Below are 113,384 nucleotides of genomic sequence, written 5' to 3'. Positions count from 1 at the left end.
TGCTGGACGAGGCGAAGATCGGCAATGCGGTGATCGTGGTGTCGGCCTGTTTCTCGGGCGGGTTTGTGCCGCCGCTCAAGGCGCCCAACCGCATGATCATCACCGCCGCGCGCGAGGACCGGCCCTCGTTCGGTTGCGGCAATACCGACAGCGCCACCTGGTTCGGCCGCGCCTTCCTGGTGGAAGCGCTCAATGCCGGCAACGATTTCAGCGCCGCCTTCGCCCAGGCGCGGATCACGGTGAAACGCCGCGAGCGACAGGAAGGCGAGTTGCCGTCGTACCCGCAGATCGCCACCGGCAGGCCTATCGAGGCGGTACTGGCGCGCTGGCGCCAGCAGCTGCCGCCCCCGGTGGTGGTGCCCTACCCGTTCGCGGCGCCGGCAGCGGCGATGGAACCGGCGGACAACAGCCCGCTGCCGGTGCCTGCCGCCGCGCCAGGCCGTTAGGCGTGAGCCTGCCCGCGGCGCTTCTGCGTTGCTTGAGAAAAGCGGGTTGGGTGGGGGCTTTTGTCGCGACTTACGTCGCTCCTACAGAAATAGCTTCTGCAACGCTGCCAAGGCGTGTGAGGAATCGCGGCGGATGGTTTTTTGTCGCGACTGACGTCGCTCCTACCGGTCGCTTCCAAAGGTTGCTCCTACAGGCGGGCCGTCCGCTTCCTGCGTTTGCTCCGCAGCAGCGCTGCAGGTGTGTGCCGTAGGAGCGTCGTCAGTCGCGACAGGGCGTCCCCGCGCGGGCTGCCTGTCGCCTGATGCCTGGTAGATGACCTGCCGTGGCCGCAACACCGGGCTCTTATTTACGCGCACAGCGGCGCGGATGGGCGGCTTTCCCCCGATCGCCGGTGGACAACGGGTCATCCGCCGTGCACCTGTTCAGCGTGGCCGGGAGGATGCACGCGGCGTGACGGGGCGATTGCCTCTGCTTTCCCCCGCTGTTACCCGCCACGTGCGACCTGCCGGTTCCGGCGTCAGGGCCGGCCTGATTGCCGCTGCAGGCGGATATGCCAGCGCGCGTGCGGTGAGTCCAGCGGCCGGTTGCTGCGGGTCCGCTGTCGCGGTCACCGGTGGTTTCCACCTGAACGACGGTAGCGTCCGGCGCATGCGGAGCGCCGCCATTGCTGCCGGCTGCGTCACGCTTGAGCGGGTTTCAAACGCTTTCTGCAGGTTCTGTTAACCCCCGTTCCCTTAGAAACGGGTCCCCACATGCGTGGGGATTCATGGGAGGCACGCCATTGAAAGGCGTAAAACTTTATCTGGAAGGGCCCGGGCGCGAGTGCCGGCCGGTCAGCTTCGTTTCAACCGAGGAAGTCCGCGCTGCCAGCCTGTCGCGTATCAGCGGCCGCTCCGGTGAGGAGTCGGTTGAAATCACGCTGTTGGCCGATGCCGATGGACACCTCGCCCGGCAGATCGACCGCGAGGGCTTCCGCTACAAATTCGATGGCTCCGAAATCAGCTGGAGCCTCATCGTTGCCTGATCAAAAGCCCCTCCCGGAGGGGCTTTTTTCCGGGGCCAAGTGGACCACCCGGCTAGCCATTGGACTCAACGCCTGCGCGCCGCTTCCTTCCGGCCGGATCCCCCGGCGCCACAACCCGCTGACCGGGGGATGCGGCCAGCGGGCACCACCACGCGGACTATCGCCAGCCCGCGTCATCTTGTCCGGACCGTGACGAGCCTGCCTACCCAGCTCGTTGTCACGCACTGCCCGCCGCTGAACAGCGTGGTGTTCACGCGGTGAACCCCGACAAGAACCTCTCACTCACTTGTGCTGACGGTCCTGTTGCGGCTTCTGGTCGTGCGGCTTCTGGTCATGCTGCTGCGGGCTGCCATGCCGCTGCGAGTTGTCGTCTTTGCCCGGCGAGCGCTGCTCGTGGCCTTTCTGCGGTGTTTGCGGAGTGGTCGGCATCTCATTGTTCCTCTTCAAATTCGCCCGGCGCCTGAGGCTCCAGTTCAGGAGCAGGATCGCCGGGTAGATCCGGATTGCGCGTGTCGGGCAGATCCGGGTTGGGTTGATTCGGATTGCGCGGATCCCGTGTCGGATCCGGACGATCCGGATCGCGGGGCGCCTCCGGATCGGTGGGATTCGGGGTGCTCAAGCACATGCTCCATCCACGCGACAACGTCGTCGCACGTTTACGGTGCGCGTTGTGCCGTTAACCGGCAGTCCCCGAATCCGGAAGAGAACTCACGGGCTGACCACCAAGCCAACTGGGGAGCGCGCCACGTGCCCGGCGCGTGACAATCGCCGTTGCAGGATGCAAGGCGATTGGACCAAGAACAGGGACGGACGAATCGCTCATCACATCGCACGTTGGAAATAGGCCTATGTTGGGCGCGGTGCGGGCACTACCTGTGCTCCGGATGCTGATCATGAACTACGAAGAGGTACGCGCTGACCTGGATGAACTGGCGCTGGAGATGACAACATCAGCACATGCATGGTCCCGCTCACAGCGCCTGGACAAGCTCAGATCCCTTGCGATTCTGACCCGGCGCGCCTTGAAAGCGGCATCCGGATCGGCAGATGAACTGGAGCGCAGCAACAATATCGACTCCCTTCTGGACCGGATAAAAAGCATGGTGTCTGCCGCGGAACAGCTGGATCAGCTCAAGGAAGACTTCCGGAACCGCAGAACATGACATCTCGCAGATATGCGAAAGACAGCGTAAGAACCCCCACCTGCGAAGATGGCGTACCTGGCTGCGCATCATGAACAATCAACGCGATCGCGACTTTGTCGACGTAACCGCCGAGCTTGGCTACTGGCGAAGTCGGTACAGTGATGGCGCGCTTATCGGGGACAGTTTCCTCAACGACTGCAATCCGGTAATCAAACTTGCCTGCGACATCTATATCCGCAATCCGCATGGAACGCGCAGTGCGTGGCACTCCGATCTGCACCGTCATCTATCGGGCAAGATGAGCATGGACCAGAGGAGAATCTCGGATCAGATAGCCGGTATGTGCTGGGATCGGCTTGTTTCCTGATCAGCCCGTTCATCCTCAGAGCGCCAATAGCACACCGGGGTAACACACAAAGGGGAAAGATGCTTCTGCGATGATTTCATCGCAATGGAGTAGAAGATGAGTAGCCTCAATGTAACAACCAGCCCCCAGAACCCGCAGGAACGTGATCCGAAGCGGGCACCCGGCGCGATGCCAGAGCATGACACCAACCGCAAGGATGCGGACACCAAGGAAGGCAAGACCCATGACGGCAGCAAGCCTCAGCAGAAATAACAGCAACTGCTGCTAAACAAATGGAGAGCTGCGCCAGCGTGCGCAGCTCGTCCTGAGGATCATCAACGGTGAAAACGGTGGCCCAGGCCAAGGCACTGATGGAAAAAATTGCCTATCAGCTTCGCCCTCCCGAGACGACCACGATGGCGCCTTGCAAGCTTTGCGGAAAAAGCAGCCCGGGAGGCCAAGCGTGCGCCGAGTGCCTGTGTCTGCAGTTGGAAACACTGATCCAGAACAAAGGCGCCGTGGTGCGATGGTCCAAGTCGGTCAAGGCCGCTGCCGAAGATGAGGCGACCATCCTGACCTACGCAAGACGAGCGAAGTAGCCAGGTCCTGGGACCCGTTCCTGCTGCACGGACAGTTCATTGTCGCGATCGTTGACAGCGTGGAAATACAGGCATTCCCATGAACACCACTATTCACACCGCATCCTATGTCGACCTCCCCCGCTATCTTGGAACCTGGTACGAGATCGCCAGGAAGCCACAACATGGCGACAACCCGGACGCACGAGATCGGGTGTGGAACTTCACCAGGGACTCGGACGAACCCATCCACGTTTCCCACTCCTACATAGGTGAGCGCGACGCGCTGGAGGAATCTTCCGGTGTTGTCCGGGTATCCGACAGCGCCCATGCGAGATTCTCGATCAGCTTCATGCCGGATTGGCTGCAATGGGTTCCCTTTACCCGGGAGAAATTCTGGATTCTGGGAATTGATGACGACTATACGACCGCCCTTATCGGGGAGCCTGGCATGAAACGACTACATCTGCTCCATCGGCACGCCCAGATGGACCGGACTGTCGCAACCGGATGGATTGAGACCGCCCAGCAGCAAGGCTATGACACTTCCGACATTGTTTGGCCCGAACAGTCCGGCACCATCTACCTGAATCAAATGCAGTGAGCGCCAGATGTCACTCTTGAGCATCCCTATGCCGACCCCTGACCCCAGACAACAGTTCATAGGCGAATGGAACGTCTGGGAGGAAGCCAGCTTTGCCGTGTTCCGCTTCTCACTTATTGATGATGGACTGGCAGTGACCTTCATCGACGACGTGGAAGGAGTGGAGAACTCCATCAGCGACGTCCGCTGGAATACGGAAGAGCCAGCGCTGTACTTCACAGTGCAGTGGATGAAGGGCCCGACGCATCGCTACCGGATTTCGCCCGATGCCGATGGCAACACGCTTGAGGTTTCCATCACGGCAAGCTGGGTCGAGACCTGGGCACCGATGCCGGTGTACAAGCCCCACTGAGGATCTGACTCCCACGTTCCGGTTGGAGTTCCAGCCAAGGATTCAGGACCGGCGCGTCGATTTGACGGTGAATCCATCATGCTCAATCCGATCCCGCACCATTTACCTGCCAGCTACCGCATGGCCCCCTGCCCCTTGGCGCAGCTCGATCATACGATCGCCGAGCCGGACTCACCCGCCGACGCATAACCGGAGCGCGTGATCGGATTCGAAGATCGTACCGGATGCGCTGCAGGAGTCTTCCGTCGCGGCACTGCCTCGTACCTCAAAGGCATCACACCAACGCACCGTTCAGTGACGGGCGGCCCCTGCGTTGGCTTCCTGATTACTTTCCAACGGCCCGCGACTTTGCACGAACTCCGGGAAGGTCTCGGCCAGCGACGCGGTGTCCGGCAGGATGTAGAACACCCCGCCCCGTTCGAACGTGGGAACGACCACCTGCTCGTAGAATTCGGGCGAGACATTGATGCAACCATGGGTGATGCGGTTGTCGTCCGGCGACGGCGACGCAAGGCGCTCGACGCGTCTCTCAGCGGGGACGCCGGTCGCCGTGGGGTGCATGGATACCGCCGAATCGTAATCCACCCACAGCACGCGGCCGGCGTCGATGGAGGGGCCGAAACCGCCCACGAAGCGACCGGCAGGCGTGGTGCGGTCCTTGCCCGGAATCTCGCGAAGCGCCAGACCGGCGATGCCTGGGGCCGTGTGGTCACCCACCGCCGAACCAAACAGGCCGGGGGCGGCGCCGCGAAGCCGGCCGTCACCGTCGAATACCAGCACCTGGGCGGCGGCCTTGTCGATGATCGTGAACGGATAGCCCTGGCTGTCCTTGCTGGCAACCACCCAGCCGGCCAGCTCGATTACCGTGTCCGACACGGTCTGATCCGGGGGAAGCTGGTCGACGTCGGCCATCGGATGCGCGGCAGCATCCTGTGCATTGACTGCGCCAACACTTGCCAACGCCAGTACCAGCGCGCCACACGCGGCGCGGATCGCGGAATAGATACAGGTATTGATGGGACACGTTCCTTGGAGCATGGAGCGGCTTAAGAAAAACCCCCGGTGGTCAGCAAGGACCACCGGGTTTGAAGCGCACACCCTTGGTCAGCACGCGCGCAGGCGCGATCAGCCGCGCGGCTCGCGGCGCGGTGCGGTTTCGAGCTGCTGGACGCGGCCTTCGAGCTGATCCAGGCGCTGGTTGGCCCGCTGCGCGGACTGGTTGGCCGATTCGGCGCTCTGGGCTGCGCTCTGCACCTTCGTGTCGAGTGAATCAAGGCGCGTATTGATCTTTGCAAAATCGTCACGGTAGGTGGCGCAGCCGCCAAGACCGAGGGCGGCGACGGCGGTCACTGCCAACACCAGATTTTTCTTGGTCAGAAACATTTCACTTCTCCTTTCTCACGTCTGGACCACGGAAATATTGCGGACTTTTTGCACAGACATGATTGCGCCGCACGGCGTTGATGGACTGTGAAATGTGGCTATCCCTGCGAATTCAGGCGTGATTCCATGCATGTCGCGGGGTCTCTGCGTGACTGCGGCCAACGCGGAAGATCGCACGCGTCTGATGCCCTGAATGCATCGGCCTGTTTGCCGATGCCGGGGGCATACGTCGCCCTTACGGTGAGGGGGACGCCGACAATGGCAACGGCGATGCACCGTTATCGATCCGCGACAGGCGCATGCCTTCAACCCGCTCCTGCTGCGCCTGCGCCGGTGCGATCGCCAACGGAATGAGGGGCACTGCGCGCTCATCCGGGGCCAGCAAGGTGATGCTGCTGGCGGCAAGGCCGGTGACGGTCTCTCCCGGCGTCCCGCGCGCGACGGAATGACCGGCGCTGCGCGGCTGTTCGGCGGTGTCGGCCTGTGGCACCTCGATCACTTCGCCGCGCACGACGATGCGGTCGCCGCTGCGCACGCGATTACCCATGCGCATCGTGAATTCGGCTTCGGCCGGCATGTTGAGCGAGGTGTCATAGCCGCGATCAAGCACGAACAGCGCATCGGAGGTGGCAGGATCGCCGTCGCCTTCGTCCTGCACGAACCAGCCGACCACGCGGCCGCGATTGCCCTCGCCCAGCGTCTCGCCCAATTCCTGCGCGATATCGTCGCCATCGCCGGCCAGGCTGCGCACCACCACGCCTTCGATCAGCACCTGCTCGCCGAGCAGCGGGCTCACCGCGCCACTGCCCTGCACCTGGCCGATCAGGCGACGCCCGGGGTCCATCGGCTCGGCTGCCATATCATCGCCAGCGGACAGCGGGAATCCGCAGCCACTGGACGCCAGCACCGTCGCGACCAGCACGGTGTAGATGATTGCTCTGTGTTGCATCGACTCCCCTGCCCCCAGTTGGCACCACCGCGCAAGCCTAGCGTGGCGGTGGTGCGGTATCCATCGGGCATCGGAGAACAAGCGGGCGACAAGGGAGTGATGCCGCCAATCTCACCGAGGCGACTGCAGGAGGGAGTGCGGCGTGGACATGGCCCGCAGCCGGTGCGCCGGCCGGTGCGGCGCCATCTGACGGACATCGGGAAACAGGCCAACGGCGCTGGGTTGGTAAGGCCAACCCGGCCTGGGCGGTTGTCTTTGGCCGATGCCCGCCTCCGTTCAGGGCGTGGCGTTCTGCAGCCGGTAGGTGGTGCGCTGGCTGTAGGCGGTGCCGTTCAAGGTGGTACGCACCTCCACCGTGTGTTCGCCTTCGGCCAGTGTGGTCGGCAATGCGGCGCGCCACAGGTGGCGGGAGGGAGTAGCCTCGGGCGAGCGGTCGTAGCCGCGCAGCGCACCGGCCAGGTCGTCGGCGATGTTTTCCTGCAGCAGGCGCGGATCGGGCTGCTCGACCCGCTTCATCGGCTGCCAAGGGCCGTCATCGACGCGGAACTCCACCGGCAGGCCGTCATAGCCCATGAACACGTTGGCGTACACGCCCCATGCCGGGTAGGCGCCGCGACGCAGCACGCGCGGAGCATGCAGCGCGATCTGCTCGCTGGCCGGGGCGCGGGCGGCGCGGTATTCCACGCTGTAGCGGCCCTGCGGCTGCACGTTGAGCAGGCCGTACCCGTTGGGCGTGCCATCGGCCATGGTGGTGTCGGGAATGCCCTGGGCATCCTTCACCCCGGACCAGAACGCACCGCAGGCCGCGCCGACGTTGTATTCGTGCAGGGGGGTGGCGCCGTTCCAGCCACGCGCGGCATCCCAGAAGGTCTGGCTCTGCTCGTGGGTGTGCCCGCTGAGGATCAGCCGGTTGGCGCGGTTTTCCAGCAGCGCGAACAGGCGCGTGCGGTCCGCGTCGCGGAAGCGATGGTCGAACAGCGGGATATGCACCCCGATCACCAGCAGTTTGTCCTCCGGCACGGTCGGCAGATAGCGTTCGAGGAAGGCGAACTGGTCCTCGCGCAGGCCACCGATATAGGCCGGTTTCTGCCCCGGCTGGGCGATGATGTCGTCCAGGCCGATGAACACCATCGAGCGCTCTTCCCAGGCATAGGTGTCCGGGCCCAGCGCGCGGTGATAGCTGGCCAGCGAGGTGGCATCGCTGCGCGCGTCCACATCCATATCGTGATTGCCGGGCACATGCAGCCACGGCACCCCCAGCGAGGTCACCGCCGCCACCAGCGCCGGATACAGCGCCGGATCATCGTTGGTGATGTCGCCCAGGGTCAGGCCGAGCCGGGCCTGATGGCTGCCGCGCAATGGCGCGATGATGTCGCGCTCGAAGTAGCCGACATCATGCATGTTGCTGGTCTGGCTGTCGGCCATCAGCAGGGTCTGGAAGCTGGCCGGGGCGTCCGCATCGGGCACCAGCGCGAACGGGGGGCACTGCGCATCGGCATCGGCCGGGCGCTTGCCTTTGACGGCGGCGGGAGCACTGCCGGGGCGCCAGATGTCCGGCAGACCATCGGCGCGGGCGGCGGCGCGGTAACCGGCCGGCTTGATCACAAACACCGTGGGCTGGGTCGAGGCCGGCAGCCGGTAACGGCCTTGCGCGTCGGTGCGCACGAGATGCTCGCCATCGGACACCGCGATACCGGGCAACGGCTGCTCGCCGGCATCGCGCAGGCCATTGCCATTGGTATCGGCAAACACCGTGCCGTCCACACAGCTGGCGGCCGCCAGCAATGGCGCGCAGGCCAGCCACAGGCCGGCAAACAGGGAAAGACGCATGACAACCTCGGCAGACAGACAGGCGGTTGCCATTATCGTCGCCCGTGGCGGCCCCGGCATTACCGGAATTGGCGGGCGGCCCGCGGCGGCGGTCGGGCCGTATGCCGCGGGCGCGCATCGGACAAGCGGCTGGCAGCGGGCAATTCCGCTATGCCGCCCGCCGGCCCGGCGTCACCGCGACGGCGTTCGCTTACGCGGTGGCGCGGGCGGGACGGCGGCCGCTTCGGCGTCGGCAACCAGCGGGCGTGCCGCCTTGCCGCTGGCCGTGGCCGGCTTGGGCGGGTCCACCCGGGTGCGGAACGGCGTATTGCCCAGCACCTCGACGTGGCCACCGGCATTGCTGAAGGCCGCCATGTCCTCGGCAATGCGCTCCCGGCTGAGGTTGCGTTGCTGGGCGTGGGGGCCGGTGATCGAGATTTTCTTCATCGCAGGAACCTCTCCCGGTACGGGCAGTGGCGTAGGCATGTGTTTCTCCTCAGGCAAGTTGCAATGCGATACCGCGCGTATTCGAACGTGCCTGGGCAGCGCGCTCGGCCCGGCAATAGGGTCCACCCATGACAAAGGAGCGGCAGATGGCCGGCCTGCTGTCATAAATGCGGCAGTTCATCTGCTGCCCATCCAGGGCCACGCACCAGCCATCCTCGTCCTTGTCCATGACATGCAGTCCACTGGGCAAGCGGATGGTCAGATGTGCCGGGACCGCATCTTTCTCGGTCAACACCACGGTCAGCTGGCAACAGAGGGCGTCGCAGGTGGCGCAGGTGACCGGGGCGTTCTTGTCCGCCGCGCCGTGCGTCATGCCGCCACCGGCATGGAATGGCGGCGCCACCCTTGCCCCTCGGGAAACGCGCGATGCGCTTGACGGCCGGACAGCGGTGCGCGGTGCGCGGGCGCACCGGTAGTGAACGGGGTGTTGCTCAGGGGGTATACGTGCATGGCGCACTCGCCTCGAGTCCCACCGATACAACGGGCGGGCAACCTGTGGAAGACAGCGGAGTGGGCAACTAGCAAGGCAGCTGCGCAGAGCGCGCGAAACAGGCAGGGCCTGCGGACCGATCCTAACACTCCGCCGCCGGTGGCGTTCACATCGGCATAGGCAGCGCCGCGAACGGCCAGCATGCGCCTGGCCGAACAGCGGGCGACGCGGTTGCCGCCACGCGGCGCATTCGGGCCGGGCGGAGGAATAGATGATGCGCGGCCCTGCCCGGCAGTTCCGGACGGTGGCGGTCGGCGACCGGCGCCAAGGCCCGGCTTGACGGCGTTTGCACCGGTCCAACGCTAGCTTCGAATCCGCCCCCCTGCCTCGGCGGCGGGCAGCCATTCAAGGCGCAGGGCCTCGCCTGCGCCGGACCTGATCACTGCGCGGGAGAGGACGGATGAACACGCTTTGGCTGTGGGTCGGCTTCAATCTGTTCGTGCTTGTGCTGCTGGCCCTGGATCTGGGGGTGCTGCACCGCAAGCAAAAGGAGATCAGCATCAAGGAGGCGCTCTGGCTGAGCCTGGGCTACTTCCTGCTGGCCATGGTCTTCGCCGCCGGCGTTTTCCATTTTCTGGGAGCGCCCAAGGGCTATGAATTCCTGACCGGATACCTGATCGAAAAGAGCCTGAGCATCGACAATATTTTCGTGTTCGTGCTGATCTTCAGCCATTTCGCGGTCCCGGCGCCCTACCAGTACCGCGTGCTGTTCTGGGGCGTGCTCGGTGCGCTGGTGATGCGCGCGGCGCTGATCCTGGCGGGCGCGGCGGTGATCGAACACTTCCACTGGATCATCTACGTGTTCGGGGCGTTCCTGATCTTCACCGGGGCCAAGATGCTGGTGACGGTCGGGCGGGAACCGGACATCGAGAACAACCGCGTCAACCGTTTCATGCGCCGTCACTTCCGCGTGACCGAAACCTTTGAAGGCGACCGCTTCACGGTGCGCCGCAATGGGGTGCGGTTCATCACCCCGCTGTTTATCGTGCTGGTGCTGGTGGAGCTGACCGACCTGGTGTTCGCGCTGGACTCCATTCCGGCGATCTTCGCGATCACCACCGATCCGTTCATCGTCTACACGGCGAACGTATTCGCGATCCTCGGCCTGCGGGCGCTGTACTTCGCCCTGGCGGGGATCATCACCCGCTTCCACTACCTCAAGTACGGCCTGTCGCTGGTACTGGTGGTTGTCGGCATCAAGATGATCCTCAATGCCTGGTTCGGGACCAAGGTGATCCCCACCGAGCTTGCGCTGCTGATCACCGCCGTGCTGATCGGCGGCTCGATGCTGGTCTCGCTGCTGAAGACACGCGGTGCGCCGCCGGCGGATGCGCGGACCCGGACCTGGTGGGTACCGGGCAGCCCGACGCGGCCGAAGAAACCGGAGAAGAAACCGGACCAGCCATGACCCCGGCCTGATCGGCGCTGCCACGCCGGGGCGGCGACAATCCGGCCGCATCGGCGACAGCAGTGCCAGGCACTTGCCCGTGCGGTGGCGACAGATGCCGCGCGGGCGTGCGGCTCAGCGGGCCGCTTTGGACGCCGCCCGCGCGTGGCGCTGCTCCAGCACCGCCACCGCATCATCCAGCGACAGGCCGCGGGCACGCAGCAGCACGATCAGGTGGAACAGCAGGTCGGCCGATTCGCCCAGCAGGTCGTCATCGAGCTGCGCCACCCCGGCCAGCGCGGTTTCCACGCCCTCCTCGCCAACCTTCTGGGCGATCCGGCGCGTGCCTTCCTCGAACAGCTTGGTGGTGTAACTGTTGATCGGGCGGTCGTGTTCGCGCTGCTTGATCAATGCATCCAGCGCGCCGAGGAAGTTGCCCGGTGCACCGGCAAAGCAGCTGACCGCGCCGGTATGGCAGGTGGGGCCGTGCGGGCGGGCGCTGATGAGCAAGGTATCGGCGTCGCAATCGGCGCGGATCTCCACCAGCTCCAGAGTGTGGCCGGAGGTTTCGCCCTTGACCCACAAGCGCTGCTTGCTGCGGCTGAAGAAAGTGACCTTGCCGCTGCTGCGGGTGGCATCCAGTGCTGCCCGGTTCATATAGCCGAGCATCAGCACCCGCTGGGTGGCGACGTCCTGCACGATGGCCGGCATCAACCCGCCGACCTTGTTCCAGTCCAGGGTGGCGGCATCAAGCGGATTGAATTCAGTGGACATCACGCACCTCGATCTGTTGGTCGCGCAGGAACTGTTTCAGCTGCGCAATGGCGATGGCGCCGGAGTGGAACACGCTGGCAGCCAATGCACCGTCAACGTCGGCCTGTTCGAACACATCGGCAAAATGTTGCGGGGTGCCGGCGCCCCCGGAGGCGATCAGCGGCACGTTGCACAGGGCGCGCGCCTGGCGCAGCTGGGCGATGTCGTAACCGTTGCGCACGCCATCGCTGTCCATGCAGTTGAGCACGATCTCGCCGGCCCCGCGCAGCTGCACCTCGCGCACCCAGTCCAGGGTGAGCCGGGCTTCGGCACGGGTCTTGGCCGGGTCGCCGGTATAGGAGCGCACCCGCCATTGGCCGTCGGGTTCGCGGATCGAATCGATACCCACCACCACGCATTGCTGGCCGAAGGCTTCGGCCAGTTCGCCGATCAGCTCCGGGCGTTCCAGCGCCGGGGTGTTGATCGAGACCTTGTCGGCACCGGCGTTGAGCACCGCGCGGGCGGTGTCCACGTCGCGGATGCCGCCGGCCACGCAGAACGGGATGTCGATCAGCCGCGCCACCCGCTCGACCCAGCCGCGGTCGACCGAGCGCCCTTCCGGGCTGGCGGAGATGTCGTAGAACACCAGCTCGTCGGCGCCGGCATCGCGGTAGCGCAGCGCCAGCTCGGTGATGTCGCCCATGTCGATGTGGTCGCGGAAGCGCACGCCCTTGACCACGCGGCCGTTGTGCACGTCCAGGCACGGAATGATGCGGCGGCTCAGCATGACAGCGCCTCCTCCAAGTGCAGGCGGCCTTCCAGCAGCGCCTTGCCCAGTACCGCGCCCCCGCAGCCGGCCGCCTTGGCCGCACGGATATCGGCCGCGTCACGCACGCCGCCGGATGCCTGCACCGCCACGCCCGGCAGCAACGCCGAAAGGTGGGCATAGAGTTCGATGTTGGGGCCGGACAGCATGCCGTCGCGGGCGATGTCGGTGCACAGCAGGTGGCGCATGCCGGCGGCGGCATAGCGGCTGGCCAGCTGGTCGAGCGTGACGTCGGCAGTCTCGGTCCAGCCATGGATCGGCAGACGCCAGACGCCATCGCTGCCCTGACGGGTATCCAGCGCGATGGTCAGCCGCTCCGGACCGAACTCGCCCAGCCAGGCTTCCACGGCCTCGGGCTGGCGCACCGCCAGCGAGCCGATCACCACCCGGCTGGCGCCGGCATCGAGGATGCGGGCGACATCGTCGCGGCCGCGCACGCCGCCACCGGTCTGTACCTTCAAGGGCGTCGTGGCGGCGATCTGTGCCAGCAGCGGCGCCAGTGTGTAGCCGCCGGCCTTGGCCGCGTCCAGATCGACCAGGTGCATCCACTGCGCGCCGGTGGCGGCAAAGGCCTGCGCGCGCGGCAGCGGATCATCGCCATAGGTGGTCTGCTGGGCGTAATCGCCCTGCAGCAGGCGCACGACACTGCCGTTGCGGATATCCAGTGCGGGGTAGACGGTGAAGCTCATTGGAAGTCGGTCTCGATGAAGTTGCGCAGGATGCGGGCGCCGGGCCCGGCCGAACGCTCCGGATGGAACTGCGCGCCACACAGCGCGCCGCGCTGCACGACGGCGGTGAACAGCCCGCCGTGATGGCAGGCGGCGACGGTGTCAGCGGTCACCGGCGCGGCGTAGCTGTGCACGAAATAGGTGCTGGCACCGGGCGGGACCCCGTCGAGCAACGGCGAGGGGCGCAGCGCCAGCAGCTTGTTCCAGCCCATGTGCGGCACGCGGATGCCCACGGCCGGATGCAGCCGGCGCACCACGCCGGGCAGCAGGCCCAGACAATCGACCCCGCCCTCTTCGGAGCGCTCGTACAGCAGCTGCATGCCCAGGCAGATGCCCATCAGCGGCAGCTGCAGTTCCCGCAGTGGCTGCACCAGTCCCTGCGCGTGCAGGCGCGCCATGCCGGCCGCGGCCGCGCCGACGCCGGGCAGGATCACTCGCTGCACGCCGTCCAGATCGCCGGCGGCGCGCACCATGCGCACGTCCACGCCCAGCCGCTCCAGCGCGAACCGTACCGAACCGAGGTTGGCACCGCCCGCATCCACCAGTCCGACAATGCTCACAGGGCCCCCTTGGTCGATGGCAGCTGCGTGCCTTCGCGGCGGATGGCCTGGCGCAGCGCACGGGCCAGCGCCTTGAAGCAGGCCTCGACCTTGTGGTGGTCGTTGTCGCCTTCCACCTTGAGGTTGAGGTTCAACCCCGCCGCATCGCACAGCGATCGGAAGAAATGCGGCACCAGCTCGGTGGGCATGTCGCCGACCTTCTCGCGCCTGAAATCGCCGTCGAACACGAAGTACGGGCGGCCGCTGAAGTCCAGCGCGGCGCTGGCCAGGGTCTCGTCCATCGGCAAGGTGAAGCCGTAGCGGCCGATGCCGCGCTTGTCGCCGAGCGCCTCACGCAGCGCCTGGCCCAGAGCCAGACCGGTGTCCTCGATGGTGTGGTGCTCGTCGATATGCAGATCGCCGCTGGCCTGGATTTCCAGCGCGAAACCGCCATGACGGCCGATCTGGTCGAGCATGTGGTCGAAGAACGGCAAACCGGTGCTGATCTTCGAACTGGCGGCCTTGTCCAGATCGACAAAGACGCGGATCTGCGTTTCCTTGGTGTCGCGCTGGACGCTGGCGCGGCGCGGCGCGTCGGCCAGTTCGTGGGCGATGGCGTCCCAGTCCCAGTCGCCGCCGAACTGGCCGGTACGCAGCTGGAAGCCGCGGATGTTCATGTTGTCGGCGAACTGGATATCGGTGGGACGGTCACCGACCATGGCCGAACGCGCCCAGTCGATGGACCGGTCCTGCAGGTAGGAGACCATCATGCCGATGCCCGGCTTGCGGTTGGGGCTGTTGTCGGCCGGCCAGCTCGGATCGATGAGCACATCGCGGAAAACGATGCCCTGGCTTTCGAAGATCTGCAGCATCAGGTTGTTGGGGCCATCGAAACTGGCCTGCGGATAAGCTTCGCTGCCAAGCCCGTCCTGGTTGGAGACGATCACGAACTGGTAGCCGGCATCGCGCAGCCTAAGCATTGCCGGGATGACATTCTTCACCAGCCGCACTTTCTCGTAGGCGTCGATCTGGAAGTCGGCCGGCTCCTCGATCAAGGTGCCATCGCGATCGACAAACAGAATGGGGGTCATGCGGCAAGCTCCAGCGTGGCAAGTGCGTCCAGGACGCGGTCGTTCTGTTCAGGGGTACCCAGGGTGATGCGCAGGGCGTCGTGCAGTTGCGGGGCGCCGCGCTGGTCGCGCACCACCACTCCGGCGGCCAGCAGGGCCTGGAATGCGGCCTGTGCATCGGCAAAGCGCACCAGCAGGAAGTTGGCATCCGACGCGTAGACCCGGCGCACCGCCGGCAGCGTCGACAAAGCCGCCTGCAGGCGCTGGCGTTCGGCGATGACGGTGGCGATGCGGGCGCGGGTCTGCGCCAGCGCGGCCTCGTCCAGCCCGTCCAGCGCCAGCTGCGCGCACGGCGTGGGAATCGGATACGGCGCCTGGCAACGGCGCAGCACTGCAATCAACCCGGCATCGGCGATCACGCAACCGATGCGCGCGGCGGCCAGAGCGTGCGCCTTGGACAGCGTACGCAGCACGGCGAGATTGTCATGCTGGTCCATCAAGGTCGTGGCCGAGGGTTGCGCGGCGAATTCGCCATAGGCCTCGTCCACCACCACCAGGGCCTGCCCGCGCAAGGCGGTGGCGACAGTCTCGACCTGTGCCAGCGGGATGCTGCGCCCGCCCGGATTGGAGGGCGAGCACAGGAACACCAGCCTGGCGTTGCCCTGCCTGGCCGCGGCGATGATGGCGTCGATATCGGGCACCAGCCCGTCGGCGCTGTCGCGCAACGGCACTTCCAGCACGGGCGCATTCTGCAGGCGCGCGCTGACCGCATACATGCCAAACACCGGCGGAGTGAACAGCACCGCATCACGCTGCGGTTCGCACAGCGCGCGCACCAGCAGATCGATGGCCTCATCGCTGCCGCGGCCGATCAGCAACTGCTCCGGCTGGCATCCATACAGTTGCGCCAGCCGCGTGCGCAACGCCTGCGGCTGCGGATCGGGATAGCGGCGGCAGCGGGCGGCCGCATCGGCCGGATTGGGCCAGGGCGCCTCGTTGGCGTTGAGCCACACCTCGCCCTCGAGCCGGGCGCTGCGGGCGGAAGCATAGCCGCCAAAATCACGCAGGTCGGCGCGAACCAGATCCAGCACCGCGCTCACAGCGTCACCCCCAGCCGCAACGCAACCGCGTTGGCGTGCGCGCCCAGCCCTTCGGCGCGCGCCAGGGTCAGCGCGCACGGGCCGATGCCGGCAATGCCTTCGGCGCTGGCGGCCTGCACGCTGATCTGGTTCTGGAAACTGGCCACGCTCACGCCGCTGTAGGCGCGGGCGGCACCGGCGGTCGGCAGGACATGGTTGGTACCCGAGCAGTAGTCGCCCAGCGCTTCGGGGGTGTAATCGCCGAGGAATACCGAGCCGGCAGCCTCGACCTGCGCCAACCACGGGCGCGGATCGCGCAAGGCCAGGATCAGGTGCTCGGGGGCGTAGCGGTTGGAGATGGCGAACGCCTGCGCCAGCGAGGGAACCTTGACCAGCCGCGAGGCGGACAGTGCCTGTCGGGCGATAGCCTCGCGTTCGAGCACCGCCACCTGCCGCGCGACCTCGCCGGCGACGGCGGCCAGCAGCGCGGCATCATCGCTGAGCAGCAGCACCTGCGAGTCGGGACCATGCTCGGCCTGCGAGAGCAGATCGGCGGCGACGAAGGCCGGATTGGCGCCGGCATCGGCGATCACCAGCACTTCCGACGGCCCGGCCGGCATATCGATGGCGGCGGCACCGGCCTGGGCGACCTGCTGTTTGGCTTCGGTCACATAGCTGTTGCCCGGCCCGAACAGCTTGTCGCACGAGGGCACGGTCTCGGTGCCGTAGGCCATCGCGGCGATGGCCTGCGCGCCACCGATCTTGAATACACGGTGCACGCCGGTCAGCCGCGCGGCGACCAGCACCGCCGGATCGGCACTGCCGTCCTTGCGCGGCGGCGTGCACAACACCACCTCACGACAAGCGGCCAGCCGGGCCGGCACGCCCAGCATCAGTGCCGTGGACGGCAGCGGCGCGCTGCCGGCCGGCACATACAGCCCGACCCGGCCGATGGGGCGGATCATTTTCTCGCACACGACGCCCGGTGCGGTTTCCACCGCGTACGGCTGCGCCATGCCGGCGCGGTGATAGGCATCGATGCGCACGGCCGCCTGCTGCATGGCAATGCGCAGCTCGGCCGACACCGCCCGCTCGGCCGCGGCGAATTCGGCCTCACCGACTTCGAAATCCTCAGGAGCCACACCATCGAAACGGGCGCTGATCGCGCGCAGAGCGGCATCACCGCCGCCGCGCACCTGTTCGATCAAGGCCGCGACCGATTCGCGGGTCTGCGCGGCCACGCTCTGTACCGGGCGGGTCAAAGTGGCGGCCTGCGCATCGGCATCGAGCGCGGCCCAGTCCAGGATCTTCAATTCGCTCGCGTTCATACCAGTGACTTCTCCACCGCCAGCACCATCAGTCCCTGCGCGCCAGCGCGCTCGAGCTCTTCCAGACGCTGCCAGCTCAGCGTGCCGGTGCACATGGTCTGCAGGCGCACCGCCGCGCCTTCGCCCGCCCCGGGCAGGCGCAGCAGCGGCGTCGCATCGGGCAGCAGCCGGGTCAGATCATCAATGCGGTCCTCGTTGGCGCTGAACATCAGCAGCTTCTGGTCCTGCACCTTGCTCAGACCATCAAGACGGCGCAACAGCATCGCCATCAGCCCGGCGCGGGCGTCATCCAGCGTGTGCGCCGGTCCGGCTAGTACCGCCTCGCTTTCCAGCAGCACTTCCACCGGTTTGAGCTGGTTGGCCGCCAGCGTGGCGCCGCTGGAGACCAGATCGCAGATCACTTCGGCTGTGCCCAGTTTCGGGGCGATTTCCACCGAGCCGGACAGCTCCACCACCTGCGCGTCCACCCCCTGCTCCTGCAGCCAGGCGCTGAGAATGGCCGGATAGCTGGTGGCGATGCGCTTGCCTTGCAGCATCTGCACGCCCTGCCAGTCCCAGTCCTCGGGCACGGCGATCATCAACCGGCACGCGCCGAAGCCCAGCCCACGCAAAGGCCGGTAGGCATCGGCCAGACCCAGCTGGCGGCGCGCCTTGGCCTGTTCGTCCAGCTCATTGAGGCCGACCACGCCCAGATCGCAGACGCCATCGGCAATCAGGCCGGGAATATCGTCATCACGCACCAGCAGCAGATCCACTGGCAGCGATTCGCCGAAGCAGAACAGCTTGTCGCGACTCTGCCGCCAGCTCAGGCCGCAGGCGGCCAGCAGGCTGCGCGCGGGATCGGCCAGACGGCCGCTCTTCTGGATGGCGATACGCAGCCGGTCACGCGCCGGCGCGGTGGGGGAAGCACTCATGGTCGGTTCTCAGTTGGATTCGGTTTTGCGCGCGGCAATACGCTCGATCGCGGTGGCATAGCCGCCACTGCCGTGCTCGAGCGAACGCGCCACCCGGCCGATGGTGGTGACGCTCACCCCGGTCAGGTCGTAGATCTCGCGATAGGGAACGCCCTTGCGCAGCAGCGGCACGACCCGCCAGCGGTCGGCCATGGCCTCCAGCTCGGCGGGGGTGCACAGATCGCGCAGGAAAGCCTGCACCTCCTGCGGCTTGTCCAGCGCGGCAAACGCGCGCGCCAACGCTTTCAAGGGAGCGTCGGAGGGCTTGTCTTTTTCGGTATCGATGCGCGGCTTCATTTGTATCAATGTATTAGCGTGCTAATACATTATTACGTGCCGCAGGCCAGGTCAAACCCGTAGAGGTCGATAGGGCAGCGCCGTTCATTTCCAGGCGGGCGGCCGCGCCGTACCGGCGCCGCAAAAGAAAAGGCCCCGCGATGCGGGGCCTTGGATCAAACCGGAATAGCGACAGCTCAGCGCGCCATCGCGCGGGTCTGCTCCAGCTCCACCTGCAGGGCACTGGCCAGCTCCTCGCGCGCCACTTCGAACTGCTGCTCGCGCAGCAGGTCCTTGACCGCAACCACACCCCGCGCCAGTTCATCCTCACCGGCCAGCACCACGAAGCGGATGCCCGCCTTGGCCGCATACTGGAACTGCTTGCCGACCTTCTTCGGCTCCATCTGCACTTCGGTGTTGATGCCACCGGCGCGCAGGCGGCGGGCGATATCCAGCGAATGCGGCATCGCCGCCTCGTCCATCAGCGCCACCATCGCCTGCACACTGGATTCGCCGATACCTTCGATCAGGCCGGCTTCGCGCAGCTGCCAGAACAGGCGGGTCAGACCGATGGAGATGCCCACACCCGGCAGCCGCGACTTGCTGTAGTGGCTGGCCAGGTCCTCATAGCGACCGCCCGAGCAGATCGAGCCGATCTGGGGGTGATCCAGCAGCGTGGTCTCGTAGACGGTGCCGGTGTAGTAATCCAGACCGCGGGCGATGGAGAAGTTCAGGCAATAGGCGCTTTCCGGCACGCCCAGCGCCTTGACCAGCTCCAGCACCTCGCGCAGCTCGGCCGCCCCGGTACGTAGCGACTCGCTGGCCGATTCACCGGCTGCAGCCAACACTGCATCCAGCTGTGCCAGCGCATCGGCATGCGAGCTGGAGCGGACCTCGACGAAGGCCAAGATGCGCTGCACCGCGTCGACCGGCAGACCGAAGTCCGGACCGACCAGCGTTTCGCGCACATAGTCGGCGCCCCGCTTGTCCAGCTTGTCGACCTCGCGCAGGACCAGCGCCTGCTGCTGTGGATCAGCTACACCCTGTGCCTCGAAGAAACCGCGCATCAGCTTGCGGTTGTTCAGCTGCACGGCGAAATTGCCGATGCGCAGTTCGGAGAACACCGCGTGGATCACCGCCAGCACTTCGGCGTCATAGCGGATGCTCAGCGCGTCCTTGCCGATCACATCGATATCGCACTGGTAGAACTCGCGGAAACGGCCCCGCTGGGCGCGTTCGCCGCGATACACGCGCTGCATCTGGTAGCGGCGGAACGGGAACGTCAGTTCGTGTTCGTGCTCGGCCACGTAACGGGCCAGCGGTACGGTCAGGTCGAAACGCAGCGCCATTTCCGGCAGGCCGCTGTCACCGGATTCGGCGGCATTGGCCAGCGCGCCGGTGGACTGCACGAAATACACCTGGCGCTCGGTCTCGCCACCGGATTTGGTCAGCAGCACATCGGACAATTCGAACACCGGCGTCTCCACCGGCAGGAACCCGAAGCGCTCGTAGTTGCGGCGGATGACGTCCAGCATGCGCTGGAACGCGATCTGCTCGCGCGGCAGCAATTCCATGATGCCGGGCGGGGTACGGGGCTTGATCACGGGCGAAACTCCTGCAACTCGGTGGGGATGGACGACCGCCAATTCTAGCGCCAGCCCGCCCCTGCTGGCCGCATGAAGTATCATTCACGCCATCTTTCCCCTCACCGAAGCCATGTCCCGGCCCTTCCCAGGTTCCGAGCAATCCTCCCCGGCGTCCTCCTCTGCGGAACGCGCGGGTGCGCGCGAATGCCTGCAGTGCTCGGTCCGGCATCTGTCGGTGTGCTCGGCCTTGTCCTGCGATGAAGTGCAGGCGCTGGAAGACATTACGGTATCCCAACCGGTTCCACTGGGCACCACGCTGGCACGCGCCGGCGAGCCACGTACTTATGTCTATACCGTGACCGAGGGCGCCTTGCGCCTGGTCCGCACGCTGGCCGATGGCCGCCGCCAGGTCAGCGGTTTCGTGCTGCCGGGCGACTATGTCGGCCTGAGTGGCAGCGACCATCATCGCTACGACATCGAGGCGATCGCCGACAGCCGCGTGTGCCGCGTGCCGGTGACGCAGATGCGCGACGTGCGCCTGCGCCATCCGCACCTGGAGCGCAAGCTGCTGCAGCGCGCCTGCCAGGAGCTGGACGCGGCGCAGGACAACGCGCTGGCGCTGGCCCGGTTGCAGCCACCGGAGCGGCTGGCCGATTTCCTGCTGCGGCTGGCCGCGCGCGAAGCGCAGCTGGGCCAGATCGGCAATCGCGTCTCCCTGCCGATGGGCCGCAGTGATATCGCCGACCATCTCGGCCTGACCATGGAAACGGTCAGCCGCACGTTCACCAAGCTGCGCCAGCAGGGCCTGATCGCGTTGCCGCATCTGAACGTGGTCGAGATCCTGGACTTCGCCGGACTGCAGAAGCTGGCCAGCGACGACCTGGGCTGAATGCCGCACTGGTCATTTATTGGCCAACCTGTCTGCGCACCTTGCCGCACAAGGGATCGCCGCGCTTATCCACAGATTCTTCCGGCGCCGGTCCACATCGATTGTGGAAAACCCGGAGCCCTGCCGGCATCACGACTGGCCAAATTTTCACCATGACAATGGGCAGGCCCGCCAGCCTTAGGCTGACGGACCTCTATCCACAGGCTGTCCCGGCTGCGCTCCACACCGGATGTGGACAACGCGGCCGTTGCGATCACCCGAGCAGCACCGCGCGCAGCGCGGCGTAGTCCGGCTCGATCGGATCGGCGTGGGCCGGTCGCTCAAGCAACGCCGCCAGCGCCGGCGGCACCGGAATCTCACGTCCGATCAAGGGCTCGACCACCGATTCGAACTTGGCCGGATGCGCGGTGGCCGCCACCGCCCAGTGCTCTCCGGCAGCGGCCTCACCACTGGCACGCAACTGCTCCAGCAGCTGCACGGCAGTAGCGGTATGCGGGCAGAACACCTCGCCGAAACGACTGAACCGTGCGGCGATGGTGTCGCGGATGGTGGCGTCATCCACCGGACGCGACACAAAGGCCGCACGCAACGCGACATCGTCACCGCGGTAGAGCCAGTGCAGCCGCTCGAAATTGCTGGGCGCTCCGACATCCATCGCATTGGCCAAGGTCGCGACGCTGGCCTGCGGCATGTACTGCCCGCCCGCGAAATAGTCCGGCAGCACCCGGTTGGCATTGGTGGCCAGGACGATCCGTCCCAGCGGTACGCCCAGCGCGCGGGCCATCACCGCCGCCATCGCGTTGCCGAGGTTGCCGGTGGGAATGACGAAATTCAGCGCGGTGCCGTGTACGGCCTGGTGGGTCAGCGCGGCATGGGCGTAGTAGCTCATCTGCGGCAACAGCCGGCCCAGACTGATGCTGTTGGCCGAACTGAGCGGCACCTGCGCTTGCAGTTCGACATCGCCCAGTGCCTGCTTGGCCATGGCCTGGCAGTCATCGAAGGAACCGGCCACCCGCAGCGCGCGGATGTTGTCGCCCAGGCAGCCGAGTTGGTGCGCCTGCCGCGGTGACACCCGGCCATCCGGATACAGCACCACCACCTTCAGGTTCGGCTGTTTGTGGAAGGCGGCCGCCACCGCGGCCCCGGTATCGCCGGAGGTCGCCACGACTATGGTCAACGGACGCGACTGGCCGGCACGCAGCCGCGACAGGCTGGCGGCAAGAAAGCGGGCGCCGAAATCCTTGAAGGCGGCGGTCGGCCCGTGGAACAGCTCCAGCACATGGTCATTGGGCGTGGCCAACGCCTGCAGCGGTACCGGAAAATCGAACGCCTCGCCGCAGATGCCGGGCAGCTCGGCCTCCAACCGGTCATCGGCGAAGAACGGCTGCAACAGGGCATCGGCGGTGGCGGCCAGCGAACTGCCCGCCCGCAACGCGCGCGGGGCCGGCATCTGCTGTGGCACATACAGACCGCCATCGGGAGCCAGCCCGGCGGCGATGGCCTGGCTCAGGCTGACGGCAGGAGCGCTGCCGCGGGTCGAGATGAAATTCATGTCAGTTCCATTGAAGAAGTGAGAGTGATGCACTCAGAGCAGCGTGGCGGCGGGTGAATCCAGGGGCGACACCCAGCCCTGGCTGTCGAAGCCTGCCGCGGCGAAGGCCGCTTGCACCGGCGCCATTGCCGCCTGCGCCGCTTCGCGGGTCTCAAACCAGGCAAAGATGCTGGGGCCGGCGCCGGAGATGCTGGCGCCCATCGCGCCGGCGGCCAATACCGCCTGCTTGGCCGCCTCGAAGCCGACGATCAGCGGCGCCCGGCGCGGCTCGACCAGTACATCGGCCAACCCCGCCCGCACCAGCGCGGCATCACCGGCATGGCAGCCGGCCAGCACCAGTGCCAGATTGGCGCTCTGTGTGACGAACTCCTTCAATTCATAAGCGCCCTGCAAGGCCGCGCGCGCACGGCGGGTTTCCAGCACCGCATCCGGATGCACCAGCAGGCTGTGCCACTGCGCCGGCACCGGGATGCGTACCAGCCGGTCGGCCGTGGCCAGCACCAGCCCGCCCAGCAGCATCGGGCCCAGGTTGTCGCCATGACGGCCGCCGCTGGCCACCGCCTCGCCGCTCAGCGCGAACGGATACAGCGCCTCGCGCGACAGCGACTGGTCGAGCAGCGCATTGGCGGCCACCAGCGCGGCCACGCAGGACGCGGCCGAACCGCCCATGCCTGAGCCCAGCGGGATGCCCTTTTCGATTTCCACCTCGAAACCAAACGGCAGCTGCAAGGCCTCACGCAAGGCGATCAGCGCCGCGCCGGCGGTATTGCTTGGTGCATCCAGCGGCAGATCCAGCGTGGTGCCGCGGATTGCGCTGATCCGCACTTCCGGCGCAGCGATCCGCCGCACCGCGACCGTGTCCCCGACCCCGGCGATCGCATGCCCGAGGATGTCGAAGCCCACCGCGGCATTGCCGACCGACGCCGGCGAAAACGCGCGTACCCAGTCACTCACAGCCGTGCCCCCTCGCCCGCCGCCACCCGCAGCACATCGGCAAACACTCCGGCCGCGGTGACCTCTGGACCGGCCCCCGGGCCCTGCACCACCAGCGGGTTGTCACAGTAACGACGGGTGGTGAACTGCACCACGTTGTCGGTCAGGCGCAGGTTGGCGAAGGCGTGATCGGTGGCCAGTTCCACCAGCCCCACGCTGGGCGGCTGCCCGGGTTTGAACGTGGCGACATAGCGCAGCACATTGCCACGGCCACGCGCCTGGGCCAGACGCTGCCCGAAGGCGGCATCCACCTCGTGCAGACGCGCCATGAATTCCTCCACGCTGGCCTGGCGCAGCGCTTCCGGCACCAGACTCTCCACCGTCACCTGTTCCAGACTGAGTGGATAGCCGGCCTCGCGGGCGAGAATCACCAGCTTGCGCGCCACGTCCACGCCGGACAGGTCATCGCGCGGATCCGGCTCGGTGTAGCCCATCGCGCGGGCCTGGGTGACCAGTCCGGAGAACGGCACACTGCCGTCGTACTTGTTGAACAGCCAGGCCAGCGTGCCGGAGAAGATGCCGGAGATCGCCGTCACCTCGTCACCGGTATCGACCAGATCGCGCAGCGTGGTGATCACCGGCAGGCCCGCGCCCACCGTGGCTTCATAGCGGAAGCGCGCGCCACTGGCCTCGGCCGCATGACGGATCGCCTGGTAGCGCGGCAGCGGGCCGGCGCCGGCCTGCTTGTTCGGAGTGACCACATGGATGCCGGCCTGCAGCCAGCCGGCGTAGCGGTCGGCCACTTCCGGGGCGCCGCTGCAATCGATGATCAGGGTATGCGGCAGACGCGCGGACAGCAGGTGTTCGGTGAACCGGTCCAGATCCGCCGGCTCGGCCTCCGCCTCGAACGCCGCTTTCCAGTTGCCCCGCAGACCGCGCTGGTCCAGCAGCATGCGGCTGCGCGAGGTGACCGCACGCAGCCGCAGATCCAGCCTGGCCTTGGCCAGCAGCTGCGCCTGCGAATTGTGCAGCTGTTCCAGCAGCGCGGCGCCGACGTTGCCAGGGCCGATCACACCGACCGAGAAGGTCTGCGGCGACAGCCAGAAACCGGCGTGCGCCGCGCGCAGCGCCTTGGTCGCATCGGCGCTGTCGATGGCCACGGAGATGTTGCGCTCGGACGAGCCCTGCGCGATGGCCAGGATATTGACCTGCGCCCGGCCCAGCGCTTCGAACAGCCGCGCGGCCACGCCCGGCTGGCCGGCCATGCCGTCCCCCACCGCCGCCAGCACGCTGACCCCGCCGGTCAACTGCACCCGCTGCACCTGGCCGGCCGCCAGCTCATGCGAAAAGCCTTGCAGCAAGGCATTGCGCGCGCGCTCGGACTCGGCCTGCTTGACCACGCAGCAGATCGAATGCTCCGACGAGCCCTGCGAGATCATCACCACCGACACATGCGCATTGCGCAGCGCAGCGAACACCCGCTCGGCCGTGCCCGGCACGCCGATCAGGCCGGTGCCTTCCAGGTTCAGCACCGCCAGATCCGCACTCAGGGTCAGGCCCTTGATCGGCCCGCAGCTGACGCTTTCGGCACTGATCCGGGTACCGGGATGATCCGGCGCGAAGGTATTGCGGATGATGATCGGCAGACCGCGCTTGATCGCCGGGGACATGGTCTGCGGATGCACCACCTTGGCGCCGAAATAGGCCAGCTCGCAGGCCTCGTCGTAGCTGAGCGACTCCAGCTGCACCGCTTCGGGCACCACCCGTGGATCGGCTGACAGCACGCCATCGACATCGGTCCAGATATGCAGTTCATCGGCGGCGAACAGCGCGGCAAAGATCGCACCGGAGAAATCGCTGCCGTTTCGCCCCAGCGTGGTGATGTGGCCGCTGCGGTCGCGGGCGACGAAGCCGGTGACCACCAGCCGCCGCGCCGGATGCTGCTGCCGCCAGTGGGCCAGTTTGGCGGCACTGGTCTTCCAGTCCACATCCACGCCCAGCTCGCTGTGATCGACCACCAGCACGTCACGGGCGTCGAGCACCTCGCACTCCTCGCCCAGCGCCTGCAAGTGGTGACCGAGCAGATGCGCGGAGAACACCTCGCCCATCCCCTGCACGCGCTCCAGCACCTCGCGCGGCAATTCGCCGATCACCGCCAGCGCCGAGAGCACGTCGGCCAGCCGCTCGAAACGGCCATCGAGCCATTCGATGGTCGGGCCGGCGTGCTCATCCAGCAGTGCCACCGCCGCGGCGCGATGGCGCGCGCGCAGCTCCTCCCAGCGCTGCCGCCACAACGGATCGGCCGCACCGGCCAGCGTCGCCAGCTCGATCAGCGCATCGGTCACCCCCTTCATCGCCGAGACCACAGTGATCTGCTCCTCCTCCCCGCGCGCCAGCAGCAACTGGCCGACGTGGCGGTAGCGGTCGGCATTGGCCACCGAGGTGCCGCCAAATTTGTGCACGACGGTGCGCACGGCGGCGTCCGAGACGGGTTCGGCGGGAAAAACGGCAACTGACGACATCGGATCAACCTCGGCTGGAGGCCCCGACACGCATCTGGATGGAGTTTCCCCGCATCCTGATCCGGGTGCGGGGCCGTGGTTTTCGGAAATTACGCGAAGACGACGGGCCGCACCGGGCAAGTGGTGACGGTAATAATGGTGGTGGTAATCGACAGCCACTGGCCGGATGCGCGGCACGCGCCACCAGAAGGCGGCGGCAGGACGCGGGCGAGGGGCTGCGGGGTGTTCATGCCTCCAAGAGACACCAGCGGCTGGAAGCCTGTCAAGTGCTGCGACGCAAAATAGCGTTTGTCGGCATCGTCGCCGAAGCTGCGGCTAAAAGTTGCAAATGTCATCAAGCGCGAACATCGCGCATCTATCCTGCAAGCGGCGGCAAACAGGTGCGATGAACGCCGGCGATCCGACCACGCGTGAAAACACGATCACTCTCGCTGGCAGCATCCTCCGCCGGCATTCCGGACGAGGGTCGGCAGATAAATGCGCAGAATGCTCAGGCTGACTGGGGGAGCGGGGTTGCCGGACGGTGCGCGGCCGCGCTCCAGATCACCCCGGCCACCAGGCAGAGCGCCGCGAGGATCTCCAGCGGCAGCGGCCAGCGCTGCTGCCACACAAAGCCGTAGACCAGCCCGAACAGGGTCTCGAACACGATCATCTGCCCGCCCAGGGTCAGCGGCAGCGCGCGGCTGGCCCGGTTCCAGCAGGCGTTGCCGAGGATCGAGGCGAAGACCGCCACGGCCGTGGCCATCGCCCAGAAGCCGAGCCATTGCCCGCCCGAATGCCCCTGCCCGCCACCGGCAAACGCCACCGGTGCCAGCAGCAGCGCCAATCCGCCGGTCGCCACCCCGGTCAGCAGCGACCAGTCATGCCCGGAGACCGCCGGCACTTTCGCCAACCAGCGGGTGTTGCCGATGGAGTACGCCGTCCACGACAGCAGCGCGCCGACGCCGCACAGCAGACCGGTCAGGCGCTGCGCCGACGACGTCTGCACATGCGAGGACGCCATCGCTTCCACCCCCATCAACACCACGCCGGCCACGCACAGCGCCAATGCCGGCGCCAGTCGTGACAGCGGCACCGCCCCCGGCTCGCGCGCCCCCACTACCGCCACCAGCACCGGCACCATGCCCACGATCAGCGCGGCCGACGCACCGCCACTCCACTGCACGCAGATGGACAGCAGCACGAAATAGACCAGGTTTCCCAGCAGGCTCAGCCAGGTCAGCGCCTTCCACTCGACCTTGCCGATATGGGCGCGTAGCGCCGGCCAACGCGGCAACAGCAGGATCGCGGCGATCAGCCCGTAAACCAGGTAGCGCGAGGCGGCCAGCTGCAACGGCGAGAAGTCCGTCAGCACCGCCGGTGCGAGAAATACCAGCCCCCACAACGCCCCCGACGCCACGCCATTGGCGATACCCCCCAGCATCCGCTGATTCATCGCCCCACCCGTTGCTCAATCACCCTCGGCGCCATCCCGCCGCATACGCGCCTCCATCGATCCAAGCGCACGCGCGCCAGCCGCATACCCCCACGCCCACGGCCGCCAGGACCATGGGCGATGAAGACGGAAGGGAAGCGAGACGACATCGGCAAGTACACCGGAGAAGACGCGACCTGCGCCCGGCAGGTGCGCCAGGCAACGCGAGAAGATGGTGGCCCCGACACGATTCGAACGTGCGACCTGTCCCTTAGGAGGGGACCGCTCTATCCAGCTGAGCTACGGAGCCTGAGCGCGGCATTGTCGCATGACCCTCGCCTGCCCGGCACCCCTTGGACGCGCCGGCAACAGATGCGCATATGCGCAAGCGCGCCATGGCACACGGGACGGACGACCACCACAGGGGCTGCCCTGCCCCGGCCGTTTGTCAGGCGATATCCAGCACCGGGAACGACTTGACCAGATCGTCCAGCGCCTTGATCTGCGTGAGGAACGGCTCCAGCGCGGCCAGCGGCAACGCGCTGGGACCGTCGCAACGGGCATTGTCCGGGTCCGGATGGGCTTCCAGGAACAGGCCGGCAATGCCGACCGCCATGCCGGCACGGGCCAGCTCCACCACCTGACGGCGACGGCCACCGGAGGCTTCGCTCCCCGCGTCGCGACGCTGCAGGCTGTGGGTGACGTCGAAGATCGCCGGCAGGCCGCCGGTGGCCTCGATCATCTCGCGGAAGCCGAGCATGTCCACCACCAGGTTGTCGTAACCGAACTGGGCGCCGCGCTCGCACAGGATGATCTGCTCATTGCCGGCCTCGCGGATCTTGCTGACGATGTGCTTGATCTGGGAAGGACTCAGGAACTGCGGCTTCTTGATGTTGACCGCACGGCCGGTGCGGGCGATGGCGGTAACCAGGTCGGTCTGCCGGGCCAGGAACGCGGGGATCTGCAGCACGTCCACCACTTCGGCCACCGGCGCGGCCTGGTGCACCTCGTGCACATCGGTGATCACCGGCACACCGAAACGCTGCTTGACCTGTTCGAAGATGCGCAGCCCTTCTTCCAGGCCGACGCCGCGGAAGGAGGTAATCGAGGAGCGGTTGGCCTTGTCGAACGACGCCTTGAACACATACGGAATCCCCAGGCGATGGGTGACCTCCACGTAGCGTTCGGCGGCATACAGGGTGGAGTCCAGATCCTCCAGCACATTGAGCCCGCCAAACAGCACAAAGGGCAGGCTGTTGCCGACCACCACTGCATCCGAAATCGTCACGTTCATCTGTCTTTCCTGTTCAACACCGGGGAAACCCCTGCCAAGGGTGGCGAATATGGCCGAAAACGGTCGCGAGCAACAGCATGGGGCGCGCCTGCGAACCGCAACCGCCGCGACCGGCACACCGCTCTGCCCGGCGGCACGCAACCGCCCCCGCACCGGATCCGGCCCACGCGGGGCCAGCGGTTCACTCTGATACTATGTGCCGCTCATCCCGTCGCCCCCGCAGCACCCTCCGACGGCACCAAAATCACGTTAAGAAACAGGAGTTTGAATGTCTTCCGAGCTTCTCAAGGCTTTGGGTCTGGGTGCTACCAATGCGGGCACCTACCTGGGCAACGGGGAATGGTCTGCCGCCACCGGCGCGGGCGTCCTCAAGCCGCAGAACCCGACCACCGGCGAGGTCATCGCCGAGGTACAGGCCACCACCGAGGCCGATTACGAAACCGTGATCGCCCGCGCCCAGGAAGCCTTCAAGGTCTGGCGCACCACCCCGGCCCCGCGCCGCGGCGAAGCCGTGCGCCTGTGCGGCGAGGCGCTGCGCAAGCACAAGGACGCACTGGGTTCACTGGTCGCGCTGGAAATGGGCAAGTCCAAGCCCGAGGGCGACGGCGAAGTGCAGGAGATGATCGACATCGCCGACTTCGCGCTGGGCCAGAGCCGCATGCTGTACGGCTACACCATGCACTCCGAGCGCCCGGGCCACCGCATGTACGAGCAGTACCAGCCGCTGGGCTTGGTCGGCATCATCTCGGCGTTCAACTTCCCGGTCGCGGTGTGGGCCTGGAATTCGTTCCTGGCGGCGATCTGCGGCGACATCTGCATCTGGAAGCCGTCCAACAAGACCCCGCTGACCGCCATCGCCTCGATGAAGATCTGCAACGAGGCCCTGAAGGACGCCGGCTTCCCGGACCTGTTCTTCCTGATCAACGACGCCGGCACCGCGCTGTCGGAAAAACTGGTCGATGACCGCCGCATTCCGCTGATCAGCTTCACCGGTTCGACCGCCATCGGCCGCATCGTCGGTGAGCGCGTCGCCCGTCGCCTGGGCCGCAGCCTGCTGGAACTGGGCGGCAACAACGCCATCATCCTGGACGAAACCGCCGACCTGAAACTGGCCGTGCCGGGCATCGTGTTCGGTGCGGTCGGCACCGCCGGCCAGCGCTGCACCACCACCCGCCGCCTGATCGTGCACGAATCGATCTACGACAACGTGCTGGCCACCCTGATCAAGGCCTACAAGCAGGTCGAGGGCAAGATCGGCGATCCGCTGGATGCGACCAACCTGATGGGCCCGCTCAACAGCCCCGAAGCGGTGCAGCAGTTCCTGGCCTCGATCGCCAAGGCCAAGGCCGCTGGCGGCACCGTGGAAACCGGTGGCACCGCGATCGACCGCCCGGGCAACTTCGTGCTGCCGGCCATCGTCACCGGCCTGAAGAACAGCGATGAGGTCGTCCAGCACGAAACCTTCGCGCCGATCCTGTACGTCATGAAGTACAGCACCCTGGACGAAGCCATCGACATGCAGAACGGCGTGCCGCAGGGCCTGTCTTCGTCGATCTTCACGACCAATCTGAAGGCGGCCGAGAAGTTCCTGTCCGCGGCCGGCAGCGACTGCGGCATCGCCAACGTCAACATCGGCACCTCCGGCGCCGAGATCGGCGGTGCGTTCGGCGGCGAGAAGGACACCGGCGGTGGTCGCGAGTCCGGCTCGGATGCGTGGAAGGTCTATATGCGTCGCCAGACCAACACCATCAACTACTCCGACTCGCTGCCGCTGGCCCAGGGCATCAAGTTCGACCTGTGATGCACATGGCTCCCGCCCTGGCGGGAGCCATGGTCCTGTCGCGGACGGCTCCACCGTCCGCTTCCCACATCTGAAATGGAGTTTCGCGATGAGCATCCCCGCCCCCCGCCAGACCAGCAGTTACGCGGTGATCAGCCTGGTGGCCGGCATCCTCGGCTGGACCCTGCTGCCCTTCCTGGGCAGCCTGGGCGCGATCATCTTCGGCCATATGGCGCGCGGTGAGATCCGCCGCAGCAACGGCCAGCTCGATGGCGACGGCCTGGCGGTCACCGGTCTGGTACTGGGCTGGCTGTCGGTGGCGCTGTGGGTGCTGGGCATCCTGGCCTTCATCGTGTTCTTCGGCGGGCTGGCGTGGATCGCCGCGCTGAATTCCTGAGACGGGCATGCGCCAGGCCGCTCCAACCGAACGCTTCAGCAACACGGCGGCGGACCCTCTCCGCTACCGGCCGGGATATCCGCCGACGCTGCTGGACGGGTTGTCTTGTGCGCCCGATCTTCCGAGGGAAGCGGCGGTGGTCGCTGCCAGAGCCGCTCCGGGCGCTGCGGCGCCGGCCCCCTTGGAAGCTGCAGGGCCAGCGGATGTCCTCGTGTTGCTCCTCCGTCACATGCCCATGCGGGATGCATCGCGGCAGCTGTGCGGCGATCCCGCCGTGGATGGCAAGGTCGCCATCGGATATCAAACCCGCGCCTTCATCGGCACGTTGAACTGAGCCTATGTATTCACTAGCCCGCCCGTTCCTGTTCTCCCTCGATGCCGAGCGCGCCCATGGCCTTGGCCTGTCCGCGCTGGACCTGGCCTGGCGCACCGGCACCACACCGCTGATCACCGGCCGCGTCAAGCCGCTGCCGACCAAGGTGTTCGGGCTGGAGTTTCCCAACCCGGTGGGGCTGGCCGCCGGCCTGGACAAGAACGGTGAACATATCGACGCGCTGTTCGGGCTGGGCTTCGGTTTTGTCGAGATCGGCACCATCACCCCACGTCCGCAGGCCGGCAACCCGAAGCCGCGCCTGTTCCGGCTGCCGCGTCATGGCGCCATCATCAACCGCATGGGCTTCAACAACCGCGGTGTGGATGCGCTGGTGCGGAATGTCGAGCAGACCCGGCACCGTCCCGGCCCGCTGGGCATCAACATCGGCAAGAACAAGGACACCCCCAACGAGGATGCGCTGTCGGACTACCTGATCTGCATGGAGAAGGTGTATCCGCTGGCCGACTACATCACCGTCAATATTTCCTCGCCCAATACCGCCGGACTGCGCGAGCTGCAGGAGGAGCAGGCGCTGCGGCGACTGGTCGGCGGTTTGCGCGAGGCGCAGGAACAGCTGGCGGGCAAACACGGCAAGCGCGTGCCGATGCTGGTCAAGATCGCCCCGGACCTGAGCGACCGCGACATCGATGGCGCGGCGCGGGTACTGGGCGAGCTGCAGGTCGATGGCGTGATCGCCACCAACACCACCATCGGCCGGGCAGGCGTGGAAGCCGATCCACTGGCAGCCGAGGCCGGCGGTCTGTCCGGTGCGCCGCTGCTGGGCCAGTCCACGCTGGTGCTGCGGCGGATGCGCGCGCGCCTGCCCGAATCGATACCGCTGATCGGCGTGGGCGGCATCCAGTCCGGCGCCGACGCGGTGGCCAAGATGGCCGCCGGCGCATCACTGGTGCAGTGCTACAGCGGACTGATCTTCCGTGGTCCGGCGCTGATCGGTGATTGCGTGGAAGCGATCCGCCGCCGCCGCGAAGCCCCCTCCCGAGGCGCGGTCGCTCCCCTATGACCAATGCTGTTCCCGCCTGGTCGTTGCACCAGAACGCTTCCCTGCGGCCCCTCAATACCTTCCACGTCGACGCCCGCGCGGCCCGCCTGTTGCGGGTGTCCGATCCGCAGGCGCTCCCGGAGGCCCTGGCCAGCGTCGCCGGCGCCCCGCTGCTGGTGCTGGGCAGTGGCAGCAATGTGCTGCTGGCCGCCGATCCGCAGGCCACGGTGCTGGTGTTCGACAACCGCGACCTGCGCATCCTCGAGCACCGCGCCGACCACGCCATCGTGCGCGCCGGTGCCGGCGTGATCTGGCATGAGCTGGTGCTGTGGTCGCTGGCCGAAGGCCTGTCCGGACTGGAGAATCTGGCGCTGATTCCCGGTACCGCCGGTGCGGCGCCGATCCAGAACATCGGCGCCTACGGCGTGCAGGTGGGCGAGTTCATCCAGACCGTCGAAGCCTGGGATACGCAGGAACAGGGGTGGGTACGGCTGGACCAGGACGCCTGCCGGTTCGCCTACCGCGACAGCGTGTTCAAGGCCGAGGCCGACCGCTACCTGATCACCGCCGTGGAGTTCCGCCTGCCCTTGCTGCATGAGCTGCGGCTGGACTATGCCGGCATCCGCGAAGAGCTGCAGGCGCAAGGTATCCAACAGCCGGTATCGGCCGATGTGGCCAATGCGGTGATCGCCATCCGCCGCCGCAAGCTGCCCGATCCGGAGGTGCTGGGCAACGCCGGCAGCTTTTTCAAGAATCCGATCCTGCCGCTGGAACAGGTGGAGGTGCTGCTGCAGCACTATCCCGCCCTGCCCGTGTTTCCGGGCAACGACGCGGCCAGCCGCAAGGTGTCGGCCGCCTGGATGATCGAGGCCAGCGGCTGGAAGGGCCGTCGCGAGGGCGATGCCGGCGTCTCGCCGGACCACGCGCTGGTACTGGTCAACCATGGCCACGCCACCGGTGCCGAACTGCTCGCGTTCGCGCGACGTGTTTCGGCGGCGGTGCTGGAGAAGTTCGGCGTCCCGATCGAACCGGAGCCACGGCTGATCGGCGCACAATGGTGAGCATCACCGCCGCGAACCGCGCGACTCCCGCACCGCTGCGCGCGGCGCTGCTGATGTTTGCCAGCGCGATGGCGTTCGGGCTGATGGCCATCGCCATCCGCTACGCCACCGGCCATGTGCCGACCCAGGAAGTGGCGTTCTTCCGCAACGGCTTCGGCCTGCTGGCGCTGCTGCCGGTCCTGCTGCGCCCAGGCCACGGCTCGCTGCGCACCCAGCAGCTGCCGCGCTACTTCCTGCGCAGCGCCATCGGCCTGGCGTCGATGCTGTGCGGCTTCTGGGCCATCGGTCACCTGCCGCTGTCGCAGGCCATCTCGCTGTCCTACTCCACGCCCTTGTTCGTCACCATCGCCGCGGTACTGTGGCTGGGCGAGAAGGTCCGGGTCCGGCGCTGGGCGGCGGTGATCGCCGGCTTCATCGGCGTGCTGGTGATCGTGCGCCCGGGAGTGTCAGGCTTCCAGGCCGGAAGCCTGATCGCCGTCGCCGCCGCCATGCTCAGCGCCCTGGTCGCGATCCAGATCAAGCAGCTCACCCGCGTCGACGGCCCCGACACGGTGGTGTTCTACACCTATGTATTCTGGGTGCCGCTGTCGTTGGTGCCGGCACTGTTCGTCTGGGTCTGGCCGTCGCTCACCGGCTGGCTGTGGCTCGTCGCCACCGGCGTGCTGGGCACGGTGGGACAGCTGTTCTGGACCCGCGCCCTGAAGCTGGGCGAAGTCTCCGCACTGACCCCGATCAGCTTCACCCAGCTGCCGCTGGTGGTGACGCTGGGCTGGCTGCTGTTTGGCGAAGTGCTGGATGGCTGGACGGTCGCAGGGGCACTGATCATCCTCGGCTCCAACGCCTATATCGCCCACCGCGAGGCGGTACTGGCCCGCAGGGCGGCCCCGCACGCCGCCTGCACCAGCGGCAAGCTCGACGGATAGACCCCTTCTTGGCTGGGCGCTGAAGGCCCTGCAACCACGCCGTATCCGCTGAGGCGGCATGCCCCCTCATGCCACCCGGCCGACGCCCGCGGCCGCAGCGTGCTCCAACACGGAGGCCGGACAGAGTTCAGCGCCTCTCCAACCGCATGCCGAAGGTGATCCATGCCGCCGCTTGGCGCCTGCCGCCTGGCGGGCCGGCGCGCTGCGGAAAACATCCCCAGCTCAACCACACACCCGGTTGCGCCCGCTGCGCTTGGCTTTGTAGAGCAGCAGATCGGCGCGGCTGATGAGTTTTTCGTGATGGGTCAGCCCGACACGGTCGGCGACGCCGATGCTCACCGTCATTGTGAATCCGGGGGCAAAAGCGGAGGTGTCGATGGCGGTCACCGCCTGGCGCAACGCTTCGCACCGTGCCAGCGCCTGCTCGCGCGCAAGACCGGGAAACAGCAGCGCGAACTCCTCGCCGCCCCAGCGCGCCACAAGCACCTCATCGCCGGCATGCGCGCGGATCGTGTCGGCAGCGGCGCGCAGCGCTGCATCGCCGGCGGTGTGCGAGTAGCCATCATTGATGCGTTTGAAGTAATCCAGGTCGGCCAGCGCCAGCGCCAGCGGCGTCCCTTCCGTTGCGGCCCTGTCAAAGTCACGCGCGAGCGCTTCGTCAAAGGCGCGACGGTTCATCAATCCCGTGAGTGCATCCTCGCGCGCCTGTCGTTCGAATGCCTCGGCCTGGACGCGCAGATCGCGGGTACGCTCCTCCACCTGCGTGCCGAGACGGCGCTTGGCCGCCTGCAGGGCGTGCACGCGCCAGCGATACCAACCGTACAGCGCAAGCAGGGCCACCCCCGCCAGGCCGAGCCGGAAATCGCGGCGCTGCAGCAGCCGGGGCTGGATATGCAATGCGATGCGCGCCTCCTCGCGGCTCCAGCCCCCATTGGGATGGGCGGCCGATACGCGGAATACGTAATGGCCGGGGTCGAGGTTGGTGTACTGCGCAAAACGCAATGCGCCGCGCTCGACCCACTCCGGATCGAAGCCGTCGAGCCGGTAGCGATAGCGGATTTTTTCTGGAATCAAATAGCTCAGGCCGGCGAAATGCAGCTCGAGCTTGCGCGTGCCCGGTGGCAGGCGAAGCTCGGCCTGCAGCGGCACGGGACGATCATCCACGCGCACTTCCTCAATGACCACTGGCGGCGGCATGCGGGTAAGTTCGTGGATGCGGCCCGGCCCGGTCATCGCCAGTCCCCCGGCGGTGGCGAACCAGAGCTTTCCATCCGCGGTGCGCCACGCAGCCGGCCCGGAATTGCCGTTGTTCTGGGCACTCACCAGACCATCGCTTTCGTCGAACCATTCCACCTCCAGGCCCGATTGCCGGCCATCGGCCACGGCGTCCAGAGCCTGTCGCGCCACGCGCAACATGCCGCGGTTGGAGGTTAGCCAGAAATGATCCTCGCCGTCGGCCAGTACCTGGAAGATCTTGGCCACCGGCAATCCCTGCCCGGTACCAATCAGGCGCATCTGTCCGTCGCGGAGGCGGATCAATCCCTGGTTGGTCGCCAGCCACAGCGTGCCGTCATCGGTTTCGTGCAGGCCGAACACGTTGCTGGCGCCGAAATCGCGCAGCGGGTAAGCGCGGACATGCTCGCCGTCGATCTGCGCCAACCCGTTGGAAGTGCCGACCCACAGCACGCCATGGCGATCCTGGTGCAAAGCGATGATGAAGTCACTGGGCATGCCCTGGGCCAGGGTGTAGTGCCGCACACCCCGCGCGTCGACCCGGTTCAAGCCGCGCGAGGTGCCCACCCAGAGGGTGCCGTCCGCGGTTTCCAGCAGGGCGCGCACCTGGTTGCCGGTCAACCCACTGCGGCTGTCGAGATGGCGGCGCACGCGACCATCCCACAGCACCGCGCCGTGACTGTAGCTCCCCACCCAGACACCGCCTGCGCGCGACCTGCCGAGACTGAGCAGGGAATCACCGGGCAGGCCGTTGCGGCTGCCGGCTGCACTGAAACGACCATCACGCAGCCAGCCCAGGCCATCACTGGTGGCAACCCACAAGGTGCCCTGCGCATCGGCCAGCACACTGCGCACATAGGCGTTGGGCAAGCCGTCCTGCAGGCCGAACGTGCTGAAAGGCGCGTTGCGAAGGCGCACAAGGCCGCCGTTCGTACCGACCCACAGACTGTGTTCGCGGTCCTCCCAGATTGCGGAAATCTGTTCATTGGGCAGGCCGTTGGCATTGCCGATGCGCTCCAGCCCATAGCTCCGGCTGTGGCGATACAGACCGGTGACGGTGCCCAGCCAGGCGGTTCCATCGGCCTCCACCATGATGCGGGTCACATTGGAGGGCGGCAGGTCCGGCGCCAGTGGTACAAACCGTTCGCCGTCCTGCCGCCACGCCCCCTGCTCCATGCCGACATGGATGCGGCCATCCGGCCCGCAGACCACGGTGAACGCCTGTCCGGGCGGCAGACCCTCCGCCGCACCCAGGGCCACAAAACGCTTGCCTGAAGAGCGCGCCACACCACCGGCAGTGGCGACCCAGATCGTACCGTCGTCCGCCTGCAGGAGCTTCAGCACGGAATTGCCTGGCAAGCCGGCATCGACATCGAAGCGCGTGATCGCACCATTGCTGCCGATATGCAACACGCCGCTGCCATGGGTTCCCACCCACAGCCCACCATCTCGGTCCTCCACCAGATCGATGACCTGGTCCTGCGGCAGGGCTTCGCTGCCCGGCCAGGCACTCCAGCGCCCGGCGTGATAACGCACCACGCTGCCGCCCGCTGTCCCCAGCAGCAAGCCACCATCGCGTGCAACCCGTACGACCAGCACACTGCTGTCGCGCAATTCCGGCACCGCCCGCTGGTCGAAGATGCGGAAGTCGATTCCGTTGTAGCGCACCACACCTTCCCAGGTGGCGAACCACAGGTAGCCGTCCGGTGTCTGCGCGATGCCGTGGATCAGGTTGTGCGGAAGCCCTTCGCGCGTGGTCCATACTTCCCTGAAGTAGCCGTCAAGCGGCCTGGGCGCCAGGCTCAGCGCCGGCCACGGAACCAGACAGAGCATGCACAGCAGGAGCACACCGCACAGCCGCTTCCAATGCGCGAATCGCCAGCTGTGCTCCCGAGCGTGCCCGGACGGGAAACGCACACAGGACTTGCCACCCTGATCGAACCCGTTGCGCGAGGCAAAGGCGTCATGCGGCATCGGGTTCCACCTGTTCGGCCATAAGGAAATGATCACCATAGTAAAGCCGTGCGGCCAATAGATCCGGCATCGACAAACACCACGGACGCGACCGACGCTCTGGGTGCGGCGTCGCTCTGCTGACGATATTCAACCCGCCGCCCGCATGTCCGTCGCATAAAGCAACGCCCCTGACGGGGCGTTGTGTGCGGCTGATTCAAACGCGGCAGGCCACCGGGGCTGGCACCGGAAGGATCACTCCCACTCGATCGTCGCCGGCGGCTTGCCGGAGATGTCGTAGACCACGCGCGAGACGCCGCGCAGTTCATTGATGATGCGGTTGGACACGCGGCCGAGGAAATCGTACGGCAGGTGCGCCCAATGCGCGGTCATGAAGTCGATGGTTTCGACTGCACGCAATGCGATCACCCATTCGTAAGCACGCGCATCGCCCACCACGCCCACCGACTTGACCGGCAGGAAGACCGCGAAGGCCTGGCTTGTCTTGTCATACAGGTCCGCGGCACGCAGTTCTTCGATGAAGATCGCGTCGGCCTTGCCCAGCAGCTCGGCGTACTCACGCTTCACTTCACCGAGGATACGCACGCCCAGGCCCGGGCCCGGGAACGGATGGCGGTAGACCATCGCACGCGGCAGACCAAGCTCGACGCCAAGGCGACGCACTTCGTCCTTGAACAGTTCGCGCAGCGGCTCGACCAGCTTGAGCTTCATGTCTTCCGGCAGGCCGCCGACGTTGTGGTGGCTCTTGATGACGTGTGCCTTGCCGGTCTTGCTGCCGGCCGACTCGATCACGTCCGGATAGATCGTGCCCTGCGCGAGCCACTTGGCATTGCTGAGCTTGTTCGACTCTTCGTCGAAAATCTCCACGAACAGGTTGCCGATGATCTTGCGCTTGGCTTCCGGATCGCTGACACCTTCCAGTGCCTTGAAATATCGGTTGGCCGCATTCACGCGCACGACCTTGACGCCCATGTTCTCGGCCATCATCTGCATGACCTGGTCGCCTTCCTGGAAGCGCAGCAGGCCGGTATCAACGAACACGCAGGTCAGCTGGGTACCGATGGCCTTGTGCAGCAGTGCGGCAACCACCGAGGAATCGACGCCGCCGGACAGGCCCAGGATCACCTCATCGCTGCCAACCTGCTCGCGCACGCGGGCGATCTGGTCGTCGATGATGTTGGCCGCGGTCCACAGCGTGGCGCAGCCGCAGATCTCGGTGACGAAGCGCTTGAGCAGCGCCGAGCCCTGCTTGGTGTGGGTCACTTCCGGGTGGAACTGCACGCCATACCAGCGCTTTTCCTCATTGGCCATCGCGGCCACCGGGATTCGGTCGGTCACGGCGGTGACGGCGAAGCCTGGCGGCACGTGGGTGACGTGGTCGCCATGGCTCATCCACACATCCAGGCGCGGCTCGCCGCCGTGGTCGGACAGGCCGCCCAGCAGTGCGTCGTTGCCCAGCAGCTTGACCTCGGCATGACCGAACTCGCGCTGGTCGGCGGCTTCGGTGCCACCGCCCAACTGCTTGGCCATGGTCTGCAGGCCGTAGCAGATGCCCAGCAGCGGCAGGCCACTGTCGAACACTGCCTGCGGCGCGGCCGGAGCACCCGGCAACGTGGTGGTTTCCGGGCCGCCGGACAGGATGATGCCCTTGGCACCAAAGGCGGCGATCTCGGCCGGATCGTGGTCCCATGCCCAGATTTCGCAATACACGCCGAACTCGCGGATACGGCGGGCGATCAGCTGTGTGTACTGGGCGCCGAAATCGAGGATGAGGATCTTGTCGTTATGGATGTTGGTCATGTCGCCAATGCAGATGCAATTCGGAAAACGGATGGCGGATACGAAAAGAGGGACACGCGAACGTCTCCCTCTTTGCGTCGGACTGGATCAGCCCATGCGGTAATTCGGTGGCTCCTTGGTGATCTGCACGTCGTGGACGTGGCTCTCACGCTGACCGGCACCGCTGATCTTCACAAACTTCGGCTTAGTGCGCATTTCTTCGATGGTGCCGCAACCCACGTAGCCCATCGTAGCGCGCAGACCGCCCATCAGCTGATGGACGATGCCACCGACCGGACCGCGGTAGGGCACGCGACCTTCGATGCCTTCGGGCACCAGCTTGTCGGCATCGGCCGAATCCTGGAAATAACGGTCCTTGCTGCCTTTTTCCATCGCCGCCAGTGAGCCCATGCCGCGGTAGCTCTTGTAGCTGCGGCCCTGGAACAGCTCGGTCTCGCCCGGCGATTCCTCGGTACCGGCGAACAGGCCGCCGATCATCACCGTCGAGGCACCGGCGGCCAGCGCCTTGCCGATGTCGCCCGAATAGCGGATGCCGCCGTCGGCGATCAGCGGAATGCGGTCCTGCAGCGCTTCGGCCACCAGGTCGATCGCGGTGATCTGCGGCACACCCACGCCCGCCACCACACGCGTGGTGCAGATCGAGCCCGGACCGATACCGACCTTGACGCCATCGGCGCCGCAGTCCAGCAGCGCCAGCGCCGCATCACCGGTGCAGATGTTGCCGCCGATAACCTGCACGCCCGGGAAGTTCTTCTTCACCCAGCGCACGCGGTCCAGCACGCCCTGCGAGTGGCCGTGCGCGGTATCCACCACCAGCACGTCGACACCGGCGGCGACCAGCGCCTCGACACGGCGATCGGTGTCGCCGCCCACACCGACCGCGGCACCGACCAGCAGACGGGTCGAGGTGTCCTTGGCGGCGTTGGGGTTGTCGGTCTTCTTCTGGATGTCCTTGACCGTGATCAGGCCGCGCAGTTCAAACGCGTCATTGACCACGAGCACCTTTTCGATGCGGTTCTTGTGCAGCAGCTGCAGCACTTCATCCGACGCGGCGCCTTCCTTGACCGTGATCAGGCGATCCTTCTTGGTCATGATGTGGCGGACCGGATCGTCCAGCTCGGTCTCGAAGCGCATGTCACGGTGGGTGACGATGCCGGCCAGCTGGCCGCCGCCATCCACCACCGGCACGCCGGAGATGTTGTGGGCCTGGGTCAAGGCCAGCACGTCGCGGATCGAAGTTTCCGGGCCGACGGTGATCGGGTCGCGGATCACGCCGGACTCGAACTTCTTGACCTTGGCCACTTCGGCCGCCTGCTGCTCGAGGCTCAGGTTCTTGTGGATGATGCCAATGCCGCCGATCTGGGCCATCGCAATGGCAAGACGGGCTTCAGTGACGGTATCCATGGCCGCCGAGACAACCGGAAGCTTCAACCGCAGATCGCGCGTCAGGCGCGTGCCGAGATCGACGTCCTTGGGCAGGACGATGGAATGGGCGGGGACGAGCGAAACGTCGTCGTATGTGAGTGCTTCAGCCTGGATGCGCAGCATCGGCGTACCCGATATGTGGGGAAGCGCGACATTTTACCCTTGTTTGCGCGCCGATGTCAGGGGGACGCAGGGGGCAACGCTGCAAATCAGCGTTGCACGGCCCCGCCTCCTCGGCCTCGGTTCAGCCGTTGGCCTCGGCCGCCTCGATCGTGTTCTGCATCAGCGTGGCCACGGTCATCGGACCGACGCCGCCGGGCACCGGGGTGATCCAGCTGGCCCGCTGCGCGGCCGCCTCGAAACCGACATCCCCCACCAGGCGGCCATCGTCCAGGCGATTGATGCCCACATCGATCACCACCGCCGCCGGCTTGACCCACTCGCCGGGAATCAGCTGCGGGATCCCCACCGCGACCACCAGGATGTCGGCATTGCGCACCGCCTGCTCCAACACCTCGCGCGGCGTGAACTTGTGGCAGCTGGTCACGGTGCAGCCGGCGATCAGCAGCTCCAGCCCCATCGGCCGGCCGACATGGTTGCTGACCCCGACAATGGTGGCGTTGCGGCCACGCACCGGCTGGTCGGTATGACCCAGCAGGGTGGTGATGCCCCGCGGCGTGCACGGCCGCAGGCCGAACTGGCGCAGGGCCAGATGCCCGACGTTCTCGGGATGGAAACCGTCCACATCCTTGCGCGGATCGATGCGCTGGATCAGCCGGCTTGCATCGGGGATGCCAGGCAGCGGCAGCTGGATCAGGATGCCGTGGATCTTCGGGTCGGCATTGAGCTGGTCGATCAGCGCCAGCAGCTGCGCCTCGGTGGTGCCCTCGGGCATGTCGTAATCGAAGGCCTCGATGCCGACCTTCTCCGCCGCACGGCGCTTGTTGCGCACGTACACGGTCGAGGCCGGATCGCCCCCCACCAGTACCACCGCAAGCCCGGGGCGCGAACGCCCGGCTGCCAGGCGCGCATCCACCCGCAGTTTCAGATCATCAAGCAGCTCCTCGGCGATACGGCGGCCGTCGAGGATGCGGGAAGTCGCCACGGAGGCGTCAGCGGAAGCGGTCATGGGCGTGGGGGCAGCAGCAGGGACCGGGTATTGTCCCTGATTCCGCCATGCCCGACACCTGCCACCTGCACTGAACGCAGGATCAGCCGCGCCGGGAACAGAACGCCGCGTAGTCGATATAACCGGGAAACTCCATGCCCGGTGCACATACCGGGCACGCCGGATCGGCATGCACGCGGGTTTCGCGGAAGCGCATCTGCAACGCATCAAAGCGCAGCAGCCGTCCGGTCAGCGGCTCACCGATACCCAACAGCAGCTTTAACACTTCCGCAGCCTGCATCACCCCGGCCAGACCGGGGAGTACGCCGAGCACCCCCCCCTCGGCGCAATTGGGCGCAAACTCCGCCGGCGGCGGCGCCGGGAACAGGCAGCGATAGCACGGCGCACGCCCGCGCTGCCGGCCGGCATCGAACACACTCACCTGCCCGTCGAAGCGCTCGATCGCGGCATAGACCAGCGGCGTGGCGTGCTTGATGCACGCGTCATTGAGCAGGTAGCGCAGCGGGAAATTGTCCGAGCCATCCAGCACCACGTCCACATCCCGCATCAGCGTATCGATGTTGTGGGAGGTGACCCGCTGCGGGATCGCCTCCACCTCGATATGCGGATTCAGCGCCAGCAAACGCTCGCGCGCCGAGACGACCTTGGGCTGGCCAACGCCGGCATCGGTATGGATGATCTGCCGGTGCAGATTGCTGCGCTCGACAACGTCGTGATCGGCGATCCGCAGATGACCCACGCCAGCAGCCGCCAGATAGAACGCTGCCGGCGCACCGAGCCCGCCCGCCCCTACCACCAGCACGTGCGCATCGCGCAGACGGCGCTGCCCCGCCTCACCCACCTGCGGCAAGAGCAGGTGGCGCGAATAGCGGTCATAGAAATCGCGTTCACCAGCATCCAGCAGCGGCTGCACCAGCGGCAGGCCGGCCTCCCGCCACGCCACCGTGCCACCGGCAACCGATGCCAGCCGGGTGTATCCGGCCGCCTGCAACGCGGCCGCCGCATCGGCCGAGCGTCGGCCGCTCTGGCAGATCAGCAGGATCTCCCTGTCCTGTGAAGGCAGATGCCGGGACGGCGCGGCCAGCAGTTCGTCTTTGGCAATCCCCAGCGCGCCTTCGGCCATACCGCCGGCGCGCTCGTGCGCCTGACGCAGGTCGATCAGCAAGGCACCGGCAGTCTGGCGCGTACGCGCCTGTTCAGGGGAAAGTTCGCAAATGCTCATGGCGTGATTATCCGCCAAGCCCGCCATTGACGCAGGAACCGGCAATGCACCCTCAGACTCCACCATGGCCAATCCAGGCAGCGCCAGCAACGACCAGTAAAAAAGGGCGCCCCATGGACGCCCTTTTTCCTACTTTCCCCTCACATGCTTCATCAGGCGCCGCTTGGCCTTGACCTGGCGTTCGGTGAGGACGTTCTTCTTGCCTTCGTAAGGGTTGGTGCCCTCGCGGAAGATGAACTGCACCGGCGTGCCCACCAGCTTGAAGCGCTTGCGGAAAAAGTTCTCCAGATACCGCTTGTACGACTCTGGAAGATCCTTCAGGCGCGTGCCATGGACGATGAAGGTAGGCGGATTGCTGCCGCCCGGGTGCACATAGCGCAGCTTGGACACGTGGCCACGAATGGCCGGCGGCGGGTTGGTTTCGTACGCGATCTCCAGCGCCCGATTCACCTCGCTGGTGCTGAATTCCATCGTCGCAGACGCATGCGCCTGATGGATCGCACGAAACAGCTCCCGCAACCCCGAACCATGCTGGGCGGAGATACGCACCACTTCAGCCCACGGCACGAAGCTCAATTTGCGCGACAGCAAGGCTTCCGCCTGCTCGCGCTGGTATTCGGTCAAACCATCCCACTTGTTGATCGCAACAACCAGCGCACGACCGGCATCCAGCACCGCACCCAGCACACTGGCATCCTGATCGGTAACGCCCTCGGTGGCGTCCAGCATCAGAACGGCAACCTGGCACTGTTCGATCGCCTGCAGTGTTTTGACGACGCTGAATTTCTCCACGACTTCATCCACCCGGCCTTTGCGGCGCAGGCCTGCGGTATCGATCAGGCGGTACTCGCGGCCGTCACGCTCCATGTCCACCGCGATCGAATCGCGGGTGGTGCCGGGAACTTCGGAGGCGATCATGCGCTCCTCGCCCAACAAGCGGTTGACCAGCGTGGACTTGCCCACGTTCGGGCGCCCGACAAAAGCGATACGCATGCGACCCGGATCATCGTCCAAGGTCTCGGTCGTCCCCTCTTCCGGCAAGCGCTCGACCACCTCGTCCAGCAGGTCATCCAGGCCCTGACGATGGGCCGCCGAAACGGTCAGCATTTCGCTGAAACCGTAACGGGAGAATTCCGAGCGGACGGTATCTTCGTTGGTACCGTCGATCTTGTTGATCAACAGCAAGGTCGGCCGCGACAGCTTGCGCAGCCACGAGAGAATTTCATCGTCCAGCGCCGAGGTACCCTCGCGGGCATCGACGACAAACAGGATCAGATCGGCTTCGCCTGCGGCAGCACGTGCCTGCCGGGCGGTCGCGCCGGCAAGACCTTCCTCATCACCTGCGATACCGCCGGTATCGACGATCAGGAACGGTTTGTCCTCGTTGAGACGACAGACACCGTAATTACGGTCACGCGTAACACCGGGCTGGTCATGGACCAGCGCGTCCCGGGTGCGGGTGAAAGCATTGAAAAGGGTGGACTTGCCGACATTCGGCCGTCCGACCAGGGCGACCAAGGGCAGCATCGCTTTTACTCCTTATTGGGCCAACCGGAACGCGGTCAGCTTTCCATCCACGTTCTGCACCAGCAGAATTCCGTCAGCCACCAAAGGCTGTGCCCGGAGCGCATCGCCCCCGGCCTTCTCGCGGGCAGCCAGTTCGCCGTTGTCCAGGCGCAACCAATGCAGATAACCCTTGTAATCCCCCACCACCGCGTAGTCGCCGTGGATGGCCGGACCGGTCACCGAGCGGCGCCCCAGCGCCTGCTGCGACCACATCGCTGAACCGGACATCTTGTCCAGCCCGTAAACCACGCCCTTGCCATCGGTGACCACGACATTGCCCGAGGACACCGCAACACCGCCAGCGCCACCGTGATCGCGGGACCACAGCGGACGCCCGGTCGGGCCCTCGATGGCCAGCGTCTGGTTCTTGAAGCTGCTCACATACAGCGTATTGCCTTCCAGCACCGGGGCCCCATCGACATCCGACATGCGCTCCAGCTCGGTACGCCCTTCCGGCGCGCCTACCATCTGCTCCCACAGTGGACGGCCGTCCTGCATCGCCAACGCCGCCACGGTGCCGTCATCGTTGCCGATGAACAGCACGCCCGGACCGGCAACCACCGGCGCATTGCCGCGCACGGTCAAGGCAGGCAACTCCTGCGAGTTGAACCAGCGCTGCTCGCCAGTGCCGGCGTCGAACGCGGTGGTACGCCCATCATTGCTGCGCACGAATACCAGACCCTGCGCAACCGCAGGTGCCGTGATCACCTCACCCGGGACTTTGGCCGTCCACTTCTCGGCACCAGTGCTGGCGTCGAGTGCGATCACCTTGCCGTCCAGCGTGCCGATGACCACCACACCTTCGCCAGCGCCCGGACCGCCGGAAAGACGGAGCTTGGGCTTCTTCTTTTCCTTGGCCGGGACGTATTCCCAGATTTCCTTGCCGCTCTGCAAATCCAGCGCATGCACACCGCCCTCTACGGCCGCCGCGTAGACACGGCCATCGGCGACGACGGGCGCCTGGCGCAGGCCAATCCGGCCCTCGCCCTTGCCAACATTCACCGACCAGATCTTGCTGACACTGGCCGTCGGCTCGAACTTGGCCAGCTCCATCGGCTCAAGCGCTTTCTTGGCCTCGGCATCCTTCCCGGCAAACCAGCCCTTGACCGTGGAGCAACCGGCCAGCGCCATCGCCATCAGCGCCACACCTGCAACTTGCTTGAGCTTCATCAGTTCTTCTCCGCCGCAGGGTCGGTCACAGTGCCACCAGCATCAGTCAGCTTGGTTTCCAGCAGACGGCGCTGCGGAGCAGCGACATCCAGCTTGGCCAGCGCCTGGCTGTACAGATCCCGCGCGTCATCACGCTTGCCCTGCGCCATCAGCGCGTCAGCGCGAATCTCCAGAGCCGCGCTGTCATCTGCCGGGCCCAGCAGCACCAGCGCATCTTCCGGCTTACCGGTTTCGATCAGCAGCCGGGCAATACGCTGGTCAATCAATGCCTTGAACTCGCCTTCGGCGTTCAGCCCACGCAGCGTCTTGATCGCATCCTCAGGCTTGCCGGCCTCGACCTGCGCCTTGGACAGCTCCAGTGCGGCCAGATCGGCATAGATCCCGGCCTTGCCACCTTCCAGTGCCGCGACTTCCTTCACAGCCTCGTCGAGATTCTTGGACTGCAGACTGCGCAGAACAGACTCATAGCGGGTATTGGCCTCGGCCAGCTTGCCCACCTGGTCCTTCTGCCACCACTGCCAACCGTAGATGGCGGCAATACCCAGCACTACTCCGGCAAAAATTCCAAACCCATTTTTGCGAAGCCAGGTGCGGACACGTTCACTTTGTTCGTGCTCGTCGAGCAGGTCGTCAATCGCCATGCGTACTCTCGCCCCACTTTTCCGGGGAGCATTGTTGTTTTAATTGGATGCCACGTTTCAGTACGAAACCGGCGCCACGGAGCCGTCAGAGGATACCGTAAAGCGGGCCACATTGCCGCGTTTGTAGGGCGTCAGATCGACGCTGCCCGAGGCCTGTCGAACCGCGACCTCGGCCGCATTGCCAAGCTTCATGCGCCCGACCTGCCCGATATCGAAGCTGCGTATCTGCCCGGCGGGAATCAACCCCTTTTCCACGACGGAACCGTCGGGCGCAAGAATCTCCACCCAGCTGTCTCCCTTGAAATCCAGCGTCAGCGTCGCGGCAGGGGCCGGGGCCGCATTTCGCGCAACCGGGGCCATCGAGGCGATATAGGGAGCGCGCTTGGGCGCACTGCCAGCCACCGGAGCAGGCACCGCCTGCCCGCCGGCAACCGCCTGCGGCGACGCCGCGGACGCCGCCTCGGGCATCACATCCAACGAAGCGGTACTGGGCGGGGTGTCGACCAGCTTGCCCTGGAAGGCAAACCACACCGGAACCGCGAGCACTGCGGTGATCACTCCGTAGACCGCCCGACGCCCCAGACTCTCCGCCATACGCTTGAGCCGCGGCGTGTGCATGTGGCTGACCAGTGCCGGCGGCTCGATCGGTGCCATCATCGCCCGCTGCAGGGCCTCGCCGATATCCACCTTCAACAGCCTGGCGTAGCTGCGCAGCTGACCACGCACGAACACGGGCGCACCGAGGCGCTCCCACTGTTCACATTCGAGCGCTGCGACCACCTGAGCCGGCATACGCAGCTGACCAGCAACCTGTTGTATCGACAGCCCTGCCGCCTCGCGGGCCCGGCGAAGCTGCTCACCACACCCCACCACACCTTCAAAAGCGTTCACACCTGGATCATTGATCACAATGCACTAGCCTTGGGGATTCGAGGCCGCTGTCGAGGGAAACTCCTCGCGCAGCCGCTGTTGGTATCGACCGGCGGCACTCCTGTCGCCCAGCCGCTCTTCAATCTGAATGGCAATTTGTAACACGGAAACCGTGGCCGGCGCAGCCGCAAGACGCCGCTGATAGAAGGCGCGCGCCTCGAAATAGCGCCCCCGGGCGTACTCGCTGCGTGCCATCGACTCCAGCGCATACGCGTTGTCAGGCGCCAAGGCCAGCGCCTGACGGAGATCGCGCTCGGCACGTTCGCGCTGCCCTGCATCCAGCGCACAGCCCCCGGCATTGGCCAGTGCATCAGCCCGTGCGGCGTACGCCGGATCCGCCAGCGCCCTGTCGAACCAGACCAGCGCTTCTGCCGGATGACCATTGCCGCACAGCCAGGCGCCGTAGTTGTTGGCCACATCGCCCTGCTTCGGCGCCAGCTCGGCGGCCTTGCGATACAGCTCTCCGGCGGCCGCCGGATTGGCCCTGTAGCCTTCGATCACCGCCTGTACGGTGTAGGCATCCGGAACCGAGGGCTCCAGCTTTTGCGCGGAGCGGGCGTATTTGAGTGCGTCGTCGAGCTGGTTGCGCCCCAGCCGGTCACCAGACAGACGCAGCAACTCCTGATATTGAATGCGCCGACGCGCCTGCTTGTCATCGCGCAGATCGTACTGCGGCGCGACCTGCTCGATGCGCCGAACCGTTCCCGCCCTGGAATCGCGACCATGCCCGCAGCCGGTAACCAGCACTGTGGCGACCAGCAGCATCAGCAGGCGATCAAGCAACGACATCTCCGTTTTCCTGCGCCGCAAGCAGACGGTTGAACTCGGCCTGGCGACGGGTGCGATCCATCACCTGCCCCTTGAGCTGGCCACAGGCCGCGTCGATATCATCGCCACGCGTGCGGCGCACCATCGTCAACACCTGCGAATCAAGCAGGATCTTCTGGAAAGCGCGGATCTGCTCTTCGTCAGAGCGCTCGTAGCGCGTTCCCGGGAACGGATTGAAAGGAATCAGATTGACCTTGCCCGAATCCTTGGCCTGCACCGCGTTGTCGAACTGGCGCATCAGCCGCGCCAGCTGGCGGGCGTGCTCGGGCTGGTCGTTGATGCCCTTCATCAGGGTGTATTCAAAGGTCACCGAATCGCGCTTCTTGTTGCCGCGCAGGTAACGCGCGCAGGAAGCCATCAGCTCGGCAATCGGGTACTTCTTGTTGAGCGGCACCAGTGTCTCGCGCAGCTCATCGTTGGGTGCGTGCAGGGAAACGGCCAGCGACACATCGCTCTCGACCGAGAGACGGTCGATCTGCGGTACCAGACCGGACGTGGAGAGGGTCACGCGCTTGTTGGCCAGACCATAGCCCAGGTCATCGCGCATGATGCTCATCGCACGCACGACATTGTCGAAATTCATCAACGGCTCGCCCATGCCCATCATCACCACATTGGTGAGACGACGCATCTGGTGCGGCACATTGCCCAGGTGACGGGCGGCAACCCACACCTGGCCGATGATCTCGGCGGTGCTCAGGTTGCGGTTGAAACCCTGGGTGGCGGTGGAGCAGAACGTGCAGTTCAAACCGCAACCGACCTGCGATGACACGCACAGCGTGCCGCGGGTCTTGTCGGGGATGTACACGGTTTCGATGGCGTTCTTGCCATCCACGCCCATCGCCAGCAGCCACTTGTGGGTGCCGTCGACCGAGGGCTTGTCGAACACGATATTCGGGACGACGACCTCGGCATGCTGCTGCAGCTTGGCGCGCAGCGCTTTGCCGAGGTCGGTCATCTGGTCGAAATCGGTGACGTAGCGGTGGTGGATCCACTTCATCACCTGATGGGCACGGAACTTCTGCTCGCCGAGGGTTTCGACGAAGAACGTTTCCAGGCCCGCGCGATCAAGGTCGAGCAGGTTCTGCTTGCCAGCGCTGGCTGCCGTTTTCGGCAACGGCTGGATGGCGGGTGTCTGTACGACCTCGTTCACGACTTCAACCTCTGCTTAGCGCGAAACCACTTCGGTGGCAGCGAAGAAATAGGCCACTTCGATGGCTGCGTTCTCGACCGAATCCGAACCGTGGGCGGCATTGGCGTCGATCGAATCGGCGAAATCGGCGCGGATGGTGCCCGGCGCAGCGTCCTTCGGGTTGGTGGCGCCCAGCAGGTCACGGTGGGCCAGCACGGCGTTCTCGCCTTCCAGGGCCTGGATCATCACCGGGCCGGAGATCATGAACTCGACCAGGGCGTTGAAGAACGGACGCTCGCGGTGCACGGCGTAGAAGCCTTCGGCTTCACGGCGCGAGAGCTGCTTGTACTTGGCAGCCACGATCTTCAGGCCGGCCTTTTCGAAGCGGGCGTAGATTTCACCGATCACGTTCTTGGCGACGGCGTCGGGCTTGATGATGGAAAGAGTGCGCTCGAGCGCCATGGGAATTCTCCGGTATATGGGCCGGTCGGCCCGAGGGTACATGAAAAAAACCCGCGTGCGGACGCGGGCTTAGCCTTAATTGCGGTGGGTAATTCTACCGGTTGACCCTGGCGTTTGCACAGCGGCGGATGAACGATGCTGCACGGCAACATGACCGGAGCCCGGGCACAGGCGTAGGATTTAAACAATCGTTTGATTGATTGAGCCGCCATGGGCAAACCCGCCAGCTTTTCCACCAAGGACCGGATTCTCGGCGCAGCCGAGGAACTGTTCGCCCAGTACGGCTTCGCCGGCACGTCGTTGCGCCAGGTGACCAGTCATGCCGACGTCAACATCGCCGCGGTCAACTACCACTTCGGGTCCAAGGACAACCTGGTCAATGAAGTGTTCCGCCGCCGCATGGACGAGATGTCCGCTGCCCGCCTGAGCCAGCTGGAACAGGCGCGCACCGCCCATCCCGGCGAGTTGCGCCCGGTGCTGGCCGCTTTCGTCGAGCCTGCGCTGGCGATGGCCCAGGACCGCCAGAGCGGCGGCGCCTTCGTCCGCGTCATCGCCCGCGCCTATGCCGAGAAGAACGACAACCTGCGCAAGTTCCTGTCCGACCACTACGGCCACGTGCTGCGCGAGTTCGGCAAGGCCATCGGCGCCTGCGTGCCGGGCCTGAGCAAAGAGGAACTTTATTGGCGCCTGGATTTCCTGGCCGGTTCGCTGACCTACGCCATGGCCGATTTCGGCCTGATCAAGCGCCCACACAACATCAGCGAGGCCGCCCATCGCAGCAAGGCCGCGCAGGAACTGATCCATTTCGCCGAAGCCGGCTTCCGCGCCAGTGCGCGCGCGCCGGATTCAACCTCCCTCACCTGATCCACCCGTCCTCGCAGACCAAAGGTTTATCGATATGTCCAATTCCCTGATTGTCCGCCGCGCCGCCGTCCTTGGCGCAGGCGTCATGGGTGCGCAGATCGCCGCCCACCTGACCAATGCCGGCGTCGACACCGTGCTGTTCGACCTGGCCGCCAAGGAAGGTCCTGCCGACGGCATCGTGCTCAAGGCCATTGCCAACCTTGGCAAACTGAGCCCAGCGCCGCTGGCCAGCAAGGCGCTGGCTGAAGCCATCAACCCGGCCAACTACGACTCAGGCCTGGAGCAGCTGCGCGACTGCGACCTGATCATCGAAGCCATCGCTGAACGCATGGATTGGAAGCAGGAACTGTACAAAAAAATCGCGCCGTTCGTGAACGAACACGCGGTACTGGCGTCCAACACCTCAGGCCTGGGCATCAACAAGCTGGCCGACGTGCTGCCGGAAGAACTCCGCCACCGCTTCAGCGGCGTGCATTTCTTCAACCCGCCGCGCTACATGCATCTGGCCGAGCTGATCCCGGCCAAGACCACCGACAAGGCGGTGCTGGAAGGCCTGGAAACGTTCCTGACCACCAACCTGGGCAAGGGCGTGGTCTACGCCAAGGACACCCCGAACTTCATCGGCAACCGCATCGGCGTGTTCTCGATCCTGTCCACCATCCACCACACCCAGCAGTTCGGCCTGGGCTTTGACGAAGTGGACGGCCTGACCGGCCCGCTGGTCGGCCGCCCGAAGTCGGCGACCTACCGCACCTCCGACGTGGTCGGCCTGGACACCATGGCCCACGTCATCAAGACCATGGGCGACACCCTGCCCGACGACCCGTGGCACAAGTACTTCCACGCGCCGGCATGGCTGGACGCGCTGATCAGCAAGGGTGCACTGGGCCAGAAGACCGGCGCCGGCATCTTCCGCAAGGTCGGCAAGGACATCATGGTCATCGACCTTGAAAAGCAGGACTACCGTCCCGCCGACCGCGCGGCTGCACCGGAAGTGGTCGAGATCCTGAAGATCAAGAACCCGGCCGAGAAGTTCGCCAAGCTGCGCGAAAGCCAGCACCCGCACGCACAGTTCCTGTGGGCGACGTTCCGCGACCTGTTCCACTACAGCGCTTATCACCTGGCCGATATCGCCGAAACCGCGCGCGACGTCGACCTGGCCATCCGCTGGGGCTACGGCTGGTCGCTGGGCCCGTTCGAGACCTGGCAGGCAGCTGGCTGGAAGCAGGTGGCACAGTGGATCGCCGACGACATCGCCGCCGGCAAGAGCATGAGCAATGCGCCGCTGCCGGCCTGGGTGCTGGACGGCCGTGACGGCGTGCACGCTGCCGAAGGCAGCTACAGCCCGTCGCAGAATGCCCTGGTGCCGCGTTCCTCGCTGCCGGTCTACCAGCGCCAACGCTTTCCGGACGCACTGCTGGGCGAGAACTTCGCGCCGGGCGAAACCGTGTTCGAGAACGACGGCATCCGCCTGTGGACCGACGGTGACGGCATCGGCGTCATCAGCTTCAAGACCAAAATGAACACCGTCTCCGACCAGGTGCTGGACGGCATCCAGCACGCCATCGGTCTGGCTGAAAAGCAGTTCAAGGGCGTGGTGATCTGGCAGAACAAGGAGCCTTTCTCGGCGGGCGCCGACCTGGCTGGCGCACTGGGTGCACTGCAGGCCGGCAAGATCGCCGAATTCGAGGCGATCGTGGCCAACTTCCAGCGCACCAGCCAGCGCATCAAGTACGCCACCGTGCCGGTGGTGACCGCGGTGCGTGGCCTGGCCTTGGGCGGCGGTTGCGAATTCCAGATGCATGCGGCCAAGTCGGTGGCGGCGCTGGAAAGCTATATCGGCCTGGTCGAAGCCGGCGTCGGCCTGCTGCCGGCCGGTGGCGGCCTGAAGGAAATCGCCGTGCGCGCCTCGCAGGCGGCCGGCCCGGACGGCGACGTGTTCGCCGAGCTGAAGAAGACCTTTGAAACCGTGGCCATGGCCAAGGTCTCCAATTCAGCGGTCAACGCCAAGGAACTGGGCCTGATGCGCGGCACCGACAAGGTGGCGTTCAACAGCTTCGAGCTGCTGCACATCGCCAAGGCTGAAGTCAGCGCACTGGCCGAAGGCGGCTACCGACCGCCGCTGCCGGCACGCCGCATCCGCGTGGCCGGTGACGTGGGCATCGCCACCTTCAAGATGATGCTGGTCAACATGCTCGAAGGCCGCTTCATCAGTCCCTACGACTACGAGATCGCCGAGCGCATCGCCACCGTGCTGTGCGGCGGCAAGGTCGATCGCAACAGCGTGGTCGACGAAGAGTGGCTGCTCACCCTGGAGCGCAAGCACTTCGTCGAACTGGCCCAGCAGGAAAAGACCCAGGCCCGCATCGCGCACATGCTCAAGACCGGCAAGCCACTGCGGAACTGAGTGAGCGTGCCCCGGAGTGGCGCTGCCAGCGCTGCCCTTGCCCGCCCTCACGCTCACACCTATTGAAGAGATCACTGCAATGACCAAGCAAATCCAGGACGCCTACATCGTCGCCGCCACCCGCACCCCGGTTGGCAAGGCGCCCAAGGGCATGTTCCGCAACACCCGTCCGGACGACATGCTCGCCCACGTTCTAAAGAGCGTGGTCGCCCAGGCTCCGGGCGTGGACGTCAATCGCATCGACGACGCCATCATCGGCTGCGCCATGCCCGAAGCCGAGCAAGGCATGAACGTGGCACGCATCGGCGTGCTGCTGGCCGGCTTGCCCAACACCATCGCCGCGCAGACGGTGAACCGCTTCTGCTCATCCGGCCTGCAGGCCGTGGCGATGGCTGCCGACCAGATCCGCTTGGGCAACAGCGATCTGATGCTGGCCGGCGGCACCGAATCGATGTCGATGGTGCCGATGATGGGCAATAAGATCGCGATGGCGCCAAGCGTGTTCGACAACGACCACGTTGCCATCGCCTACGGCATGGGCATCACCGCCGAGAAAGTCGCCGAGGAATGGAAGGTCTCGCGCGAAGAACAGGACGCGTTCGCCCTGGCCTCGCACCAGAAGGCCATCGCCGCAATCCAGAACGGCGAATTCAAGGACGAAATCAGCCCCTACGACATCGTCTCGCACCTGCCGGATCTGGCCGATGGCAAGCGCATCATCACCCGCAACAAGATCGCCGACACGGACGAAGGACCGCGCTTGGACTCGTCCGCAGAAGGACTGGCCAAGCTGCGCCCGGTGTTCCGCAATGGCCAGTTCGGCGGTTCGGTCACCGCGGGCAATTCCTCGCAGATGAGCGATGGCGCCGGTGCCGTGCTGCTGGCATCGGAGCAGGCAATCAAGGATTACGGTCTGACACCGCTGGCCCGCTTCGTCAGCTTCTCGGTCGCCGGCGTGCGCCCGGAAGTGATGGGCATCGGTCCGATCGCGGCGATTCCGAAGGCGTTGAAGCAGGCCGGCTTGAGCCAGGACCAGTTGGACTGGATCGAGCTCAACGAAGCCTTCGCCGCACAGTCGCTGGCGGTGATCCGCGATTGTGGCCTGGACCCGTCCAAGGTCAATCCACTGGGTGGCGCCATCGCCTTGGGTCACCCGTTGGGCGCGACCGGTGCGATCCGTACCGCCACGTTGCTGCACGGCCTGCGCCGTCGCCAGCAGAAGTACGGCATGGTGACCATGTGCATCGGCACCGGCATGGGCGCTGCAGGCATTTTCGAATCGCTGTAAGCGGTTCGCCATGCTGTTGATGGACGAAGGCGGCCGCAGGGCCGCCTTCTCTTTTCAGCGACCGTGGAAAAAGGCCTAGCTCATTCGCAATCAAGCAAGCCAAATATGTTGCCCAGAGCATTGCCCGGCAGACAGCTGCCCGATAGCGTCCCGGCACAGCGCGACCACGCCCTACGGGACACCGGCATCACATCAAAAAGAAAGGCAGCCTTCCGGTTGCCTTTCGAACCTACCCAGCTGACAGACAACATCAGCTTCCAGATCTGTCGCTGACGCTTACTCGGCCAGCATCTTCTGCATCATCGCACGCGCCGGTCCGGCCAGCTTGTCGTTCTCGAGTGCCAAGCGAACCGTCGCCTCGACCAGCCCGAGATGCGTACCGCAGTCAAAACGCTTGCCTTCAAAACGATATGCATCCACCTGCTCGGTCTTGAGCAGTTGTGCGATCGCATCGGTCAGCTGGATCTCGCCGCCAGCACCTGTGCCGGTAGCTTCGAGCAACTCAAAGATCTTCGGGCTGAGCACATAGCGCCCCACCACCGCCAGATCACTGGGCGCATCTTCAGGCTTGGGCTTTTCGACAATCTGGGTGATGTGGCCATGACGACCATCGAACTTGTCGGTCGCCACGATGCCATAACTGCCGGTCCTGTCGTGCGGGACATCTTCGACCGCGATGACACTGGCGCCACTGGCGGCATTGAAGTCGGCCATCTGCTTCAGGGCACCGTCACCACGGTTCCAGATAAGGTCATCGGGCAGCAGCACCGCGAATGGCTCGTTGCCGACGATCGGCTTGGCACACAAAACCGCATGCCCCAACCCCAACGCCTCGGTCTGGGTTACGAACACGGCCCGCACGCCTTTGGGCAGTACATGGCGTATCTGCTCCAGCTGCTCCAGCTTACCGGCGCGCTCCAGCTTCTGTTCTAGCTCGTAGGCTTTGTCGAAATAGTCGGCTACCGCATGTTTGTAGCGGTTGGTGATGAAGATTAGCGTGTCACAACCGGCCTCGATAGCCTCATCGACGGCGTACTGGATCAGCGGCCGATCAATGATCGGCAGCATTTCCTTGGGGACCGTCTTGGTCGCCGGCAGAAACCGGGTACCCAAGCCCGCCACAGGAAACACCGCTTTCTTTATCCGCTCATGCATCAGTGAATCCTTCCTGCTTCTTTTGAGGGGAAAGGTACGATCTTCGCACCCGCATTGGCGGAACACGGTTCCTCGACCGCCCTGAACTCGGGAATCGTCGCGAGAAGAATCTCACGCATCGCATTGATGTCGTAATCGGCTATTGCTCGTCGCAAACCGGCGATGTTGCCAAGCACCAACTCTGGACAGAACTCACGCACGCCCGCTTCCATGACCTTGGGGTGCGCCGTGGGGCGACACTTCTCATCGGCATAAAAAAGGCTTTCATGCAGCTTCTCACCTGGACGCAGGCCGGTGTATACGATTGGAATATCCACTCCCGGCTGTTTGCCTGCCAGTCGGATCATCTGTTCGGCCAGATGCCGGATAAGCACCGGCTCTCCCATATCCAGCATGTAGATGGCACCGCGCGATGACGAAGCTGCCGCCTGCAGGATAAGCAGACAGGCCTCCGGGATTGTCATGAAATAGCGACTGACATCCGGGTGGGTTACGGTGACTGGACCGCCCTTTCTGATCTGCTCACGGAACAGCGGTACCACACTCCCCACGGATCCGAGCACATTGCCAAAGCGGACCGTCAGAAACCTCGTTGCAGCGGAACGTTTGTCCAGACTCTGGCAAATCATCTCCGCATAGCGCTTGGTCGCTCCCAGCGAATTCACCGGATCCACGGCCTTGTCGGTGGAGATGAATACAAAATTCTCCACCTTGGCCTCAACACATGCGGTCGCCACACACTCTGTGGCCAGAGTGTTGTTGCGCACGGCCTCACGCAACTGATCCTCAAGCAGTGGAACTTGCTTGTAAGCAGCCGCATGAAAGACAGTATCAGGATGATAGCTGCTCAAGGCATGGCGAATCACAGCCGGATCTCCGCAGTCACCCAGCAAGCCGAGCACCTGCAAATCGGGAAAATTCCTGCGCAGTTCCGCCTGGATGTTGATCATCAGCAATTCGCTGATTTCAAGAACGACAATCTTGGCGACCCCATGTCGTGCGCATTGACGACACAATTCCGACCCGATGGATCCCCCGCCCCCCGTCACCAGAACTGTCCGGCCGCGGAGCCAGCCACGAATCAGCTCCCAATCCGGCAGGATCGGCTTCCGGCCCAGCAGGTCCTCAATCGCAACTTCCTTGAGTTGCCCTGGCAAAGAGTTCCCATCCAGAATATCGGCCAATCGGGGAACAGTGCGGAACGGCAACCCCGTACTTTCGCAGAGGCCCACCACCCGCTGCATGCCGGCGGCGTCGAGTGTCGGAATCGCGATGACCAGAAGCTTGGCGTCCGTCTCCCTGGCAACCGGAACAACATCATCCAGCCGGCCAAGGATAGGGGTGCCATGCAGCTTGGCGCCCTGCAGATGGGTCGAATCATCCAACAATCCAACCGGTTCATAGTCGCCTGACCGGCGAAGATCCTTGATCAAGGACTCTGCAGCATGACCAGCGCCCAACACGAGAACCCGCCGCGCCCTGGCATCCGAATTGACTGCCTGGTAGTCCTTCCACGCGCGGTACAGCAGGCGTGGCGTACCTAGCAACGCCGACAACGCAAAGGGATAGACCACCAATACCGAGATGGGAATACCTTCCAGTCGGCGATACGAGAACACCACGAGAATGGCGAGCAATCCGATGAAACTCGCTTTGAAGATATTGATCAGGTCAGCAACACTGGCAAAACGCCATAGACCCCGATAGAGGCCAACCTTCCAGAAAGCCAGCGCCTGCAGCGCGATGACTACAAATACGTCAAGCGAGAACCAGGGCTGGGGAGGCGCATCATTCAACAAGGCATAGCGCCCCAGGAACAGCAGCTGCCAACACAGCCAGACCATGACCAGGTCATGTGTCATCACCGCATATCGCAGCCCCCCCCCAACGAAGCGCTCTCGCAAAGACCTCATACCCACCATCATCCTTATGAAATTGATCTTGCGCGAAAGGAAATCCAGATCACCGCCGCTGCGGCAATGCAGATTGAGCCCCCTGCCCAACCCCAAACTAGGGGTAGCCTTGAAAATACAACGGCGATTGTAAGCCCGATCAGACTGAAAGCCACGTAACCGAGCGTGACCGCAAAGTGACTAAAATCACGCTTCACAAATCGCTGGTAGAGGTGCTGCGTATGTGCCTCCATCCAAGGCTCTCCGTTCAAGATCCGCAGCAGAAGCGTGAATCCGGCATCGATGAAGAACGCCACTGGAAGTAGCAGCCATAGCACTGGAGCAACCTCCGTTACGCAGAGCCCCAAGGCCAGCAACCCGGCAACCAGGTACCCAAGCGCGCCACTGCCCACATCACCCATGAACACGCGGGCGCGCGGGAAGTTGAAAGGAAGAAAGCCGGCACAGCCCACTACAAATGCATACGCCACAAATGAATACGGTTGTGGCAACAGCAGTACTGCGCCCAGCCCGACGATGATCGCCTGGGTTGCAGCCAGGCCATTGATGCCATCCATGAAATTCCAGATGTTGATCAATGAAACCGCCAGACCTGCGCAAAACAGCGCCTTGAGCAGGCTGCCGCTTTCCGCCCACACCATTGCACCCAGCAGAAGGGCTGCCAGCAAGTGCACACACAGACGAGGAAGCGCTGGCAAAGCGCGATGGTCATCCCACCAGCCGATACCCGACACCAGCAGCAAACCGAGAGCGAACACTGCTACTGGAATGGCAAAAACAGGAAACAGCGTAACTGCAAGCACGCATGCCAGCAGCTGCGACACCACGATACCGATACCGCCGCCACGAGGCGTGGTCACCCGATGGCTGCGTCGCTCGCCCGGCTGATCCAACAACTGACGCCACAGCGCGTAGCGGATCGCCACCCAAGTCACAATAGTTGCAGCGCTGAAAACCAGCACCAACAGAAGGACATAGTGCAACGACACGACTCAGAGGACCGCGAAATTCAGCAGCGGCTTGACCGAACCCCACTCTTTGCAACTGGGGCACTGCCAATGATGGGTACGTGCGCCGAATCCACAACGCGTACAGCGATAGGAAGGATTACGAACCAGCAATTGGTCGGTGATGTGTTTGAGGTCCTGTAGCGTCGCGATCGGGTCCGCACCTTCGGCAAGGGTCAAATCGATAAGCGCCGACTCGCCGCGCACCGAGGGGCGATCCTTCAACTGACGGCCCAGATAGGCCCGCGCCGGCGCAACCCCTTCCTGCTCTTCCATCAAGTGCGTCAACGCCAGCACGGGTGCGATGCCCCGGTAGTGCTCGGTCATTTCAGCCAGAAATGCCCGGGCACCGGCGATATCGCCGACATTACGGTAATTCTTCAGCAACTGCGGAAGGATCTCGGGCAAGTAATCCGGATCATTGCGCGCCGCCCGCTCGAACGCCCGGACTGCCAACTCATCGTTGCCGAAGTCGCTCTCCAACCGCCCTTCGATGATGCCGGCACGGACACTCATCGCATCGGCCACGTTGGCCCGTTTGATCGCCGCCCGAGCCTCGTCCAGCCGCCCGGCCGCGCGATGCCGCTCGGCCAGCTCGCATTCGAACTGGCCGATCAGCTTGCCCATCGGCTCGTCCGTGACCTCTTCGTAACGGGTGGCATTCTGGATCGCCTTCTCCCAGTCGCGCTCGGCCTGATAGATGCTGATCAGATGTTTCAGAGCCTGTGGCGCCCGCTGATCCAGCTGCGCAAGTTCGGTAAACACGGTTTCGGCGCGATCCAGCAGGCCGGACTTCATGTAGTCCTCGCCCAAGGCGAGCAGTGCCTGCACGCGCTGGGCGTCATTCAGATCACTGCGATTGACCAGCCCCTGATGCAGGCGGATCGCGCGATCCACCTCTCCGCGCCGGCGGAACAGGTGACCCAGCGCCACCTGGGTCTCGAATGTTTCCTTGTCCAGCTCGGCGATATGCAAAAACAGCTCGATCGCCTTGTCCGGCTGCTCGTTGAGCAGATAGTTCAAGCCACGGAAATAGGTGCTGGAAAGACGGCTGACCTGACTCTCACTATGACGCTGCCCCCCCCGCCGACCGATGACCCAACCGCTGACCGCCGCGATCGGCAGAAACAGGAAAAACCAGAACCACTCACTGATAAAAGCCATCGGTGATCAGCGTCCATCAAATGGAGAAGGTGGCTGCGCCGAGCTGGAAAGCTCGACCACAGCAGAAGACAGGGCCTTGTTGGCGCGACGCAATCTGGCGTATAGCGGGACAACGAGCCCCAGCAGCACCATGCCGCCACCAACCAGCGCCCCCAGCAGAAGCGAAGCGATGATCGCAAGGCCAGAGGTCGTCTGTAATACCCAGAAAGCAAGACTGATGTCGATTGGCTGGGAGTTGAGCGAGCCGATCACCAGCCCACCAACCAGCACCGCCAGCAACAACAACAAACGGACGATTTTCACTCGGCTACCGCCCCTAAAATTGGTGCCCGTAGCTTACCGCCCGAAGCATGAATTCGCAGTACCCGGCGAAAGCGTTCAGGCCGGATCGCTCTCCAGGGGCACGACAGGGCTGACGCGTTCGCGCAACTCCTTGCCTGGCTTGAAGTGCGGCACATGCTTACCTGGCAAGGCCACCGACTCACCCGTCTTCGGGTTGCGCCCCAGACGGGGCGAGCGGTAATGCAGGGAAAAACTGCCAAACCCACGGATCTCGATCCGCTCACCGGAGGCCAGCGCCCCACTCATCATTTCCAGCAACGACTTCACCGCCAGATCGACATCGTCTGCCTTCAGATGCGCCTGATGGCGCGCCAGGATTTCGATCAGTTCGGATTTGGTCATTGCGTACTCGTCAATGGCAGGGTCTTACCCTGAAACGGCCCGGACTGATGTCCGGGCCGCCCAGGTAACATCTACAACAGGGTGACCGAATTACTCGGACTTGTTCCCGTTCAGCTGAGCACGCAGCAGTGCGCCCAGGCTGGTGGTGCCTGCCGCCGCTTCGGTCGAGTTCTTGTTGAACTCAGCCAGCGCTTCAGCCGTCTCGGCTTCGTCCTTGGCCTTGATCGACAGCTGCAGGGTGCGGCCCTTGCGGTCCATGCCCACGAACTTGGCTTCGATCTTGTCGCCGACCTTCAGGTGCTGGGTGGCATCGTCAACACGCTCGTTGGCGATATCACGTGCCATCACATAGCCCTCGATACCGTCGGCCAGTTCGATCACAGCACCCTTGGCGTCAACTTCCTTCACCACGCCTTCGACCTTGGAGCCCTTCGGATTGGTCGCCATGTACTGGCCGAACGGATCCTGCTCCAGCTGCTTGACGCCCAGCGAGATGCGCTCGCGCTCCGGATCGACCGCCAGCACAACGGCTTCCAGCGTGTCGCCCTTCTTGAAGTTGCGCACGATGTCTTCGCCAGTGGTCGCCCAGCTGATGTCGGACAGGTGGACCAAGCCGTCGATACCGCCATCCAGACCGATGAAGATGCCGAAGTCGGTGATCGACTTGATCTGACCGGACACCTTGTCGTTCTTCTTGTAGATGGCAGCGAAGGTTTCCCATGGGTTGGCAGCAACCTGCTTCATGCCCAGCGAGATGCGGCGACGCTCTTCATCGACGTCCAGCACCATCACTTCGACTTCGTCACCAACCTGCACAACCTTGGACGGGTTGACGTTCTTGTTGGTCCAGTCCATTTCGGACACGTGCACCAGGCCTTCGACGCCCGGCTCGATCTCGACGAATGCGCCGTAATCGGTCACGTTGGAGACCTTGCCGAACACGCGGCTGTTGGCCGGGTAACGACGCGAGATGTTATCCCACGGATCTTCGCCCAGCTGCTTCAGGCCCAGCGAAACGCGGTTGCGCTCGCGGTCGAACTTCAGCACGCGCACGTCCAGCTCGTCGCCGACGTTCACGACTTCGGACGGATGGCGCACGCGCTTCCATGCCATGTCGGTGATGTGCAGCAGGCCGTCGATACCGCCCAGGTCCACGAACGCGCCGTAGTCGGTCAGGTTCTTGACGACACCCTTCAGGATGGCGCCTTCCTGCAGCTTGTCCATCAGCTGCTCGCGCTCTTCCGAGTGCTCGCTCTCGACAACCGCACGGCGCGAAACGACCACGTTGTTACGCTTGCGGTCGAGCTTGATGAGCTTGAACTCCAGCTCCTTGCCTTCCAGGTAGGCCGGGTCGCGCACCGGGCGCACATCGACCAGCGAACCGGGCAGGAACGCGCGGACATCCTTGATGTCCACAGTGAAACCACCCTTGACCTTGCCGCTGATGCGGCCGGTGATGGTTTCGTTCTTTTCCAACGCTTCTTCCAGCTCGTCCCACACCATCGCGCGCTTGGCTTTCTCGCGCGACAGGACGGTTTCGCCGAAGCCGTTCTCGAGCGAGTCGAGGGCAACCTTCACCTGGTCACCCACGCCCACGTCGATCTCACCAGCGTCGTTACGGAACTGTTCGATCGGCACGATGCCTTCGGACTTCAGGCCGGCGTTGATCACCACCACGTCGCCGCGGACATCAACGACGGTACCGATAACGATGGCACCGGGCTTCAGCTTGGCCAGATTGGCCTGACTGGCTTCAAACAGTTCTGCAAATGATTCGGTCATTTAGATTTACTCAGTTGAACACACGGACAGCGGATCTGTTGCGGAAACCCGTACTGCCCAGCCTGTTGGTCGGCTCCGTGGAAGCAGCCGCATGTGAATGGAAAAACCCACCACGCACTATTGCGCAGCGGGGTTGTTGCAACTTCTCTTCTGCGACTGCGGCCGATGCACTGGCCACACTCGGCGCAGCGTGGATCAAGCCCCCTGCGTGGGGACCAGACCCAGCACCCTGGCAACGACGTCGTCGATGCCAATGCCGCTGGTGTCGATGAGGACAGCATCGTCTGCCGGCCTCAGGGGCGCCACTGCGCGTTGTGCATCACGGGCGTCGCGGGCCATGATCTCGCGCAGGAGGTCTTCAAAGTTAACCGAAACCCCTTTTTCTTTCAACTGCTTATGCCGGCGCAATGCACGCTCTTCAGCGCTCGCAGTCAGGAAAACCTTGAATGGGGCATCCGGAAAGATCACTGTTCCCATGTCGCGACCATCGGCCACCAGTCCCGGCGCAAGCCTGAATGCGCGCTGCCGCTCCTTCAGCGCCGCCCGCACCTCCGGAATAGCCGCAATCGCCGAGGCTAGCGCCCCGGTGGTTTCCAGCCGGAGCTCGTCGGTGGCGTCGGTACCGTTCACCAGCACCCGCAGACTCTCACCCTGCTCAACGAACTGGACCTTGGTATCGAACGTGCACCGCACCAGTGCCGAGGCGTCAGAGGTATCGATGTCCGCCCAACTGGCCGCCACCCCCACCGCCCGGTACAGCGCCCCCGAGTCCAGATAGTGCCACCCCAGGTGACGGGCAACGATACGACTTACGGTACCTTTGCCCGCCCCGGAGGGGCCATCAATGGTCAAAACGGGAGGAAGCTGGCTCATCGGGAGGCCTGTTTTGATGGGAGTCGGCCTATTCTAGCGCCCCACACCACCACCCTGACGTAGCGACAGCGCGCAACCACTTGAACCGCCATGGAAATAGCCGGTAGAATGGCGGGCTTGAACGAGCGTCCACCTGCATATCCGCGGCCGCGCTCCTGAGAACTCCAACAGTTATCCGCCGAGGTATGCCATGAAAATTCTGTCCTCCCTGAAGTCGGCGAAGGCCCGTCATCGCGATTGCAAGGTCGTCCGCCGTCGCGGCAAGATCTTCGTGATCTGCAAGTCGAACCCGCGCTTCAAGGCTCGCCAGCGCTGAGCCGATTGGCGCAAGCCAGTCACGGGATCCGCACGGTTTCCGACTTCACAAAAAGCCGCCTTCGGGCGGTTTTTTGTTGCTGCATCCACCTACCGGCTGCCGCGTATCGACCGGCAACACCAATACGCGCGACAAGACCATCTATTTGTCGCCGTTTTTTGCTGTAATCGACACTTGTCCTCTGGGGAGCAGCGACTATGAAACACACGATCCACGCACTAACCCTGATCACCCTGCTGGGTGCGACGTCAGCCGCCATGGCCGACACCCTGCTCATCGAGCGGGTCCAGGAGCAGTCCGCCAGCGCTTTGCCGGCCCGCGGCCAAACCATGAGCCAGGTCGAAGCGCGCTTCGGTGCTCCGCAGGAGCGCCTTGAGCCGCGGGGCGGCCAGAAACGCCAATGGCCGACCATCCATCGCTGGGTCTATCCGGCATTCACTGTGTATTTCGAAAAGCAGCGCGTGATCGATGTTGTCGCGCGCCAAGCAAGCCCGGATGAAATCGGGCCAAAGCCCCCCATCCGCTGACCCTTTCCGCCCCGCCGTGACGGCGGGCATCCACGCCCACCGTCACTCACACCCACGCTTTGGGCACGGGGCCCTGCATGCACGAGAACATGAACGATACGCTCCGTTTTCCGGCCGAATGGGAATCCCAGTCCGGCGTACTGATCGCCTGGCCTCACGCCGACACCGACTGGGCCGATCGCCTGGCCGAGGTTGAAGAGACCTACATCGCCCTGGTTGCCGCGATCACCCGTTTCCAGCCCGTGCTGATCTGCGTGGCCGATGACGATATCGAGACCTACGCGGAAATGCGGTTGCGCTCGAACCGGATAGACATGGAGCGCGTGCGCTTTGTCACCGCCGCCTACGACGATACCTGGCTGCGCGATTCCGGCCCGATCACCCTCAAGCGCGGCGACGGCAGCTTCCAGCTGCTGGATTTCCGCTTCACCGGCTGGGGTGGCAAGTTCGAAGCCAGCCTGGATGACCAGCTGGTCGGCGCGCTGCATGCCGCTGGCGTGTTCAACCATGCCGACGTGCGCAGCATCCCGTTCGCGCTGGAAGGCGGCGGTATCGAGACCGACGGTCAAGGCACCCTGCTGACCACCTGGCAGTGCCTGCACGAACGCCATCCAGACCGCGACCGCGCTTCGCTCAGCACCGACATGGCCGCCTGGATGCAGCAGGACCGCGTGCTGTGGCTGGACCATGGCTATCTGGAAGGCGACGACACCGACGCGCACATCGACACGCTGGCCCGCTTTGCGTCGGCCGACAGCATCGTCTACCAGAATTGCGATGACCCGCTGGATTCGCACTACGCTGAACTGCAGGCCATGGGCGCGGAACTGGCCGCGCTGCGTACTGCTGATGGCAACCCTTACCACCTGTTCCCGCTGCCGTGGCCGCAGCCGGTGCTCGATGAGGGCCGCCGTCTGGCCGCTTCCTACGCAAACTTCCTGATCATCAACGGTGCGGTACTGATGCCGGCGTATGGCGATGCGGCCGATCAGGCCGCACGCGACGTATTGGCGCAGGCCTTCCCCGGTCGCGAGATCGTGCAGGTCCCCTGCCGCTCGCTGATCTGGCAGAACGGCAGCCTGCACTGCATCACCATGCAGTTACCGGCCGGCCTGCTGGCCAGCTGATCCGCCACCTCCTGCGCCGCCACAGCGCTACCGCCTGAGGCGGCGCGTGTTCAGCCGCCGCGGACAATCCGCCGTGGCTTCCGCGCTACCATGCGCCCTCCCCTTGCAGGACCTGTAATCGGATGAGCTCCCGTCACACCCTTTCCGTCGCCCTGATCCAGGAACGCAACCACGGCGATGCCGCCGCCAATCTGGACGTGATCGAGGCCCGCGTGGCCGAGGCCGCCGCGCAGGGCGCGAAGCTGGTGCTGCTGCAGGAGCTGCACAACGGCCCCTATTTCTGCCAGCACGAGTCGGTGGATGAATTTGATCTGGCTGAGCCGATCCCCGGCCCCAGCACCGAGCGCCTGGGCGCGATCGCGAAAAAGCACGGCGTCGTACTGGTCGGCTCGCTGTTCGAGCGCCGCGCCGCCGGCCTCTACCACAACACCGCGGTGGTCTTCGAAAAAGACGGCACTATGCTGGGCAAGTACCGCAAGATGCACATCCCCGACGATCCGGGCTTTTATGAGAAGTTCTACTTCACTCCGGGCGATCTGGGCTTCACCCCGATCGACACCTCCGTCGGCCGCCTCGGCGTGCTGGTGTGCTGGGACCAGTGGTATCCGGAAGCTGCGCGCCTGATGGCACTGGCGGGCGCCGAGCTGCTGCTCTACCCGACCGCGATCGGCTGGGATCCGGAGGATGTGCAGGATGAGAAGAACCGCCAGCGCGACGCCTGGGTGCTGAGCCATCGCGGCCATGCCGTGGCCAATGGCGTGCCGGTGCTGAGCTGCAATCGCGTCGGTCACGAAACCTCGCCGCTGGGGGCCTCGGGCATCGACTTCTGGGGCAACAGCCACGTCCTCGGCCCACAGGGTGAATTCCTTGCCGAGGCCGGTGGCGATGAGACCATCCTGGTGTGTGATGTCGACCTGCAGCGCAGCGAACACGTGCGCCGCATCTGGCCGTTCCTGCGTGATCGCCGTATCGATGCCTACGGTGATCTGCTCAAGCGCTACATCGACTGACACCCGCAGGCCCTCCGTGACCCTCCAGCTGCGCCCGGCCACACCCGCCGACATTCCCGCCATCACCGCCATCTATGCGGTCGAGGTGCGGGAACTGGTCAACACCTACGAATACGAGGTGCCCAGCGAAGCGGAAATGGCTCAACGCATGGCCGACATCACCGAACGCGGCTTTCCCTACCTCGTCGCGATCATCGACGGCGAGGTGGGGGGCTATGCCTACGCCAACAGCTACCGCGCCCGCATCGCCTACCAGTGGACGGTGGAGAACTCGGTGTACGTGGATGCCCGCTACCAGGGTCGCGGCATCGGCAGCGCGTTGATGCAGTCGCTGATCGACGACTGTACCGCGCGCGGTTTCCGGCAGATGGTCGCGGTGATCGGCGAGCCCACCAACACCGCCTCCATCAAGCTGCACGAGCGTTTCGGCTTCGAGCCGGTCGGCGTGTTCCGCGGGCTCGGCCGCAAGCACGGCCGCTGGCTGGATACCGTGCAGATGCAGCGTGCACTCGGCGATGGCGCCAACACGCCACCCAACAATGAATGAAGCAATGACCGACAACCTTTTTGACGCCGACAGCGACCTGCTCGCCGGCCAGCCGGTGCGCATCGTCGAACGCGACGGCGTGCGCTACACCCTGCTGGGTACCGCACACGTGTCGCTGGCCAGCGTGCAGGCCGTGGAACAGGCCATCGGCAGCGGCCGGTTCGATGCGGTCGCCGTGGAGCTGGACCCGCAGCGCCTGCAGGCACTGACCAATCCCGATGCGCTCGCGCAGCTGGATCTGATCGACGTCATTCGCAAGGGCCGCGTGGCGCTGTTTGCCGCCAACCTGGCCCTGGCCGCCTACCAGCGCCGCCTGGCCGAGCAGCTGGGCATCGAGCCCGGGGCCGAGCTGAAACGTGCGGTACAGCTGGCCAAGGAACGCGACCTGCCAGTGCACCTGATCGACCGTGATGTCGGCCTGACCTTCCGTCGTGCATCGCAACGCCTGGGCTTCTTCGGCAAGATCAAGCTGGTGATGGGGCTGGGCGCCGGGCTGTTCTCGTCGGAGGATGTGGGCGAAGAGGAAATCGAGAAGCTCAAGCAGGGCGACATGCTGGAATCGAGCTTCGGCGAGTTCGCCAGCGAGAGCCCGGCACTGTATGAAGCCATCATCGGCGAGCGCGACCGCTACATGGCCACGCGCCTGCGCGAGGAACACCACAGCGAACAGCGCAATGTGCTGGCGGTGGTTGGCGCCGGCCACCTGGCCGGACTTGCCCGCTACCTGGAGACCGATACCGAAGTCCCGGCGACGCTGCGCGAGCAGCTCGAAGCCGTGCCGAAGAAGCGCAATATCCCGTGGATCACCCTGACCATCCTGGCGGTGGTGCTGGCCGGGATCGCCATCGGCTTCTGGCGCGGCGGCCTGGACATGGGTGCGCACATGCTGGCGATCTGGGCGCTGTACACCGGTGGTCTGGCCGGCCTGGGTGCGTTGCTGGCCCGCAGCCATCCGCTGAGCATCCTCACCGCGATCGCCGTGGCGCCGTTCAAGCCGTTCCGGCTGAGCATTCCCACCGGCGCCTTTGCCGCGATGGTGGAAACCCGACTGCGCAAACCGGCCTATATCGATTTCCTGCAACTGCGTGACGATGCGCAGACCCTCAAGGGCTGGTACCGCAATCGCGTCACCCGCATCGTGCTGACCTTCATGCTGACCAATCTGGGCAGCATGCTGGGACTGTGGCTGACCGGCTTCACCGTCTACGGCAGGCTCGCCAGCTGAGCTGACTGCTTCACCCTCAAAAAAGGCCCGCATCGCTGCGGGCCTTTTTTCTTTCAGCGGGTGCGACCCCGATCAGCTTTCCAGCACCGGGCCGTCCACCGGCAACCCGCGTGCGCGTCGTACCAGCCGCGCCGTGCCCATGCGCAGGTCATCGAGAATGGCGTAGATGGTGGGCAGGAACAACAGGCTGACCACCGTGGAGAAGGCCAGGCCACCGGCAATGGCGCGCGCCATCGGGTGATACGGCGGCATGCCATCGGCGGTTTCGGTATTCAAGGCGATCGGGATCATCGCCAGGATCGCCGTGCCCATGGTCATCATGATCGGCCGCAACCGCTCGCGGCTGCCCTCCACCAGCGCATCGGTACGGGCCATGCCACGCCGCCGCAGATTGTTGATGTGCTCAATCATCACAATGCCGTTGTTCACCACCACGCCCATCAACACCAGGATGCCGATCACGGCCATGATGTTCATCTCGGTACCGGTCAACCAGAACAGCCAGTACACGCCGAAGATCGAGAACAGCACGCAGGACATGATCGCCGCCGGAAACAGCAGCGACTCGAACACCGCGGCCATGATCACCAGCATCAGGATCAGCGCGATGAAGATGCTGTTCACCATCTGCTGCATGCCATCGAAGTTGATGTTGAAGCCGCCGCCAGCGAAGGTGTAGCCGTAGCCCGGCGGGAACTGCACGCCGTCCAGGGTGGCTTCCACCGACTTGCGCGCGGCATCCATCGCCACGTCCTTGGCCAGCCCGGCCTCCACCCGCAGCATGGTCTGCCGGTTCAGGCGCTGGATCGAATTGGCCGCCGGATTGACGTCGACATCGACCATCGCCAGCAGCGGCACTTCCGCGCCGCTGGAGGTGCGCACCATGAACGAGGAAAGATCCTCGATGCCGTAGCTCTCCGAACCGGCGAAGCGCACGTTGACCGGAATCTCCACATCATCGCGATGGAAGTCGCGCAGCGAGGAGCCACGCAACGCCATACCCACGAACTGCGCCACCTGCTGTGCGCTGAAGCCGTAGGCGGCTGCACGCTCCCGGTCCACGCGCACCGCCAGTTCGGCATTGGCATCGCCGGTATCCACGCGTACGTCGCGCAGCTTCGGATCACGCGCCAGCATTGGCACGATATCGTCGGCCAGCTCCCGCAGGGTCTGGGTCGAATCACCGACCAGGCTGAAGCGGATGCCCTGGCCTTCGCTGCCCTGCCCGCCCGGCCAGCCGATGCCGATCTTCGCCCGCGCCGACTGCGGCAGCCCCTTGCGCACCTCCTCCTCGATCTTCTTGCTCAGCTCGGCATCATCGATGTCCAGGAACAGGCGGGTCTGCGCCCAGCCCTGTTCGCTGTAGCGGCTGTAGACGCGCTTGATATGGAAATCCTTGCGATGGGCGTTGACGAAATCCTCCACCCGCGCCACTTCCTTGCCCATCTCCTCCTTGGAGTAGGAGCCCTTCCACTGGTAGAAGATGTTGATCTCGTCCGGATCGCTTTCATCGCCACCGCCCTGGGTGTGGGTCATCGGCCATACGCTGACCAGCGAGATGAACAGGATGCCGGCCACACTCCAGCCACGGTGCAGCAGCGTCCAACGCAGCGCCTTCGCATAGCGGTCCTGCAGACGACTGATGAAGGGCGATTTCACCGCCGGCGGCGTCTTCATCCGTGCCGAGAGCATCGGGATCAGGCTCACCGCCACCAGCCACGAGGCCAGCAGCGACACGGAAATGGTCACCGCCAGCTGCGACAGGTAGATGGTGATGATGTTCTTCTCGCCGAACATCATCGGCAGGAACACCACGCAGTGGCACAACGTGCCGGCGGACAGGGCAATCGCCACGTGCCGGGTACCGACAATGGAGGCCATCGCCGGCTGGTCGGGAAATTTCTCCCGCTCCTGGTAGATGCTTTCCACCACCACCACCGCGTTGTCCACCAGCATGCCGACCGCCAGCAGCAGGCCCATCATCGAGATGATGTTCAAGGTGATGCCGGTGAAGTACATGAAGCCCAACGTCATGATGAAACAGATCGGAATGGCCATCGATACCATCAGCGTCGAGGGCCAGTGGCGCAGGAACGCGTACAGCACGATCACCGACAGCAGCAGACCGATCGCACCGGCCTCTGCCAGCTTCAGCAGCGAGGTGGTCACCGCCTGGCCCTGGTCGTCGGCGATCTCGATATCGATCCCGCGCATCGCCGGATCGTTTTCCAGCACCTTGATCTCGGCCCGCACAGCGCGCGAGAGATCCACCAGATTGGCCGAACGCTCCTTGTAGATGTCCACACCCACACTGGGCCGGCCTTCCATCTGCCGCACATAGTTCATGCGCTGCGGCTGGAAGCTGACTTCGGCGATATCGGACAGACGGGTGCCGCGATTGTTGATGCGCAGGTCACGCAAGGCCTGCAACTCCAGAAGCTCGCCGCGCGGCTGCACGCGCAGGCGGCGGCCGGCCTCGTTGATCTGGCCAGCCGAAACCGAGAAATTGGCCGCCTGCAACTGCTGCACCAGCTCGTTCAGGGCGACGCCGTGCGCGCTGAGGCGATCCTTGTCCAGCGCGACCAGTACTTCCTGCTTGGCGACGCCTTCGACCTCGATGCGGGCCACGCCTGGCAGGCGCTCCAGCCGCTGCTTGATGCTGCGTTCGATCAGATCGACGCGCGCGGTCAGATCCTCCTCGCTGTTCAGGCGCAGGCTCATCGCCTCGCGGTCGCTGGTGCTCCAGCGCTGCACGTAGTAGCGGCGGAAATCGTCCGGAAGCTGGTCGCGGATCGCGTCGATGCGCTCGCGGGCCTCGGAAGCGGCCATGGCGATATCCCGGCCCCAGTCACTGAACTCGACCTGGATCGTGCCGCCTTCGGCATTGGCCCGCGAGTTCATCGACTTGATACCGGGCATCGTGGCAATGGCCTCTTCCACCGGCCGCAGCACGTTGCGCTCCACTTCTTCCGGCGTGGAGCCGGGGTACGGCAATGACACGAAGAAGAAGGGAATCGTCGCTTCCGGTTCGGCCTCCAGCGGCAGTTTGAATGCGGCGATCAGGCCGATCGCCACCATCGAGACAAACAGCATGATGGTGGTGACGGGGCGGCGGATGGACAGCTCGGTGATGTTCATCCGGATCAGTCCTTCGCCGCGCCGTCGAGGGCGTCCTGCTCGCGTGCCAGCACCTGCACCGCCTGTGCGGCCACCTGCCGGGCACGCAGGCCGCGCTCGGCGTAGTACTCGTCCGGCTTGCGGTCCAGCAGGTCATAGACCACCGGGATCACCAGCAAGGTCAGCAGGGTGGAGACCAGCAGACCGCCGATGACGGTGATCGCCATCGGCGAGCGCACCTCGGCACCTTCACCGACAGCCAGGGCCAGCGGAAGGAAGCCGAACACTGCGCACAAGGTGGTCATCATGATCGGACGCAGACGCGAGCGTGCGCCTTCCACCAGCGCCTGTCGTTTGGCTACGCCTTCCTCGCGCAGCTGGTTGACCTTGTCGATCAGGATGATCGCGTTCTTCACCACCAGCCCGACCAGCAGGATCAGGCCGATGAACACCACCACCGAAACGGGCGAGCGCGACAGCAGCAGCGCGCCCACCGCACCGACCAGCGCCAGCGGAATGGTGAACAGGATGACGAACGGATGCAGCAGTGATTCGAACTGCGAGGCCATCACCAGATACACCAGGAACACCGCCAGACCGAAGGCGAACAGCAGCGAACGGATCGACTCGCCCAGCTCCTGGCCCTGGCCACCGATATGCATGCCCACATCGGTACCGAGCGGATTCTGCGCCACCAGGCTCTGCACCTCGGTGATCGCCTTGCCCAGATCGATATCACGCAGGTTGGCCGAGACAATGGCCACGCGGCGCTGATCGGCGCGATGGATTTCGCTGGGGCCAGTGGTGGAAACCACTTCGGCCACCGAGCCCAGCTCGACCGGCTTGGAACCGCTGGGATGCACGATCAGGCGGCGGATATCCTCCACCGAGGAACGCTCCGATTCCTGCACGCGCACCAGCACGTCGATCTTGCGGTCGCGGAAGCTGTAGCGGGTGGCCACATTGCCGCGCACCTTGTTCACCACCGCATCGGCGATCTGCCGTGTGGTCAGGCCCAGCGCCGCGGCGCGCTCCTGGTCGAACACGATCTGGATTTCCGGAAAGCCCTGCTCCACCGTCGATTTGACGTCGGCATAGTGCGCATTGCCGCGCAGCAGGTCGGCCAAGCGGTTGCCCGCCACGCGGATGTCCTCGAGGTTGTTGCCTTCGATCTCGATCTCCAGCGGCGGCGACAACGCGAACAGCTCCGGACGGGCGAAGTCGACCTGCGCGGCCGGCCAGGCCTTCATCGTCTGCCGCAGCTTTTCAGTCAGCTCCGGCTCGCGCGAGGTGTCGCTCATCACCACCGACAGCTTGCCGATGTTCTCGCCGCTTTCGGTCGGGCTGGCATCCAGCCGGGTGCCGGTGCCGGAAACGCCATACAGCAGGCGCACGCCTTCTTCGTTGGCATGCGTGCGCTGCACCTCACGCACCAGCGCATCGGTCTGCGCCAGCGGCGTGCCCGGCGGCAGCTTGGCGGTCATCTCGAAACGGTCCTGGGCCAGCTGCGGCAGCAGGTCCACCCCCAGCAGTGGCAGCGCGGCCAGGGTCAGGCCGAAGGCCAGCGTTGCAAAGCCCAGCACCGGCCACGGCCGCTTCAACGCCGCCGGCAATGCCTTCAGGTAGGCGGCTTCGGCACGGCCGTAGGGCGCCATCGCCAGATCACTGGCCTTGCGCATCACCGGGCCCACCAACGCCGAGATGCCGCGGAAGACCCGCACCACCGACCAGACCAGCGCCAGGAAACCGTAGCGGATCAGCGCGCCGATACCACGGCCGGTGTAGGCCATCGGCTTCTGCCAACGGCTGGCCGGACGCCACGGCTGGCGCGGATCCTCGGCCGGAAACTCCAGCGGCGGACGGCCCTTGAGCGCGCTCAGCATCGGGATCAGCGTCATCGACACCACCAGCGACACCGCGATGGCGATGGACACCGTCAGCGCCTGGTCGCGGAACAGCTGGCCGGCGATACCTTCGACGAACACCAGCGGCAGGAATACCGCGATGGTGGTGAGCGTGGAGGCCACCACCGCCATGAATACCTCGCGGGTGCCCTTGATCGCCGCTTCCAGCACGCCCATGCCGCGCTCGCGCGCCTTGGCGATGGATTCGAGCACCACGATCGAGTCATCCACCACCAGACCGGTGGCCAGCGCCAGACCACCCAGCGACATCACGTTCAAACTCAGGCCCAGCTGGCCCATGAAGAAGAACGTGGCGATGATCGAGATCGGCAACGACAGCGAAATGACGAAAGTGCTCCAGCCATCGCGCAGGAACAGGAAGATGATCAGGATCGACAGCAGGCCACCGATCACCGCATCGATCTTGACGTCCTTGATGGCGTGGCGGATGAAGACCGACTGGTCCTCCACCTGTGTCAGCTCGATGTCCTTGGGCAGCTGCTTGCGGATGGCTTCCAGCCGGGTTTCCAGGGCATCGGCGGTGGACACCGTATTGGCATCGCCTTCCTTGTAGATGGCCAGCTCCACAGCCTCACGGCCGCCGCTGCGGATCACCGCCTCGCGTTCCTTGTAGCCCTGGTAGACGTTGGCCACATCCTTCAGTCGCACCGTGGCCACACCGCCACCGTTGCCGTCATTGCGCATCGCGGCGATCACATTGGGATCGCGACTGCCGAGAATGGCCATCATCAACTGCCGGTTCTCCCCGGCCGCCGCCGCTCCGCCGGAACCCCCGGTGGTGGTCAGCAGCATCTCGCGCATCTGCTCGACCGTGGCGAACTGGTTCACGGTACGCACCAGATAGCGCTGCGAGCCCTCCTCCAGGCGACCGCCGGAGAGATTCACGTTCTCCTGCTGCAGGCGCTGGATCACCGTATCCAGCGACAGGCCGAGCTGGGCCAGCTTGCGCTGGTCGATCTCCACCTGGATTTCGTCTTCCAGACCACCGCCGACTTTGACTGCGGCCACACCGCTGACCGGTTCGAGCTTGCGCTTGAGATCCTCATCGGCATAGCGGCGCAGCTCCATCAGCCTGCGCACCGCATCGGTCTCGCTGCCGGCTTCCTGCTTGGACGACAGCGCCAAGCGCATGATCGGCTGGGTCGACGGATTGAAGCGCAGCAGCACCGGCGGCTTGGCCTCCAGCGGCAGCTGCAGCGTCTCCATCTTGTCGCGCACGTCCAGACCGGCCTGCTGCATGTCCGTGCCCCAGGCGAACTCGAGCACCACGTCGCTCTGTCCGGTACGCGAGATCGATTTGAGCTTGCGCAGGCCCTTGACGATGCCCAGCGCCTCTTCGGCCGGTTGCGAGATCAGCGTTTCGATTTCCGCCGGCGCCGCACCTTCGTAATCGGTACGCACGGTCAGCGTGGGATAGCTCAGGTCCGGCAGCAATTCGACCTTCAGGCTCTGCAGCGAGATCAGGCCGAACAGCACCAGGGTCAGCGTCATCATCGCGATGGTGACGCGCCGGCGCGTGGCGAACTCGATCAGATCGAAGCCGCCGCCGGGGGCCGATGGAGCCGGGCCACTCATTGCTTGGACGCCTGTGCGGCCGGTGCCTTGGCGGCGACTTCGGCCGGCTTGTCCTTGCCGATCACCTGCACCGCACTGCCTTCGCGCAAGGCCGCCTTGCCGGCGATCACCACTTCATCGCCCGGTTTCAGGCCTTCACGCACTTCGATCCAGCCCGCATCGTCGTAGCCCAGCTTGAGCGTGGTGCGCAGGGCCTTGCCGTCGCGCACCACATACACCGCCGGCTGGCCGCCGTCTTCCAGCAGCGCATTGCGTGGTACCACGAGCGCATCGGCGCGCTGGTCATAGTTGATGCTCAGCCGGCCGAACATACCCGGCTGCAGGTCGGGCTCGCCGGAGAACGTGGTGACCACGCGGAACGTGCCGGTACCGGTATCGACCACCGGCGACACCCGGTCCACCGTGCCGGTGAAGCTGCGTCCGGGCAATGCATCGGCCGCCAGTTTCACCACCTGGCCCGGCTTGAGCTTGGCGATTTCGCGCTCGGGCACATTGAGCGTGGCTTCCAGCTGTCCGGTATCGACGATGCGGAAAATCGGCGAGTTGATCTGCACGAAGTTGCCCGGCTTGATATCGCGCGAGGCGATCACACCGGAGATCGGCGCCACTACCGTGGTGTAGGAAAGCTCCAGCGTCGCCATGCGGTACTGGGCACGGGCGTTCTCCAGATCAAAACGCAACTGGTCGACATCGGCGGCACTGACCAGCTGCTGCTCCACCAGCCTCTGCGCGCGGTGATAGCTGTTTTCCAGCTTGCGCATCTGCGCCTCGCTTTGCGCCACCGCCAGGCGCGCGCGATCCGGATCCAGCCGCACCAGCGGCTGCCCGGCGCGGACCGTCTGGCCCTCTTCGACCATCACTGCCAGCGCCACGCCGGAGGTCTTGGCCACCACCTGCGATTCGGCACGCGCATCCAGCGCGGCCGTACCGGTATAGCTGGCGGCGATCGCACGGTTGGCCGCCTTGGCCACTTCCACCGGCACCGCATCGATGGCCTTCTGTTCCTCGGGCGTCTTGGCCTGGGCCTCCTCGCCTCCGGCCTTGCATCCTCCCAGCAGCAGGGCCGAAGAGATCAGAAGTGCGGCGGCGCAGGTTCCGGTGCGGCCGTACAGAGTAGAAAGTCGCGACATCGTCTTGTCCCAGGGATGCGTAGGCAGGTGTTGTAGATAAGTATTGCACCACCCCACAGTCACACCATGCCCCGAAAGTCATGGATCGGTGAGGAGCACGCAGTATGAGCTGACGCGCCGCAGCATCAACCACAGGTTCCGATCGCATAAATACGCGGGCTATACTCGGCCCGTTCCGTGTCCCCACGGCGGAACCCCAGCCCCGCTCACCGGACAAGGAAACCATGCGCCCGCAGCCGCTCGCCGCTTGTTTCGCTCTGGCTTTCGCCCTGACCTTCGGGGCCGCCCAAGCTGATCCGTCGTCTGACTCACCCGCCGTCCCCGCCACGCCGGCACCGGCCGTAACCGGCAACGTGGAGGCCGGCAGAACCCTGGCCTACACCTGCCAGGGCTGCCATGGCCTGACCGGCTACAAGAACGCCTACCCCAGCTATCGCGTGCCCAAGATCGGCGGGCAGTCTTCGGCCTACCTGACCCAGGCGCTGATGGAATACCGGCAAGGCAAGCGCAAGCACCCGACGATGCAGGCGCAGTCGATGAGTTTCAGCGCTCAGGAAATCGCCGACCTGTCCGTCTATCTGTCCACCCTCAAATAAGCGCCGACCATGACGAAAGCCACGCACGCAATGCGCCTGTCCATCGCCCTGTTCGCCGCCGTTGCCATGGCTGCGTGTTCGCAGTCCGAGGTGGAATCGACCGGAAAGTCCGCCACCGACCCCGGCCATGCCAGCGGCGAGCACAACTCCCGCTCCTCGGCCGGACTGCCCCAGGGCCGCATCGCCGCCGGCGAGCAGCTGGCCGCGGCCAAAGGCAAGGCTACCGGGCAGAGCTGCATCGACTGCCATGGGGCCGATGGCAACGCTCCGATCGACCCGACCTATCCCAAACTGGGCGGCCAGTACGGCGACTACCTAGCCCATGCACTGCAGACGTACCGCGGCGGTACCCGTGATCACATGCTGATGACCCCGCAGGCCAAAGACCTGAGCGATCAAGACATCGCCGATCTGGCGGCCTACTTCGGCTCGCGCCCGAGCCAGCTGCGCGACCTGCACGGGGTCGACTGATCCACCCTGCATTTGGGTTTCCAAAGCCGCCGGGAAGGCGGCTTTGTTCTGTCAGCCCACCCGCAAACGCCCTCGGGCGCAGCTGCCGGTGGATATGCCGTTTTTCCGATGCCTGATCTGCGCGGAGAACTTCCCCGCTATCGTCGCCGCAGAGACCGCCGCCATCGGCTTCCATGCAACGCGTTTGATCCCACCGGTGCGGCCATGGCGATCGCATTGGAATGGTTGCGTCAGGAAGAAGCGCTTGAGGTTCCTGCCAGGCTCCGCACCGAAGATGCACGGGGCTTCTTCGAGCAGAGGGTTGAAAGCGCCCCCGCTACCGCGCGCCCGCCAGACAGCGGTTTCACTTCTTTCATCACAGGCAGCTGACCAGCAACACACCGGAAACCACCGCCGCTGACACGCATCAGCGGCTGCCGTTGTCTTCCTGCAATTCCCTCTTGAACGGGATATCCGGCGGCGGCCGTGCCTCGGCCGGCTGCTCCTGCATGTTCGGATCGGTCAGGCCGCAGCCGCCGCCGAACTGCAGCAGCGACACCACGCAGGAAATCCTGCTGCTGGAGCCGGGAATCGGAATCTCGATGCTCTTGATGCCCTTGCGCACCCACTCGGCCAGCAGCGACTCGCTGGGCACCCAGTACTTGTCGAGCGAGGTCGGCGTGTAGTCGTACGGCGGGCGTTTGAGCCAGGTGCCGGACTGGGCGATGCGCTCACGGCTCCAGCTGTCCGACTCGCCTCCCGGCGCACCGCGCGGGGAATCCTGGCCCCGCCCTTCGCTGCCAGCCAGTCGCACCGAGCCATCGGCGTTGAACAGCCCCTCGCCCTGGTCCGCCCGCCCGCCAGCATCGCCCGCCATCGGCCGCTGTGAGGCGCCCCAGTCGTCGCCGCGGGTGGGCGTAGCCCAACCGCCACTGCGATCCTGCGGCCTCGGCCCGGCCCCGGCACTGCTGCCGGAGCGCGGCACGGATGTCGCCGCCATACCCGTCGAGGCAGCTCCTTCACGCTGAGCGGTCACGTCCGCCCGCGCACTGCCCGTGGCTGTGGCCATCGTCCCCTCGGCGGGCGCGGGCGAGGCTACTGGCGCATCCGGCACTCCGGGCAGCTGTCGTTCGCGCACCGCCACCGGCGGCGCACTCACCTGCGCATTGATCTCGGGTGACCTTACCGCCGCCATCGGCACATTGCGCTGCGGCGCGGTCTCGATCTGCCGTTCGGCCACCCCCAATTCGGGCGACCGCACCTGCACTTCGACCGCGCGCGCGCGCGGCTGGGTCAGTACCACCGGCTGGGAGGGTGCCACCTCGATCTGGCGTTCGCGGACCTGGACCTGTGGCAGCCGCAGCTGCGGCTGCAGCTCGACCGGGGTGCGTATCGACTGCATCGGCTGTGGGCGTTCCACCGCGGTTTCGACCGTGCGTTCCCGTACCGCCTGCACCCGCGGGCTCACGATGGGCGCATTCACGGCCGGTGGCGGCACCACGAACCGGCTGGTGGGCCGGGTCGTTTCAGTGACCTGCAAGGGTTGTTCGGCCGTCGGTTCGGGAACCGGTACCGGCTTGGACGCGTCAATCGACATACTCTCGAATGCGTCCATCTCCGCGGTCGAGTCCGGAGCAGCGACCGCCTCCTGCGCCGCGGCCGAAGCTGAAGACGACGCCGCTGCCGCTGGCTGCGCAGACGCCGGGATCACCGTGTCAGCCCCGGCATTGGCCACCTGCCCGGCTGCCACTGCGGCCTGCGGCGTACCGCCCCCCTCATCCTCGGGCGTACCGCGGCCGACGTATTCGATCTGTACACGCGCGCCCTCGTCGGCACTGTCCTCGGGGGCATTGCTACGCACCAGCGCGACCCACAGCAGCAGCATCGCAAACAGCAGATGCAGGCCGGCGCTGAAGAAACCGGCGAACCAGCGCAGCCCGCGTTGATCAGGCGGCGGCGGATCACCGCCATGCCAGAACATCAGCAGCATCGTGCGCCACAGCGGCACCAACGGCGCGGCGCCAGGGGACGGCCGCGCCGGCCTGGCCGCCGCCGTGGCCAGCATCTCGCTGTGGGTGAAGGCGGAGATCGCCCGGGATACGCGGGTCTGCAGCCAGTTGCTCCAGCTGTAGGGCATGCGCGTGCGGCGGTCGTGCAGAATGCTCACCTGCCGGCGCGCGGCCAGCAGATTTACCAGATCACTGACCGGTGTCCCCGGCATGCGGCGGGTGTCGCCTCAGCCCGCGGTTTCGCGTGGGATGTAGGGCGCCTGACCGGTGTCGTGGTCGGTGGCGTCGCGTACTGCGGTGATACCGGGCACCCGGCCCATCAGGGTCTTCTCGATCCCCTGCTTCAAGGTCACATCGGCCATGCCACAGCCATGGCAGCCACCCCCGAAGCGCAGCAGCACCACCCCGTCGGCGGAGACTTCCTGCACCGCGACACGGCCACCATGCGAGGCCAGCTGCGGGTTGATCTCGTTTTCAACCACCCAGCGCACGCGCTCGACCATCGAGGCAGCCTCGCCGGGCGCTTCACCCTTGATCTTGGGCGCTTTGATGGTCAGCTGCTGGGTGCCGGCGGCCTGGGTGACGTAATCGATTTCGGCACCGTCCAGCCAGCCCACGCTGGTGGCATCCACATACAGCGTGAAGCCGTCGCAATCGATCGCCCATTCGTCGCCGAGCAGATCGGCCGGTTCGGCGAACTCCAGGCGCGCATCGGCGCGCGGCGTTCCGGGGTCGACGGCACTCAGGCGCACGCCCATGCCGGGCACGGCCTCGCGTTCGATGAGCTTGCGGAAATGGGTCTGAGCGGTATCTGAGATCTGGATCATGCGGGTATTCTAGCCGCGTCTTGGTTGACGCTGATGGGACACTGCTTCCCCGCGCACCATTGTCCAGTCCCCTGCCCGATGGAGGTTCCCGTGGCCCCTGACCTGATACCCCTGGCGCAAGCCAGCTGCATTCCACGCAAAGGCAGCGAGCATCGCCTCGGCCAGGCCCGTCTGGCCGAACTGCTGCCGCAGGTTCCCGGCTGGGAACTGGCCGAGAACGGCCAGGCACTGCTGCGCACCTTCCGTTTCGACAACTACTACCACACCATGGCTTTTGTGAACGCCTTGGCGTGGATTGCACACGCCGAGGATCACCATCCGGATCTGGGCGTGCATTACGACCGCGCGGTCGTGCGCTTTTCCACCCACGACGTTGGCGGTCTGAGCGAGAACGACTTCATCTGTGCCGCCAAGGCCTCTGCGCTAACGGAGCAATGACATGAAACTGCGCCTGCTGTTGGGCTCCCTGACCACCGTTGCCGTGCTCGGCGCCTGCAATTCGCCGCAGCCACCGGCCAATGCCGTGGTCGCCCCCACCGAGGTTGCCGCCCTGCAGACCCCGCCGCCGGACTATCCGGCAGAGCTGGCCTGTACCGGCGTGGGCGGCAAGAGCGTGCTGAACGTACTGGTCGGTGCACAGGGCACGCCGACCGACGTGACACTGGTCACCAGCAGCGGCAACAGCCAGCTGGACGACTCGGCCATCACCCGCGTGCGTGAATGGAAGTTCAAGCCGGCCACCCGCAACGGCCAGCCGGTCCCCACCACGATCCAGGTGCCGGTCAGCTTCAACCCGCCGCAACCCAAGCCGGACGAGTGCTTCGCGATCGAGGAGCGGATGCGCCGCGGCAGCTGAGCCTCTTCTCCCCCGGCGCGCATCCGATGCACGAGATTCCCAGCGGCAATCTCTGGATCGCGTTCTCATTGACGCTGGCTGCCGGCCTGGCCACCGCCATCGGCAGCCTGATGGTGCTGTTCTCGCGGCGCCCGAACCCGCGCCTGCTGGCGTTCGGACTGGCCTTTGCCGGCGGCGCGATGGTCTATGTGTCGCTGTCGGAAATCCTGAACAAATCCATCGCCTCATTCACCTTGGCCCATGGCGACAGACTCGGATTCACCTGGGGCACCCTCTCGTTTCTGGCCGGGGTGCTGCTGATCGTCGCCGTCGACCATCTCATACCCAACCCGCACGAGACCCTGGATACGCGGGACCCCGCCCTGCGCGCCGACAACCGCAACCACATCCGCCGCGTCGGCCTGCTGAGTGCGCTGGCGATCACCGCGCACAACTTCCCCGAAGGCCTGGCCACCTTCTTCGCCACCCTGGAAAGCCCCTCGGTCGGCGCACCGCTGGCCTTCGCCATCGCCATCCACAACATTGCCGAAGGCATCGCCATCGCCGTGCCGGTGTACTTCGCCACCGGCAGGAAATCCTGGGCCTTTGCCGCCAGCCTGCTGTCGGGACTGGCCGAACCGGTGGGCGCGGGGATCGGCTATTTCGCCCTGGCCGACATGCTCTCGCACGACACCTTCGGCGTCGTGTTCGGGCTGATCGCCGGGATCATGGTGTTCCTGGCGCTGGACGAACTGCTGCCGGCCGCCAAGCGCTACGCCCAGGGCCACGAGACCGTCTACGGCCTGGTGACCGGCATGGCCACCCTCGCCATCAGTCTGGTGCTGTTCAAATGGTAGGCGCCGGCGGCGCCCACCACCCCAGGCTCAGGCCAGCCGATTCAACGCCTCAGCCAGCTCCGGCGCCAACGGCGCATTGAGCAGATACGGGGTCTTGCCGCCATCCAGTGCGAACTCCAGCGAGGCGGCATGCAGGAACAGGCGTTTGAGCCCGATCTGCTCACGAAAGCGCTTGTTGACGGCAGGATCGCCGTACTTGTCGTCACCTGCGACGGGATGGCCGATATGCTGGGCATGCACGCGGATCTGATGGGTACGGCCGGTCTCGATCCGCACTTCACAATAGGAGTGCCCGCCGCGCCGCTCCAATACCCGGAAATGGCTCAGCGAGGGCTTGCCGATCGGATTGACCTGGACGTGACGTTCACCGCCCTGGCGCAGGCCGACATGCAATGGCGCATCCACGCTCATCACCCCGTCGGGCATGCGCCCGGCCAGCAGAGTCAGGTAACGCTTCTGGATGCCGCCATGGTCTTCCCGCAGCAGCGCCTGCAACTCGACCAGCGCCGAGCGCTTCTTGGCCATGATCAGCAGGCCGGAGGTGTCGCGGTCCAAGCGGTGCACCAGTTCCAGATTCAGGTTCGGTCGCAATACCCGCATCGTCTCGATCGCACCATGGCTGATTCCGCTCCCGCCATGGCTGGCGACCCCGGTCGGCTTGTTGATCACGAGCAACTTGGCGTCTTCAAAGACGATGGCCGCTTCCATCACCTGCAGGAAACTTGCGGGCGGGGGCGTCTTTTCTCCGGCCTCGGCGAGACTGACCGGGGGCACCCGGACCTCGTCCCCCGCCTCCAGTTTGCGCTCGGCCTTGGCCCGGCCACCATTGACCCGCACCTGGCCACTGCGGACCAGTTTGTAGACCAGGCTGCGCGGAGCACCCTTGAGCTGGCCCAGCAGGAAGTTGTCCAGCCGCTGTCCGGCCCTGTCTTCAGGAACCTTGATCATGCGCACACTGGTTTTGCCCGCAGGCGACGTGGGGCGGTGTTCGGAGTCAGTCATGAGCCTATTATTCTGTTACACTCGGGGGGCGATATAAGGGATTGATTTCGTTGGAAGTTGGTCAGGGCCAGAAGCCCCGCTTCCCACGAATCCGGCACAGTGCGCGGCCACCGCCCCCGGGGCGGCCATGTTAGCGGCTCGTCGGCGTCTCCGGCCATCGCCAGATGCCCAAAGCATCTGTGCTGGACGAAACATATGTCCCGTGCGACGCCCCCGGCCACGGCCGGATGCAGTCGCCGGCCCTGAAAAACCTAAAAACAAGAAACAGAAGCGCTCCCGCGGCCTGCCGTGGTGTTGCAGCGCTGGAAACCCAAGCCGCCCTACCCGCGCCTGCGCGAATGGGCGGTGACCCGTGTCCAGAGGCGAAACGCCATGGCGTTCCGCGCGGTAGCAGCGCGCGAGGAACGCACAATGAAGCGAATGCTGATCAATGCCACGCAGGCCGAAGAACTGCGCGTGGCCATCGTCGACGGGCAGAACCTGTACGACATCGATATCGAACAGCCATCCAAGGAACAGAAGAAGTCCAACATCTACAAGGGCCGCATCACCCGTCTTGAGCCGTCGCTCGAGGCCGCCTTTGTCGAGTACGGCGGTGACCGCCATGGCTTCCTGCCGCTGAAGGAAATCTCCCGCGATTACTTCCAGGCCGGCGTTGACCACAACAAGGCCACCATCAAGGAGCTCCTGCGCGAAGGCCAGGAAATCGTCGTCCAGGTCGACAAGGAAGAACGTGGCAACAAGGGCGCCGCCCTGACCACCTTCATCTCCCTGGCCGGCCGCTACATGGTGCTGATGCCCAATTCCCCCTCTGCCGGCGGCGTGTCCCGTCGCATCGAGGGTGAAGACCGCGCCGCGCTGAAGGAAGCGCTGGACAAGCTGAACATCCCCGACGACATGGGCGTGATCATCCGCACCGCCGGCGTCGGCCGCGATGCCGAAGAGCTGCAATGGGATCTGGACTACCTGCTGCAGGTCTGGCGCTCGATCGCCGAAGCCGCACTGACCAAGCCGGCCCCGTTCCTGATCTACCAGGAGTCGCGCCTGATCGTGCGCGCCCTGCGTGACTACCTGCGCAGCGACGTCGGCGAGATCCTGGTCGACACCGAAGAGCTGTACGAGACCGCACGTGACTTCATGCAGCAGGTGATGCCGCAGACCCTGCGCAAGCTCAAGCATTACAAGGACGACATCCCGCTGTTCAACCGCTTCCAGATCGAATCGCAGATCGAGGCGATCTACGAGCGCAACGTGCGCCTGCCGTCCGGCGGCTCGATCGTGGTTGACCAGACCGAGGCGCTGACCGCCATCGACGTCAACTCGGCCCGCTCCACCAAGGGCAGCGACATCGAAGACACCGCCTTCCAGACCAATCTGGAAGCGGCCGAAGAAGTCGCCCGCCAGTTGCGCCTGCGCGACCTGGGCGGCTTGGTGGTCATCGATTTCATCGACATGTCCTCCAGCAAGCACCAGCGCGAAGTCGAAAACCGCCTGCAGAACGCACTGAAATACGATCGCGCCCGCGTCCAGCTGGGCCGTATCTCGCGCTTCGGCCTGATGGAAATGAGCCGCCAGCGCCTGCGTCCGAGCCTGGGCGAATCCAGCCAGATCGTCTGCCCGCGTTGTGACGGCCAAGGCCGCATGCGCAGCATCGAGTCGCTGTCGCTGTCCATCATCCGCGTGGCCGAAGAGCATGCGATGAAGGAAAACACCGGACAGGTGCTGGTCCAGGCCCCGGTCGAGATCGCCAACTACCTGCTCAATGAAAAGCGCAGCGCGCTGCGCGAGATCGAGCAGCGCCACGATGCCCCGATCGTCATCGTCGCCGACGAGCAGCTGCACACCCCGCACTACGAAGTCACCCGCCTGCGCGACAACGAGCTGGGCGAGGAAAGCGCACGGCCGAGCTATCAGCGCGGCACCCCGCGCAAGCTGCCGGTACATGCCCTGACCAAGGCCCAGCTGAACATCCCGCCGGCACCGGCGGTAACCCAAGTCAAGCACAGCCAGCCGGCTCCGGTCCGTGAAGTGGTCGAGGCAATCCCGGCTCCCGCTCCCGTCGCAGCGCCCGCAGCACCGGTTGCCGGCGGCGTGATGGGCTGGCTCAAGCGCGTGTTCGGTGGCGAGCCAAGCGCTGCCGCGCAGCCGGCCCAGCCCCAGCGGCCGGAAGGCGGCCGCGGCAACCGCAATGACCGCAACCAGCGCCGCGAAGGCAATCGTGGCAACGGGGGCGGCAATGGCCAGCCGCAACAGGCCCGCAATGGCAACCGCCGCGATGAACGCAAGGACGATCGGCGCCAGAACGCGACCAGTCCGGCGTCGCAGACGCAGGACAACCTGCAGCCATCGCCATCCAAGCAGCCGCGCAACGAGCAGCCGCAGCAGCCCAAGCAGCCGCGCAACAACGAGCAGCAACCCAAGCAGCCGAAGCAGCCCAAGCCGCAGAAGCAGCCCAGGCCGCAGCAGGAGAGCGACAAGGCCACAGCCGCCGCATCCGAGAAGCAGCCCCGTCAGCCGAACGCGGAAGCCGCACGGGCGGGCGCCATCCCGGCCGAGGTCAAGCCCATGCCCGCCCCGCCGGTAGCAGCCGGTGAAGTCGCGGACGCCACGGAAACCGTGGTGCAGGACAAGGCGCCCGTCACGCAGGCACTCAACGCGGCGGTCACCGCCGAAGAGCAGATCGCCATCGCGGCAACGGAAATCGAGAACGGGGGCGAACCCTCCGCCAACAGCGACGAAGGCAATGGTGAAGGCGGCAGCCGTCGCCGCCGCGGTCGCCGCGGTGGCCGCCGCCGCCGTCGCGGAGGGGCTGACGCCGCGGGCAACACCGATATCACCGGTACGGACGACGACAACGCGGATGCACTGGATGACAGCGAAGTCGATGCCGTCCATACCGCAGCCCAGCCGAGCAGCCAGCAGCCGGAGTTCGACTTTGACGATGAGCCGGCCGCTGCTGCACCGCAGGCACCCGTGGTGAAGGCCGAAAAGCCGGCCGCACCGGCGCCGGTTGCAACCACCGCTGTTGCTGCCGCGGCCGCCCCGGTGGAGATCACCCCGCAGGCCACGGCTACCGCCGAGGTGGAAGCCGCAGCGCCGCAGCCAACCGTGGCGGCGCCGGAAACCGCCATCGTTGCCGCACCGGCCGTCAGCGCACCGGCCGACGCAGCGCCTCCGGCTGCTCCGGCGGCGTCCGCCCCTCCGGCGGAGGTGGTCACAGAAGTGGTCGTCGAGGCCCCGGCCGTCACATCCGCACCGGCTGCAGTGCGACCGGAGAATGGGCAACTGTTCACCGCGCAGGAACCGGCTCCTGCGACTGAAGCCCCGGCCGAGCAGGCCGTCACCAGGACCGCGCAGGAAGTTGCTCCGGCACCCCCGCCGGCCGCAGCGGAACCGGCGGTCGTGACGGCGACGGAAGAGGCCAACGCGGAGAAGGAAGAGGACCAGGCACCGCGCAACGCCTGATCCACGCGCCTGGTATGAAAAACAGAAAAGCGGCCCATGAGGCCGCTTTTCTGTTTTCAAGGCTGCGCGCCCTTCCCCGGCGCGCGTCAGGCGGGCGCCTGCGGCAGACGGGTCAACACACGTTCCTTGCAGGATCCACGATGCCGTACTGGGCCGCCAGACGTGCCAAGGCGATGTTGTCTTGCACCTTGATCTTTTCGAACATCCGCGTCTTGTGCGTGTTCACCGTCTTCGCACTCAAGCTCAACCGGCGCGCGATCTCCTCCTGGCGGTAGCCCTGGATCAGCAACAGGGCAACTTCCATCTCCCGTCGCGACAGCTCATCGAACGGCGAGCCCGGTCCGATTTTCGCCAGCGCCAGATTCTGCGCGATGCTGTTGGCCAGGTAGCGACGGCCCAGCGCGACATCGCGGATCGCCTTGACCAGCTCCTGCGCATCACCGCCCTTGCCCACATAGCCCGATGCACCGGCCTCCATCAGCCGCTGTGGCATCGGCCCGTCTTCCAGCACCGATACGATGATGACCCGCGTGCCATGCTTGCCCTTGATGATGCGCTCGGTGATTTCCAATCCACTCAACCCCGGCAGGTGTAGATCACACAACACCACATCGGGCTTGAGCTGCCGGATCTGCGGCAAGGCCAGCTCACCACTCTCGGCCTCACCCACCACCTCGATATCGGCCTGCCCGCCCAGAATCATCTTGATGCCGGTGCGTACCAGGGCATGGTCGTCAATCAAAAAAACTCGGACAGTCATTGCAGGATTCCCCGAAGACGAACCAACAGATTGAGCCCGGCCACGCCTTGCAGTGCGTGCAGCGGTTGATGGTATTCCCCTCATCAACCCCGGTGGTGGGCCCTGCGCATTATCGACCAGAATCGGCGACGCCGGAGTTTTTCAGGTACCGACGGGTGCCTGTTCGCCGGAGCCAACCCCACAACAGCTGCAGCAGCCGCGCCACTCTGAGCTGTCGGCTGGCCACCAGCCATAAGGGCATTGCCCGCTTTCCACTAGGAATTTCCTGATACGACAATCGTCAGGCAGGCAAAGTGTGACGGCGTCGAAACATCAGCAGATACACGCCCAGCACCCACACCAGGGCCGCACACCAGCCGCCCAGAATGTCGGACGGAAAATGCACGCCCAGATAGATGCGTGACAGACCAACCAGCACGACGAACAGCAGCGCCCAAACCACTACCGGCCAGCGCCAGCGCGTGGGCCACGCCAGCAGCACCACCGTCAACGCCAGCGTCATCGACCCCATTGCATGGCCACTGGGAAAGCTGAAGGTACTTTCCGGCGCAATGGACTCCCACAGAGTCGGACGCTCCCGCTGGAAAATCTGCTTGCTGCCCACGTTCAACAACGCGGATCCCACGAATGCCATTGTCGCGAATGCCGCTTTCCGCCAACGCCGCGCCAGCATCAGCGCCCCGACAATCAGCACGTCAAGCGGAATGACACCCCATTGGTAACCCAGCTTGGACATCACCACGAAAAAGTCGTTCAACGCCGGAGAGGCCAGCGCCTTCATCCGCAGCAGCACGGCATGGTCGACATGGAGGGCCTCGGCCTCGTGGATCTCGTCGGCCAGGGCGACAAAACCGGCCAGCGGCAGCAGCACACCGGCAAACAGCAGTACCAGCCGCCACGCATTGTGCCCAAACCAGCGCCGCAGGCCGGCCGCCTCGCTCCGGGAATCAGCCGGAGCTTCGTGCATATCGGGTTTCAACGTAGTCGTCGATCAGTGCAACAAAGTCCTGGGCGATGTTCTCGCCTCGCAGCGTCACCTTCTTCTCGCCGTCTACAAACACCGGCGCGGCCGGAGTCTCGCCGGTACCTGGCAGTGAAATACCGATGTTGGCGTGCCGGGATTCGCCCGGACCGTTGACGATGCAGCCCATCACCGCCAGCGTCATGTTCTCCGCGCCTGGATGGCTGACGCGCCATACCGGCATCTTCTCGCGCACGTGGTTCTGCACCACCTTGGCCAGCTCCTGGAAGAACTCGGAGGTGGTACGGCCACAGCCCGGACAGGCCGTGACCATGGGCGTGAACGCGCGCTGCCCGGTGGTCTGCAGCAGCTCCTGCGCGACGATGACTTCCTGCGTGCGCGACTGGCCCGGTTCGGGGGTGAGCGAGATGCGGATGGTGTCGCCGATCCCTTCCTGCAGCAGAACCGCCAACGCCGCCGACGAGGCGACGATGCCCTTGCTGCCGATGCCGGCTTCGGTGAGCCCCAGATGCAGGGCGAAATCGGAGCGGTTGGCCAAGTCACGGTAGACCGCGATCAGCTCCTGCACGCCGCTGACCTTGGCCGACAACACGATGCGGTCACGTGGCAGACCCAGCTCGACGGCGGTTTCGGCCGAATCGATTGCCGAGCGGATCAGCGCCTCGCGCAGCACGCGGCCGGCATCCCACGGTTGCGCACGCTGGCTGTTCTCGTCCATCAGCCTGGCCGCCAGCGACTGGTCCAGCGAGCCCCAGTTGGCGCCGATGCGTACCGGCTTGTCGTACTTGATGGCGAATTCGATCAGCTGCGCGAACTGGGTGTCCTTCTTCTTGCCGAAGCCGACGTTACCCGGATTGATGCGGTACTTGGCCAACGCCTCGGCGCAGGCCGGTTCGTTGCCCAGCAGCTGATGGCCGTTGTAGTGGAAGTCACCGATCAGCGGCACATCGATGCCCATCATCGCCAGTTTATCGACGATGCGCGGAATGGCGGCCGCGGATTCGGGATTGTTGACAGTCAGGCGCACCATTTCCGAACCGGCCCGCCACAACTCGGCGACCTGTTTCACGCTGGCGGCCACATCGGCGGTGTCGGTGTTGGTCATCGACTGCACAACCACGGGGTGGCCGCCCCCTACTTTCACCCCGCCGATATTCACGGACTGGGTTATGCGGCGGGGCCACGCGGTAGCGTCGGTGGGCGGAGTCGGTCGGGTCACGGCGTCATGCATGCGGCCATTTTAGCGCGCCTGGCCATCGTCGGGCATGAACCTTGCGGTGGGCTTTATCCACCTCGACAGCATACGATTGACCAATGAACACCCGCGACACTTCTTTCCTGCGCACCCTGTGCAGTCTGCGCTGGCTGGCCACTGCCGGCCAGGCCGCCACCATTCTCGTCGCCACCTGGCTGCTGGGGCTGGAGCTGCCACAACTGCCGCTGTGGGCCGGTGTCTTCGTGCTGGCCCTGTTCAACCTGTACGTGCAACTGCGCGTACATGACAGCGATGTGGCACCGGCCACGGCGTTTGGCCACATTCTGGTCGATGTCACGGTACTGACGTGGATGGTGGGCTGGAGCGGCGGCATCAGCAATCCGTTCGGCTCCCTGTTCCTGATCCTGATCGCACTGGCGGCGCTGGCCCTGCCGCTGCGCTGGACCCACGCGGTAGCCGCCGCCTGCGTGGGTGGCTATGCGCTCAGTGCGGCATTCGGTCTGCCACTGCAAGGCGGCCATTTCGATTCGATGAGCCTGCATCTTTGGGGCGCGGCAGCCAACTTCCTGCTCTCCAGCGTCGTGGTGCTGGTGTTCTCCACCCGTCTGGCCGCGGCGTTGCGCGAACGCGAGAACCAGCTGGCGCTGCTGCGCGAGCGCTTCGTACGCAACGAAGGCATCGTCGCCCTGGCCACCCACGCCGCCTCGGTGGCGCACGAACTCAACACCCCGCTGGCGACCATGACACTGCTGACCGACGATATCGCCGAGCAATGCGCCGACGATCCGGAGATGCGCGAGGACCTGGAAACCCTGCGCGAGCTGCTGGTGCAATGCCGGGAGCGCGTCCTGGCGCTGGCAGCTCCCGCCGAAGGCGTACGTCGCAGCCGCAGCGTGGCATCCATCGGCAGCGTGCTTGAACAATGGCGCCTGGTACGCCCGACCATCCAGCTGCGGCGCAATCCCGATGCGCCCTTGCAGCTGAAGCTGGACCCCGGCGTGGGCCACCTGCTGCAGGTACTGTTGAACAATGCCGCTGATGCCGGCGAAGGCGCCGGACGCCCGCAAGTCGACCTGGATCTGCAGGTAAGGGACGGCCAGCTCTACGGCGAAGTGCGCGACTATGGCCCCGGCTTCAATGCCGACGCCGCCGCGCTGCCCGGCACCCTGTTCAACAGCGGCAAAACCGACGGCATGGGGGTCGGCCTGGCGCTGTCCCATGCCACCATTGAACGCCTGCATGGCGAGTTGTGGCTGCGTCCTGCCGAGGGCCAGGGAGCGCGCGTCGGCTTCCGCCTGCCGCTGGACAATGCCGAGGTAAATACATGAACACCCCTGTGACCCACGGCCTGCTGGTCGACGATGATCCGCTCTATCTGCGCACTTTGCAGCGCACCCTTGCCCGGCGCGACATCGAAACAATCACCGCCACCGATATCGACAGCGCACTGCAACTGGCCACCCAGGCGCCCCCCGCGTTTGCGCTGATCGACCTCAAGCTTGGCACCGAATCCGGACTCAACCTGATCCAGCCCTTGCGCGAGCTGCGTCAGGACATGCGTATTCTGCTGGTGACCGGCTATGCCTCGATCGCGACCGCGGTCGAAGCGATCAAGCTGGGCGCCGATGACTATCTGCCCAAGCCGGCCACAGTGCAGATGATCCTGCGCGCGCTCGGCGAGGACGACGAGGCAGGCGACGAGCCCGAAGAAGTCGAGCCACCCGATGCGATGACGCCGATCAGCCGCCTGCAGTGGGAGCACATCCAGCAGGCGCTGCATGAGACCGGCGGCAATGTCTCGGCCGCTGCACGCCTGCTGGGCATGCACCGGCGCTCGCTGCAGCGCAAGCTGACCAAGCGCCCCAGCCCCGAGCGCGATCCCAACCGCTGAACGGGAAACGCCGCGCATCGCTGCACGGCGTTTCTGATCACACGCTGCTGCAGCGCGCGGCTCAGCGCAGACGGGCCAGCACTTCGCGGGTCATCGGATCGGCAATATCCACCGCCTCACCCTGCAATGCCGGCAACAGCTGGCTGGCCAGCTGCTTGCCCAGCTCCACACCGAACTGGTCAAAAGCATTGATGTCCCAGATCAGCGACTGCACATATACCGCGTGCTCGTACATCGCGATCAGTGCGCCGAGTGCCTGTGGGGTCAGCGCATCGAGCAGAATCAGTGTGCTCGGACGGCCGCCCGGGTACTGGCGGTGCGGGTCTTCGCTGTGCTGGCCGTTGGCCAGCGCCTCGGTCTGCGCCAGCAGATTGGCCAGCAGCGCCTGGTGATTGATCGCGTAGGGATTATCGCTGCGCACACAGCCGATGAAATCGGCCGGCACGATGCTGGTGCCTTGATGCAGCGCCTGGAAGAAGCTGTGCTGCACGTCGGTACCGGCACCACCCCACCATACGGGCACCGTGTCGCCACCGACCGGGCTGCCGTCGAGCTTGACCCGCTTGCCGAGGCTTTCCATCACCAGCTGCTGCAGGTAGGACGGCAGCAGCGCCAGCCGCTGGTCGTAGGTCATCACCGCATGCGTGGCGTAGCCGAGCATGTTGCGGTTCCAGATATCGGTCAGTGCGTGCAGCACCGGCAGATTGCACTCCAGTGGCGCGCTGGCCGCATGCACATCCATTTCCGCAGCACCGGCCAGCAACTGGCCGAAGCGTTCGAAACCGATCGCCAGTGCGATCGGAAAACCGACTGCCGACCACAGCGAGTAACGTCCGCCCACCCAGTCCCACATCGGCAGCACACGCTCGGCGGCGATATCGAAGGCCTTGGCGGCGCGCTCGGGATTGGCACTGACCGCGTACAGGCGCTCGCTGCCGCCCAGCCAGTCACGCAGGATCTTGCCGTTGAGCAGGGTTTCCTGGGTGCCGAAGGTCTTGGAAATCAGGATGCCGACCGTGGTCGCAGGATCCAGTGTGGCCAACGTGCGCTGCATGGCGGCGCCGTCCACATTGGAAACGAAATGCACGCGGAAACGCGCACCCGCCGCCGGACGCAGGGCATCGGCCACCAGTCGCGGGCCCAGATCGGACCCACCGATGCCGACACTGACGATGTCGGTGACGTTGCTGGCTTCCAGCTGCCGGATCAACGCACCCATCCGCTGCTGCACGGCGGCCGCCTCGGCATGCGCGGCAACCGCGGCCGGCGCGATGCTGGCATCGCCGCGCAGCGCGCTGTGCAGCACCGCGCGGTCTTCGGTGATGTTGATCCGCTCACCGCCAAACAGCCGCTGGAAACCGCCGGCGACATCGCGCGCGGCGGCCAGCTCCAGCAGCGCCCGCAGCGCGGCCTGATCGTACTTCTGCCGCGCGAAATTCACGTACAACGGACCGACCTTGAGCGCCAGGTTTTTCACCCGATCCGGCTCGGCAGCCAGCAGTGAAGGGATACCCGTGCCCTGCAAACGCTGGGCATGGGCGTGCAATACGTCGAATCCGTTGTTCTTGGTCATGCGGCCTGTGTGGGGATGCTGTCGTTGGTGTGGGAAATACGGTTGTCGCCGTCAACGTAGACCAGCTTGGGCTTGAAGCTGTCGGCTTCTGCTTCGCTCATGCTGGCGAAGGCGGCGATGATGATGATGTCGCCCACCTGCACGTGGCGCGCGGCACCGCCGTTGAGCGAGATCACGCCGCTGCCGGCTTCGGCACGCAGCGCATAGGTGGAAAAACGCGCGCCGTTGGTGACGTCCCAGATGTGCACCTGTTCAAACTCGCGGATACCGCTGGCCTGCAGCAGGTTGTCATCAATGGCGATGGAGCCCTCGTAGTTCAGCTCCGAATGGGTGACGGTGGCACGGTGGATCTTGGTTTTGAGCAGGGAGAGATGCATGGCAATGCCGAAACTGCGTATGAAAACGCGCAGTCTAGCACCGGCACAAGGCCCTGCCCGCACTGCAGCATGACCTTTCCCGCGCGCCGGCCCCGGATATGCCGATGGCGCCACCAGGGCGCCATCGGCAGTCATTTCATGAACCGGATGGGACAGACAAAGTCCCATCGCCCCGCATTCAGAACTCTACGTTGTCGATCAGCCGGGTGGTGCCGAGCTTGGCCGCCACCAGCGCCACGCGCCGGCCGTCGTTGCTGTCGCCCGGCTCGGACAGGTCCGGCATCCGCACCACTGCATAATCAACCCGATAGCCTGCGGCTTGCAGCTGCGCGGCCGCGTCCGCCTCCACCGTGGCGCGGTCGGCACCTGCCAGATAGGCATCGCGCATCGCCAGCAACACCGTGCGGATCACGGTCGCCTGCGGGCGCACATCGGCGGTGAGGTACTGGTTGCGCGAGCTCATCGCCAAGCCATCGGCCTCGCGCACGATCTGCCCGCCGAGGATCTCGATCGGGAAGGCCAGATCGACCACCATCTGCCGGATCACCGCCAGCTGCTGGTAATCCTTGCGGCCAAACGCCGCCACATCCGGCTGCACCTGGTTGAACAGTCGCGTGACTACCGTGCAGACGCCATCGAAGTGACCGGGACGATGGGCCCCTTCCAGCAACGAGCTGACACCCGGCACATGCACACTGGCAGCCAGCTCAACGCCAAACGGGTACATCGATTCGACCGTCGGCAGCCACAACACGTCACAACCGGCCTGCTCCAGGCCACTGGTGTCGGCTTCCGGGGTGCGCGGATAGCGGGTGAAGTCCTCGTTCGGGCCGAACTGGGTCGGATTGACGAATACACTGGAAACCACGCGATCGGCATGCTGGCGCGCCAGCTCCACCAGCGAATAGTGGCCAGCGTGCAGGTTGCCCATGGTGGGCACCAGCGCGACGCGCAGACCCTGACGCTTCCAGCCGGTGACAATGGCACGCAGCCGGGATAGTTCGGTAACGGTTTCAATCATGATGCGTAGGCGTGTTCTGCGTCAGGGAAGGTACCGGCGCGGACCGCGTCGGCATAGGCACGGACGGCACCGGCCACCGACCCGCCCTCGGCAAGGAAATCCTTGACGAACTTGGGGCGTCGATGACCGCTGTCCAGGCCGAGGAAATCATGCAGCACCAGCACCTGCCCGTCGCACTCGGGGCCGGCACCAATACCGATGGTGGGAATGGCGGTCTCGGCGGTGACGCGCCCGGCCAGCGGCGTTGGTACACATTCGAGCACCAGCAAGCTGGCGCCCGCCTCGGCCACGGCCTTGGCATCGTCCAGCAGCTGCCGGGCGGCATCGCCCCGGCCCTGCACACGGTAGCCCCCCAGGCGCAGCACCGATTGCGGGGTCAGCCCCAGGTGCGAACACACCGGAATCTCACGCTCGACCAGGTGGCGGATGATGTCCAGCTTGAAGCCGGCACCTTCGATCTTGACCATCTCGGCGCCGGCCTTGAGCAGCTGCAGCGATGCCTCCAGCGCCCGCTCCGGCGTGGCATCGGCGCCGAAGGGTAGATCAGACACCAGCAGCGCACGTTGCAGCACGCTGGCGACCGCGCGGGTGTGATAGACCACGTCTTCCACACTGACCGGCAAGGTGGAGTCATGCCCCTGCACCACCATGCCGAGCGAATCACCCACCAGGATCAGGTCAACGCCGTTGGCGTCAAACGAACGGGCAAAGCCGGCGTCGTAGGCGGTCAACATCACCAGCTTCTGGCCATTTCGCTTGGCCTCGGCCAGCGCGGGAACGGTCCAAGGCTTGCTGTCTGCGTGAATGCTCATGAATTGATAACGGTTGGCGATAAGCCACGCATTATCCCCCTATCGGATCGATACCGCAGGTTTTCACACCAGCCAGCACGTCACGCACCGTTCCATGCCCGGGGATCCAGGCCTCTGGCGCGACATCGGCCAAGGGCAGCAACGCGAACGCGCGCTCGTGCAGGTGGGGATGGGGCACCTGCAGACGCGGCAGCTGCACAACGCTGTCGGCATAGAGCAGCAGGTCCAGATCCAGCGTCCGCGGCCCCCAGCGTTCATCCGGCAGTCTTACACGACCGAACTGCTGCTCGATGGCCAACAGGTGATCCAGCAGCTGCAGCGGAGCCAGTGTTGTTTCCAGCGCTGCCGCCGCATTGATGAAAGGCGGCTGCGCCTCATTGCCCCACGCCGGCGTGCGATACAGGCGGGAGCTGCGCAGCAGCCGCGCCTGTGGCAAGCGTGCCAGCGCCTGCAGCGCGGCGCGCACCGTGGCGCAGGCATCGCCAAGATTCGCCCCCAGCCCAACGCAGGCCAGCACCATCGCGGCTACTCGCCCGAGGCGGCCGGAGCCCCGGACCGGCGACGGCGACGGCGGCGACGCGGTGCATCCCCCTCTGCCAGCACCTCGCTATTCATTTCATCAAGCGAAGACTCGAGCTGCCGCCCGGACTGCTGTTGCGCTTCGCGCCAGAACGCGATGTCTTCAGCATGCTCGGTCGAGGCGACGCCACGCAACACCAGGAAATCAAATGCCGCACGGAAGCGCGGATGGGTCAGCGTACGGAACACCCGCTTGCGCTGACGCGAGCTGAAGCGCGATTGCAGCAGCCAGATTTCCTGCATCGGCAGCGAGAACCGGCGCGGCAGCGCGATGGTGGTGAGCTGGTGCAGCGTCACCCGGTCTGCCGCGCGGCGCTGCGCCTCCTCCATCGCCACGCCCTGCTTCTGCAGCGCCATCAAGGAACGGCAGAACGCGGGCCACAGCAGCAACGCGAACAGGAATGCCGGCGACACAGGCTCGTCATTGGCCACCCGCTCGTCGGTATTGCGCAGCCCTTCGATCAGGATGCTGCGCAAGGCGCCGGTGCGGTTGCTCTTGAGCGCTGCAGCGCTTTCCGGGAACAGCACCGCCAGCAGGCCGTAGCGCTCCAGCCCCTCGAAACCGGCAACGCCATGCCCGGAAAGGAACAGCTTGAGCACTTCCTCGAACAGCCGCGCCGGTGCCGCCTCACCCAGCAGGTTGGCCAGACGCGGAATCGGCTCGGCCGTGGCCTCGTCGATCGTAAAATCCAGCTTGGCCGCCAGCCGTACCGCACGCAGCATGCGCACCGGATCCTCGCGATAGCGCTGCTCAGGATCGCCGATCAGCTTCATCGTGCGCGCCTGCACATCCTCGAACCCGCCGGTGTAATCGCGCACCGAGAAATCCTCGATCGCGTAATACAGCGCATTGCAGGTGAAATCGCGGCGCAACGCATCGTCTTCAATCGTGCCGTAGACGTTGTCGCGCACCAGCATGCCGTTCTCGACCTCGCGATCACCACTGCCATCGTCGGTGTTGGCGCGAAACGTGGCCACCTCGATGATTTCGCGCCCGAACACCACATGGGCAAGGCGGAAACGGCGGCCGATCAGGCGGCAATTGCGGAAGAGCTGCTTAATCTGCTCGGGCGTGGCATCGGTGGCCACGTCGAAATCCTTGGGACGACCGTCCACCAGAAGATCTCGGACCGCACCACCGACCAGATAGGCGGCGAAACCGGCCTCGCGCAGACGGTAGAGCACACGCAATGCATTGGGACTGATGTCCTTGCGCGAAATGGTGTGCTGGTCGCGGGGGATGGTGCGCAGCGTGAACGGCTTTGTAACTGTGGAATTGATGTTGGCGCTTCCAGTTGGGTTTACGGGATTGCCGAGCGGCAACCAGATGCATATACTAGCGCGCTCGCCGGACGCGACCAATACGCTCCCTTCGTCTAGTGGTTAGGACGTGGCCCTCTCAAGGCTAAAACAGGGGTTCGAGTCCCCTAGGGAGCGCCACGCGCCCGGCAGATCCACGCGAAACCCCGCTTATGCGGGGTTTTTGCGTTTACAGGCCCGACAATCACAACGCCGGTAATGGAGTGCCGCACCGGCATGGGCGGAGCGGAGAAGCAGGCGCCACCAGCGCACCTCCTCACGCCTCACCGTCCGGCCGGCCAGACGACACCCTCGCCCCCCATCACACCGGCGCGCGCCCGGCGGCGAATTGCAGACCACCACGCGGGCGGCCACACACATAAAAGAAAGCGCTCAAACGCCTCGAGAGTCCCCACCCCAAATGAGAACAAGTGCGCCCCAGCACAGCATCGTGCACTAGAATATGGCGGCTAATCGCCGGACCCTGCCATGCCCTTCGTCGTTACTGAAAACTGCATCAAGTGCAAACACACAGACTGCGTTGAAGTCTGCCCCGTGGACTGTTTCCACGAGGGCCCGAACTTCCTGGTCATCGACCCGGATGAGTGCATCGACTGCACGCTGTGCGAACCCGAATGCCCGGTCAACGCCATTTTCCCGGAAGACGACGTGCCAGCCGGCCAGGAAGGTTTTGTCGCCCTGAACGCCGAACTGGCCAAGGCGTGGCCGGTGCTGACCGTGCGCAAGGATCCGCCGGCTGATGCCGCCGAATGGGATGGCAAGCCCGACAAACTCAAGCTGCTGGAGCGCTGAGCATCGCCAGCGGCAGCGGCAGCACAATGAAAACGGGCGCCGATGGCGCCCGTTTTGCTTTCAACTTGGCAATACGGGTTCAACCGCCCAGCTGCGCCTTCAAGGTGGCGATCAACTTCAGCGCGGCCGCATCGGTGGCCGGCAAGCCACGCGGATCCACCGCCGAAACGTAGACGCCCGCATCGACGGCCACCACGCGCACCAGGAAGTTGCTGCCTTCGTAGCCGACATCGTAGGAGCCCAGCAGCTGCGCACGGCTGGCGATAGTCACGCCCTCGATCGCCGCAAGGGCATCGCCCACCTTGCCGAAAACGTCGTCGCGACCACCACTGACAGTGAAACCGCTCTGCGAGGCGGCCACCGTTGCCGCCGAAGCCGGGGCCGGCTTGGCTGCCGACGCCAATGCCGGAACCGGAGCCGCACCAGCGGTATTGGGCAGGGTGAGATCGGGCGGCACTTCCAGCGGACGGGCTTCCGGCGCCAAGGCGTAGTCACCTCGCGCCCCGCGCTTGAAGCAGCCGGTGGCGGCAACGGTGGTGACAACGGCAAGCAGCGCCAAAGAAAGCACGCGGAAGGTGGAGGTTTGACGCATGGTGTATCTCCTGGTTCAGGCCACTGCAGTTCAGTGGCTGGATAGTTCTTCCAACGCACCGATATCGGCGGCCAGATGATCGGCGGCAGCGTGGTACGCGGCGGAAAGCGGCAACAGTGGCAGACGCAGGCCGTGGCCGATACCGGCGCGCTGCAACAGCGCCTTCACCGGAATCGGATTGGATTCGACACCACAGAAGTCATGGTACGGCTGCAAGCGGGCATCCCACGCCTCGGCGGCAGCGGCATCGCCGGCACGGGCCAGATCACACAGGACCCGGTATGCACCCGGCAACGCATTGGAGCCGACCGAAATCAGACCATCGGCGCCGGCGAGCATGGAACGCGCTGCGGTGGCATCGTCGCCACTGAGCAGGGTGAAGCTGTCGCTGCGAAGCTCCAGCAACGCCTTCAGGCGCGACACGTCACTGACGGCCTCCTTGATCGCGACGACATTGGGGTGCGCCGCCAGCTCCGCCACGGTTTCGGGCAACAGATCGCAGCCCGTGCGGCCGGGCACGTTGTACAGCACGACCGGCAATCCGCCCTGCTCAGCCACGGCCAGATAGTGCTGGCGCAGCCCTTCCTGGGTGGGGCGCACATAAGGCGGCGTCACCACCAGTGCGTGGGTGGCGCCGGCACACGCGGCACGCCGGGTGATATCGATGGTCTTCGCGGTACCGGAAACCCCGGTCCCGGCCAGCACCGGTATCCGCCCACCGACAGCGGCCACGGCCGAGCGCAGCAGGGTTTCATACTCTTCGTCGGAGAGCGTGGATGCCTCACCGGTGGAGCCGGCCACCACCACACCGTGAACACCTGCCTGCAGCTGCATCGCCAGCAGGCGCTGCCAGCCTTCCGGGTCGAGTGCGCCGTCAGCCCGGAACGGGGTGGCAAGCGCGGTGATAAGTCCTGAAATTGACAAGGGAACCGGTGCTCTTTGTGGGGTAAAGAGGCCTGCCGGCGGGCAGGTTCGTGACCGAAAGCATGTTACTTGCCGGTCGAAAGGGGGGGCAAGTATGCTGGAGGCCAGTAAACGGACCGCCGCCGGCACCGTTCAGCCTCTCACGCATTACCGGAACCACCTTGACCGACACCACTCCGCGGCCGTTGCCGACCGAAAACCACCTCCTGATCAACGCCTATACGACGCATCCGGAGTCTCCCCTGCTGTCCGTTACCCGGCGCATCGCCGACAGTGGCTGCAACCTGGTCGATGCCCGCCTGTCCACGGTCGGGCGTGATGTCTCGGTGACCACGCTGGCGACCGGCTCCTGGGACGCGGTTGCCAAACTCGAAGCCATGCTGACCCGGCTTGAGCGCGAAGAAAGCATGAAGCTGGTCTGGTACCGCACCGAGGCCAAGCAGGTCCAGTCCAATCTGCTGCCGTATATCGTCGAGGTCATCGCCGCCGACAAGCCGGGCATTCTGTTCCAGCTGGCCGATTTCTTCGACCGCCAGGGCATCACCATCGAGAACCTGCAGAGCACACGCTACCAGGCCATGCAGACCGGTGCGGAGATGTTCTCCGCACAGATCACCATCGGCGTGCCGGCGAACATGCATATCGCCGCGCTGCGCGATGACTTCCTCGAATTCTGCGACCACCTCAACCTGGACGCGATCATGGATCCGATGAAGTTCTGACCCATTCGCGCGTCCATCACAGGTGCGCGGCGTTTCATGCAATTGCAATCGAATCACCCCAGGCTCCGGAAAGGATCTGATGAACATCGGCGATACCCTGGACAGCATCACCCTTGATCTTCCGCTGGCCCTGTCCGGCGGCACGACCACCACTCTGCGCGAGCAGGGCGGCCACTGGCTGGTGCTGTACTTCTACCCGAAGGACAGTACCCCGGGCTGCACCACCGAAGGTCTGGATTTCAACGCCCTGCTGCCCCAGTTCAAGCAGGCCGGCGCCCGTGTATTCGGCGTCTCGCGCGACTCGGTGAAGTCACACGACAACTTCTGCGCCAAGCAGGGATTCGATTTCCCGCTGATCAGCGACAGCGATGAAGCGCTGTGCAGCGCCTTCGACGTGATCAGGATGAAGAATATGTACGGCAAGCAGGTGCGCGGGATCGAACGCAGCACCTTCCTGATCTCGCCCGACGGCACGCTGGTGCAGGAATGGCGCAAGGTCAAGGTCGCCGGCCATGCCGATGCCGTACTTGAAGCCCTGAAGGCCGCCCCGAGCAAGTGAGCCACCTGCCGCCCCCACCCGCCCCATCGCCCTGCCCCGCAGGTGCGATGGTGTGACCCTGCCCGCCACCAGGAATCGATGATGACCCGAGGCAAGCGCATCTACGTGCTGGACACCAACGTGCTGATGCACGATCCGACCGCGCTGTTCAAATTCGAGGAACATGATGTCTACCTGCCGATGCAGGTGATCGAGGAACTGGACAACAGCAAGAAGGGCACCACCGAGGCCAGCCGCAACGCCCGCCAGGTGAGCCGTTTCCTGGACGAGCTGATCGAGGCCGCCGGCATCGGCAGCGTGCAGGACGGGGTGCCACTGGACCGCCCCAAGGGCCTGCAGCTGCGCGGTGCGCAAAGTGCCGGCCGTCTGTACTTCCAGACCAGCCATTTCGACGCCGGCAAGAGCTTTGGCAAGGTCATCCCGGACAACGCCATCCTCGGCGCGATCCTCGTCTTGAGAGAGCAGCACCCGGATACGCCGGTGGTGTTCATCTCCAAGGACATCAACCTGCGCATCAAGGCCGCCATCGCCGGCATCGATTCGGAGGACTACGAGAACGACCGCGCGCTGGACGATTTCAGCCTGCTCTATACCGGCGCCACCCAGCTGCCGGAAGATTTCTGGAAGAAGCACAGCGACAACCTGCGCAGCTGGAGCGACAAGGGCCGTACCAGCTACGAGATCCTGGCCGCCGACGACGAGGGCTGGCACCCCAACCAGTACGCCTACCTTCCGGGCGAGGATGAGGTCGAACTCAAGGTCACCCGGGTTGAAGGCGACGGTCGCATCACCCTCTCGCTGGTCAGTGATTTCCGCCACAGCGCGCATTCGGTGTGGGGCATCACCGCGCGCAACCGTGAGCAGAATTTCGCACTCAACGCGTTGATGGACCCGGAGATCGATTTCGTGACCCTGCTCGGCACCGCCGGTACCGGCAAGACCCTGCTGGCGCTGGCGGCCGGCCTGGCGCAGACGCTGGACCAGCAACGCTACCGCGAGATCATCATGACCCGCGCCACGGTCAGCGTCGGCGAGGACATCGGCTTCCTGCCGGGCACCGAGGAAGAAAAGATGACGCCCTGGATGGGGGCGCTCACCGACAATCTGGAAGTGCTCACCCACAACCAGGACGGCGGCTCCTGGGGCCGTGCGGCCACCAACGACCTGCTCGCCAGCCGCATCAAGATCCGCTCGTTGAACTTCATGCGCGGCCGCACTTTCCTGTCGCGCTACCTGATCCTGGATGAGGCGCAGAACCTCACGCCCAAACAGATGAAGACGCTGATCACCCGTGCCGGCCCCGGCACCAAGATCGTCTGCCTGGGCAATGTCGAACAGATCGATACACCGTATCTGACCGAAACCACCTCCGGCCTCACCTATGCGGTGGACCGCTTCAAGAACTGGCCGCACAGTGCGCACATCACCCTGCGTCGGGGCGAGCGTTCGCGCCTGGCCGATTATGCCTCGGAGGTCCTGTGAAACACCTGCACGTCCTGCTGTCGGCCTGCGCCGCTCTCGCACTGGCCGCTTGTACTCCTTCCAACGTGAAACCGGGCGCTGTCGTGCCCACAGCGATCAAGGCCGGACAGTCCTGGGTGGTGACCCGGCCGGTGATCGCCGCGGAGGTGCTGGACACCTGCTCGCGTGACAGCCCCGCCAAACATGCCGGCGCCATTAGCGGTTACTGGGCCCCGAGCCGCGCCGATATCGAGACCCTGGAACGCCAGCTCTCACGCCTGCAGCCGGAGGTTGCCGAACCGGCCCTGTCCAGCCGGCAATACGTGGGCTTCGAATCCGGCGGCAAGCGCCTGATCTACATCAACGCGTTCACCCTGCCGGACCACAGCAAGAGGGATCCGGCGCGCGAGGCCATACGCGCCTGCGATGGCGGCGACAGTTTCTGGGGCGCCGTCTACGATCCGCAGAGCGGCACCTTCTCCAGCGTCGAGCGCAACGGCCCGCCGCCGGCACCCTGAGGCGGCCACATGGGAATCCGCCTGCCGGTGTGGGTCTGGATCGGCGCTGTCGCGCTGTCCTGTGTGGCCGGCATGGTCAACGTGGCCGGCTTTCTGGGCTTTGAACACCAGGCTGTCAGCCACCTTACCGGCAGCACCAGCCAGCTGGGCATTGCGCTGGCACAAGGTCACTGGCGCCAGGTCGGGCACCTGTGGGGATTGCTGATCGCGTTCTCGCTGGGCGCCATGCTCAGTGGATTGATCATCCAGGACAGCACCCTGCAGATCGGGCGGCGCTACGGGGTTGCACTGGCACTTGAATCGGCACTGCTGCTGCTGGCCATTCCACTGTTCAAGCAGCAACAGGTCTGGGGCGCCTGGGCAGCGGCAATGGCTTGCGGACTGCAAAATGCCATGGCCACCACCTTCAGCGGCGCGGTGGTACGCACCACCCATCTGAGCGGCATGTTCACCGATCTCGGCATCGGCCTGGGCCACCTGCTACGCGGACTGCCCCTGCCCATGCGGCGCCTGACCCTGAGCGGCCTGATCATCAGCGGCTTCCTGAGTGGCGGCGTGATAGGTGCGTGGCTGTTTGCGCGCTGGAAGTACGACGCCCTGCTTGCACCGGCCCTTCTGACCGGAGCCACCGGTGTTGGCTATGTGCTGTATCGCCAATGGATGACACGGCAACGCGGCTGAGACATGTTTTCCGCAAACATTGCACAATCGTGCACATGAGCCCTTCAACGCCGTTCTCCGCCCTGACCATCGCCGGCTCCGACTCCGGCGGCGGCGCAGGCATCCAGGCCGACCTAAAGGCCTTCGCCGCGCATCGCGTACACGGCCTCTCCGCCATCGCCGCACTCACCGCACAGAACACCCGCGGCGTTACCGCCGTGCATGTCCCGCCACTGGATTTCCTGCAGGCACAGATCGACGCCTGTTTCGACGACTTCGACATCCATGCAGTCAAACTGGGCATGCTGGCCAACGCCGAGGTCATCCATCTCGTCGCCGGCATACTGGAACAACGTCGCCCGCCACAGGTCGTGCTCGATCCGGTCATGATCGCCACCAGTGGTGCCAGACTGCTGCAAGACAGCGCCTTGCAAACCCTGCGCGAACGCCTGTTGCCGTTGGCGACACTGATCACCCCCAATACGCCCGAAGCCGAGCTGCTGCTTGGCCGGCGCATCAACAACGCCGCCGACGCCGATGATGCGGCCGATGCACTGATCGGCATGGGCGCCAGCGCGGTCCTGCTCAAAGGTGGGCACCTGTTTGAAGGCAACCGCGTCACCGATCGCTACTTCGATGGCGTCACCCGCGAAGAATTCAGCCATGCGCGACTGCCGGTCGATGCCCACGGCACCGGCTGCACACTGGCCTCGGCCATCGCCGCGCAACTGTGCTGCGGCCTGTCGATGCCCAACGCCTGCGAAGCGGCAATCGACTACATCGCGCGCGGCCTCCAGGGCGGCTATCGGCCCGGCCACAGCGACGTCATGGTGCTCGATCACTTCGGCGCCGCGCGCACGGCATGAACGCTACAGCGCGAGTGTCCATCACCAGCGCCGACGGACACCAGTTCGAGCTGCTGAGCCATGTACCCGAGCAGGCGACAGCCAGCCTGCTGTGGCTGCCTGCATTGGGCGTCGCCGCACGCCACTATCAGCCCTTCGCCGAAGCCCTGGCCGCTGAAGGCGTCGCCGTGTTCGTGCACGAATGGCGTGGCAATGGCAGCAGCAGCCTGCGGCCTGATCGCCATCACGACTGGGGCTATAGCGAACTGTTGCAGTACGACCTGCCCGCTGCCGAAGCCGCCATCCGCGCGGCCGCACCCGGCCTGCCATTCCGACTGGGCGGACACAGCCTCGGCGGCCAACTGGGCTGCTGTCACGCCGGGCTGCGCACCGGAGATCTGGATGCACTGTGGCTCATCGCCAGCGGCACACCGTGGTGGCGCAGCTTTCCCGCACCGCGCCGCTACCTGCTGCCATTGGCCTATCGGTTCCTGCCATGGTTGGCGCAGCGCCTGGGCGCACTGCCCGGCCGCCGGGTCGGCTTCGGCGGCACCGAGGCACGCGGTCTGATCCATGACTGGGCGCGCGTCGGCCTGAGCAACCACTACGCCGCGCGCGATCTGGCCAACGACCTGGAAGCGGGCATGCGCACCGTCTCGACCCCGGTCTCGGCGATCGTATTCAATCGTGACTGGCTGGCTCCTGCCGGTTCGATGCAGCAGCTGCTGGCGAAGATGCCCGCATCCAAGCCCATGCTGCATGTGCTGTCATCACAGCAACTGGGCACCAGGGCAGATCACTTCCACTGGATGAAAACACCGCAACAGGTCGCCGCCACCCTGCTCCGTCACAATGATTAAGAAAATTTCACAAAAGCATTGACGCACACGCAGCATATCCGCATAATCTCGCTCCTGACGACGGGCCCGTAGCTCAGTTGGATAGAGTACCTGGCTACGAACCAGGCGGTCGGGAGTTCGAATCTCTCCGGGCCCACCACGTCAGAAATCGGAACCAGCTTCCGCAGCTTCAAACCAGAATAATGTAACGCGCGCCCGTAGCTCAGTTGGATAGAGTACCTGGCTACGAACCAGGCGGTCGGGAGTTCGAATCTCTCCGGGCGCACCATTACATTAAAGAAAACAGCAGGCATAGCCTGCTGTTTTTGCATGCGCGCTATCCAGCAACGCACAAGCGCAGATCAAACTGCCGCAACCCGAAGAAGCCGAAGCCACAGGGATAATGCCCCGGTCGGCTCTGCAGAGCCCAAGCCTCCCAAGCACAGCCTTTAGCGCAGCCTTCATACCCAGCAGTTGCTGCGGATAGCGGTAGAACTGGCTCCAACCGCCCACAAGGCCGGCAGCCCGCCACCAGCCAGCCTAAGTGCAGCCGGCGGATGCACTGCCCCTCCAACGCGCGCATGACACGCCCCACAATCCCGCCCCACCGCAGACAGCACGGCGCGATGAATTCTTGCCGCACCCGCCTACCGCCTACCGGCCCAGCGTAGTGACAGTGACCAGAACCCCACACCATTGTCCGAGCACAACAGGAAGCGGATCGGCATCCGACGCAGCGTGCCGAGCCGAAGGGACAGCGCTCACCTCAAGGTAGCGCCGGCAGCAATGACCAGCCCAGCAGCTGCCGGGCGCAGCACGCCGAAGTCCACCACCCCCTCGACCACGCCAAACCCGGCACAAGTCTGGCGCATGCGTCAGTAGAGGTATTACCTGGATCGATAACGCATGCCCGGCCCACTTGCACTCCAGTCACCCTATCAACTGGAACACTCGCCACATGGCACTCCCGCCCACTTCCGCCGGGCAATCCAACGAGGGCACCGCCTCGATCAGCCTCTTAGGTCGGCCCGGCCAGGTCGGAAACCACCTTCGGCGCCACCCAGGCCTGGCTCAGCATTCGGTCCACCAAAGCAATTTCAAACCAGCGGCACTGCCGACTGATCGACACCTCAAATACCTCCCGCTTCCGCCCTTACCGGAGGGATACAACCCGCTCTCACCCTCGCCCGCCGGGGCGCCCGTTATTTCAGGCGCGCAGCGACAGCACGACCTCGCCATAGGCCTTCTGCACACCCCTCAGCTGGCACTCGTGCTCTTGGCGCGCCACCCCACCAGGCGACCCACACAGCGCGCCCGTCATAACGCACTTCCCGACAGCAACCCGGCTTTCGATCCCCGACGGAGGCTGATCAAACCGGCCAGCCCACCCCGAAACGCCCGCCTTGTCCTGAACAGCCTCCAAAGCCAACGCCAACTTCCGACAGGCCGAACAGCGCCGGCAACCTCTTTCCCGGCGGCCGCACGCCAGGCACCACCTCTACGAAATCAACAGCGGAGCAGAGGTCACGGAGGTCACCACACGACACATCGCACGACAGGCCCTATGACCCATCGACGAGCTCGCCAGCATCACACCGGACTCACCGTCCACAGCCCAATTCCCCGCGGATCAAATCAACGAAAGCAATGCACCAGCACAATCACCAAGACCGCCCCGCCGGCAAATAACGCGGACAATAAAAAAGCCCCTGAGAGGGGCTTTTTTACAACTGGCGGAGTGAGAGGGATTCGAACCCTCGATAGAGCTTTTGACCCTATACTCCCTTAGCAGGGGAGCCCCTTCGGCCTCTCGGGCATCACTCCGTTCTTATTGCCCGGCTACTTATTCAGTAGCGGGGCGCGAAGAATAACGTTTATCGGGGTGAAAGGTAAACCCTTATTCCGAAGTTTCTTCACTTCCGGAAGCAGCGGGCTCGTCACCGCGCTGGATACGCTGGAAAATCTCCTCACGGTGCACCGCCACATCCTTTGGAGCGGTGATACCGATACGTACCTGGTTGCCCTTGACGCCGAGCACGGTCACGCTGACCGAGTCGCCGATCATCAAGGTTTCGCCTACACGGCGAGTCAGGATCAACATTTTTGCGAATCTCCATGGAACCGGATGGATTCCCACCGGCATTGGCGCGCTGCAGCGTGCGCCCCACGACAAAGGGAAAAGACTGCCCAATGTTAACTGCAGGGCGCGCGTACCTTCAAGGCAGAAAGCTTTTCACATTCAGGCCAAATGTGGCTTGGCCCAGGCCAACACACCATCAAGTGCTGCAACAAGCTGAGGACCATCCTCACCCCCGCCTTGAGCCATATCAGGGCGACCGCCGCCCTTACCTCCGATCTGACCCGCAACGTAGGACACCAGTTCACCGGCCTTGACCCTGCCCATTGCAGATCCGTTCACACCCGCGACCAGAGCGGCCTTCCCATCCTGCACGCCCGCCAGCAAGATCACCGCATCGCCCAGCTGCTGCTTGAGGCGGTCAACGGCTTCACGCAACGCCTTGGCGTCAAACCCCTCCAGCCGCGCCACCAGCACCTTCACACCGCCGACATCGACCGCTGCCGAACCCAGGTCAGCAGTCGCACCGGACGCCACCTTGGCCTTGAGCGATTCCAGCTCACGCTCCAGCTTCTTCTGGCGCTCGCCGAGCTGGCGGATTTTCTCGACAACATCCGCCGCGCTACCGCCGAGCAACTGCGCCGCCTGCTGCAATCGCGACTCTTCCTCGGCCACATAGTCCAGCGCACCCTGCCCGGTAACCGCCTCGATACGACGAACGCCAGAGGAAACACCGCCCTCGGAGGTGATCTTGAACAAGCCGATATCACCGGTGCGTGAAACATGGGTGCCACCGCAGAGCTCGGTGGAGTACTCGCCCATCTTCAGCACCCGCACGTTTTCGCCGTACTTCTCGCCGAACAGCGCCATGGCACCGAAATCCAGCGCCTCCTGCATGCCCATGTGATGTACTTCAGCCGCGTTGTTGGCACGCACCTGCTCGTTGACCTTGCGCTCAATCAGCGCAAGGTCCTCGGCGCTGATCGGCTGGAAGTGCGAGAAGTCGAAACGCAGACGATCCGGCGCCACCAGCGAGCCCTTCTGCTGCACATGGGTGCCCAGCACCTCGCGCAGCGCGGCATGCAGCAGATGGGTGGCCGAGTGGTTGAGGATCGTGGCACTGCGACGCTGGCCATCGACCTGACCCGACAGCACCTGACCCACGCGCAGCGCGCCCTCGCCGATCTTGCCGACATGGCCGTGGAACTGGCCGGCGAACTTCTGCGTATCCGCTACCTCGACACGCACGCCGTCAGCGGACAGCAGACCGGTATCACCGACCTGGCCACCGGATTCGGCGTAGAACGGTGTCTGCGCCGTGAACACGATGACCTCGTCGCCCACCTGCGCGGACTGGACCGGAACGCCGTCCTTGAGGATGGCGACCACGCTCAAGCCATCGGCCTGCAAGCACTCGTAACCGAGGAAGGCCGTCGGCTCAAGGCTGGCCACCAGCTCGGCCGACAGGGTTACGCCACCGCCGAACTTGCCGGCAGCCCGCGCGGTTTCGCGCTGGTGCTCCATCGAGGCTTCGAAGCCCTCCATATCCACCGTCATACCGCGCTCGCGCGCGATGTCGGTGGTCAGGTCGACCGGAAAACCGTAGGTGTCATACAGACGGAAGGCATCCACGCCGGGGATCACACCGTCGGTCACCTTGGCAGCCACGTCGTCGAAAACCTTCATGCCCGAATCCAGCGTCTCGGCGAAACGCTCCTCCTCGGCCTGCAATGCACGCACAACCGTATCGGCCTGCGCCGGCAACTCGGGATAGGCCTCGCCCATCTGCTCGACCAGCGTCGGCACCAGCTTGCTGAAGAACGGCTGGCGCACCCCCAGCATCCAGCCATGGCGCAGCGCACGGCGGATGATCCGGCGCAGGACATAACCACGACCCTCGTTCGACGGCAGTACGCCATCGACGATCAGGAATGAACAGGCACGGATGTGATCGGCGATAACGCGCAGCGACTTGTTCTCCAGATCAGCCATACCGGTCAGCTTACTGGCCTTGCGGATCAGCGCCTGGAACAGGTCGATCTCGTAATTGGTATGCACGTGCTGCAGGATCGCCGCCAGGCGCTCAAGACCCATACCAGTGTCCACGCATGGCGCCGGCAGCGGCACCAGGGTTCCGTCCGGCTGGCGATCGAACTGCATGAAGACGTTGTTCCAGATCTCGATATAGCGGTCACCATCTTCATCTGGCGAGCCTGGCGGGCCACCGGCAATGTGCTCGCCGTGATCGTAGAAGATTTCGGTACAGGGGCCACACGGACCGGTATCGGCCATCTGCCAGAAATTGTCCGACGCGTACGGCGCTCCCTTGTTGTCGCCGATGCGCACGATGCGCTCCGGCGGCAGGCCGATCATCTTGTTCCACAGCTCGTACGACTCGTCGTCGGTGTGGTAGACGGTAACCAGCAGGCGTTCCGGCGCCAGTCCCCATACCTTGGTCAGCAACTCCCACGACCAGGCGATGGCCTCCTTCTTGAAGTAATCGCCGAAGGACCAGTTGCCGAGCATTTCAAAGAACGTGTGGTGGCGGGCGGTATAGCCGACCGAATCAAGATCGTTGTGCTTGCCGCCAGCGCGCAGGCAACGCTGGACGTCGGCTGCACGCACATAGCTGCGCTTTTCAGCCCCCAGGAACACGTCCTTGAACTGCACCATGCCGGAGTTGGTGAACAGCAGGGTCGGGTCGTTGCCCGGCACCAGGGGTGCGGAGGGCACGATCGTGTGCCCCTTGGACTTGAAGAATTCCAGGAAGTCGGCGCGGATCTGGGAAGTGGTGAATTTGGCAGGATTATTCATGGGGGACTGGCAATAAGCGGGCTAGCGGGTCCCGATCGCCCCAAGGGCGCGGGAATTCGGGACAACCGAAACCCTGAAAGGGTATCAGGCCCAGCGCGCTCAGTCCTCAGGGTCGTATCGGGTCGCACTGCGGATGCAGCTGCCGTCAAACCCACGCCGCGCCAGCAAGTCCGCCGCCTTGCGTCGCTGAGCAAGCTCCTGCGGCCCATCCGGCCCGAACCGGCGGCACACCAGCTCACGCGCTCTCTCGGCCCAATCGCCCTCGAATGTTGCCAGCGCAGCCTCGATCGCCTCTGCATCCAAGCCATGCGTTACCAGCTCCGCGCGGATATGCAGCGGTCCATAGCCGCCGTTTGAGCGGTTGCGCACGACCGATTCGGCAAATCGCGCGTCATTCTGCCAACCTTCATCGGCCAGCCGCGACACCGCAACGTCCACAGCCTCGGCATCAAGCCCGCGCGCCTTCAGCTTGCGCGCAAGTTCTTTGCGCGAGTGCTCCCGCCGCACCAGCAAACCCAGTGCCCGCTGCAGCGGGGTCTGCTCCCGCCGCCTGCCCGGCTTGGCCGGGCCGTCATCCCTATCACTCATCTGATCTGCTGCCTTTCAGGGTGGCGCCATCCATGGCATCCCTGCTGGATTCAATACCACAAGGGCGGGACGACGTCACTGACGATGCGCCGCCCGCCCTGCGGAAAATCAATCCTCGCCGTCGCTGTCACCTTCCTCGCGTGCAGCTTCCGCCGGTTGGAACTTCTCGCGCAGCTCTGCCTCAAGACGAGCCGCCACCTGCGGATTGTCACGCAGATAGCCGCGGGCGTTGTCCTTGCCCTGACCGATGCGCTCGTCGCCATAGCTGTACCAGGCGCCTGCCTTGTCCACCAGCTTGGCCTCCACGCCCATGTCGATCAGCTCGCCTTCACGGCTGATGCCCTCGCCATACAGAATCTCAGTGATGACTTGCTTGAAGGGAGGTGCCAGCTTGTTCTTCACAACCTTGATCTTGGTCTGGTTGCCGATGATCTCATCGCCCTTCTTGATCGCACCGATACGGCGGATATCCAGCCGCACCGAGGCATAGAATTTCAGGGCGTTGCCGCCGGTGGTCACCTCGGGACTCTGGCCCGGCATCATCACACCAATTTTCATGCGCAACTGGTTGATGAAGACCACCAGCGTGTTGGAGCGCTTGATGTTGCCGGTCAGCTTGCGCAGCGCCTGGCTCATCAGGCGGGCCTGCAGACCCGGCAGCTGGTCACCCATCTCGCCTTCGATTTCCGCCTTGGGGGTCAGCGCAGCCACCGAATCGATCACCACGATATCGACCGAACCCGAGCGCACGAGCATGTCGGCGATTTCCAGCGCCTGTTCACCCGTATCCGGCTGCGACAGCAGCAGATCGTCAACATTCACCCCCAGCTTGGCTGCATAGATCGGGTCCAGCGCATGCTCGGCGTCAATGAAGGCGGCCGTGCCGCCCAGCTTCTGGCATTCGGCAATTGCCTGCAGCGTCAGGGTGGTCTTGCCGGAGGATTCCGGACCATAGATCTCGACCACACGCCCCTTGGGCAAGCCACCGATCCCCAGTGCGATATCCAGCATCAACGAACCGGTCGGGATCGCCTCGACGGGCTCGACCACACGATCCCCCATGCGCATCACCGAGCCCTTGCCGAACTGCTTCTCGATCTGGCTCAGTGCGGCGGAGAGCGCGCGCTTCTTGTTCTCGTCCATCGGGTTCGTCCTCGTCGTTGATTTCGTTGATTTAGCTGATTTCGTCATGGGTCCACTTTAGCGCTGCCCCATCGCACAGGCTGAGATTGCGTGCGACAGGGCAAATTATCTGGCCGGCCAGCATACCGGCAGCAGCGAATACCGCCTTAGCCCGTAGGAAAAACACACCTTCATGGCGGCGAAAAACCACCCGGCTCACCGGTTGGGCCGCAGCAGGCCGCAGTAGAGCCCCTCGATCGCGAAGTCCTGGTCAGGCTGCACCTCGATGGGCGCATAGTCCGGATTGCGCGGCAGCAGGCGGATCCGGTCCTTGCCGATCTTGAGCAGCTTGACGGTGATCTCGTCATCGATCCGCGCCACCACGATCTGACCGGTTCGGGCGTCGCGGGTACGGTGTACGCCGATCAGGTCGCCATTGAAGATGCCTTCATCGACCATCGAATCGCCCTGCACTTTCAGCAGGTAATCCGGCGCAGGCGAGAAGAACACCCTGTCCAGCACCACAAAATCGTCCGAGCCGATGTCGGCGCCAATCGGGAGCCCCGCCGCGACCCGGCCAAGCACCGGCAGACGCAGCACCTGTTCCTGGGCCGCGCTCACCAGAGGCAACGCCGGATCTTCTGCAGCCGGGCGCACCAGCCGGATCCCCCGCGCCCGTCCCGGCACACGCTCGATGGCACCGGCAGCTTCCAGCGCCTCCAGGTGGTACTGCGCCGAGCGCACGCCCTTGAAGCCGAACGCCCGGGCGATCTCGGTCTGTGACGGCGGTACGCCCTCCGCCTGGATCCGCTGTGCGATCAAATCGAGGATGGCCTGCTGGGTATCGGTCAGATTCATGGTTAGTAGTATTGCTACTAACAAGCACCCCCGTCAATACCCCCGGTCACCAACGGCTACCCCATGAAGCTACAGCGTCTCCAGCCCGATCAGCGCCGCGGCAACGGTCTGCCGGCGCACCGCGTCGCGGTCGCCATCGAAATGGAACAGCTCGGCGCGGGTATAGCCGCCACGGCGCTTCCAGCCGATCCAGACCGTTCCGACCGGCTTGTCCTCGCTGCCGCCGCCGGGCCCGGCAATGCCGGTGACAGCGACCGCAATACTGGCACCGGATCGCACCAGCGCGCCCGAGACCATTTCAATCACCGTTTCGCGACTGACCGCACCATGGACCTCCAATGTCTGCGGACTGACCCCCAGCAACGCCTGCTTAGCCTCGTAGCTGTATGCCACCATCCCGCTGTCGAACCAGTCCGAGGAGCCGGAGACGCCGGTCATCGCCTTGGCGATCCAGCCTCCGGTACAGCTTTCAGCAGTGACGACGTGATCACGCACAGCACGCAGCCGCTCGCCCAGCCGGGCAGCGAGTTGATCGAGTTCGTGGTCGGTAAGAGCGGCCATGGAAATTCCTGGAGGGAGGCCGCTGCGTTGTAGCGCATTTCCACGCCACATGCATTGCTGATGGGCGGTAACGCCGGATAAGACAAAGGGTCGCTGAGCGACCCTTTGCCATTCATCTATCCCGTGGAAAGCGACTCACCATTCCGGCTCGGCCTCGGGCAACAACGCCCGGATTACCGCACCATCACGGCCACCGGCCAGCTTCTCGGCCTCGGCGATGGGGATATCCACCTCGACCAGCCACCCTTCTTCGTCGGCCTGCTCGCTGCGGACGACTTCCAGCTCATGCAGACGCGAACGCAAGCGGCCGGCACTGGGCGGAATACGCACGGTGCCAGTCACATGCTGCAGCCCCAGGCGCTTGCCGAGCACCGATTGCAGCAGCTCCAGGCCTCGCCCGTCACGCGCGGAAATCCACACCCGCTCGCGCCGCGACTCGTCCGGAACGCCATCCTGTGCGTCATGACGCACCTCGGCCCCTTCGATGCGATCGATCTTGTTGAAGACCAGCAGCTGCGGCAGATCCCCGGCCCCTACCGCCTCAAGCACTTCATCGACCTGCGCGATCCGATCTTCCCGCAGTGGATCAGCCGCATCCACCAGATGCAGCAGGAAGTCGGCCTCACGTGCCTCGGACAACGTGGAGCGGAACGCGGCCACCAGATCATGCGGCAGGTCGCGGACGAAGCCCACGGTGTCGGCCAGCATCGCGCTGCCACCCGGGAGCGCGATACGCCGCACCGTGGGATCCAGCGTGGCGAACAGCTGATCGGCGGCGTAGGCTTCGGCGCCGGTCAAGGCATTGAACAAGGTCGACTTGCCGGCGTTGGTGTAGCCCACCAGTGCGATGCGTGGCAACTCGCTGCGCACGCGCGCACGGCGCATCTGGGTGCGCTGCACTTCGACTTTTTCCAGGCGCTTCTGCAGCTGTTCCACGCGTTTTTGCAGCAGACGGCGGTCGGTTTCCAGCTGGGTTTCGCCCGGTCCGCGCAGACCGATGGAACCACCACGCTGTCGCTCCAGGTGGGTCCAGCCGCGCACCAGGCGCGTGGCCAGATGACGCAACTGGGCCAGCTCGACCTGCAGTTTGCCTTCATGGCTGTGCGCACGCTGGGCGAAGATATCCAGGATCAGGCCGGTACGGTCGATCACCCGGCGCTCCAGGAAGCGCTCCAGGTTGCGCTCCTGCACCGGGCTGAGCTGATGGTTGACCAGCACCAGATCCGCACCGGTGGCATCGGCCGCGGCCTTGACCTCATCCAGCTTGCCGCTGCCGATCAAGGTGGAGGGATTGGGGCGATCCATGCGCGCGGTGATGGTCGCGGCGATACTGGCACCCGCCGAACGGACCAGATCGGTGAATTCTTCCAGCACATCCTCTTCCAGCCGCCCACTGTGCGGTTGGATCAACAGTGCGTGCTCGCCCTTTTTGGAA

The 113,384-nt window shown here is 65.1% G+C and carries 110 protein-coding genes and 5 tRNA genes (2 of these 115 cut by a window edge); 45 read left to right on the top strand and 70 right to left on the bottom strand.

The genetic code is table 11. The annotated features are described in order from the left end of the window. Both ACVOMH_RS07715 and ACVOMH_RS07710 read left to right on the top strand, forming a co-directional pair. Positions 1-446 carry the 3' portion of a C13 family peptidase gene (locus ACVOMH_RS07715; protein WP_481551546.1) on the top strand. 550 nt of this gene lie to the left of the window's left edge, so only the last 446 of its 996 coding nucleotides appear in the window; the start codon falls outside the window, past its left edge; the stop codon is at positions 444-446. Positions 447-1,228: 782 nt separating this feature from the next. Continuing rightward, a complete protein-coding gene (locus ACVOMH_RS07710) occupies positions 1,229-1,471 on the top strand; it encodes a hypothetical protein (RefSeq protein ID WP_481551545.1) in 243 nt (80 codons plus the stop codon). Positions 1,472-1,753: 282 nt separating this feature from the next. Here ACVOMH_RS07710 and ACVOMH_RS07705 read toward each other — a convergent pair whose 3' ends face one another. Beyond that, complete coding sequence (locus ACVOMH_RS07705) at positions 1,754-1,900, bottom strand: hypothetical protein (RefSeq protein WP_481551544.1); 147 nt, start codon at positions 1,898-1,900, stop codon at positions 1,754-1,756. A gap of 1 nt (position 1,901) precedes the next feature. Continuing rightward, positions 1,902-2,090: a hypothetical protein gene (locus tag ACVOMH_RS07700; protein WP_481551543.1), complete on the bottom strand. Its 189-nt coding sequence runs from the start codon at positions 2,088-2,090 to the stop codon at positions 1,902-1,904. A 274-nt stretch (positions 2,091-2,364) separates the two neighbouring features. On the opposite strand from ACVOMH_RS07700, the gene ACVOMH_RS07695 reads away from it, so the two are divergent. The 6 genes from ACVOMH_RS07695 (at position 2,365) to ACVOMH_RS07670 (ending at position 4,496) form a co-directional block, all read left to right on the top strand. Next, the gene (locus ACVOMH_RS07695; protein ID WP_481523552.1) at positions 2,365-2,634 is read left to right on the top strand and encodes a hypothetical protein; all 270 of its coding nucleotides are present in this window, start codon (positions 2,365-2,367) and stop codon (positions 2,632-2,634) included. A 70-nt stretch (positions 2,635-2,704) separates the two neighbouring features. Then, the gene (locus tag ACVOMH_RS07690; RefSeq protein ID WP_481551542.1) at positions 2,705-2,983 is read left to right on the top strand and encodes a hypothetical protein; all 279 of its coding nucleotides are present in this window, start codon (positions 2,705-2,707) and stop codon (positions 2,981-2,983) included. Positions 2,984-3,079: 96 nt separating this feature from the next. Then, complete coding sequence (locus ACVOMH_RS07685) at positions 3,080-3,235, top strand: hypothetical protein (RefSeq protein ID WP_481523550.1); 156 nt, start codon at positions 3,080-3,082, stop codon at positions 3,233-3,235. Positions 3,236-3,303: 68 nt separating this feature from the next. Further along, on the top strand, positions 3,304-3,561 hold the full coding sequence (locus tag ACVOMH_RS07680) for a hypothetical protein (protein ID WP_481551541.1): 258 nt from the start codon (positions 3,304-3,306) through the stop codon (positions 3,559-3,561). A gap of 79 nt (positions 3,562-3,640) precedes the next feature. Further along, positions 3,641-4,144: a lipocalin family protein gene (locus ACVOMH_RS07675; RefSeq protein ID WP_481551540.1), complete on the top strand. Its 504-nt coding sequence runs from the start codon at positions 3,641-3,643 to the stop codon at positions 4,142-4,144. 28 nt (positions 4,145-4,172) lie between these two features. Beyond that, positions 4,173-4,496 carry a hypothetical protein gene (locus ACVOMH_RS07670; protein ID WP_481551539.1) on the top strand — a complete coding sequence of 108 codons (324 nt, stop codon included), beginning with the start codon at positions 4,173-4,175 and terminating at the stop codon, positions 4,494-4,496. Positions 4,497-4,787: 291 nt separating this feature from the next. On the opposite strand, the gene ACVOMH_RS07665 is transcribed toward ACVOMH_RS07670, so the two are convergent. The 6 genes from ACVOMH_RS07665 to ACVOMH_RS07640 form a co-directional block, all read right to left on the bottom strand. Then, a complete protein-coding gene (locus ACVOMH_RS07665) occupies positions 4,788-5,468 on the bottom strand; it encodes a hypothetical protein (RefSeq protein ID WP_481551586.1) in 681 nt (226 codons plus the stop codon). A 153-nt stretch (positions 5,469-5,621) separates the two neighbouring features. Then, positions 5,622-5,879 carry a hypothetical protein gene (locus ACVOMH_RS07660; RefSeq protein ID WP_057506328.1) on the bottom strand — a complete coding sequence of 86 codons (258 nt, stop codon included), beginning with the start codon at positions 5,877-5,879 and terminating at the stop codon, positions 5,622-5,624. Between the two features lie 235 nt (positions 5,880-6,114). After that, positions 6,115-6,828, bottom strand: coding sequence for a single stranded DNA-binding domain-containing protein (locus ACVOMH_RS07655; RefSeq protein WP_481551538.1), 714 nt, complete (start codon positions 6,826-6,828; stop codon positions 6,115-6,117). Positions 6,829-7,104: 276 nt separating this feature from the next. Beyond that, positions 7,105-8,658, bottom strand: coding sequence for a calcineurin-like phosphoesterase C-terminal domain-containing protein (locus ACVOMH_RS07650; RefSeq protein WP_481551537.1), 1,554 nt, complete (start codon positions 8,656-8,658; stop codon positions 7,105-7,107). A 171-nt stretch (positions 8,659-8,829) separates the two neighbouring features. Beyond that, positions 8,830-9,084: a hypothetical protein gene (locus ACVOMH_RS07645; protein ID WP_481551536.1), complete on the bottom strand. Its 255-nt coding sequence runs from the start codon at positions 9,082-9,084 to the stop codon at positions 8,830-8,832. A gap of 49 nt (positions 9,085-9,133) precedes the next feature. Next, a complete protein-coding gene (locus tag ACVOMH_RS07640; RefSeq protein ID WP_481551535.1) occupies positions 9,134-9,487 on the bottom strand; it encodes a YkgJ family cysteine cluster protein in 354 nt (117 codons plus the stop codon). A 547-nt stretch (positions 9,488-10,034) separates the two neighbouring features. On the opposite strand from ACVOMH_RS07640, the gene ACVOMH_RS07635 reads away from it, so the two are divergent. Next, positions 10,035-11,042 carry a TerC family protein gene (locus tag ACVOMH_RS07635; RefSeq protein ID WP_054660918.1) on the top strand — a complete coding sequence of 336 codons (1,008 nt, stop codon included), beginning with the start codon at positions 10,035-10,037 and terminating at the stop codon, positions 11,040-11,042. Positions 11,043-11,156: 114 nt separating this feature from the next. Here ACVOMH_RS07635 and hisIE read toward each other — a convergent pair whose 3' ends face one another. The 10 genes from hisIE to hisS all read right to left on the bottom strand — a co-directional run bounded on the left by hisIE (position 11,157) and on the right by hisS (position 20,177). Continuing rightward, positions 11,157-11,795 carry a bifunctional phosphoribosyl-AMP cyclohydrolase/phosphoribosyl-ATP diphosphatase HisIE gene (hisIE, locus tag ACVOMH_RS07630; protein ID WP_481551534.1) on the bottom strand — a complete coding sequence of 213 codons (639 nt, stop codon included), beginning with the start codon at positions 11,793-11,795 and terminating at the stop codon, positions 11,157-11,159. Further along, entirely contained in the window at positions 11,785-12,561 is a 777-nt protein-coding gene (gene hisF, locus ACVOMH_RS07625) for an imidazole glycerol phosphate synthase subunit HisF (protein WP_054660794.1), read from the bottom strand. Before hisF ends, hisIE begins: the two co-directional genes overlap by 11 nt. Continuing rightward, a complete protein-coding gene (gene hisA / locus ACVOMH_RS07620; protein WP_481523542.1) occupies positions 12,555-13,289 on the bottom strand; it encodes a 1-(5-phosphoribosyl)-5-[(5-phosphoribosylamino)methylideneamino]imidazole-4-carboxamide isomerase in 735 nt (244 codons plus the stop codon). The genes hisF and hisA overlap by 7 nt, the downstream gene beginning before the upstream one ends. Further along, entirely contained in the window at positions 13,286-13,888 is a 603-nt protein-coding gene (gene hisH / locus ACVOMH_RS07615) for an imidazole glycerol phosphate synthase subunit HisH (protein WP_481551533.1), read from the bottom strand. The genes hisA and hisH overlap by 4 nt, the downstream gene beginning before the upstream one ends. Beyond that, the gene (gene hisB, locus ACVOMH_RS07610) at positions 13,885-14,958 is read right to left on the bottom strand and encodes a bifunctional histidinol-phosphatase/imidazoleglycerol-phosphate dehydratase HisB (protein ID WP_481551532.1); all 1,074 of its coding nucleotides are present in this window, start codon (positions 14,956-14,958) and stop codon (positions 13,885-13,887) included. Before hisB ends, hisH begins: the two co-directional genes overlap by 4 nt. Continuing rightward, positions 14,955-16,037: a histidinol-phosphate transaminase gene (gene hisC, locus ACVOMH_RS07605; RefSeq protein ID WP_481551531.1), complete on the bottom strand. Its 1,083-nt coding sequence runs from the start codon at positions 16,035-16,037 to the stop codon at positions 14,955-14,957. Before hisC ends, hisB begins: the two co-directional genes overlap by 4 nt. Beyond that, positions 16,034-17,329: a histidinol dehydrogenase gene (gene hisD, locus ACVOMH_RS07600; protein WP_481551585.1), complete on the bottom strand. Its 1,296-nt coding sequence runs from the start codon at positions 17,327-17,329 to the stop codon at positions 16,034-16,036. The genes hisC and hisD overlap by 4 nt, the downstream gene beginning before the upstream one ends. A gap of 11 nt (positions 17,330-17,340) precedes the next feature. Continuing rightward, a complete protein-coding gene (gene hisG / locus ACVOMH_RS07595) occupies positions 17,341-18,258 on the bottom strand; it encodes an ATP phosphoribosyltransferase (protein ID WP_481551530.1) in 918 nt (305 codons plus the stop codon). 9 nt (positions 18,259-18,267) lie between these two features. Continuing rightward, the gene (locus tag ACVOMH_RS07590; protein WP_057506336.1) at positions 18,268-18,594 is read right to left on the bottom strand and encodes a YerC/YecD family TrpR-related protein; all 327 of its coding nucleotides are present in this window, start codon (positions 18,592-18,594) and stop codon (positions 18,268-18,270) included. Positions 18,595-18,770: 176 nt separating this feature from the next. Then, positions 18,771-20,177, bottom strand: coding sequence for a histidine--tRNA ligase (hisS, locus tag ACVOMH_RS07585; RefSeq protein WP_481551529.1), 1,407 nt, complete (start codon positions 20,175-20,177; stop codon positions 18,771-18,773). 112 nt (positions 20,178-20,289) lie between these two features. On the opposite strand from hisS, the gene ACVOMH_RS07580 reads away from it, so the two are divergent. Next, on the top strand, positions 20,290-21,048 hold the full coding sequence (locus ACVOMH_RS07580) for a Crp/Fnr family transcriptional regulator (RefSeq protein WP_481551528.1): 759 nt from the start codon (positions 20,290-20,292) through the stop codon (positions 21,046-21,048). A 253-nt stretch (positions 21,049-21,301) separates the two neighbouring features. Here ACVOMH_RS07580 and thrC read toward each other — a convergent pair whose 3' ends face one another. The 7 genes from thrC to kdsA form a co-directional block, all read right to left on the bottom strand. Then, positions 21,302-22,600: a threonine synthase gene (gene thrC / locus ACVOMH_RS07575; RefSeq protein WP_481551527.1), complete on the bottom strand. Its 1,299-nt coding sequence runs from the start codon at positions 22,598-22,600 to the stop codon at positions 21,302-21,304. Between the two features lie 33 nt (positions 22,601-22,633). Continuing rightward, a complete protein-coding gene (locus tag ACVOMH_RS07570; RefSeq protein WP_481551526.1) occupies positions 22,634-23,554 on the bottom strand; it encodes a homoserine kinase in 921 nt (306 codons plus the stop codon). Continuing rightward, complete coding sequence (gene thrA / locus ACVOMH_RS07565) at positions 23,551-26,055, bottom strand: bifunctional aspartate kinase/homoserine dehydrogenase I (protein ID WP_481551525.1); 2,505 nt, start codon at positions 26,053-26,055, stop codon at positions 23,551-23,553. Before thrA ends, ACVOMH_RS07570 begins: the two co-directional genes overlap by 4 nt. A gap of 89 nt (positions 26,056-26,144) precedes the next feature. Then, positions 26,145-26,390 carry a hypothetical protein gene (locus ACVOMH_RS07560; RefSeq protein WP_481551524.1) on the bottom strand — a complete coding sequence of 82 codons (246 nt, stop codon included), beginning with the start codon at positions 26,388-26,390 and terminating at the stop codon, positions 26,145-26,147. 155 nt (positions 26,391-26,545) lie between these two features. Continuing rightward, positions 26,546-27,490 (bottom strand): DMT family transporter, encoded by a 945-nt coding sequence (locus tag ACVOMH_RS07555; RefSeq protein WP_481551523.1) that lies wholly within the window; start codon positions 27,488-27,490, stop codon positions 26,546-26,548. 212 nt (positions 27,491-27,702) lie between these two features. After that, positions 27,703-27,779: transfer RNA gene (locus ACVOMH_RS07550), tRNA-Arg, on the bottom strand. 138 nt (positions 27,780-27,917) lie between these two features. Then, positions 27,918-28,763 carry a 3-deoxy-8-phosphooctulonate synthase gene (gene kdsA / locus ACVOMH_RS07545; protein ID WP_481551522.1) on the bottom strand — a complete coding sequence of 282 codons (846 nt, stop codon included), beginning with the start codon at positions 28,761-28,763 and terminating at the stop codon, positions 27,918-27,920. A gap of 268 nt (positions 28,764-29,031) precedes the next feature. Here kdsA and amaB point away from each other — a divergent pair, with 268 nt between their 5' ends. The 6 genes from amaB (at position 29,032) to ACVOMH_RS07515 (ending at position 34,297) form a co-directional block, all read left to right on the top strand. Further along, positions 29,032-30,564, top strand: coding sequence for an L-piperidine-6-carboxylate dehydrogenase (amaB, locus tag ACVOMH_RS07540; RefSeq protein WP_481551521.1), 1,533 nt, complete (start codon positions 29,032-29,034; stop codon positions 30,562-30,564). Positions 30,565-30,652: 88 nt separating this feature from the next. Beyond that, positions 30,653-30,940 carry a DUF4190 domain-containing protein gene (locus ACVOMH_RS07535; protein WP_057506342.1) on the top strand — a complete coding sequence of 96 codons (288 nt, stop codon included), beginning with the start codon at positions 30,653-30,655 and terminating at the stop codon, positions 30,938-30,940. Positions 30,941-30,947: 7 nt separating this feature from the next. Then, the gene (locus ACVOMH_RS07530; protein ID WP_481551520.1) at positions 30,948-31,274 is read left to right on the top strand and encodes a hypothetical protein; all 327 of its coding nucleotides are present in this window, start codon (positions 30,948-30,950) and stop codon (positions 31,272-31,274) included. A 4-nt stretch (positions 31,275-31,278) separates the two neighbouring features. Beyond that, positions 31,279-32,334, top strand: a complete 1,056-nt coding sequence (locus ACVOMH_RS07525) for a quinone-dependent dihydroorotate dehydrogenase (protein WP_057506343.1) — start codon at positions 31,279-31,281, stop codon at positions 32,332-32,334. Continuing rightward, complete coding sequence (gene murB, locus ACVOMH_RS07520) at positions 32,331-33,374, top strand: UDP-N-acetylmuramate dehydrogenase (protein WP_481551519.1); 1,044 nt, start codon at positions 32,331-32,333, stop codon at positions 33,372-33,374. Before ACVOMH_RS07525 ends, murB begins: the two co-directional genes overlap by 4 nt. Positions 33,375-33,409: 35 nt before the next feature. Further along, positions 33,410-34,297 (top strand): DMT family transporter, encoded by an 888-nt coding sequence (locus ACVOMH_RS07515; protein WP_096144962.1) that lies wholly within the window; start codon positions 33,410-33,412, stop codon positions 34,295-34,297. A 222-nt stretch (positions 34,298-34,519) separates the two neighbouring features. Here the strand turns inward: ACVOMH_RS07515 and ACVOMH_RS07510 are convergent, their stop codons facing one another. The 12 genes from ACVOMH_RS07510 to ndk form a co-directional block, all read right to left on the bottom strand. Continuing rightward, complete coding sequence (locus ACVOMH_RS07510) at positions 34,520-37,363, bottom strand: ligand-binding sensor domain-containing diguanylate cyclase (RefSeq protein WP_481551518.1); 2,844 nt, start codon at positions 37,361-37,363, stop codon at positions 34,520-34,522. Between the two features lie 375 nt (positions 37,364-37,738). Then, positions 37,739-39,304, bottom strand: coding sequence for a glutamine-hydrolyzing GMP synthase (guaA, locus tag ACVOMH_RS07505; protein WP_481551517.1), 1,566 nt, complete (start codon positions 39,302-39,304; stop codon positions 37,739-37,741). An 87-nt stretch (positions 39,305-39,391) separates the two neighbouring features. Beyond that, a complete protein-coding gene (guaB, locus tag ACVOMH_RS07500; RefSeq protein WP_057505646.1) occupies positions 39,392-40,852 on the bottom strand; it encodes an IMP dehydrogenase in 1,461 nt (486 codons plus the stop codon). Between the two features lie 121 nt (positions 40,853-40,973). Continuing rightward, positions 40,974-41,858, bottom strand: a complete 885-nt coding sequence (gene folD, locus ACVOMH_RS07495; protein WP_481551516.1) for a bifunctional methylenetetrahydrofolate dehydrogenase/methenyltetrahydrofolate cyclohydrolase FolD — start codon at positions 41,856-41,858, stop codon at positions 40,974-40,976. Between the two features lie 82 nt (positions 41,859-41,940). Then, positions 41,941-43,080: a molybdopterin-synthase adenylyltransferase MoeB gene (gene moeB / locus ACVOMH_RS07490; protein WP_481551515.1), complete on the bottom strand. Its 1,140-nt coding sequence runs from the start codon at positions 43,078-43,080 to the stop codon at positions 41,941-41,943. Positions 43,081-43,209: 129 nt separating this feature from the next. Next, positions 43,210-44,607: a ribosome biogenesis GTPase Der gene (gene der / locus ACVOMH_RS07485; protein ID WP_057505648.1), complete on the bottom strand. Its 1,398-nt coding sequence runs from the start codon at positions 44,605-44,607 to the stop codon at positions 43,210-43,212. Between the two features lie 12 nt (positions 44,608-44,619). Further along, the gene (gene bamB / locus ACVOMH_RS07480) at positions 44,620-45,816 is read right to left on the bottom strand and encodes an outer membrane protein assembly factor BamB (protein ID WP_057505649.1); all 1,197 of its coding nucleotides are present in this window, start codon (positions 45,814-45,816) and stop codon (positions 44,620-44,622) included. After that, the gene (locus ACVOMH_RS07475; protein WP_481551514.1) at positions 45,816-46,457 is read right to left on the bottom strand and encodes a YfgM family protein; all 642 of its coding nucleotides are present in this window, start codon (positions 46,455-46,457) and stop codon (positions 45,816-45,818) included. Before ACVOMH_RS07475 ends, bamB begins: the two co-directional genes overlap by 1 nt. 57 nt (positions 46,458-46,514) lie before the next feature. Further along, positions 46,515-47,366, bottom strand: a complete 852-nt coding sequence (locus ACVOMH_RS07470; protein WP_481551513.1) for a helix-turn-helix domain-containing protein — start codon at positions 47,364-47,366, stop codon at positions 46,515-46,517. A gap of 6 nt (positions 47,367-47,372) precedes the next feature. Further along, entirely contained in the window at positions 47,373-48,152 is a 780-nt protein-coding gene (gene pilW / locus ACVOMH_RS07465; RefSeq protein WP_054656874.1) for a type IV pilus biogenesis/stability protein PilW, read from the bottom strand. Positions 48,153-48,162: 10 nt separating this feature from the next. After that, positions 48,163-49,368, bottom strand: coding sequence for a dual-specificity RNA methyltransferase RlmN (gene rlmN / locus ACVOMH_RS07460; protein ID WP_481551512.1), 1,206 nt, complete (start codon positions 49,366-49,368; stop codon positions 48,163-48,165). A 15-nt stretch (positions 49,369-49,383) separates the two neighbouring features. Further along, entirely contained in the window at positions 49,384-49,809 is a 426-nt protein-coding gene (gene ndk, locus ACVOMH_RS07455; RefSeq protein WP_054656861.1) for a nucleoside-diphosphate kinase, read from the bottom strand. Positions 49,810-50,019: 210 nt separating this feature from the next. On the opposite strand from ndk, the gene ACVOMH_RS07450 reads away from it, so the two are divergent. The 3 genes from ACVOMH_RS07450 to ACVOMH_RS07440 all read left to right on the top strand — a co-directional run bounded on the left by ACVOMH_RS07450 (position 50,020) and on the right by ACVOMH_RS07440 (position 54,368). Further along, a complete protein-coding gene (locus ACVOMH_RS07450) occupies positions 50,020-50,673 on the top strand; it encodes a TetR/AcrR family transcriptional regulator (protein WP_481523518.1) in 654 nt (217 codons plus the stop codon). 34 nt (positions 50,674-50,707) lie between these two features. Then, positions 50,708-53,080 (top strand): 3-hydroxyacyl-CoA dehydrogenase/enoyl-CoA hydratase family protein, encoded by a 2,373-nt coding sequence (locus ACVOMH_RS07445; protein WP_481551511.1) that lies wholly within the window; start codon positions 50,708-50,710, stop codon positions 53,078-53,080. A gap of 79 nt (positions 53,081-53,159) precedes the next feature. Continuing rightward, on the top strand, positions 53,160-54,368 hold the full coding sequence (locus ACVOMH_RS07440) for an acetyl-CoA C-acyltransferase (protein WP_481551510.1): 1,209 nt from the start codon (positions 53,160-53,162) through the stop codon (positions 54,366-54,368). Positions 54,369-54,644: 276 nt separating this feature from the next. On the opposite strand, the gene galU is transcribed toward ACVOMH_RS07440, so the two are convergent. The 8 genes from galU to cmk form a co-directional block, all read right to left on the bottom strand. After that, positions 54,645-55,523: a UTP--glucose-1-phosphate uridylyltransferase GalU gene (gene galU / locus ACVOMH_RS07435; protein WP_481551509.1), complete on the bottom strand. Its 879-nt coding sequence runs from the start codon at positions 55,521-55,523 to the stop codon at positions 54,645-54,647. Continuing rightward, positions 55,523-57,436 (bottom strand): polysaccharide biosynthesis protein, encoded by a 1,914-nt coding sequence (locus ACVOMH_RS07430; protein WP_481523514.1) that lies wholly within the window; start codon positions 57,434-57,436, stop codon positions 55,523-55,525. The genes galU and ACVOMH_RS07430 overlap by 1 nt, the downstream gene beginning before the upstream one ends. 14 nt (positions 57,437-57,450) lie before the next feature. Continuing rightward, the gene (locus ACVOMH_RS07425; protein WP_481551508.1) at positions 57,451-58,425 is read right to left on the bottom strand and encodes an MraY family glycosyltransferase; all 975 of its coding nucleotides are present in this window, start codon (positions 58,423-58,425) and stop codon (positions 57,451-57,453) included. A 3-nt stretch (positions 58,426-58,428) separates the two neighbouring features. After that, positions 58,429-59,607 carry a lipopolysaccharide assembly protein LapB gene (gene lapB, locus ACVOMH_RS07420; protein WP_481523512.1) on the bottom strand — a complete coding sequence of 393 codons (1,179 nt, stop codon included), beginning with the start codon at positions 59,605-59,607 and terminating at the stop codon, positions 58,429-58,431. 6 nt (positions 59,608-59,613) lie between these two features. Further along, complete coding sequence (locus tag ACVOMH_RS07415; RefSeq protein ID WP_481551507.1) at positions 59,614-59,910, bottom strand: lipopolysaccharide assembly protein LapA domain-containing protein; 297 nt, start codon at positions 59,908-59,910, stop codon at positions 59,614-59,616. 75 nt (positions 59,911-59,985) lie between these two features. Then, on the bottom strand, positions 59,986-60,291 hold the full coding sequence (locus ACVOMH_RS07410; protein ID WP_054656848.1) for an integration host factor subunit beta: 306 nt from the start codon (positions 60,289-60,291) through the stop codon (positions 59,986-59,988). Between the two features lie 90 nt (positions 60,292-60,381). After that, positions 60,382-62,073: a 30S ribosomal protein S1 gene (rpsA, locus tag ACVOMH_RS07405; protein ID WP_481523510.1), complete on the bottom strand. Its 1,692-nt coding sequence runs from the start codon at positions 62,071-62,073 to the stop codon at positions 60,382-60,384. Positions 62,074-62,268: 195 nt separating this feature from the next. Next, positions 62,269-62,946, bottom strand: a complete 678-nt coding sequence (gene cmk / locus ACVOMH_RS07400) for a (d)CMP kinase (RefSeq protein WP_481551506.1) — start codon at positions 62,944-62,946, stop codon at positions 62,269-62,271. A gap of 190 nt (positions 62,947-63,136) precedes the next feature. Here cmk and ykgO point away from each other — a divergent pair, with 190 nt between their 5' ends. The 6 genes from ykgO to ACVOMH_RS07370 all read left to right on the top strand — a co-directional run bounded on the left by ykgO (position 63,137) and on the right by ACVOMH_RS07370 (position 67,698). Then, positions 63,137-63,262: a type B 50S ribosomal protein L36 gene (gene ykgO / locus ACVOMH_RS07395; RefSeq protein ID WP_054656844.1), complete on the top strand. Its 126-nt coding sequence runs from the start codon at positions 63,137-63,139 to the stop codon at positions 63,260-63,262. A gap of 197 nt (positions 63,263-63,459) precedes the next feature. Further along, on the top strand, positions 63,460-63,789 hold the full coding sequence (locus tag ACVOMH_RS07390; RefSeq protein ID WP_481523508.1) for a hypothetical protein: 330 nt from the start codon (positions 63,460-63,462) through the stop codon (positions 63,787-63,789). A gap of 89 nt (positions 63,790-63,878) precedes the next feature. Beyond that, positions 63,879-64,916, top strand: a complete 1,038-nt coding sequence (locus tag ACVOMH_RS07385; protein ID WP_481551505.1) for an agmatine deiminase family protein — start codon at positions 63,879-63,881, stop codon at positions 64,914-64,916. Positions 64,917-65,038: 122 nt separating this feature from the next. Beyond that, positions 65,039-65,926: a carbon-nitrogen hydrolase gene (locus tag ACVOMH_RS07380; protein ID WP_481551504.1), complete on the top strand. Its 888-nt coding sequence runs from the start codon at positions 65,039-65,041 to the stop codon at positions 65,924-65,926. Positions 65,927-65,942: 16 nt separating this feature from the next. Continuing rightward, complete coding sequence (locus ACVOMH_RS07375) at positions 65,943-66,473, top strand: N-acetyltransferase family protein (protein WP_481551503.1); 531 nt, start codon at positions 65,943-65,945, stop codon at positions 66,471-66,473. Then, complete coding sequence (locus tag ACVOMH_RS07370) at positions 66,466-67,698, top strand: TraB/GumN family protein (protein WP_481551502.1); 1,233 nt, start codon at positions 66,466-66,468, stop codon at positions 67,696-67,698. The genes ACVOMH_RS07375 and ACVOMH_RS07370 overlap by 8 nt, the downstream gene beginning before the upstream one ends. 72 nt (positions 67,699-67,770) lie before the next feature. On the opposite strand, the gene ACVOMH_RS07365 is transcribed toward ACVOMH_RS07370, so the two are convergent. From ACVOMH_RS07365 to ACVOMH_RS07355, 3 genes are read right to left on the bottom strand one after another with little or no spacing between them, the layout of a single operon-like run. Beyond that, complete coding sequence (locus tag ACVOMH_RS07365; RefSeq protein WP_057505652.1) at positions 67,771-70,836, bottom strand: efflux RND transporter permease subunit; 3,066 nt, start codon at positions 70,834-70,836, stop codon at positions 67,771-67,773. A 5-nt stretch (positions 70,837-70,841) separates the two neighbouring features. After that, the gene (locus ACVOMH_RS07360; RefSeq protein ID WP_481551501.1) at positions 70,842-74,315 is read right to left on the bottom strand and encodes an efflux RND transporter permease subunit; all 3,474 of its coding nucleotides are present in this window, start codon (positions 74,313-74,315) and stop codon (positions 70,842-70,844) included. Beyond that, positions 74,312-75,445 carry an efflux RND transporter periplasmic adaptor subunit gene (locus ACVOMH_RS07355; RefSeq protein WP_481551500.1) on the bottom strand — a complete coding sequence of 378 codons (1,134 nt, stop codon included), beginning with the start codon at positions 75,443-75,445 and terminating at the stop codon, positions 74,312-74,314. Before ACVOMH_RS07355 ends, ACVOMH_RS07360 begins: the two co-directional genes overlap by 4 nt. 224 nt (positions 75,446-75,669) lie before the next feature. Between ACVOMH_RS07355 and ACVOMH_RS07350 the strand changes: the two genes are divergently transcribed. The 3 genes from ACVOMH_RS07350 (at position 75,670) to ACVOMH_RS07340 (ending at position 76,881) form a co-directional block, all read left to right on the top strand. Then, entirely contained in the window at positions 75,670-76,041 is a 372-nt protein-coding gene (locus ACVOMH_RS07350) for a c-type cytochrome (protein ID WP_481551499.1), read from the top strand. A gap of 9 nt (positions 76,042-76,050) precedes the next feature. After that, positions 76,051-76,512: a c-type cytochrome gene (locus tag ACVOMH_RS07345; protein WP_481551498.1), complete on the top strand. Its 462-nt coding sequence runs from the start codon at positions 76,051-76,053 to the stop codon at positions 76,510-76,512. A gap of 204 nt (positions 76,513-76,716) precedes the next feature. Then, entirely contained in the window at positions 76,717-76,881 is a 165-nt protein-coding gene (locus tag ACVOMH_RS07340) for a hypothetical protein (protein ID WP_481551497.1), read from the top strand. A gap of 37 nt (positions 76,882-76,918) precedes the next feature. Here ACVOMH_RS07340 and ACVOMH_RS07335 read toward each other — a convergent pair whose 3' ends face one another. Together ACVOMH_RS07335 and ACVOMH_RS07330 are read right to left on the bottom strand one after the other, a co-directional pair. After that, the gene (locus tag ACVOMH_RS07335) at positions 76,919-78,712 is read right to left on the bottom strand and encodes a DNA polymerase III subunit gamma/tau domain-containing protein (RefSeq protein ID WP_481551496.1); all 1,794 of its coding nucleotides are present in this window, start codon (positions 78,710-78,712) and stop codon (positions 76,919-76,921) included. A gap of 15 nt (positions 78,713-78,727) precedes the next feature. Continuing rightward, positions 78,728-79,327 (bottom strand): NfuA family Fe-S biogenesis protein, encoded by a 600-nt coding sequence (locus tag ACVOMH_RS07330; protein WP_054659193.1) that lies wholly within the window; start codon positions 79,325-79,327, stop codon positions 78,728-78,730. Between the two features lie 90 nt (positions 79,328-79,417). On the opposite strand from ACVOMH_RS07330, the gene ACVOMH_RS07325 reads away from it, so the two are divergent. From ACVOMH_RS07325 to zupT, 3 genes are read left to right on the top strand one after another with little or no spacing between them, the layout of a single operon-like run. After that, the gene (locus ACVOMH_RS07325) at positions 79,418-79,765 is read left to right on the top strand and encodes a 4a-hydroxytetrahydrobiopterin dehydratase (RefSeq protein ID WP_481523496.1); all 348 of its coding nucleotides are present in this window, start codon (positions 79,418-79,420) and stop codon (positions 79,763-79,765) included. A gap of 1 nt (position 79,766) precedes the next feature. Further along, the gene (locus ACVOMH_RS07320; RefSeq protein ID WP_481551495.1) at positions 79,767-80,183 is read left to right on the top strand and encodes an energy transducer TonB; all 417 of its coding nucleotides are present in this window, start codon (positions 79,767-79,769) and stop codon (positions 80,181-80,183) included. Between the two features lie 26 nt (positions 80,184-80,209). Continuing rightward, positions 80,210-81,019, top strand: a complete 810-nt coding sequence (gene zupT, locus ACVOMH_RS07315; protein ID WP_481551494.1) for a zinc transporter ZupT — start codon at positions 80,210-80,212, stop codon at positions 81,017-81,019. A gap of 27 nt (positions 81,020-81,046) precedes the next feature. Here the strand turns inward: zupT and ACVOMH_RS07310 are convergent, their stop codons facing one another. After that, positions 81,047-82,021, bottom strand: coding sequence for an RluA family pseudouridine synthase (locus ACVOMH_RS07310; protein ID WP_054659185.1), 975 nt, complete (start codon positions 82,019-82,021; stop codon positions 81,047-81,049). A 411-nt stretch (positions 82,022-82,432) separates the two neighbouring features. On the opposite strand from ACVOMH_RS07310, the gene ACVOMH_RS07305 reads away from it, so the two are divergent. After that, positions 82,433-85,486 (top strand): Rne/Rng family ribonuclease, encoded by a 3,054-nt coding sequence (locus ACVOMH_RS07305; RefSeq protein ID WP_481551493.1) that lies wholly within the window; start codon positions 82,433-82,435, stop codon positions 85,484-85,486. A 112-nt stretch (positions 85,487-85,598) separates the two neighbouring features. Here ACVOMH_RS07305 and ACVOMH_RS07300 read toward each other — a convergent pair whose 3' ends face one another. The 3 genes from ACVOMH_RS07300 to ispG form a co-directional block, all read right to left on the bottom strand. Further along, positions 85,599-86,246 carry a response regulator gene (locus ACVOMH_RS07300; RefSeq protein ID WP_057505655.1) on the bottom strand — a complete coding sequence of 216 codons (648 nt, stop codon included), beginning with the start codon at positions 86,244-86,246 and terminating at the stop codon, positions 85,599-85,601. 280 nt (positions 86,247-86,526) lie between these two features. Next, the gene (locus ACVOMH_RS07295) at positions 86,527-87,213 is read right to left on the bottom strand and encodes a phosphatase PAP2 family protein (RefSeq protein WP_481551492.1); all 687 of its coding nucleotides are present in this window, start codon (positions 87,211-87,213) and stop codon (positions 86,527-86,529) included. Further along, positions 87,194-88,459: a flavodoxin-dependent (E)-4-hydroxy-3-methylbut-2-enyl-diphosphate synthase gene (ispG, locus tag ACVOMH_RS07290; RefSeq protein ID WP_054659267.1), complete on the bottom strand. Its 1,266-nt coding sequence runs from the start codon at positions 88,457-88,459 to the stop codon at positions 87,194-87,196. The genes ACVOMH_RS07295 and ispG overlap by 20 nt, the downstream gene beginning before the upstream one ends. A gap of 83 nt (positions 88,460-88,542) precedes the next feature. Here ispG and ACVOMH_RS07285 point away from each other — a divergent pair, with 83 nt between their 5' ends. Both ACVOMH_RS07285 and ACVOMH_RS07280 read left to right on the top strand, forming a co-directional pair. Further along, positions 88,543-89,772 carry an ATP-binding protein gene (locus tag ACVOMH_RS07285; RefSeq protein ID WP_481551491.1) on the top strand — a complete coding sequence of 410 codons (1,230 nt, stop codon included), beginning with the start codon at positions 88,543-88,545 and terminating at the stop codon, positions 89,770-89,772. Next, on the top strand, positions 89,769-90,335 hold the full coding sequence (locus ACVOMH_RS07280; protein ID WP_481523488.1) for a response regulator transcription factor: 567 nt from the start codon (positions 89,769-89,771) through the stop codon (positions 90,333-90,335). Before ACVOMH_RS07285 ends, ACVOMH_RS07280 begins: the two co-directional genes overlap by 4 nt. Positions 90,336-90,396: 61 nt before the next feature. Here ACVOMH_RS07280 and pgi read toward each other — a convergent pair whose 3' ends face one another. The 6 genes from pgi to pcnB form a co-directional block, all read right to left on the bottom strand. Further along, entirely contained in the window at positions 90,397-91,908 is a 1,512-nt protein-coding gene (gene pgi / locus ACVOMH_RS07275; protein WP_481523487.1) for a glucose-6-phosphate isomerase, read from the bottom strand. Continuing rightward, positions 91,905-92,285, bottom strand: a complete 381-nt coding sequence (panD, locus tag ACVOMH_RS07270) for an aspartate 1-decarboxylase (protein ID WP_481523486.1) — start codon at positions 92,283-92,285, stop codon at positions 91,905-91,907. Before panD ends, pgi begins: the two co-directional genes overlap by 4 nt. A 178-nt stretch (positions 92,286-92,463) precedes the next feature. Beyond that, complete coding sequence (gene panC, locus ACVOMH_RS07265; protein WP_481523485.1) at positions 92,464-93,306, bottom strand: pantoate--beta-alanine ligase; 843 nt, start codon at positions 93,304-93,306, stop codon at positions 92,464-92,466. Beyond that, on the bottom strand, positions 93,303-94,118 hold the full coding sequence (panB, locus tag ACVOMH_RS07260) for a 3-methyl-2-oxobutanoate hydroxymethyltransferase (protein WP_481523484.1): 816 nt from the start codon (positions 94,116-94,118) through the stop codon (positions 93,303-93,305). The genes panC and panB overlap by 4 nt, the downstream gene beginning before the upstream one ends. A 31-nt stretch (positions 94,119-94,149) precedes the next feature. Further along, on the bottom strand, positions 94,150-94,638 hold the full coding sequence (gene folK / locus ACVOMH_RS07255) for a 2-amino-4-hydroxy-6-hydroxymethyldihydropteridine diphosphokinase (RefSeq protein ID WP_481523483.1): 489 nt from the start codon (positions 94,636-94,638) through the stop codon (positions 94,150-94,152). A 5-nt stretch (positions 94,639-94,643) separates the two neighbouring features. Next, positions 94,644-96,020 (bottom strand): polynucleotide adenylyltransferase PcnB, encoded by a 1,377-nt coding sequence (gene pcnB / locus ACVOMH_RS07250; protein WP_481523482.1) that lies wholly within the window; start codon positions 96,018-96,020, stop codon positions 94,644-94,646. A 42-nt stretch (positions 96,021-96,062) separates the two neighbouring features. Between pcnB and ACVOMH_RS07245 the strand changes: the two genes are divergently transcribed. Together ACVOMH_RS07245 and fdxA are read left to right on the top strand one after the other, a co-directional pair. Continuing rightward, positions 96,063-96,137: transfer RNA gene (locus tag ACVOMH_RS07245), tRNA-Glu, on the top strand. 348 nt (positions 96,138-96,485) lie between these two features. Next, positions 96,486-96,809: a ferredoxin FdxA gene (gene fdxA / locus ACVOMH_RS07240; protein WP_054656826.1), complete on the top strand. Its 324-nt coding sequence runs from the start codon at positions 96,486-96,488 to the stop codon at positions 96,807-96,809. Positions 96,810-96,888: 79 nt separating this feature from the next. Here fdxA and ACVOMH_RS07235 read toward each other — a convergent pair whose 3' ends face one another. Next, the gene (locus ACVOMH_RS07235) at positions 96,889-97,401 is read right to left on the bottom strand and encodes a hypothetical protein (RefSeq protein WP_481551490.1); all 513 of its coding nucleotides are present in this window, start codon (positions 97,399-97,401) and stop codon (positions 96,889-96,891) included. A gap of 30 nt (positions 97,402-97,431) precedes the next feature. Next, the gene (gene dapA, locus ACVOMH_RS07230) at positions 97,432-98,325 is read right to left on the bottom strand and encodes a 4-hydroxy-tetrahydrodipicolinate synthase (protein WP_481551489.1); all 894 of its coding nucleotides are present in this window, start codon (positions 98,323-98,325) and stop codon (positions 97,432-97,434) included. Between the two features lie 161 nt (positions 98,326-98,486). On the opposite strand from dapA, the gene ACVOMH_RS07225 reads away from it, so the two are divergent. The 9 genes from ACVOMH_RS07225 (at position 98,487) to ACVOMH_RS07185 (ending at position 104,218) form a co-directional block, all read left to right on the top strand. Continuing rightward, entirely contained in the window at positions 98,487-99,047 is a 561-nt protein-coding gene (locus tag ACVOMH_RS07225) for a glycine cleavage system transcriptional repressor (RefSeq protein ID WP_054656824.1), read from the top strand. 79 nt (positions 99,048-99,126) lie between these two features. Beyond that, positions 99,127-99,606 carry a peroxiredoxin gene (locus ACVOMH_RS07220; RefSeq protein WP_481523478.1) on the top strand — a complete coding sequence of 160 codons (480 nt, stop codon included), beginning with the start codon at positions 99,127-99,129 and terminating at the stop codon, positions 99,604-99,606. A gap of 81 nt (positions 99,607-99,687) precedes the next feature. Continuing rightward, positions 99,688-101,088 carry a PhoH family protein gene (locus ACVOMH_RS07215; protein WP_481551488.1) on the top strand — a complete coding sequence of 467 codons (1,401 nt, stop codon included), beginning with the start codon at positions 99,688-99,690 and terminating at the stop codon, positions 101,086-101,088. Between the two features lie 5 nt (positions 101,089-101,093). Further along, on the top strand, positions 101,094-101,585 hold the full coding sequence (locus tag ACVOMH_RS07210; protein ID WP_481551584.1) for a hypothetical protein: 492 nt from the start codon (positions 101,094-101,096) through the stop codon (positions 101,583-101,585). A gap of 9 nt (positions 101,586-101,594) precedes the next feature. After that, the gene (locus tag ACVOMH_RS07205) at positions 101,595-102,266 is read left to right on the top strand and encodes a YoaK family protein (protein WP_481523476.1); all 672 of its coding nucleotides are present in this window, start codon (positions 101,595-101,597) and stop codon (positions 102,264-102,266) included. A 35-nt stretch (positions 102,267-102,301) separates the two neighbouring features. Beyond that, entirely contained in the window at positions 102,302-103,111 is an 810-nt protein-coding gene (thiD, locus tag ACVOMH_RS07200; protein ID WP_481523475.1) for a bifunctional hydroxymethylpyrimidine kinase/phosphomethylpyrimidine kinase, read from the top strand. Then, the gene (locus tag ACVOMH_RS07195) at positions 103,108-103,950 is read left to right on the top strand and encodes an alpha/beta hydrolase family protein (protein WP_481523474.1); all 843 of its coding nucleotides are present in this window, start codon (positions 103,108-103,110) and stop codon (positions 103,948-103,950) included. The genes thiD and ACVOMH_RS07195 overlap by 4 nt, the downstream gene beginning before the upstream one ends. 62 nt (positions 103,951-104,012) lie before the next feature. Beyond that, positions 104,013-104,089 (top strand) — tRNA-Arg (locus tag ACVOMH_RS07190). A gap of 52 nt (positions 104,090-104,141) precedes the next feature. Next, positions 104,142-104,218, top strand: a tRNA-Arg gene (locus tag ACVOMH_RS07185). A 1,442-nt stretch (positions 104,219-105,660) separates the two neighbouring features. Here ACVOMH_RS07185 and ACVOMH_RS07180 read toward each other — a convergent pair. The 8 genes from ACVOMH_RS07180 to hflX all read right to left on the bottom strand — a co-directional run. Then, positions 105,661-105,753, bottom strand: a tRNA-Ser gene (locus tag ACVOMH_RS07180). A gap of 73 nt (positions 105,754-105,826) precedes the next feature. Further along, positions 105,827-106,030 (bottom strand): carbon storage regulator CsrA, encoded by a 204-nt coding sequence (csrA, locus tag ACVOMH_RS07175; RefSeq protein WP_054656818.1) that lies wholly within the window; start codon positions 106,028-106,030, stop codon positions 105,827-105,829. 138 nt (positions 106,031-106,168) lie between these two features. Next, positions 106,169-108,820 (bottom strand): alanine--tRNA ligase, encoded by a 2,652-nt coding sequence (gene alaS / locus ACVOMH_RS07170; RefSeq protein WP_481551487.1) that lies wholly within the window; start codon positions 108,818-108,820, stop codon positions 106,169-106,171. Positions 108,821-108,919: 99 nt separating this feature from the next. Beyond that, positions 108,920-109,408: a recombination regulator RecX gene (gene recX / locus ACVOMH_RS07165; RefSeq protein ID WP_481523472.1), complete on the bottom strand. Its 489-nt coding sequence runs from the start codon at positions 109,406-109,408 to the stop codon at positions 108,920-108,922. Positions 109,409-109,516: 108 nt separating this feature from the next. Beyond that, positions 109,517-110,551 (bottom strand): recombinase RecA, encoded by a 1,035-nt coding sequence (gene recA, locus ACVOMH_RS07160; RefSeq protein WP_054656816.1) that lies wholly within the window; start codon positions 110,549-110,551, stop codon positions 109,517-109,519. A gap of 195 nt (positions 110,552-110,746) precedes the next feature. After that, positions 110,747-111,388: a transcriptional repressor LexA gene (gene lexA / locus ACVOMH_RS07155; protein WP_481551486.1), complete on the bottom strand. Its 642-nt coding sequence runs from the start codon at positions 111,386-111,388 to the stop codon at positions 110,747-110,749. A 69-nt stretch (positions 111,389-111,457) separates the two neighbouring features. Continuing rightward, entirely contained in the window at positions 111,458-111,949 is a 492-nt protein-coding gene (locus ACVOMH_RS07150) for a CinA family protein (RefSeq protein WP_057506553.1), read from the bottom strand. 135 nt (positions 111,950-112,084) lie between these two features. Further along, positions 112,085-113,384: the 3' portion of a ribosome rescue GTPase HflX gene (gene hflX / locus ACVOMH_RS07145; RefSeq protein ID WP_481551485.1), read on the bottom strand. 11 nt of this gene lie beyond the right edge of the window; the window shows 1,300 of its 1,311 coding nt (coding positions 12-1,311); its start codon lies off the right edge, out of view; the stop codon is at positions 112,085-112,087.

The organism is Stenotrophomonas sp. STEN013, assembly GCF_056760355.1.
The sequence above is the reverse complement of the archived record's forward strand: the minus strand, read 5'-3'. Positions and strand labels throughout refer to the sequence as shown.

Bases quoted from the DNA above. Each gene is read 5' to 3' on its own strand.
- hisG (WP_481551530.1), bottom strand. From the start codon at position 18,258: ATGAGTGCTTCCCCCACCGCGCCGGCGCGTGACCGGCTGCGTATCGCC.
- panD (WP_481523486.1), bottom strand. From the start codon at position 92,285: ATGCATCTCTCCCTGCTCAAAACCAAGATCCACCGTGCCACCGTCACC.
- ACVOMH_RS07430 (WP_481523514.1), bottom strand. From the start codon at position 57,436: ATGAGGTCTTTGCGAGAGCGCTTCGTTGGGGGGGGGCTGCGATATGCG.
- ACVOMH_RS07510 (WP_481551518.1), bottom strand. From the start codon at position 37,363: ATGCTCTGTCTGGTTCCGTGGCCGGCGCTGAGCCTGGCGCCCAGGCCG.
- zupT (WP_481551494.1), top strand. From the start codon at position 80,210: ATGCACGAGATTCCCAGCGGCAATCTCTGGATCGCGTTCTCATTGACG.
- kdsA (WP_481551522.1), bottom strand. From the start codon at position 28,763: ATGAACGTGACGATTTCGGATGCAGTGGTGGTCGGCAACAGCCTGCCC.
- ACVOMH_RS07360 (WP_481551501.1), bottom strand. From the start codon at position 74,315: ATGAGTGGCCCGGCTCCATCGGCCCCCGGCGGCGGCTTCGATCTGATC.
- ACVOMH_RS07685 (WP_481523550.1), top strand. From the start codon at position 3,080: ATGAGTAGCCTCAATGTAACAACCAGCCCCCAGAACCCGCAGGAACGT.
- ACVOMH_RS07670 (WP_481551539.1), top strand. From the start codon at position 4,173: ATGCCGACCCCTGACCCCAGACAACAGTTCATAGGCGAATGGAACGTC.
- ACVOMH_RS07285 (WP_481551491.1), top strand. From the start codon at position 88,543: ATGAACACCCGCGACACTTCTTTCCTGCGCACCCTGTGCAGTCTGCGC.
- ACVOMH_RS07690 (WP_481551542.1), top strand. From the start codon at position 2,705: ATGAACAATCAACGCGATCGCGACTTTGTCGACGTAACCGCCGAGCTT.
- ACVOMH_RS07205 (WP_481523476.1), top strand. From the start codon at position 101,595: ATGGGAATCCGCCTGCCGGTGTGGGTCTGGATCGGCGCTGTCGCGCTG.
- murB (WP_481551519.1), top strand. From the start codon at position 32,331: ATGACCAATGCTGTTCCCGCCTGGTCGTTGCACCAGAACGCTTCCCTG.
- ACVOMH_RS07370 (WP_481551502.1), top strand. From the start codon at position 66,466: ATGAATGAAGCAATGACCGACAACCTTTTTGACGCCGACAGCGACCTG.
- galU (WP_481551509.1), bottom strand. From the start codon at position 55,523: ATGCATGAGCGGATAAAGAAAGCGGTGTTTCCTGTGGCGGGCTTGGGT.
- thiD (WP_481523475.1), top strand. From the start codon at position 102,302: ATGAGCCCTTCAACGCCGTTCTCCGCCCTGACCATCGCCGGCTCCGAC.
- ACVOMH_RS07330 (WP_054659193.1), bottom strand. From the start codon at position 79,327: ATGATCCAGATCTCAGATACCGCTCAGACCCATTTCCGCAAGCTCATC.
- ACVOMH_RS07660 (WP_057506328.1), bottom strand. From the start codon at position 5,879: ATGTTTCTGACCAAGAAAAATCTGGTGTTGGCAGTGACCGCCGTCGCC.
- ACVOMH_RS07390 (WP_481523508.1), top strand. From the start codon at position 63,460: ATGAAACACACGATCCACGCACTAACCCTGATCACCCTGCTGGGTGCG.
- ACVOMH_RS07635 (WP_054660918.1), top strand. From the start codon at position 10,035: ATGAACACGCTTTGGCTGTGGGTCGGCTTCAATCTGTTCGTGCTTGTG.
- ACVOMH_RS07365 (WP_057505652.1), bottom strand. From the start codon at position 70,836: ATGAACATCACCGAGCTGTCCATCCGCCGCCCCGTCACCACCATCATG.
- ACVOMH_RS07675 (WP_481551540.1), top strand. From the start codon at position 3,641: ATGAACACCACTATTCACACCGCATCCTATGTCGACCTCCCCCGCTAT.
- ACVOMH_RS07530 (WP_481551520.1), top strand. From the start codon at position 30,948: ATGCGCCAGGCCGCTCCAACCGAACGCTTCAGCAACACGGCGGCGGAC.
- recA (WP_054656816.1), bottom strand. From the start codon at position 110,551: ATGGACGAGAACAAGAAGCGCGCGCTCTCCGCCGCACTGAGCCAGATC.
- ACVOMH_RS07440 (WP_481551510.1), top strand. From the start codon at position 53,160: ATGACCAAGCAAATCCAGGACGCCTACATCGTCGCCGCCACCCGCACC.
- ACVOMH_RS07580 (WP_481551528.1), top strand. From the start codon at position 20,290: ATGTCCCGGCCCTTCCCAGGTTCCGAGCAATCCTCCCCGGCGTCCTCC.
- ACVOMH_RS07340 (WP_481551497.1), top strand. From the start codon at position 76,717: ATGGCGATCGCATTGGAATGGTTGCGTCAGGAAGAAGCGCTTGAGGTT.
- ACVOMH_RS07655 (WP_481551538.1), bottom strand. From the start codon at position 6,828: ATGCAACACAGAGCAATCATCTACACCGTGCTGGTCGCGACGGTGCTG.
- thrC (WP_481551527.1), bottom strand. From the start codon at position 22,600: ATGAATTTCATCTCGACCCGCGGCAGCGCTCCTGCCGTCAGCCTGAGC.
- hisF (WP_054660794.1), bottom strand. From the start codon at position 12,561: ATGCTGAGCCGCCGCATCATTCCGTGCCTGGACGTGCACAACGGCCGC.
- ACVOMH_RS07235 (WP_481551490.1), bottom strand. From the start codon at position 97,401: ATGCGTCAAACCTCCACCTTCCGCGTGCTTTCTTTGGCGCTGCTTGCC.
- ACVOMH_RS07650 (WP_481551537.1), bottom strand. From the start codon at position 8,658: ATGCGTCTTTCCCTGTTTGCCGGCCTGTGGCTGGCCTGCGCGCCATTG.
- ACVOMH_RS07560 (WP_481551524.1), bottom strand. From the start codon at position 26,390: ATGACATTTGCAACTTTTAGCCGCAGCTTCGGCGACGATGCCGACAAA.
- ACVOMH_RS07345 (WP_481551498.1), top strand. From the start codon at position 76,051: ATGACGAAAGCCACGCACGCAATGCGCCTGTCCATCGCCCTGTTCGCC.
- ACVOMH_RS07705 (WP_481551544.1), bottom strand. From the start codon at position 1,900: ATGCCGACCACTCCGCAAACACCGCAGAAAGGCCACGAGCAGCGCTCG.
- ACVOMH_RS07525 (WP_057506343.1), top strand. From the start codon at position 31,279: ATGTATTCACTAGCCCGCCCGTTCCTGTTCTCCCTCGATGCCGAGCGC.
- ACVOMH_RS07300 (WP_057505655.1), bottom strand. From the start codon at position 86,246: ATGACTGTCCGAGTTTTTTTGATTGACGACCATGCCCTGGTACGCACC.
- csrA (WP_054656818.1), bottom strand. From the start codon at position 106,030: ATGTTGATCCTGACTCGCCGTGTAGGCGAAACCTTGATGATCGGCGAC.
- ACVOMH_RS07320 (WP_481551495.1), top strand. From the start codon at position 79,767: ATGAAACTGCGCCTGCTGTTGGGCTCCCTGACCACCGTTGCCGTGCTC.
- ACVOMH_RS07475 (WP_481551514.1), bottom strand. From the start codon at position 46,457: ATGGCGATTGACGACCTGCTCGACGAGCACGAACAAAGTGAACGTGTC.
- ACVOMH_RS07215 (WP_481551488.1), top strand. From the start codon at position 99,688: ATGACCCGAGGCAAGCGCATCTACGTGCTGGACACCAACGTGCTGATG.
- ACVOMH_RS07380 (WP_481551504.1), top strand. From the start codon at position 65,039: ATGAGCTCCCGTCACACCCTTTCCGTCGCCCTGATCCAGGAACGCAAC.
- ACVOMH_RS07590 (WP_057506336.1), bottom strand. From the start codon at position 18,594: ATGAAGCCGCGCATCGATACCGAAAAAGACAAGCCCTCCGACGCTCCC.
- ACVOMH_RS07305 (WP_481551493.1), top strand. From the start codon at position 82,433: ATGAAGCGAATGCTGATCAATGCCACGCAGGCCGAAGAACTGCGCGTG.
- ACVOMH_RS07445 (WP_481551511.1), top strand. From the start codon at position 50,708: ATGTCCAATTCCCTGATTGTCCGCCGCGCCGCCGTCCTTGGCGCAGGC.
- ACVOMH_RS07695 (WP_481523552.1), top strand. From the start codon at position 2,365: ATGAACTACGAAGAGGTACGCGCTGACCTGGATGAACTGGCGCTGGAG.
- ACVOMH_RS07310 (WP_054659185.1), bottom strand. From the start codon at position 82,021: ATGACTGACTCCGAACACCGCCCCACGTCGCCTGCGGGCAAAACCAGT.
- ACVOMH_RS07450 (WP_481523518.1), top strand. From the start codon at position 50,020: ATGGGCAAACCCGCCAGCTTTTCCACCAAGGACCGGATTCTCGGCGCA.
- ACVOMH_RS07385 (WP_481551505.1), top strand. From the start codon at position 63,879: ATGAACGATACGCTCCGTTTTCCGGCCGAATGGGAATCCCAGTCCGGC.
- ACVOMH_RS07410 (WP_054656848.1), bottom strand. From the start codon at position 60,291: ATGACCAAATCCGAACTGATCGAAATCCTGGCGCGCCATCAGGCGCAT.
- bamB (WP_057505649.1), bottom strand. From the start codon at position 45,816: ATGAAGCTCAAGCAAGTTGCAGGTGTGGCGCTGATGGCGATGGCGCTG.
- hisA (WP_481523542.1), bottom strand. From the start codon at position 13,289: ATGAGCTTCACCGTCTACCCCGCACTGGATATCCGCAACGGCAGTGTC.
- ACVOMH_RS07295 (WP_481551492.1), bottom strand. From the start codon at position 87,213: ATGCACGAAGCTCCGGCTGATTCCCGGAGCGAGGCGGCCGGCCTGCGG.
- ispG (WP_054659267.1), bottom strand. From the start codon at position 88,459: ATGCATGACGCCGTGACCCGACCGACTCCGCCCACCGACGCTACCGCG.
- lexA (WP_481551486.1), bottom strand. From the start codon at position 111,388: ATGAATCTGACCGATACCCAGCAGGCCATCCTCGATTTGATCGCACAG.
- alaS (WP_481551487.1), bottom strand. From the start codon at position 108,820: ATGAATAATCCTGCCAAATTCACCACTTCCCAGATCCGCGCCGACTTC.
- hisIE (WP_481551534.1), bottom strand. From the start codon at position 11,795: ATGTCCACTGAATTCAATCCGCTTGATGCCGCCACCCTGGACTGGAAC.
- ACVOMH_RS07555 (WP_481551523.1), bottom strand. From the start codon at position 27,490: ATGAATCAGCGGATGCTGGGGGGTATCGCCAATGGCGTGGCGTCGGGG.
- ACVOMH_RS07350 (WP_481551499.1), top strand. From the start codon at position 75,670: ATGCGCCCGCAGCCGCTCGCCGCTTGTTTCGCTCTGGCTTTCGCCCTG.
- ykgO (WP_054656844.1), top strand. From the start codon at position 63,137: ATGAAAATTCTGTCCTCCCTGAAGTCGGCGAAGGCCCGTCATCGCGAT.
- panB (WP_481523484.1), bottom strand. From the start codon at position 94,118: ATGAGCATTCACGCAGACAGCAAGCCTTGGACCGTTCCCGCGCTGGCC.
- ndk (WP_054656861.1), bottom strand. From the start codon at position 49,809: ATGGCGCTCGAGCGCACTCTTTCCATCATCAAGCCCGACGCCGTCGCC.
- ACVOMH_RS07645 (WP_481551536.1), bottom strand. From the start codon at position 9,084: ATGAAGAAAATCTCGATCACCGGCCCCCACGCCCAGCAACGCAACCTC.
- thrA (WP_481551525.1), bottom strand. From the start codon at position 26,055: ATGTCGTCAGTTGCCGTTTTTCCCGCCGAACCCGTCTCGGACGCCGCC.
- ACVOMH_RS07335 (WP_481551496.1), bottom strand. From the start codon at position 78,712: ATGCCGGGGACACCGGTCAGTGATCTGGTAAATCTGCTGGCCGCGCGC.
- amaB (WP_481551521.1), top strand. From the start codon at position 29,032: ATGTCTTCCGAGCTTCTCAAGGCTTTGGGTCTGGGTGCTACCAATGCG.
- ACVOMH_RS07195 (WP_481523474.1), top strand. From the start codon at position 103,108: ATGAACGCTACAGCGCGAGTGTCCATCACCAGCGCCGACGGACACCAG.
- hisB (WP_481551532.1), bottom strand. From the start codon at position 14,958: ATGACCCCCATTCTGTTTGTCGATCGCGATGGCACCTTGATCGAGGAG.
- fdxA (WP_054656826.1), top strand. From the start codon at position 96,486: ATGCCCTTCGTCGTTACTGAAAACTGCATCAAGTGCAAACACACAGAC.
- ACVOMH_RS07280 (WP_481523488.1), top strand. From the start codon at position 89,769: ATGAACACCCCTGTGACCCACGGCCTGCTGGTCGACGATGATCCGCTC.
- folK (WP_481523483.1), bottom strand. From the start codon at position 94,638: ATGGTGCTGGCCTGCGTTGGGCTGGGGGCGAATCTTGGCGATGCCTGC.
- der (WP_057505648.1), bottom strand. From the start codon at position 44,607: ATGCTGCCCTTGGTCGCCCTGGTCGGACGGCCGAATGTCGGCAAGTCC.
- pilW (WP_054656874.1), bottom strand. From the start codon at position 48,152: ATGCTGCTGGTCGCCACAGTGCTGGTTACCGGCTGCGGGCATGGTCGC.
- ACVOMH_RS07355 (WP_481551500.1), bottom strand. From the start codon at position 75,445: ATGTCGCGACTTTCTACTCTGTACGGCCGCACCGGAACCTGCGCCGCC.
- moeB (WP_481551515.1), bottom strand. From the start codon at position 43,080: ATGAGCATTTGCGAACTTTCCCCTGAACAGGCGCGTACGCGCCAGACT.
- guaA (WP_481551517.1), bottom strand. From the start codon at position 39,304: ATGACCAACATCCATAACGACAAGATCCTCATCCTCGATTTCGGCGCC.
- recX (WP_481523472.1), bottom strand. From the start codon at position 109,408: ATGAGTGATAGGGATGACGGCCCGGCCAAGCCGGGCAGGCGGCGGGAG.
- pgi (WP_481523487.1), bottom strand. From the start codon at position 91,908: ATGACCAAGAACAACGGATTCGACGTATTGCACGCCCATGCCCAGCGT.
- rpsA (WP_481523510.1), bottom strand. From the start codon at position 62,073: ATGACCGAATCATTTGCAGAACTGTTTGAAGCCAGTCAGGCCAATCTG.
- lapB (WP_481523512.1), bottom strand. From the start codon at position 59,607: ATGGCTTTTATCAGTGAGTGGTTCTGGTTTTTCCTGTTTCTGCCGATC.
- guaB (WP_057505646.1), bottom strand. From the start codon at position 40,852: ATGCTGCGCATCCAGGCTGAAGCACTCACATACGACGACGTTTCGCTC.
- cmk (WP_481551506.1), bottom strand. From the start codon at position 62,946: ATGAGCCAGCTTCCTCCCGTTTTGACCATTGATGGCCCCTCCGGGGCG.
- ACVOMH_RS07150 (WP_057506553.1), bottom strand. From the start codon at position 111,949: ATGGCCGCTCTTACCGACCACGAACTCGATCAACTCGCTGCCCGGCTG.
- ACVOMH_RS07220 (WP_481523478.1), top strand. From the start codon at position 99,127: ATGAACATCGGCGATACCCTGGACAGCATCACCCTTGATCTTCCGCTG.
- folD (WP_481551516.1), bottom strand. From the start codon at position 41,858: ATGACCGCTTCCGCTGACGCCTCCGTGGCGACTTCCCGCATCCTCGAC.
- ACVOMH_RS07535 (WP_057506342.1), top strand. From the start codon at position 30,653: ATGAGCATCCCCGCCCCCCGCCAGACCAGCAGTTACGCGGTGATCAGC.
- panC (WP_481523485.1), bottom strand. From the start codon at position 93,306: ATGATTGAAACCGTTACCGAACTATCCCGGCTGCGTGCCATTGTCACC.